At 64.4% G+C, this 112,619-nt stretch carries 107 protein-coding genes and 2 tRNA genes (2 of these 109 only partly in view); 40 read left to right on the forward strand and 69 right to left on the reverse strand.

Translation table 11 applies throughout. The features are described 5' to 3' along the window. Both ptsP and IEW49_RS10405 read right to left on the reverse strand, forming a co-directional pair. Positions 1-1,937 carry the 5' portion of a phosphoenolpyruvate--protein phosphotransferase gene (gene ptsP, locus IEW49_RS10400; protein ID WP_188642585.1) on the reverse strand. Its footprint begins 337 nt before the window's first position, so only the first 1,937 of its 2,274 coding nucleotides appear in the window; its start codon is at positions 1,935-1,937; the stop codon falls past the left edge of the window. Positions 1,938-1,996: 59 nt separating this feature from the next. Continuing rightward, a complete protein-coding gene (locus tag IEW49_RS10405) occupies positions 1,997-2,152 on the reverse strand; it encodes a YdcH family protein (RefSeq protein WP_188642586.1) in 156 nt (51 codons plus the stop codon). Positions 2,153-2,347: 195 nt separating this feature from the next. Between IEW49_RS10405 and IEW49_RS10410 the strand changes: the two genes are divergently transcribed. Both IEW49_RS10410 and IEW49_RS10415 read left to right on the forward strand, forming a co-directional pair. Further along, the gene (locus tag IEW49_RS10410) at positions 2,348-2,545 is read left to right on the forward strand and encodes a YdcH family protein (protein WP_188643186.1); all 198 of its coding nucleotides are present in this window, start codon (positions 2,348-2,350) and stop codon (positions 2,543-2,545) included. A 104-nt stretch (positions 2,546-2,649) separates the two neighbouring features. Then, positions 2,650-3,117 (forward strand): DUF1465 family protein, encoded by a 468-nt coding sequence (locus IEW49_RS10415; RefSeq protein WP_188642587.1) that lies wholly within the window; start codon positions 2,650-2,652, stop codon positions 3,115-3,117. Here IEW49_RS10415 and glpK read toward each other — a convergent pair. Next, positions 3,114-4,580, reverse strand: coding sequence for a glycerol kinase GlpK (glpK, locus tag IEW49_RS10420; protein ID WP_188642588.1), 1,467 nt, complete (start codon positions 4,578-4,580; stop codon positions 3,114-3,116). The two genes, IEW49_RS10415 and glpK, sit on opposite strands and share 4 nt — an antisense overlap. 106 nt (positions 4,581-4,686) lie before the next feature. On the opposite strand from glpK, the gene IEW49_RS10425 reads away from it, so the two are divergent. The 8 genes from IEW49_RS10425 (at position 4,687) to IEW49_RS10460 (ending at position 14,812) form a co-directional block, all read left to right on the forward strand. Continuing rightward, the gene (locus IEW49_RS10425) at positions 4,687-5,559 is read left to right on the forward strand and encodes an MBL fold metallo-hydrolase (protein WP_188642589.1); all 873 of its coding nucleotides are present in this window, start codon (positions 4,687-4,689) and stop codon (positions 5,557-5,559) included. Continuing rightward, entirely contained in the window at positions 5,544-6,236 is a 693-nt protein-coding gene (locus tag IEW49_RS10430; RefSeq protein WP_188642590.1) for a DUF4230 domain-containing protein, read from the forward strand. Before IEW49_RS10425 ends, IEW49_RS10430 begins: the two co-directional genes overlap by 16 nt. Before the next feature lie 69 nt (positions 6,237-6,305). After that, positions 6,306-7,082: a hypothetical protein gene (locus tag IEW49_RS10435; RefSeq protein ID WP_188642591.1), complete on the forward strand. Its 777-nt coding sequence runs from the start codon at positions 6,306-6,308 to the stop codon at positions 7,080-7,082. 145 nt (positions 7,083-7,227) lie between these two features. After that, positions 7,228-8,922, forward strand: coding sequence for a BCCT family transporter (locus IEW49_RS10440; RefSeq protein ID WP_188642592.1), 1,695 nt, complete (start codon positions 7,228-7,230; stop codon positions 8,920-8,922). 82 nt (positions 8,923-9,004) lie between these two features. Beyond that, on the forward strand, positions 9,005-9,994 hold the full coding sequence (gene nadA, locus IEW49_RS10445) for a quinolinate synthase NadA (RefSeq protein ID WP_188642593.1): 990 nt from the start codon (positions 9,005-9,007) through the stop codon (positions 9,992-9,994). A gap of 22 nt (positions 9,995-10,016) precedes the next feature. Then, positions 10,017-12,128, forward strand: a complete 2,112-nt coding sequence (locus IEW49_RS10450) for a prolyl oligopeptidase family serine peptidase (protein ID WP_188642594.1) — start codon at positions 10,017-10,019, stop codon at positions 12,126-12,128. Between the two features lie 60 nt (positions 12,129-12,188). Further along, positions 12,189-13,493: a DUF2254 family protein gene (locus IEW49_RS10455; RefSeq protein ID WP_188642595.1), complete on the forward strand. Its 1,305-nt coding sequence runs from the start codon at positions 12,189-12,191 to the stop codon at positions 13,491-13,493. Beyond that, positions 13,490-14,812 carry a DUF2254 domain-containing protein gene (locus IEW49_RS10460; RefSeq protein WP_188642596.1) on the forward strand — a complete coding sequence of 441 codons (1,323 nt, stop codon included), beginning with the start codon at positions 13,490-13,492 and terminating at the stop codon, positions 14,810-14,812. Before IEW49_RS10455 ends, IEW49_RS10460 begins: the two co-directional genes overlap by 4 nt. Here the strand turns inward: IEW49_RS10460 and IEW49_RS10465 are convergent. Beyond that, positions 14,809-15,723, reverse strand: a complete 915-nt coding sequence (locus IEW49_RS10465) for a DMT family transporter (protein ID WP_188642597.1) — start codon at positions 15,721-15,723, stop codon at positions 14,809-14,811. The two genes, IEW49_RS10460 and IEW49_RS10465, sit on opposite strands and share 4 nt — an antisense overlap. A 55-nt stretch (positions 15,724-15,778) precedes the next feature. On the opposite strand from IEW49_RS10465, the gene IEW49_RS10470 reads away from it, so the two are divergent. Further along, entirely contained in the window at positions 15,779-16,879 is a 1,101-nt protein-coding gene (locus IEW49_RS10470) for an alkene reductase (protein WP_188642598.1), read from the forward strand. Next, entirely contained in the window at positions 16,879-17,766 is an 888-nt protein-coding gene (locus IEW49_RS10475; RefSeq protein ID WP_188642599.1) for an HpcH/HpaI aldolase/citrate lyase family protein, read from the forward strand. Before IEW49_RS10470 ends, IEW49_RS10475 begins: the two co-directional genes overlap by 1 nt. A gap of 28 nt (positions 17,767-17,794) precedes the next feature. Here IEW49_RS10475 and IEW49_RS10480 read toward each other — a convergent pair whose 3' ends face one another. Both IEW49_RS10480 and lipB read right to left on the reverse strand, forming a co-directional pair. Further along, positions 17,795-18,196, reverse strand: coding sequence for a hypothetical protein (locus IEW49_RS10480; protein ID WP_188642600.1), 402 nt, complete (start codon positions 18,194-18,196; stop codon positions 17,795-17,797). Continuing rightward, positions 18,193-18,861, reverse strand: coding sequence for a lipoyl(octanoyl) transferase LipB (gene lipB, locus IEW49_RS10485; RefSeq protein WP_188642601.1), 669 nt, complete (start codon positions 18,859-18,861; stop codon positions 18,193-18,195). The genes IEW49_RS10480 and lipB overlap by 4 nt, the downstream gene beginning before the upstream one ends. Positions 18,862-18,920: 59 nt before the next feature. On the opposite strand from lipB, the gene IEW49_RS10490 reads away from it, so the two are divergent. Then, on the forward strand, positions 18,921-19,727 hold the full coding sequence (locus IEW49_RS10490) for a hypothetical protein (protein ID WP_188642602.1): 807 nt from the start codon (positions 18,921-18,923) through the stop codon (positions 19,725-19,727). Positions 19,728-19,731: 4 nt separating this feature from the next. On the opposite strand, the gene IEW49_RS10495 is transcribed toward IEW49_RS10490, so the two are convergent. After that, positions 19,732-20,358 carry a class I SAM-dependent methyltransferase gene (locus IEW49_RS10495; RefSeq protein WP_188642603.1) on the reverse strand — a complete coding sequence of 209 codons (627 nt, stop codon included), beginning with the start codon at positions 20,356-20,358 and terminating at the stop codon, positions 19,732-19,734. Between the two features lie 88 nt (positions 20,359-20,446). Between IEW49_RS10495 and IEW49_RS10500 the strand changes: the two genes are divergently transcribed. After that, on the forward strand, positions 20,447-21,835 hold the full coding sequence (locus IEW49_RS10500) for an MFS transporter (protein ID WP_188642604.1): 1,389 nt from the start codon (positions 20,447-20,449) through the stop codon (positions 21,833-21,835). A gap of 39 nt (positions 21,836-21,874) precedes the next feature. Here IEW49_RS10500 and IEW49_RS10505 read toward each other — a convergent pair whose 3' ends face one another. Further along, entirely contained in the window at positions 21,875-22,219 is a 345-nt protein-coding gene (locus tag IEW49_RS10505; protein WP_188642605.1) for an arsenate reductase family protein, read from the reverse strand. Positions 22,220-22,375: 156 nt separating this feature from the next. On the opposite strand from IEW49_RS10505, the gene IEW49_RS10510 reads away from it, so the two are divergent. Beyond that, positions 22,376-24,520 (forward strand): TonB-dependent receptor, encoded by a 2,145-nt coding sequence (locus IEW49_RS10510; RefSeq protein ID WP_229658166.1) that lies wholly within the window; start codon positions 22,376-22,378, stop codon positions 24,518-24,520. Positions 24,521-24,532: 12 nt separating this feature from the next. Here the strand turns inward: IEW49_RS10510 and IEW49_RS10515 are convergent, their stop codons facing one another. Beyond that, positions 24,533-25,060, reverse strand: a complete 528-nt coding sequence (locus tag IEW49_RS10515) for a (2Fe-2S)-binding protein (RefSeq protein WP_188642606.1) — start codon at positions 25,058-25,060, stop codon at positions 24,533-24,535. A 20-nt stretch (positions 25,061-25,080) separates the two neighbouring features. Continuing rightward, on the reverse strand, positions 25,081-25,839 hold the full coding sequence (locus tag IEW49_RS10520; protein ID WP_188642607.1) for a class II aldolase/adducin family protein: 759 nt from the start codon (positions 25,837-25,839) through the stop codon (positions 25,081-25,083). A 93-nt stretch (positions 25,840-25,932) separates the two neighbouring features. Here IEW49_RS10520 and IEW49_RS10525 point away from each other — a divergent pair, with 93 nt between their 5' ends. The 3 genes from IEW49_RS10525 (at position 25,933) to IEW49_RS10535 (ending at position 28,472) form a co-directional block, all read left to right on the forward strand. Further along, positions 25,933-26,823 (forward strand): LOG family protein, encoded by an 891-nt coding sequence (locus tag IEW49_RS10525; protein ID WP_188642608.1) that lies wholly within the window; start codon positions 25,933-25,935, stop codon positions 26,821-26,823. Positions 26,824-27,020: 197 nt separating this feature from the next. Beyond that, positions 27,021-27,884: an energy transducer TonB gene (locus tag IEW49_RS10530; RefSeq protein WP_188642609.1), complete on the forward strand. Its 864-nt coding sequence runs from the start codon at positions 27,021-27,023 to the stop codon at positions 27,882-27,884. Positions 27,885-28,007: 123 nt separating this feature from the next. Continuing rightward, positions 28,008-28,472, forward strand: coding sequence for a hypothetical protein (locus tag IEW49_RS10535; protein ID WP_188642610.1), 465 nt, complete (start codon positions 28,008-28,010; stop codon positions 28,470-28,472). A 50-nt stretch (positions 28,473-28,522) separates the two neighbouring features. Here IEW49_RS10535 and thiD read toward each other — a convergent pair whose 3' ends face one another. The 3 genes from thiD to glmM all read right to left on the reverse strand — a co-directional run bounded on the left by thiD (position 28,523) and on the right by glmM (position 30,982). After that, the gene (thiD, locus tag IEW49_RS10540) at positions 28,523-29,314 is read right to left on the reverse strand and encodes a bifunctional hydroxymethylpyrimidine kinase/phosphomethylpyrimidine kinase (protein ID WP_188642611.1); all 792 of its coding nucleotides are present in this window, start codon (positions 29,312-29,314) and stop codon (positions 28,523-28,525) included. 99 nt (positions 29,315-29,413) lie between these two features. Further along, a complete protein-coding gene (locus IEW49_RS10545) occupies positions 29,414-29,638 on the reverse strand; it encodes a DUF1272 domain-containing protein (RefSeq protein WP_188642612.1) in 225 nt (74 codons plus the stop codon). Continuing rightward, positions 29,639-30,982 (reverse strand): phosphoglucosamine mutase, encoded by a 1,344-nt coding sequence (gene glmM / locus IEW49_RS10550; protein ID WP_188642613.1) that lies wholly within the window; start codon positions 30,980-30,982, stop codon positions 29,639-29,641. A 194-nt stretch (positions 30,983-31,176) separates the two neighbouring features. Here glmM and IEW49_RS10555 point away from each other — a divergent pair, with 194 nt between their 5' ends. Beyond that, positions 31,177-31,788, forward strand: coding sequence for a superoxide dismutase (locus IEW49_RS10555; protein WP_188642614.1), 612 nt, complete (start codon positions 31,177-31,179; stop codon positions 31,786-31,788). A 54-nt stretch (positions 31,789-31,842) separates the two neighbouring features. Here IEW49_RS10555 and IEW49_RS10560 read toward each other — a convergent pair whose 3' ends face one another. The 4 genes from IEW49_RS10560 to IEW49_RS10575 all read right to left on the reverse strand — a co-directional run bounded on the left by IEW49_RS10560 (position 31,843) and on the right by IEW49_RS10575 (position 34,058). Further along, on the reverse strand, positions 31,843-33,036 hold the full coding sequence (locus IEW49_RS10560) for an AI-2E family transporter (protein ID WP_188642615.1): 1,194 nt from the start codon (positions 33,034-33,036) through the stop codon (positions 31,843-31,845). Positions 33,037-33,114: 78 nt separating this feature from the next. Continuing rightward, the gene (locus IEW49_RS10565; protein ID WP_188642616.1) at positions 33,115-33,252 is read right to left on the reverse strand and encodes a hypothetical protein; all 138 of its coding nucleotides are present in this window, start codon (positions 33,250-33,252) and stop codon (positions 33,115-33,117) included. 45 nt (positions 33,253-33,297) lie between these two features. Continuing rightward, positions 33,298-33,900, reverse strand: coding sequence for a sigma-70 family RNA polymerase sigma factor (locus tag IEW49_RS10570; RefSeq protein ID WP_188642617.1), 603 nt, complete (start codon positions 33,898-33,900; stop codon positions 33,298-33,300). Further along, positions 33,897-34,058, reverse strand: a complete 162-nt coding sequence (locus tag IEW49_RS10575; RefSeq protein WP_188642618.1) for a NepR family anti-sigma factor — start codon at positions 34,056-34,058, stop codon at positions 33,897-33,899. The genes IEW49_RS10570 and IEW49_RS10575 overlap by 4 nt, the downstream gene beginning before the upstream one ends. A gap of 210 nt (positions 34,059-34,268) precedes the next feature. Between IEW49_RS10575 and IEW49_RS10580 the strand changes: the two genes are divergently transcribed. Next, positions 34,269-35,969 (forward strand): CHASE domain-containing protein, encoded by a 1,701-nt coding sequence (locus IEW49_RS10580; protein ID WP_188642619.1) that lies wholly within the window; start codon positions 34,269-34,271, stop codon positions 35,967-35,969. A gap of 75 nt (positions 35,970-36,044) precedes the next feature. Here IEW49_RS10580 and IEW49_RS10585 read toward each other — a convergent pair whose 3' ends face one another. Further along, positions 36,045-36,830: a response regulator gene (locus IEW49_RS10585; protein ID WP_188642620.1), complete on the reverse strand. Its 786-nt coding sequence runs from the start codon at positions 36,828-36,830 to the stop codon at positions 36,045-36,047. Between the two features lie 188 nt (positions 36,831-37,018). Here IEW49_RS10585 and IEW49_RS10590 point away from each other — a divergent pair, with 188 nt between their 5' ends. Beyond that, entirely contained in the window at positions 37,019-37,792 is a 774-nt protein-coding gene (locus IEW49_RS10590; protein ID WP_188642621.1) for a Crp/Fnr family transcriptional regulator, read from the forward strand. Positions 37,793-38,034: 242 nt separating this feature from the next. Here the strand turns inward: IEW49_RS10590 and IEW49_RS10595 are convergent, their stop codons facing one another. Further along, complete coding sequence (locus IEW49_RS10595) at positions 38,035-38,478, reverse strand: response regulator (protein ID WP_188642622.1); 444 nt, start codon at positions 38,476-38,478, stop codon at positions 38,035-38,037. A gap of 90 nt (positions 38,479-38,568) precedes the next feature. Beyond that, entirely contained in the window at positions 38,569-39,723 is a 1,155-nt protein-coding gene (locus IEW49_RS10600; RefSeq protein WP_188642623.1) for a GNAT family N-acetyltransferase, read from the reverse strand. 154 nt (positions 39,724-39,877) lie between these two features. Here IEW49_RS10600 and IEW49_RS10605 point away from each other — a divergent pair, with 154 nt between their 5' ends. Beyond that, on the forward strand, positions 39,878-40,948 hold the full coding sequence (locus IEW49_RS10605) for a fatty acid desaturase family protein (RefSeq protein ID WP_188643188.1): 1,071 nt from the start codon (positions 39,878-39,880) through the stop codon (positions 40,946-40,948). Positions 40,949-41,007: 59 nt separating this feature from the next. Here IEW49_RS10605 and IEW49_RS10610 read toward each other — a convergent pair whose 3' ends face one another. The 7 genes from IEW49_RS10610 to IEW49_RS10640 form a co-directional block, all read right to left on the reverse strand. Then, complete coding sequence (locus IEW49_RS10610) at positions 41,008-41,292, reverse strand: hypothetical protein (protein ID WP_188642624.1); 285 nt, start codon at positions 41,290-41,292, stop codon at positions 41,008-41,010. Positions 41,293-41,382: 90 nt separating this feature from the next. Continuing rightward, positions 41,383-41,901, reverse strand: a complete 519-nt coding sequence (locus tag IEW49_RS10615) for a GNAT family N-acetyltransferase (protein WP_188642625.1) — start codon at positions 41,899-41,901, stop codon at positions 41,383-41,385. Continuing rightward, entirely contained in the window at positions 41,898-42,995 is a 1,098-nt protein-coding gene (gene lptG, locus IEW49_RS10620) for an LPS export ABC transporter permease LptG (RefSeq protein ID WP_188642626.1), read from the reverse strand. Before lptG ends, IEW49_RS10615 begins: the two co-directional genes overlap by 4 nt. After that, positions 42,985-44,241 carry an LptF/LptG family permease gene (locus tag IEW49_RS10625; RefSeq protein ID WP_188642627.1) on the reverse strand — a complete coding sequence of 419 codons (1,257 nt, stop codon included), beginning with the start codon at positions 44,239-44,241 and terminating at the stop codon, positions 42,985-42,987. The genes lptG and IEW49_RS10625 overlap by 11 nt, the downstream gene beginning before the upstream one ends. An 84-nt stretch (positions 44,242-44,325) precedes the next feature. Continuing rightward, positions 44,326-44,679, reverse strand: a complete 354-nt coding sequence (clpS, locus tag IEW49_RS10630; RefSeq protein ID WP_188642628.1) for an ATP-dependent Clp protease adapter ClpS — start codon at positions 44,677-44,679, stop codon at positions 44,326-44,328. 204 nt (positions 44,680-44,883) lie between these two features. After that, complete coding sequence (locus tag IEW49_RS10635; protein WP_188642629.1) at positions 44,884-45,564, reverse strand: phasin family protein; 681 nt, start codon at positions 45,562-45,564, stop codon at positions 44,884-44,886. Positions 45,565-45,696: 132 nt separating this feature from the next. Continuing rightward, a complete protein-coding gene (locus IEW49_RS10640) occupies positions 45,697-47,568 on the reverse strand; it encodes a PHA/PHB synthase family protein (RefSeq protein WP_188642630.1) in 1,872 nt (623 codons plus the stop codon). Between the two features lie 96 nt (positions 47,569-47,664). Between IEW49_RS10640 and IEW49_RS10645 the strand changes: the two genes are divergently transcribed. The 3 genes from IEW49_RS10645 to IEW49_RS10655 are packed head-to-tail and all read left to right on the forward strand — an operon-like array spanning position 47,665 to position 50,395. Continuing rightward, entirely contained in the window at positions 47,665-48,843 is a 1,179-nt protein-coding gene (locus tag IEW49_RS10645) for an LL-diaminopimelate aminotransferase (RefSeq protein ID WP_188642631.1), read from the forward strand. Positions 48,844-48,903: 60 nt separating this feature from the next. Then, positions 48,904-49,602, forward strand: coding sequence for a winged helix-turn-helix domain-containing protein (locus tag IEW49_RS10650; protein ID WP_188642632.1), 699 nt, complete (start codon positions 48,904-48,906; stop codon positions 49,600-49,602). Next, positions 49,583-50,395 (forward strand): crotonase/enoyl-CoA hydratase family protein, encoded by an 813-nt coding sequence (locus tag IEW49_RS10655; RefSeq protein ID WP_229658167.1) that lies wholly within the window; start codon positions 49,583-49,585, stop codon positions 50,393-50,395. The genes IEW49_RS10650 and IEW49_RS10655 overlap by 20 nt, the downstream gene beginning before the upstream one ends. A 6-nt stretch (positions 50,396-50,401) precedes the next feature. Here IEW49_RS10655 and IEW49_RS10660 read toward each other — a convergent pair whose 3' ends face one another. From IEW49_RS10660 to IEW49_RS10675, 4 genes are read right to left on the reverse strand one after another with little or no spacing between them, the layout of a single operon-like run. Continuing rightward, positions 50,402-50,773, reverse strand: coding sequence for a tRNA-binding protein (locus IEW49_RS10660; protein ID WP_188642634.1), 372 nt, complete (start codon positions 50,771-50,773; stop codon positions 50,402-50,404). Beyond that, positions 50,766-51,614 carry an S-formylglutathione hydrolase gene (gene fghA, locus IEW49_RS10665; protein ID WP_188642635.1) on the reverse strand — a complete coding sequence of 283 codons (849 nt, stop codon included), beginning with the start codon at positions 51,612-51,614 and terminating at the stop codon, positions 50,766-50,768. Before fghA ends, IEW49_RS10660 begins: the two co-directional genes overlap by 8 nt. Positions 51,615-51,618: 4 nt before the next feature. Further along, positions 51,619-51,999, reverse strand: a complete 381-nt coding sequence (locus tag IEW49_RS10670; protein ID WP_188642636.1) for a VOC family protein — start codon at positions 51,997-51,999, stop codon at positions 51,619-51,621. Between the two features lie 22 nt (positions 52,000-52,021). Next, positions 52,022-53,128 carry an S-(hydroxymethyl)glutathione dehydrogenase/class III alcohol dehydrogenase gene (locus IEW49_RS10675; protein WP_188642637.1) on the reverse strand — a complete coding sequence of 369 codons (1,107 nt, stop codon included), beginning with the start codon at positions 53,126-53,128 and terminating at the stop codon, positions 52,022-52,024. Positions 53,129-53,244: 116 nt separating this feature from the next. Here IEW49_RS10675 and IEW49_RS10680 point away from each other — a divergent pair. Next, positions 53,245-53,318: transfer RNA gene (locus IEW49_RS10680), tRNA-Cys, on the forward strand. A gap of 194 nt (positions 53,319-53,512) precedes the next feature. Further along, positions 53,513-57,118: a YobI family P-loop NTPase gene (locus IEW49_RS10685; RefSeq protein WP_188642638.1), complete on the forward strand. Its 3,606-nt coding sequence runs from the start codon at positions 53,513-53,515 to the stop codon at positions 57,116-57,118. A gap of 50 nt (positions 57,119-57,168) precedes the next feature. On the opposite strand, the gene IEW49_RS10690 is transcribed toward IEW49_RS10685, so the two are convergent. The 4 genes from IEW49_RS10690 to IEW49_RS10705 are packed head-to-tail and all read right to left on the reverse strand — an operon-like array spanning position 57,169 to position 60,015. After that, positions 57,169-58,002 (reverse strand): hypothetical protein, encoded by an 834-nt coding sequence (locus IEW49_RS10690; protein ID WP_188642639.1) that lies wholly within the window; start codon positions 58,000-58,002, stop codon positions 57,169-57,171. Further along, positions 58,002-58,736: a hypothetical protein gene (locus IEW49_RS10695; protein WP_188642640.1), complete on the reverse strand. Its 735-nt coding sequence runs from the start codon at positions 58,734-58,736 to the stop codon at positions 58,002-58,004. Before IEW49_RS10695 ends, IEW49_RS10690 begins: the two co-directional genes overlap by 1 nt. A gap of 36 nt (positions 58,737-58,772) precedes the next feature. After that, entirely contained in the window at positions 58,773-59,645 is an 873-nt protein-coding gene (locus tag IEW49_RS10700; protein WP_188642641.1) for a 3'-5' exonuclease, read from the reverse strand. Next, the gene (locus IEW49_RS10705; protein ID WP_188642642.1) at positions 59,638-60,015 is read right to left on the reverse strand and encodes a hypothetical protein; all 378 of its coding nucleotides are present in this window, start codon (positions 60,013-60,015) and stop codon (positions 59,638-59,640) included. Before IEW49_RS10705 ends, IEW49_RS10700 begins: the two co-directional genes overlap by 8 nt. Before the next feature lie 139 nt (positions 60,016-60,154). Between IEW49_RS10705 and IEW49_RS10710 the strand changes: the two genes are divergently transcribed. Then, complete coding sequence (locus tag IEW49_RS10710; protein WP_188642643.1) at positions 60,155-60,430, forward strand: ArsR/SmtB family transcription factor; 276 nt, start codon at positions 60,155-60,157, stop codon at positions 60,428-60,430. Positions 60,431-60,481: 51 nt separating this feature from the next. Here IEW49_RS10710 and IEW49_RS10715 read toward each other — a convergent pair whose 3' ends face one another. The 7 genes from IEW49_RS10715 to IEW49_RS10745 form a co-directional block, all read right to left on the reverse strand. Beyond that, positions 60,482-61,435, reverse strand: coding sequence for a cation diffusion facilitator family transporter (locus tag IEW49_RS10715; protein WP_188642644.1), 954 nt, complete (start codon positions 61,433-61,435; stop codon positions 60,482-60,484). Beyond that, on the reverse strand, positions 61,432-62,070 hold the full coding sequence (locus IEW49_RS10720; RefSeq protein ID WP_188642645.1) for a cation diffusion facilitator family transporter: 639 nt from the start codon (positions 62,068-62,070) through the stop codon (positions 61,432-61,434). Before IEW49_RS10720 ends, IEW49_RS10715 begins: the two co-directional genes overlap by 4 nt. Further along, positions 62,067-62,438 (reverse strand): SpoIIAA family protein, encoded by a 372-nt coding sequence (locus IEW49_RS10725; protein ID WP_229658168.1) that lies wholly within the window; start codon positions 62,436-62,438, stop codon positions 62,067-62,069. The genes IEW49_RS10720 and IEW49_RS10725 overlap by 4 nt, the downstream gene beginning before the upstream one ends. A 22-nt stretch (positions 62,439-62,460) precedes the next feature. After that, positions 62,461-65,724 carry an efflux RND transporter permease subunit gene (locus IEW49_RS10730; protein WP_188643190.1) on the reverse strand — a complete coding sequence of 1,088 codons (3,264 nt, stop codon included), beginning with the start codon at positions 65,722-65,724 and terminating at the stop codon, positions 62,461-62,463. A 58-nt stretch (positions 65,725-65,782) separates the two neighbouring features. Beyond that, complete coding sequence (locus IEW49_RS10735) at positions 65,783-66,946, reverse strand: efflux RND transporter periplasmic adaptor subunit (RefSeq protein WP_188642646.1); 1,164 nt, start codon at positions 66,944-66,946, stop codon at positions 65,783-65,785. An 11-nt stretch (positions 66,947-66,957) separates the two neighbouring features. Then, positions 66,958-68,211 (reverse strand): TolC family protein, encoded by a 1,254-nt coding sequence (locus IEW49_RS10740; RefSeq protein WP_188642647.1) that lies wholly within the window; start codon positions 68,209-68,211, stop codon positions 66,958-66,960. A 64-nt stretch (positions 68,212-68,275) separates the two neighbouring features. Further along, positions 68,276-68,614 carry a hypothetical protein gene (locus IEW49_RS10745; protein WP_188642648.1) on the reverse strand — a complete coding sequence of 113 codons (339 nt, stop codon included), beginning with the start codon at positions 68,612-68,614 and terminating at the stop codon, positions 68,276-68,278. A 236-nt stretch (positions 68,615-68,850) separates the two neighbouring features. Between IEW49_RS10745 and IEW49_RS10750 the strand changes: the two genes are divergently transcribed. Beyond that, on the forward strand, positions 68,851-72,567 hold the full coding sequence (locus tag IEW49_RS10750) for an anti-phage protein Upx-like protein (RefSeq protein ID WP_188642649.1): 3,717 nt from the start codon (positions 68,851-68,853) through the stop codon (positions 72,565-72,567). A gap of 39 nt (positions 72,568-72,606) precedes the next feature. On the opposite strand, the gene IEW49_RS10755 is transcribed toward IEW49_RS10750, so the two are convergent. The 4 genes from IEW49_RS10755 to IEW49_RS10770 form a co-directional block, all read right to left on the reverse strand. After that, positions 72,607-73,302: a nitroreductase family protein gene (locus IEW49_RS10755; RefSeq protein WP_188642650.1), complete on the reverse strand. Its 696-nt coding sequence runs from the start codon at positions 73,300-73,302 to the stop codon at positions 72,607-72,609. Next, the gene (locus IEW49_RS10760; protein ID WP_188642651.1) at positions 73,289-73,879 is read right to left on the reverse strand and encodes a 7-cyano-7-deazaguanine synthase; all 591 of its coding nucleotides are present in this window, start codon (positions 73,877-73,879) and stop codon (positions 73,289-73,291) included. The genes IEW49_RS10755 and IEW49_RS10760 overlap by 14 nt, the downstream gene beginning before the upstream one ends. Next, positions 73,876-75,066, reverse strand: a complete 1,191-nt coding sequence (locus IEW49_RS10765) for a PfkB family carbohydrate kinase (RefSeq protein WP_188642652.1) — start codon at positions 75,064-75,066, stop codon at positions 73,876-73,878. Before IEW49_RS10765 ends, IEW49_RS10760 begins: the two co-directional genes overlap by 4 nt. Before the next feature lie 457 nt (positions 75,067-75,523). Next, positions 75,524-76,339, reverse strand: a complete 816-nt coding sequence (locus tag IEW49_RS10770) for an 8-oxoguanine DNA glycosylase (protein WP_188642653.1) — start codon at positions 76,337-76,339, stop codon at positions 75,524-75,526. 13 nt (positions 76,340-76,352) lie between these two features. Here IEW49_RS10770 and IEW49_RS10775 point away from each other — a divergent pair, with 13 nt between their 5' ends. Beyond that, complete coding sequence (locus IEW49_RS10775; RefSeq protein WP_188642654.1) at positions 76,353-76,688, forward strand: helix-turn-helix domain-containing protein; 336 nt, start codon at positions 76,353-76,355, stop codon at positions 76,686-76,688. Positions 76,689-76,794: 106 nt separating this feature from the next. Here the strand turns inward: IEW49_RS10775 and IEW49_RS10780 are convergent, their stop codons facing one another. Continuing rightward, complete coding sequence (locus IEW49_RS10780) at positions 76,795-77,304, reverse strand: GIY-YIG nuclease family protein (RefSeq protein ID WP_188642655.1); 510 nt, start codon at positions 77,302-77,304, stop codon at positions 76,795-76,797. A 263-nt stretch (positions 77,305-77,567) separates the two neighbouring features. Here IEW49_RS10780 and IEW49_RS10785 point away from each other — a divergent pair, with 263 nt between their 5' ends. After that, entirely contained in the window at positions 77,568-78,047 is a 480-nt protein-coding gene (locus IEW49_RS10785; RefSeq protein ID WP_188642656.1) for a Panacea domain-containing protein, read from the forward strand. After that, positions 78,037-78,465, forward strand: coding sequence for a hypothetical protein (locus tag IEW49_RS10790; protein ID WP_188642657.1), 429 nt, complete (start codon positions 78,037-78,039; stop codon positions 78,463-78,465). Before IEW49_RS10785 ends, IEW49_RS10790 begins: the two co-directional genes overlap by 11 nt. 35 nt (positions 78,466-78,500) lie before the next feature. On the opposite strand, the gene IEW49_RS10795 is transcribed toward IEW49_RS10790, so the two are convergent. Genes IEW49_RS10795 through IEW49_RS13120 form a run of 3 tightly spaced genes read right to left on the reverse strand, consistent with a single transcriptional unit; the run spans position 78,501 to position 81,007 of the window. After that, positions 78,501-80,192, reverse strand: a complete 1,692-nt coding sequence (locus tag IEW49_RS10795; protein WP_188642658.1) for a VRR-NUC domain-containing protein — start codon at positions 80,190-80,192, stop codon at positions 78,501-78,503. Positions 80,193-80,210: 18 nt separating this feature from the next. Continuing rightward, positions 80,211-80,585 carry an excalibur calcium-binding domain-containing protein gene (locus tag IEW49_RS10800; RefSeq protein ID WP_308419701.1) on the reverse strand — a complete coding sequence of 125 codons (375 nt, stop codon included), beginning with the start codon at positions 80,583-80,585 and terminating at the stop codon, positions 80,211-80,213. Next, positions 80,576-81,007 carry a hypothetical protein gene (locus IEW49_RS13120; protein WP_229658169.1) on the reverse strand — a complete coding sequence of 144 codons (432 nt, stop codon included), beginning with the start codon at positions 81,005-81,007 and terminating at the stop codon, positions 80,576-80,578. The genes IEW49_RS10800 and IEW49_RS13120 overlap by 10 nt, the downstream gene beginning before the upstream one ends. Positions 81,008-81,159: 152 nt before the next feature. Between IEW49_RS13120 and IEW49_RS10805 the strand changes: the two genes are divergently transcribed. Beyond that, complete coding sequence (locus tag IEW49_RS10805; RefSeq protein WP_188642659.1) at positions 81,160-82,104, forward strand: hypothetical protein; 945 nt, start codon at positions 81,160-81,162, stop codon at positions 82,102-82,104. 35 nt (positions 82,105-82,139) lie between these two features. Here the strand turns inward: IEW49_RS10805 and IEW49_RS10810 are convergent, their stop codons facing one another. Then, positions 82,140-82,916 (reverse strand): hypothetical protein, encoded by a 777-nt coding sequence (locus tag IEW49_RS10810; RefSeq protein WP_188642660.1) that lies wholly within the window; start codon positions 82,914-82,916, stop codon positions 82,140-82,142. Between the two features lie 662 nt (positions 82,917-83,578). On the opposite strand from IEW49_RS10810, the gene IEW49_RS10815 reads away from it, so the two are divergent. Genes IEW49_RS10815 through IEW49_RS10835 form a run of 5 tightly spaced genes read left to right on the forward strand, consistent with a single transcriptional unit; the run spans position 83,579 to position 89,803 of the window. Beyond that, on the forward strand, positions 83,579-84,490 hold the full coding sequence (locus tag IEW49_RS10815; protein ID WP_188642661.1) for a hypothetical protein: 912 nt from the start codon (positions 83,579-83,581) through the stop codon (positions 84,488-84,490). Beyond that, a complete protein-coding gene (locus IEW49_RS10820) occupies positions 84,487-85,965 on the forward strand; it encodes a TnsB C-terminal domain-containing protein (protein WP_188642662.1) in 1,479 nt (492 codons plus the stop codon). The genes IEW49_RS10815 and IEW49_RS10820 overlap by 4 nt, the downstream gene beginning before the upstream one ends. Next, on the forward strand, positions 85,962-86,885 hold the full coding sequence (locus IEW49_RS10825) for a hypothetical protein (protein WP_188642663.1): 924 nt from the start codon (positions 85,962-85,964) through the stop codon (positions 86,883-86,885). Before IEW49_RS10820 ends, IEW49_RS10825 begins: the two co-directional genes overlap by 4 nt. Continuing rightward, positions 86,885-87,901 carry a TniB family NTP-binding protein gene (locus IEW49_RS10830; RefSeq protein WP_188642664.1) on the forward strand — a complete coding sequence of 339 codons (1,017 nt, stop codon included), beginning with the start codon at positions 86,885-86,887 and terminating at the stop codon, positions 87,899-87,901. The genes IEW49_RS10825 and IEW49_RS10830 overlap by 1 nt, the downstream gene beginning before the upstream one ends. Before the next feature lie 3 nt (positions 87,902-87,904). Continuing rightward, entirely contained in the window at positions 87,905-89,803 is a 1,899-nt protein-coding gene (locus IEW49_RS10835; protein WP_188642665.1) for a hypothetical protein, read from the forward strand. 192 nt (positions 89,804-89,995) lie between these two features. On the opposite strand, the gene hisIE is transcribed toward IEW49_RS10835, so the two are convergent. From hisIE to IEW49_RS10875, 8 genes are read right to left on the reverse strand one after another with little or no spacing between them, the layout of a single operon-like run. Then, the gene (gene hisIE / locus IEW49_RS10840) at positions 89,996-90,628 is read right to left on the reverse strand and encodes a bifunctional phosphoribosyl-AMP cyclohydrolase/phosphoribosyl-ATP diphosphatase HisIE (protein ID WP_188642666.1); all 633 of its coding nucleotides are present in this window, start codon (positions 90,626-90,628) and stop codon (positions 89,996-89,998) included. Continuing rightward, entirely contained in the window at positions 90,625-91,389 is a 765-nt protein-coding gene (hisF, locus tag IEW49_RS10845; RefSeq protein WP_188642667.1) for an imidazole glycerol phosphate synthase subunit HisF, read from the reverse strand. The genes hisIE and hisF overlap by 4 nt, the downstream gene beginning before the upstream one ends. Further along, entirely contained in the window at positions 91,376-92,101 is a 726-nt protein-coding gene (locus IEW49_RS10850; RefSeq protein ID WP_229658170.1) for a 1-(5-phosphoribosyl)-5-[(5-phosphoribosylamino)methylideneamino]imidazole-4-carboxamide isomerase, read from the reverse strand. Before IEW49_RS10850 ends, hisF begins: the two co-directional genes overlap by 14 nt. Beyond that, positions 92,089-92,676, reverse strand: coding sequence for an imidazole glycerol phosphate synthase subunit HisH (gene hisH, locus IEW49_RS10855; protein ID WP_188642668.1), 588 nt, complete (start codon positions 92,674-92,676; stop codon positions 92,089-92,091). Before hisH ends, IEW49_RS10850 begins: the two co-directional genes overlap by 13 nt. Beyond that, positions 92,673-94,328, reverse strand: coding sequence for a histidinol-phosphate transaminase (hisC, locus tag IEW49_RS10860; protein ID WP_188642669.1), 1,656 nt, complete (start codon positions 94,326-94,328; stop codon positions 92,673-92,675). Before hisC ends, hisH begins: the two co-directional genes overlap by 4 nt. After that, positions 94,325-95,611, reverse strand: coding sequence for a histidinol dehydrogenase (gene hisD, locus IEW49_RS10865; RefSeq protein ID WP_188642670.1), 1,287 nt, complete (start codon positions 95,609-95,611; stop codon positions 94,325-94,327). Before hisD ends, hisC begins: the two co-directional genes overlap by 4 nt. Then, positions 95,611-96,501, reverse strand: a complete 891-nt coding sequence (gene hisG, locus IEW49_RS10870) for an ATP phosphoribosyltransferase (protein ID WP_188642671.1) — start codon at positions 96,499-96,501, stop codon at positions 95,611-95,613. Before hisG ends, hisD begins: the two co-directional genes overlap by 1 nt. Continuing rightward, positions 96,491-96,838: a YerC/YecD family TrpR-related protein gene (locus IEW49_RS10875; RefSeq protein ID WP_188642672.1), complete on the reverse strand. Its 348-nt coding sequence runs from the start codon at positions 96,836-96,838 to the stop codon at positions 96,491-96,493. The genes hisG and IEW49_RS10875 overlap by 11 nt, the downstream gene beginning before the upstream one ends. A gap of 162 nt (positions 96,839-97,000) precedes the next feature. Between IEW49_RS10875 and IEW49_RS10880 the strand changes: the two genes are divergently transcribed. Next, a tRNA-Thr gene (locus IEW49_RS10880) sits at positions 97,001-97,076 on the forward strand. A 71-nt stretch (positions 97,077-97,147) separates the two neighbouring features. Here the strand turns inward: IEW49_RS10880 and IEW49_RS10885 are convergent. The 10 genes from IEW49_RS10885 to IEW49_RS10930 all read right to left on the reverse strand — a co-directional run bounded on the left by IEW49_RS10885 (position 97,148) and on the right by IEW49_RS10930 (position 110,975). Then, complete coding sequence (locus IEW49_RS10885; protein ID WP_188642673.1) at positions 97,148-98,140, reverse strand: GGDEF domain-containing protein; 993 nt, start codon at positions 98,138-98,140, stop codon at positions 97,148-97,150. A 187-nt stretch (positions 98,141-98,327) separates the two neighbouring features. Next, complete coding sequence (locus tag IEW49_RS10890; RefSeq protein ID WP_229658224.1) at positions 98,328-98,744, reverse strand: RidA family protein; 417 nt, start codon at positions 98,742-98,744, stop codon at positions 98,328-98,330. Further along, positions 98,734-100,356 carry a benzoate-CoA ligase family protein gene (locus IEW49_RS10895; RefSeq protein WP_188642674.1) on the reverse strand — a complete coding sequence of 541 codons (1,623 nt, stop codon included), beginning with the start codon at positions 100,354-100,356 and terminating at the stop codon, positions 98,734-98,736. Before IEW49_RS10895 ends, IEW49_RS10890 begins: the two co-directional genes overlap by 11 nt. Positions 100,357-100,358: 2 nt before the next feature. After that, complete coding sequence (locus tag IEW49_RS10900) at positions 100,359-101,168, reverse strand: enoyl-CoA hydratase family protein (protein ID WP_188642675.1); 810 nt, start codon at positions 101,166-101,168, stop codon at positions 100,359-100,361. Beyond that, positions 101,165-101,905, reverse strand: a complete 741-nt coding sequence (locus IEW49_RS10905; protein WP_229658171.1) for an SDR family NAD(P)-dependent oxidoreductase — start codon at positions 101,903-101,905, stop codon at positions 101,165-101,167. Before IEW49_RS10905 ends, IEW49_RS10900 begins: the two co-directional genes overlap by 4 nt. Further along, positions 101,902-104,217, reverse strand: coding sequence for a bifunctional salicylyl-CoA 5-hydroxylase/oxidoreductase (locus IEW49_RS10910; RefSeq protein WP_188642676.1), 2,316 nt, complete (start codon positions 104,215-104,217; stop codon positions 101,902-101,904). The genes IEW49_RS10905 and IEW49_RS10910 overlap by 4 nt, the downstream gene beginning before the upstream one ends. A 119-nt stretch (positions 104,218-104,336) precedes the next feature. Beyond that, positions 104,337-105,527, reverse strand: a complete 1,191-nt coding sequence (locus IEW49_RS10915; RefSeq protein WP_188642677.1) for a M14 family metallopeptidase — start codon at positions 105,525-105,527, stop codon at positions 104,337-104,339. A 14-nt stretch (positions 105,528-105,541) separates the two neighbouring features. Then, complete coding sequence (locus IEW49_RS10920; protein WP_188642678.1) at positions 105,542-108,628, reverse strand: TonB-dependent receptor plug domain-containing protein; 3,087 nt, start codon at positions 108,626-108,628, stop codon at positions 105,542-105,544. Between the two features lie 2 nt (positions 108,629-108,630). Further along, entirely contained in the window at positions 108,631-109,590 is a 960-nt protein-coding gene (locus IEW49_RS10925) for an alpha/beta hydrolase (protein ID WP_188642679.1), read from the reverse strand. Beyond that, the gene (locus tag IEW49_RS10930) at positions 109,587-110,975 is read right to left on the reverse strand and encodes a dicarboxylate/amino acid:cation symporter (RefSeq protein ID WP_188642680.1); all 1,389 of its coding nucleotides are present in this window, start codon (positions 110,973-110,975) and stop codon (positions 109,587-109,589) included. The genes IEW49_RS10925 and IEW49_RS10930 overlap by 4 nt, the downstream gene beginning before the upstream one ends. Positions 110,976-111,179: 204 nt before the next feature. Here IEW49_RS10930 and IEW49_RS10935 point away from each other — a divergent pair, with 204 nt between their 5' ends. Further along, positions 111,180-112,619: the 5' portion of a sensor histidine kinase gene (locus IEW49_RS10935; RefSeq protein WP_188642681.1), read on the forward strand. It continues 228 nt past the right edge of the window; the window shows 1,440 of its 1,668 coding nt (coding positions 1-1,440); it begins with the start codon at positions 111,180-111,182; its stop codon lies off the right edge, out of view.

Here is a 112,619-nt window from a genome sequence, read left to right on the forward strand (position 1 = left end):
CGGTCGGCCGCGAACAGGAACTGGGTCAGATCGTTGGTCCCGACCGAAATGAAGGACAGCCGCGGCAGCAGGTCGTCGAGGCATTCGGCGAGCGCCGGTACTTCGAGCATGCACCCGTAGCGAACTTCCTCGGGCACGCGCTTGCGCTGTTCGCGCAGCCATTTGAGCTGGCTTTCGAAGATCGCACGCGCAGCGTCGAATTCCCACGGCTCGGACACCATCGGGAACATCACGTTGAGCGTACGCCCCGCCGCGGCCTCCAGGAGCGCGCGCGACTGCGCCTTCATCAGGCCTTCGCGATCGAGCGCGATGCGCAGCGCGCGCCAGCCCATCGCGGGATTTTCCTCCGCCTCGATATCGTCCGCCTGGAGATAGGGCAGCGCCTTGTCGCCGCCGATATCGACCGTGCGGAACACCACCGGCTTGTTTCCGGCGGCATCGAGCACGTCGCGATAGAGGCGCGTCTGGCGCTCGCGCTGCGGCAGGGTCGAGGAAACGAGGAACTGGAACTCGGTCCGGAACAGGCCGATGCCGTCCGCGCCGGTCAGCGCGAGCGTCGGCATGTCGTCGCGCAGCCCGGCATTCATCATCACCATGATCCGCGTGCCGTCGCGGGTGAATGGCTCGACGTCGCGCAATTCGGCATAGGCCGCCTGGCGCTTCTTGTTCTGGGTGAAACGCGCCTCGAACGCATCGACCACGCTTTGCGCGGGCCGCACGAAGGCGGTTGCGCTGTCGGCATCGAGCAGGATCGGGTCGCCTTCGCGGACATGCCCGCGCAGATTGCGAATCCGCCCGAGCACCGGCACGCCCATCGCGCGCGCCACGATCACGACATGGGCGGTGAGCGATCCTTCCTCGAGCACCACGCCCTTCAGGCGGCGCTTGTCGTACTCGAGCAGTTCCGCCGGACCGAGATTGCGCGCAATCAGGATCGCATCCTCGCGCAGCCCCCGGCTCGCCGCGGTACCGAGCTGGCCCGAGACGATCCGCAACAACCGGTTCGCGAGATCCTCGAGATCGTGCATCCGGTCGGCGAGCAGCGGGTCGTCGATCTGGCGCATGCGCATGCGGGTGCGCTGCTGGACGCGTTCGATCGCGGCCTCGGCGGTCAGCCCGCTGTCGATCGCTTCGTTGATCCGCCGCGACCAGCCTTCGTCATAGGCGAACATCTTGTAGGTCGCGAGGACCTCCTCGTGCTCGCCGCCGACGCCGAACTCCGCCTGGTTCGCCATGTTGTCGATCTGCTCGCGCATCTTGTCAAAGGCGAGATAGACCCGCTGGCGTTCGGCCTCGGTATCCTCGGCCACCGTGTGCTCGATCGTGATCCGCGGCTGGTGGAACACCGCACTGCCTGCGGCGAGGCCGCGCACCAAGGTCTGCCCGTGGAGCTGGCACGGTTCGGTCAATTGCTCGTTCGCGCCCGATACGGCTTCATTGTCGACCAGTCCGGCATTGTCGATCAGTTCGGCGAGCACCATCGCGACGGTCTGCAGCGCCTCGATCTCGACATCGTCGTAGCGGCGCGGATCGGCATGCTGAACCGAGAGCACGCCCACCGCCCGTTCGCGCCGCACGATGGGCACGCCGGCAAAGGAGTGGAACTTGTCCTCGCCCGTTTCGGGGCGGTAGCTGAAGTCGGGATGCGACGCCGCCTCGGCGAGGTTGAGCGTCTCGATATTGATCGCGATCGTGCCGACCAGGCCCTCGCCCGTTCCGAGCCGGGTGACGTGGACGGCGGACTGGTCGAGGCCCCTGGTGGCGAACAGTTCGAGTTCGCCCTCGCGCAGGAGGTAGATCGAGCAAACCTCGCTATCGAGCTCCTCGCCGATCACCTCGACGACGGTGTTCAGTTTCGATTGCGCGCTGTCGCGCGAAGCCATCACCTCGTGAAGGCGGGTGAGGATCGTGCGGGCGGCGGCAGCGGCTTTGGGCATGCGCCGACCCTTAGCGCAGGGTGAGCCGCTAGGGAAAGCGGCTCACGCCAAATTGCGGATCAGTGCTCGGTCAGCTCGTCCTTGAGCGCGAGCTTCTGTCGCTTGAGATCGTGAATGCGCACTTCATCGGGCATGGGGCGGCCCTGTTCCTCGCGCAACTGGGCGTCGACCCGTGCGTGCTTGGCCTGCAATGCGGATGCGTGCGATGCTACCATGGATTTGCTCCTCGTATGGTTCGACGGTGCCAGCGGCACCGCCCGGTTGAAGCCGGACCCGAGGAAGCGACTCGCCGCCCTCGGGCGACCGACAGATTGTCATGCAAGCAGATTAAACATATCTTGCAAGCGGCATGACGAAATGCGCGGGCCGGACGGCGCGCGAGATGCGACAAAAGGAGCGTGCGGGCGGAGATGGACGAGGATGAATTGCGCCGCCGCCTCGAGCAATTGCGCATCGAGCATCGCGATCTCGATGCGGCGATCGACGCGTTGGCGCTGTCCGACACGCCCGACCAGCTGCGCATCATGCGGCTGAAAAAGCGTAAGCTTTCGCTGAAGGACCAGATGGCGGCGATCGCGGACGAGCTGCTTCCCGACATCATCGCCTGAGCGGTCGCGGTTCCGTCCCATCGGGGGACAGGCCTTCAACGACAGGCCCGTTAACCATTTGTATACCTTGCCAGCTTTGCCGATTTCCCGATACCAAACCGGCCATGCAGGACACCGCATCCGTCAGACCGCAACTTGTCGAGTCGCTCTATGTCGAGGCCCTCGCGCTGTCCGACGAGGTGCGCGCGGTGTTCGACCTTTCCGGGCTCGAGGCCTCCGACGAGAAGTCCTACGATCCGTTCCGCGTCGCGCTGTCATGCGAAGCGCTGCGCGCGACCACGCGGATGATGCACGCCGTCGCCTGGCTGCTCAACCAGCGCGCCTATATGCGCGGCGAACTTTCCGCGCTGCAAATGCATCGGCTGGGCAAGCTTACGCGTCTTAGCGGCCGCGATCCGGAGCGGATCGCGCAATTGCCGCTGCACCTGCGCGAAATGATCGAGGCGACCGAGACCTTCTACCGCCACCTGCAGCGTTTCGAGGAGCAGTGGAGCGAGAGCGACGCGATGGTCGCCGCACCCGTAACCGCGATGCAGGAGCGGCTGGCGGAGGTTTTCGCGGTCGCTTCCTAGACCGCGAGCAGCGCCTTTTCCCAGGCCGCGATCCGCGCGCTTCGGGCTTCATCATCCATCGCCGGGTCGAACCGGCTGCGCTGTCCCGCCATCGCCTCCGCCGCATCTTCGAGGCTGGCGTACCAGCCACAGCCATGCGCGGCGAGCATCGCGGCTCCCAGCGCGGTCGTTTCGAGCATGGCCGGCCGTTCGACCGGGAGGTCGAGCATGTCGGCAAGGTCCTGCGCGATCCAGTCATTGGCTGCCATCCCGCCATCGATCCGCAGGGTTTCCCATCGCGTCCCGTCGGCGGCGAAGGCGGTCGCCAGGTCGCGGGTCTGCAGCGCCATCGATTCGAGCGCGGCGCGCACGATCTGCGGCCGCCCGCTCGCGAAGCTCAGGCCGGAGACCACGCCTCGCGCCTCGGGCTTCCAGTGCGGCGCGCCCAGCCCCGACAGCGCCGGGACGACCACCACGCCGCCGCTGTCCGCCACCGACCTTGCCAGCACTTCCGTCTCGGCGGAGGATTCGATCAGGCCGAGCGTATCGCGGAGCCATTTGACGAGGCTGCCGGCAACGAACACCGACCCTTCGAGCGCGTAGTGCCGTTCGCCGTCCAGCTGGTAGAGCACGGTGCCGAGCAGGCGATGTCCCGAGCTTGGTGGCGTGGTGCCCTGGTTGGTCAGCACGAAGGCGCCGGTGCCGTAGGTCGCCTTGGTCTCGCCGGGTGACAGGCAGGCTTGGCCGATCGTCGCCGCCTGCTGGTCGCCAGCCAGCCCGCAGATCGGCAGTCCGGCGAAGGCGGGATCGCCATCGGCGACGGCCAGCGTACCCGCATTGTCGACGATCTCGGCCAATGCACCCGCAGGCACCCCAAACAATTCGCAAAGGTCCGCGTCCCACCCCTCGCCGTCGAGCGCCATCAGCAAGGTTCGGCTGGCATTGCTGGCATCGGTGATGTGGGCGCGCGAAAGCTTGAAGACGAGCCAGCTCTCGATCGTTCCGAAAACCAAGTTTCCGCTTTTCGCGGCCTCGCCAACCGCGGGCACGTGATCGAGCATCCAGCGCATCTTGGTGGCGGAAAAATAGGGATCGAGCAGCAATCCCGTCTTGGCCGTGACGCCCGCTTCCTCGCCGCGACCCTTGAGCTCGGCGCAGAAAGCGGCGGTCCGGCGGTCCTGCCACACGATCGCGCGCGCCAGCGGTTCGCCGCTGCCTCGATCCCACGCGACGACCGTCTCGCGCTGGTTGGAAATCCCGAGCGCCGCGACGTTCTGCCGGCCGCCCGCCGCCGCGATCGCCGCGCGCAGGCAGGCGAGCGTTTCGTCCCAGATTTCCGCCGCATCGTGTTCGACCCAACCGGGCTGCGGGTAATGCTGGGTGAATTCGCGCTGGGTGGTGTGGTGCAAGGCGCCCGCCCGGTCGAACAGCATCGCGCGGGTCGAGGTCGTGCCGGCATCGAGGACGAGGATGAACTGGCTCATGCGGGCGTTCTATCCGCTCGCCGCGAGCGAAGTCGAGAGCGGTCGTCCCACTTGTGTCGGCCGCTGCGCGTTGCATCGCCGCGGGACAAGCGCCACATGGGACTGCATGGTAGACATTCCGCCGAAACCCTGGCCCACGGGCACATCCGAACAGCTCGAACCGCTGGTCCGGCGCGTGCTCGCGCCCAATCCCTCACCCTATACCTATACCGGGACGCAGACCTACCTCGTCGGGGCAGGCAAGGATCTAGCCGTGATCGATCCGGGTCCGGACGAGGAGGCGCACCTCGCCGCGCTGGTCGATGCGATCGGTGAGCGAAATGTGGTTGCGATCATGTGCACCCATACCCACCGCGACCACTCGCCCGCCTCGATCCCGTTGAAGGCGCGCACCGGGGCGCCGATCATCGGCTGCGCGCCGCTGGCGCTCGACAGCGACGGCCCGCGCGCCGATGCGCCGTTCGATGCCAGCTATGTGCCCGACAGGGTGCTGGAAGACGGCGAAAGGGTCAGCGGAGACGGCTGGACCCTGACCGCCCTCGCCACGCCGGGCCACACCTCGAACCACCTGTGTTTCGCACTCGAGGAGAGCGACGCGCTGTTCACCGGCGACCATGTCATGGGCTGGTCGACCAGCGTCGTGGTGCCGCCCGATGGCGACATGCGCGATTACATGGAGAGCCTCGACACGCTCTATCGTCGCGAGGACAGGATCTATTACCCAGCCCACGGCCCCGCGGTCGAAAGGCCCCGGCAGTTGGTGCGCGGCATGATCGGACATCGCCGCCAGCGCGAGCGGCAGATCCTCAAACTGCTCGACCGCGAACCCCACGAAATCGCCGACATGGTTCCGCAAATGTACAAGGGGCTCGATCCGCGCCTCGTCGGCGCCGCGGGCAAATCGGTCGAGGCGCACCTGATCGATCTGGAACGCCGCGGCGAAGTCGCACGTTCGGACGATGTATGGCGAACGATGTAACCGAAAAACCGACGACCGAAGGGCTCGAGCCCCGCGTCGAACGAGACAAGCCGCTGGCCCGCGTGCAGGCATTGCCGTGGCTGCTGTTGATCCTTGCGCTGGCCGCGGTCGCCTGGCTGACCTGGCGCGCCTTCTTCTACGACGAGCGCGCCGATCCGGTCGGCAGCGCAATGCTCGCTTTCGAGAAACAGAATTCGCTGACGGTGTTTTCATCGCGGTTCGAGGTGGTCGCCGAAAGCGAGGATTCGCGCGGCGTTCTCAATCTCGACCTGCTCAATTCGCGCCAATTGGCGGTCATCCCCGCGCAGGTCGAATATCGCGTCGATCTCGGCTCGATGGATCGCGATCGCTTCGTCTGGAACGAGGACGCCGAGACGCTGACCGTGACCCTGCCGCCGCTGCGCGTCTCGCGCCCCAATCTCGACGAGGCGGCGGCGCGGACCTTCACCGAAGGTGCGTGGGTCACCCGCGACGCGAGCGAGGACCTCGCGCGCAACAATTCGCGCCAGGCCGAGCGCAAGGCCTCGACCTTCGCGCGCAATCCGGAAATCCTCGCTCTCGCCCGCAATGCGGCCAAGCAGGCGGTGCGCCAGAACCTCGCCATTCCGATGCAGGTCGCGGGCTATGGCGATGTCACCGTCGATGTGCGGTTCGACGGCGATTCGCCTTCCGATTGACCTTCCGCCGGGCGCGGCATAAATTCGTACGCCGAGGGTCGCTGGAATCTCTGGGGGGAGTTTCAGCCCATGGCAACAGCCGCCGCCGGCCAGCCCGCGAACACCGCGGGCTCGACGCGTTTCTTCGTCATCATGGCCTTCGTCATGTCCGCGATCATCGTCGCGGGGTTCTCGGTCAATCTCGCGATGGGGCGCTCGAGTTTCGCCGTGCCGTGGCAATATCATGTCCATGGCGTGATCTTCATGGGCTGGATCGCGCTCTTCCTCGCGCAGCACGTCACGATCGCGTCCGGCAATATGGCCTTGCATCGCCGGATCGGGCGCTTCGCGTGGTTCTGGGTGCCGACGATGGTCGCGGCGGGCATCACGATCATGCTCGTTGTCGCGCGCCGCACCGGCGGTCCGTTCTTCTTCCACGTCAGCGAATTCCTGATCAGCAATATCGCGATGCTGCTGGTCTTCGGCGGGCTCGCCTGGTGGGCGCTCAAGCGCCAGCGCTACACCGGCTGGCACCGCCGGCTGATGCTGTGTGCGATGGCCATCCTCACCGGCCCGGGGCTCGGCCGGCTGCTGCCGCTCCCGCTGATGATCCCCAACGCCTGGACGATCACCGTGGCGGCGACCTTCACCTTCCCGGTGATCGGGATGATCGCCGACAAGCGCCGCACCGGCCGGGTGCACCCGGCCTATTGGTGGGGCACGGGCATCTATGCCGGTGCCTTCCTCGCCTCGATGCTGCTGGCCTATTCGCCGCTCGGGCTCGCCATCACCGAGAGCGTGATCGCCGGTACGCCCGGAGCCGAACGCCCGCTCGAGGCGTTCCTGCCGCCCGGTTTCACGATGTAGCGCGCCGGGCGCCGAACCGGCCGGTAACGTTGCAAGTACCGGAGCGAGGCCTATGCTGCGCGCGCATTCCGCACGAAGTCCGCCGTAATCGATCGCTTTTCCGATCGGGATCTCGCGCGCCATTCCATCATGATCGCGAGGATCCATGAGCACCGAGACCACCGCCACCGACAGCACGATCGCGCCGCCGCTGATCGACCTTCCGATCCGTACCGCCTCGCGGGGGTTCTACGACGGTTTCAGTCGCGCGGTCACGATCCCGTCGAAGATCATCGTCTCCTTGCTGATCATGTGGGCGATCTTCTTTCCCGTCAGCGCCAGTGAAACGCTGAACGCCGCGAATTCGACCATCATCGCGACCTTCGCCGGCTGGTACGTGTACCTCGTCGCCTTCCTCATGCTGGTCTGCTTCGCACTCGCCCTCGTGCCGTCTGCGGGCCGCCTGCGGATCGGTGAGGCGGACGAAAAGCCCGAGTTCAACCGGTTCTCCTGGTTCGCCATGCTGTTCGGCGCGGGAATCGGGATCGGCATGCTGACCTATTCGACCGGCGAACCGCTGGCGCATTTCAGCAACAACCCCGACATCATCCGCGGTGCGATCGAGGCCCGCAGCAGCGAGGCGGTGCGCCCGGCCTATGTCTACACCTTCCTCCACTGGGGCTTCGCCGCCTGGGGCACCTACGCGCTCGTCGGGCTGGCGATCGGTTACGTATCCTATCGCCGCGGCCTGCCGCTGACGATCCGCTCGGCGCTCGCCCCCCTGTTCGGGCTGCGCCTGTCGGGGATCTGGGGCCATATCATCGATGTGGTCGCGGTGGTCGCGACGATCCTCGGCGTGGCGGTGACGATGGGCCTCGGGGTAGAGCAATTCATTGCCGGGCTTGCGCGACTGGGTCTCGGCGACTGGCTGCTCGATGGCGACGGCTCGTCTTCGGCGCTCGCCATCGTCCTCGCCCTGCTGGTGCTGGTCGGCGCCTCGACGCTCAGTGCGCTGTCGGGGGTCGGCCGCGGCATCAAATGGCTGTCGAACCTCAACATGGGCCTGTCCTTCGCCTTGCTCGCGCTGTTCCTCGTGGTCGGATCGGGGCTTTATGGCGCACAGCTTCTCGGCGTCGGCCTGTGGGATTATCTCGTCACGCTGGTCCCGAATTCGCTGACCCTGTTCGACGATACCGGAAGCGCGATCTCCGAAGCGCTGGTCCAGTGGCAGCTCGACTGGTCGGTTTTCTACTGGGCGTGGTGGATCGCCTTTGCCCCCTTCGTCGGCATGTTCATCGCGCGCATTTCACGCGGCCGCACGGTGCGCGAATACGTGCTCGGCGTGCTGCTCGTGCCCTCGCTGATGTGCTTCGTGTGGATGACGCTGGTGGGCGGGACCGCGATCGACCTCGAACTCAGCGGCGCCGCGAACGGGGCGATCGTCGATGCGCCGATGGCCGACCAGCTGTTCGCGACGCTCGCGATCCTACTCGACCCGGCGATCGCGGCGATCGTGTCGGGTCTCGTCGTCATCCTGCTGATGACCTATCTCGTGACGTCCACCGACAGCGCGATCCTGATCGTCAACACGATCAACGGCGCTGGCGAGAGCGAAGGCCAGCGACGCCGTCACATCCTGTTCTGGGGAGCGGCGCTCGCCTTCGTCGTCGGCAGCATGCTGATCCTCGGCGGGATCGACGCGATCCGCATCACCATGATCATCGGGGCGCTGCCGTTCTCGTTCGTGGTCGCGGCGATGGCGGTCTCGATCGTCAAGGCGGTGGCGTTCGACATCGTCCGCAAGCGGCACGGCGTCCCCACTACCGCGGAGGCCTGCGCCGAGGCAGCCGAGGCTTCCTGACGCCCCCCGGACGGAACCCTCTCGCATCGCGGCTCGTTCGATCTATAGAGGCGTCAGAACCGCGCCAGACGGGACCAGAATTATGACTGCTCAAGACACCAAGCTGCCGACCGGCGAAGACCTCGTCGCCGAGATCGATCGCCTCCGCAAGGAGCGCAACGCGATCATCCTCGGGCATTATTACCAGAGGCCCGAGATCCAGGATCTCGCCGATTTCGTCGGCGATTCGCTCCAGCTGTCGCAGATGGCAGCGGAGACCGATGCCGACGTGATCGCGTTCTGCGGGGTCAAGTTCATGGCCGACACCGCCAAGATCCTGAGCCCGGAAAAGATCGTCGTGCTGCCCGACATGGATGCCGGCTGCAGCCTCGAGGACAGCTGCCCGCCCGACAAGTTCAAGGCCTTCCGCGAGGCGCATCCCGATCACATCGCGCTGACCTACATCAACTGCTCGACCGAGGTGAAAGCGCTGTCGGACGTGATCGTCACCAGTTCGAGCGCCGAGACGATCCTCCAGCAGATCCCGAAGGACCAGCCGATCATCTTCGGCCCCGACCGGCATCTCGGCGGCTACCTCAACCGCAAATACGATCGCGACATGCTGCTGTGGCCGGGCGTGTGCATCGTGCACGAGGCGTTCAGCGAGCAGGAGCTCCTGAAGCTCAAGGCGCAGCACCCCGGCGCGCCGGTCGCCGCGCACCCCGAATGCCCGCCCCACGTGGTCGACCATGCCGACTATGTCGGTTCGACCAGCGGCATCCTCCAATTCGCCAAGACCTTCGAGGGCGACACGCTGATCGTCGCGACCGAACCGCATATCATCCACCAGATGGAAAAGGCGCTGCCCGAGAAGAACTTCGTCGGCGCGCCGGGTGCGGACGGCAACTGCAACTGCAACATCTGCCCCTACATGGCATTGAACACGCTCGAGAAGCTCTACACCTGCCTGCGCGACCTCGAACCCCGCATCGAGATCGAGGAAGGCCTGCGCCTCAAGGCCAAGCAGAGCCTCGACAAGATGCTCGAAATGGCCAGCGGCACGATCGGCAAGGGTGACCTCGGCCGCGCCTGACACAATCTCCGGAGAAGAATAGATGATCGCACGTTTCGCGCTCGCCACGGCGCTCGCCGCTGTCGCAACCCCGCTCGCCGCGCAGGATACCGATGCCGAGGATCCCTATATCTGGCTCGAGGAAATCCAGGGCGAGCGCGCGCTCGAACAGGTCGACGAATGGAATGCCGAGACCGAGGCGGTGCTCACGATCCAGCCCGAATACCCGGTCGCCAAGGCGTGGGCGAAGCAGATCCTCGACGATACCCGCCAGATCGCGATGCCTTCCGCGATCTACGGCGACCAGGTTACCAACCTGTGGCGCGATGCCGAAAATCCACGCGGCATCTGGCGGATCACGAGCCTCGAAAGCTACCGCGCCGGCAATCCCGAATGGCGCACCCTGATCGATGTCGACCAGCTCGGCCGCGACGAGGGCGAGAGCTACGTCTGGCACGGCGCGAACTGCCTCGCGCCCGATTACGAGCGCTGCCTCGTCTCGATCAGCCCCGGCGGCACCGATGCCGATATCGTCCGCGAATTCGACCTGAACACGGGCGAATTCGTCGAGGGCGGCTTCACCCTCCCGCAGGCGAAGTCGAATGTCGCCTGGTTCGATCGCGACACGCTCTTCGTCGGCACCGACGAAGGCGAAGGATCGCTGACCGACTCCGGTTACCCGCGCCTGGTGAAGCTGTGGCAACGCGGGACCGAATTCGCGCAGGCGCGCCAGATTGCCGAAGGCGAGCAGGCCGATGTCTCGACCAGCGGGTTTTCGGTCCTCGACGGCGATACGCGCTGGCGGTTCGTCAACCGCAGCCCCAGCTTCTGGACCAACCGGTTCGAACTGGTGCGCGAGGACGGCAGCACCGTCGCCGTGCCCCTGCCCGAGGATGCCGAATTCGAGGCAGTGCTGAACGGCCAGGTCATCGCCAAGCTCAACTCGCCGCTCGGCAATGAACGGCCCGGCGCGCTGCTCGCCTGGCCGCTGGCCGATATCATGCGCGGCTCCGCGCCCGCTCCCGTCGCGGTGTTCCGCCCGAGCGAAAGCCAGGCGATCGAGGAAGTCGCCTCGTCCGAGAGCAAGCTGTGGGTGAAGGTGCTCGACGACGTCTCGGGAAAGCTGATCGAGCTGACGCCCGGCGCGGGCGGCTGGACCCAACGCGAGATCGCCCTGCCCGCCAACAGCACGATCCAGATCGCCGAGACCAGCGGCAAGGGCGACACCGCCTTCGTCACGGTCGAAAGCATGCTGTCGCCGCCGACGCTCTATGCGGTGTCGAGCGAGGGTGAGCCGGTCGCGGTCGCAAGCGAGCCAGCCCAGTTCGACGCGTCGAAATTCGAGGTCGTGCAGAAGTTCGCCACCTCGAAAGACGGTACGCAGGTGCCCTATTACCTCGTCCGACCGAAAGGCGCCGAAGGCCCGCTGCCGACGCTGATCCACGCCTATGGCGGGTTTCGTGCCGCCCAGACGCCCAAATACCTCACCGCCGAGCCCTATCGCAGCGGTCCGCTGTCGCTGTTCTGGCTCGAAAGCGGCAACGCCTACGTCCTCGCCAATATTCGCGGGGGCGGCGAATACGGTCCGCGCTGGCACGAGGACGCGCTGCGCGAGAAGCGCCAGAACAGCTTCGACGATTTCCACGCCGTGGCCGACGACCTGGTCGCACAGAATCTGACCACGCCCGGACGCATCGCCGCCTCGGGCCGCTCCAACGGCGGCGTGCTGGTCGGCGCGGTCGCCAACCAGCGGCCCGACCTTTACGGCGCCTTCATCAGCGGCAGCCCGCTGATCGACATGCGGCGCTACAACAAGCTCCTCGCCGGCGCCTCGTGGATGGCCGAATACGGCAATCCCGACGTGCCCGAGGACTGGGCGTTCATGCGCGAATGGTCGCCCTACCAGAACATGCGCGACGTTCCGGGCTACCCGGCCGCGTTCTACTACCTGTCGACGCTCGACGACCGGGTCCATCCGGGCCATGCGCGCAAGGCCGCCGCCAAGCACGAGGCGTTCGGGCAGACCTTCTACTACCACGAATATCGCGAAGGCGGCCATTCGGTCGGCGCCGACCACGAGGAAGACGCCAAGCGCGCCGCGCTGCTGCTCGCCTTCCTCAACCGCGAGATCGGGAGCGAAGCCGACACCCAATAGGCACGGATCGCGTTCCGGCGCGTTATCTCCCTCGTAACGCAGTCGAAGGGGGATACGCGCTTGACCGGTGGCACGCCACTCAAGGGGCTGAGGGCCTGGATTCTCCACCGGCTGGTGGCGAATTACTGGTCGCTGCCCGCGGTCGCCGTGATCGCCGCGCCGATCGTCGCCGCGCTGGTCCTGTGGGCCGATCGCGCGGGGGCCGGCGCATGGGTGTTCGCGCGGGGGCTCAACCTGCTGGTCGCCGCCGACACCGCGCAGGACCTCGCGATCGCGATCGTCGGAATCGATGCCGCTTTTCTCACGCTCTACTGGTCGGTCACGCTGATCGTGCTGACGCTCGCCACCGGGCATCTCGGCGTGCGACTGGTCGATCGCTGGCTCGACAAGGGACTGGTCCGGCTGTCGATGGCGGGGCTGACCTTTTGCCTGGTTTTCTCGATCATCGTGCTCGCCCGGCTCGATCCCGAAGCACAACTCTCCGCCCTGCCGCATTTCGCCCTCGCGGCGATGTTCGTCCTCCAGCTGTTCAATCTCGGCATGCTCGGCGTCGCGATCCACGATCTGGGGCGGACCATGTTCGTCGACCGGTCGATCGCGCATGTCGGTGCCGCGGCAGCGGAGGTGACGTTGCGGCTGGATGCGCGCGAGGCGTTCGATGGCCCCTGGTCCTACGTGCTTTCCACCCCGCGCGAGGGATATGTCGAAGGGGTCGATCTCGCGCGCCTGCGCGAGCTCGTGCCCGATCACTGCCAAGCGATCCGCATCTGCGCGCCGCCGGGCAGCCACGTGCTGGACGGCGAGCCGATCGCCCTTTTCGCCTCGCGTCCCGACGATGTCGACGCCATCGGCAAGGCGATCGCGATCGGGGACTTCCGATCGGGCGTGCAGTCGACCGTGTTCGAAGTGCGCCTGCTGGTCGAAGTGGCAGCCCGCGCGCTGTCGCCCGGGATCAACGATTTCTACACCGCGCTCGCCTGTGCGGACCGGCTCGCCGCCGCGATGGCCGGGCAGGCCGTAAACTGGGTCGACGAGGGGCAGGCTTCCTGCTGGGCGGACGATCCGCGCTTCGAACTGCCGGGGCAGGATTTCCGCGGCCTGTTCGATGCGCCGCTCGACCAGTTCCGTCAGGCCGCGGCGGATTACCCTTCGGTCTCGATCCGGATGATCGAGAATTACGGGCGGCTGTATGCCTTGCTGGCGGCGGGGGATGCTTCGCCGAACCTGCTCGCCTTTCTCAGGCAAAGGGCGCAGGAATTGAGCGCCCACGCCGCCGACAATGCCGAACATCGAAAGGATCGAACCGCCATCGAACAGGCCTATCTCCGCTTCGACGACGCGTCGCCGCTCAAGGTCGCCGCATGACCCAGCTGCGCGCTCTGTGGCAGAATATCAATGCCAGCTACTGGTTCCTCCCGGCACTGTTCGCGGGCGCGGCGGTGTTGCTGGCCGTGGTCACGATCTCTCTCGACCGGAGCGGCTGGTCCGACCGGCTGACCGACCTGTCTTACATCATCCCCGCGCGGCCCGAGGGGGCCTCCAACATGCTCACCGTGATCGCGGGCAGCATGATCGGCGTCGCCTCGACCGTGTTCTCGATCACCATCGCCGCGGTGGCCTATGCCAGCGGCAATTACGGCCCGCGCCTGCTGACCAATTTCATGGAGGATCGCGGCAACCAGTTCAGCCTCGCGACTTTCATCGGCACCTTCGTCTATGCGATCACCGTCCTCCGCAGTGTGCGGGCGGAGGACGAGGCGGCCGCCAATTTCGAGGACGCCGTCTCCACCGCGCTGCCGGGCTTCGTGCCGCAACTGTCGCTGTTGGTCGCCTACGGGCTGATGGCCCTGTCGGTGGCGGTGCTGGTGTTCTTCCTCAATCACATCCCCGCCTCGATCCGGATCAATTCGGTACTCAAGGATATCGGCGCGCGGCTGATCGAGAAGGTCCGCCACCGCTTCCCCGACGACGATGCCGGGATCGAACCCGAGAACCGGCCCGACGGCATTCCGATTCGTGCGACCGGCAACGGCTACATCCAGATCGTCGACTACGAGAAGCTCCACCGGGTGGCAGACCGCAACGAATGCTGCCTCGTGATGGCGGTGCGCACGGGCGATTTCGTTCATCGCGACATGGTGCTGGCCTACTGGGTGAAGGATGACGACGAGGCTGCCGATTGTCCCGACGACGAGGTCCGCGAGGCCTTCGCGCTCGGCAGCCGCCGGACCCCCGGGCAGGACCTCCAATTCCTGATCGACGAGCTGGTCGAGATCGGGTTGCGCGCACTGTCGCCCGGCATCAACGATCCCTTCACCGCGATCACGGCGCTGCACTGGCTCGGCGCGGCAACGGCGGAACTGGGCGGCCGCGACCTCCGCCTGAAGCTCGGCAACGGTGACGATATCGACGACCATGTGGTCACGCTGGACGACGACTTTCGGCACTACCTCCAGCGCGGCTTCGGCTCGATCCGCTCGGGCGTGGCGACCAACCGGATTGCCGCGCTCGCGATGTTCGATGCGCTGCTCAATGCGCGCTCCTCGCTCGTCAGCGAGAGCCGCGACGCGCTGCTCCGTCAGGAGGGCGACCTGCTCATCCGCCAGTCGCGCGAACATTTGGTCGGGCCCGAGCTCGAGGCGGTCGAGGCGCGCTTCGCCACGTTCGAAAAGGCGTTCGGCTAGCTGATTTTCGCCAGTCGCGCCGGGTCGCCCGCCCTGCTCGATCGCGCCAGCACGAGCGCCCCGCCGACCAGCGCCATGCCGAGCGCGTCGAGCGGCAACACCGCCTCGCGAAAGGCGAACCAGCCGATCACCGCAGCGATCGCCGGTTGGGTCAGCAGCGTCATGCCGACGATCAGCGGCGCGAAATAGCGCAGTGCGTAGACGAGGCAGCCTTGGCCGACAATCTGGCTCGACAAGGCGAGGCCGATATTGGGCCACCAGATCTGCGGCAGGACCGGCTCGCCAAGCGCAAGCGCGATTGCCAGCAGGACAGGTATGCCAGCGGCGCTGGCGATTGCGAGCAGGGTCCAATTGCCTGCCTGCATCCGCGCACGCTGGAGGCCGAGGATGTAAAAGGTGTAGAGGAGTCCGGCGAGGATGCAGAACAGGTCTCCGACCAGAAAGCGCGGATCAATCTCGAGGCTGCGTCCCAGAAGGATTGCGGCTCCGCCCAGCGCCGCCGCCACCGCGATCGCTTCCTTCGTGGTCGGCAGGCGCCGCAACAGGAACAGGCCCCACGCCATCAGCAACACGCTGCCCGAATTGCCGAACAGCGTCGCGTTGCCGAGCCGGGTGCGTTCGATCCCGACATGCCAGCTGGCAAGATCGAGCGCGAAAAACACGCCTGCACCCAGCGCCAGCCAGAGAACCCGGCGCGGCAGCGGCGGGGCGCCCTTTCGCTCGTGCCACGCGAAGGCCAACAGCAAGGGCAATGCGATGAGAAGGCGCCAGAATCCGGCTGCCACCGGACCGCTATCGGCGACCCGGACGAACCACGGCCCGATCGCGAGCGCGGCATTGCCCGCAAGCAGCGCGGCGAAGGCCAGCGCGGGCACCTTGCCCTCGGTCTCCTCATGCGTTGCAATGCCCATTGCCCTGCCCTAGCCGAGCGGCACGTCCTGCCTAGAGAAAATCGTGGAGACCTGCGTGACCGAAGCCCTGTTCCAGCCGATCAAGCTCGGCGCGATCGATGCGCCCAACCGGATCCTCATGGCCCCGCTGACGCGCGGCCGTTCGACCCAGCCGGGCTCGGTCCCGAACGAGATGATGGCAACCTATTATCGCCAACGCGCCGGCGCTGGGCTGATCCTGTCCGAGGCAACCGGGATCACCCGCGAAGGGCTCGGTTGGCCGGCCGCGCCCGGCGTGTGGAGCGAGGAACAGGTCGAAGGCTGGAAGGGCGTCACGAGCGCGGTACACGAGGCCGGCGGCCGGATCGCCTGCCAGCTGTGGCATATGGGCCGTCTCGTCCACCCGGACTTCCTCGACGGCGAACCGCCGGTCTCGGCCTCCGCGACCTGCGCGCCGGGGCACGCGCACACCCCGACCGGGCGACAGGACTACCAGCCCGCCCGCGCGCTCGGCACCGACGAGGTCGCGCGGGTCGTCGCCGACTATGCCAGGGCCGCGGCCAATGCGATGGAAGCCGGATTCGACGGGGTGCAGCTGCACGGCGCGAATGGCTACCTCGTCGACCAGTTCCTGCGCCGCTCGACCAACCTCCGGGACGACAGGTATGGCGGCTCGACCGCGAACCGCACCCGCTTCCTGCGCGAGGTGCTGACCGCGCTGATCGCCGAGATCGGCGCCGACCGCGTCGGACTGCGGCTCTCGCCCAATGGCGAGACGCAAGGTTGCGACGATATCAGCCCGGCCGACACGTTCGGTGCGGCGGCAGGCGTCGCCGAAGAGCTCGGCATCGCCTATCTCGAACTCCGCCAGCCCGGGGTCGACGGCACCTTCGGGCAGACCGGCGTGCCCAAGCAGGGCACGATGATCCGCGATATCTTCACCGGGCCGCTGATCTTCAACAGCGACTATGCCGGCGAGGATGCGACGCGCGACGTCCGGCTCGGCCGCTGCGACGCGATCAGTTTCGGACGCCCGTATATCTCGAATCCCGACCTCGATCAGCGGCTCGCCCAGCAGGCGCCGCTCGCGCCGAACAAGGACGTGCCCGCAAGCTGGTACCTGCCGGGGCCCGCCGGCTATATCGACTATCCGACGATGGCAGAGGAGGCCGCGTGATGTCGCAACACCGTTCGTGGATGTTCGTCCCCGCCGACAGCGAGAAGAAGCTGGGCAAGGCGATGGATTTGGGGGCCGACGTGATCATCGTCGACCTGGAGGATTCGGTCGCTCCGCAGAACAAGCACCAAGGCCGCGAAATGGCGCGCGAGTGGCTCGAACGGACCAAAGCGCAAGCGCTCGATCCCGAAGCGCCGCAGCGCTGGATCCGCGTCAACGCGCTCGACACCGATGACTGGGCGGCGGATTTGCGCGCGGTGATGCCGGGCGCGCCGGCCGGGATCATGCTGCCCAAGGCACTCGGGCCCGACAGCGTCAGCCAGCTCGCCGGCGAGCTCTACCAGCTCGAACAGGCGGGCAGCGCGCAAAAGGGCACGACCCGGATCCTCCCGCTGGTGAGCGAGGTGCCGCAGGCGGCGCTGACGATCGGGACCTATGCCGGGGCCGCGCTGCCGCGACTGGGCGGGCTGACCTGGGGCGCCGAAGACCTCTCGGCCGCGATCGGGGCTTCGCGCAAGCGCGACGCGAACAAGAACTGGACCGACGCCTTCCGCATGATCCGCGCGCAGGTGCTGCTCGCGGCGCATGCCTCGGGCGTGCCCGCGATCGACACGCTGTGGGACGATTTTTCCGACATGGAAGGGCTCGAGACCGCCGCGCGCAATGCCCGCGCCGACGGGTTCGCCGGCATGCTCGCGATCCACCCCAACCAGGTCGAGGTCATAAACCGCGCCTTCACGCCGAGCGAGGAAGAGGTCGAGGAGGCGCGCCGGATCGTCGCCGCCTTCGCCAGCCAGCCGGGGGTCGGGACGCTGTCGCTCGACGGCAAGATGCTCGACCAGCCGCACTTGCAGCTGGCCCGGCGGGTCCTGGGAATGGACAGCTAACCCTCAGCGGGCAGCCGCCCCAGCGGACTTATTCGTCGCTCGGGGTCTTCGACGGCAGGACCGAAACCGGCGGCGGCGGGGCATCGGACGATGCGGCCTTGGCCGGTGCCGAGGGGCGTGCCGGTGCCGGTGCGGGGGAGGGAGACGTCGCGGTGCCCCCCGGCCGGGGCGTTTCCGTAGCGGGCGCGCCGCCATCGGATTCGGCGGCGTCGGCTGCTTCCCCGTCTTCCGTTCCTTCTTCGGTCGGCACGCTCGTGCCCTGCGGATCGGCGGGCGCTTCGGAACGCAGCTGGTCGAGCGGGATCATCGCATCGCTGGCCGATCCGGGCAGCACTTCGCCGGTCGCATCGCCTTCGGCCACCTCGCCGGCGCTTTCGCCGCCGCAGGCCGCCACGCCCAGCAGCGCCACCATCACAACGGCTAGTCTCACGAATCCTCCTTGGGGCAGGCCCGCCCGAGCGCGGCGAGGAAATCGTCGGCATGGCGCAGCAGCGCCGCATCCCATTCCTCGCTCGAAACCATCATGCCAAGCCGCGCGAGGCTCGTCACGCCATATTCGTCGATCCCGCACGGCACGATTCCGGCGAAATGCGACAGGTCGGGATCGAGATTGACCGAGAAGCCGTGCATCGTGACCCAACGCCGCACGCGCACGCCGATCGCACCGATCTTGGCCTCGCGCCCGTCGATATCCTGCGTCCAGATGCCGATGCGGCCTTCGGCGCGCCAGCTCTCGACCCCGAATTCGGCGAGCGTGGCGATCACCCAGCCCTCGAGCGCGTGGACGAAGCCGCGCACGTCGCGCGCGCGTTTCGTCAGGTCGAGCAGGACATAGCCGATCCGCTGTCCCGGTCCGTGATAGGTATAACGCCCGCCGCGCCCCGCGGTCACGACGTCGAAACGCGGATCGAGCAGTTCGGTCTCGTCGGCCGACGTCCCCGCCGTGTAGACCGGCGGGTGCTCGAGCAGCCAGACGAGTTCGCGCGCACCCTCTTCGCGAATTGCGGCGTTGCGCGCAGTCATCTCCGCCAGCGCCGCTCGATAGGGCACGGGCGCCGCCTCGCGCAGCCACTCGATTTCGGCATTAACGTCCATCGGCGATTGCGTGGCGTGCCCTCGACCGCTTATCAAGGGGGAAACGGAAGGGACCCCACATGAAACTCGATCTCGATCAGGCCTGGCAGAGCGGGCTTCGCTTCACGCGCAACAATGCCGGCCTGCTGACGGTTATCGCCGGCCTATTGTTCTTCCTGCCGGCGGCGGTGTTCGGCTTGATGTTCGTTCCCCCCGAAGTCCCCGAAAACGCGACATGGGACGAAATGGTCACGATCCTCGGCGCGTTCTACGGCGAGACTTGGTGGATCATGCTCATCACGCTGGTGCTGTCGACGCTGGGATCGCTCGCGATCTACCGGCTCGCCGCGAGCCGCGACGACCGCACGGTCAGCGGGGCCCTGCAGGATGCCGTCAAGGGATTGCTGCCGATGATCGGGGCATCGCTGCTGGTGGGCATCCCGGTCGGCCTGCTGTTCGCGATCCCGCTGGCAATTGGTGGTGTGGGCGTATTCCTGATCCTGTTCGTCATCCCGGTGGCGATCTGGATCTCGATGCGGACAATCCTGTCGGGGCCGGTGCTGATGGCGGAACGGACGAACAATCCCGTCACGATCCTCAAGCGATCCTTCGCCATCACCCAGGGCAACAGCCTGCGGATTTTCTTTTTCCTGCTGCTGCTCGTCATCGCCGCCGCGATCGTGATGGCGATCATCGGCGCCGTGCTCGGGTTGGTATTCATCGCGGTGGCCGGGTCCGAGACGGGCGAGCAGCTGGCGCTGATCGTGTCCGCCGTGCTCGAAAGCGCTTTCACCGTGGTGGTGATCGCCTGCATCGCGATGATCTATCGCCAGCTGTCGGGCGGGCAGGCCGGCACGACCAGCGTCCCGCCGACGGTCGAGGACTAGGGCGTCAGCCCTTCCAGCCCCAGAACAGGCGGCAGGGGAGCACGTTGAGCGGTTCGAAGCCGCTGTCGATCCGCGCGAAATGCGGGGCCATGAAATCGCGCGCGGCGGCGGAGAACTGGTAGACCAGGAAGGCACCGCTTTCGCGGATCACGCGGCCGGTTGCGGCGGCGATCCGCTCGCCCACGCCGTCGGGCAGGGTCGAGAACGGCAGGCCCGAGAGCACGTAATCGGCATGGTCGAAACCGTGCGCCTTGACGATTTCTTCGACGTCCTCGGCCGAGCCGAGCACCGCGTGGAAGCGGCTGTCGGTTATCGTGCGCTTCAAATAGTCGATGTAGAGCGGGTTGGTGTCGATCACGATCAGCGTGCCGTCGCGCTTCAGCCGGTCGAGCACCGGCTGGCAGAACGTGCCCACACCCGGTCCGTACTCGACGAACAGGTCGCACTCGTCCCACTTCACCGGGTCGAGCATCTTGTTCACGGTGAACCGCGAGGAGGGAATGATCGAACCGACCATGACCGGCTCGCGCACGAAGCCCTTGAAGAACACGCCCCATGCCCCGAGGCTGCGTTCGATCCTGCGGCGCAACCCGCTACCCGGCGCCTCGCGCGCAATATCTCGACCCGACATTCGATCTCCCTCGAAAACTTCGGCGGTTTGGTGGCAGCTTGCCTCCGGCGTTGCAAGCATGCGGGGGAAGGCCTAGCCGCTTTTTTGCATGGCAGATAGCAACCCATCTTCTCCCCGTTCGGAGCTGCCGGACGAACTGCCAACTGCCGAGGCGCGGCGAGCCTCGCTACCCAAGGACCGGATGGCGGTGCTGTTCATGGTCATGCTGGTGACCGCGGCGGGCAACACCGCGATGCAATCGGTGATGCCGTCGATCGGCACCGCATTGGGGGTTGCCGACGTCTGGATCAGCCTCGCATACAGCTGGTCGGCGCTGCTGTGGGTGGCCACCGCTCCCTACTGGGCCGCGCGCTCGGACCGGCGCGGCCGCAAGGCGATGATGGCGCTGGGCATGATCGGCTTCATCGCCAGTTTCGCGCTGTGCGGCGCGGTACTGTGGTTCGGGCTCAAGGGCCTGCTCGGCGCGACCGCGACGCTGCTGCTCTTTGCTGCCTTCCGCTCGTTCTACGGCGGGCTGGGATCGGCCGCGCCGCCGGCGGTGCAGGCCTATGTCGCCAGCCGCACGCCGCGATCCGACCGCACCCGCGTGCTCGCGCTGATCGCCTCCTCGTTCGGACTAGGTACGGTGATCGGCCCCGCGATCGCGCCGCTTCTGATCTTCCCCGTGGTCGGGCTGACCGGTCCGTTCATCGCCTCGGCGCTGATCGGCGTGGCGATGCTTGTCGCGCTGCGCCTCATCCTCCCCAATGACGATCCGACCTACGCCGCACGCGGCCGGGTGGTCGCCGCTCCCTTCAGTGCCGCCTCCAACGCGCAGCTGCGCGAAGAGGAGGACGAGCGTGAAGACCGGCCCGTCGGTGCCGAGCCCGATCCCGCTCCGCCCAAACTCTCATGGCGCGACCGACGGCTTCGCCCTTGGATCGTCGCCGGGCTGGTCGGCGGACACGCGCAGGCAGCCGTGCTCGGTATCATTGGCTTCCTCATACTCGACCGGCTCGGGCTGCGTGCCACGCCCGAATTGGGCGCGGCTCCCACCGGGCTCGTGCTGATGGCGGGCGCCTTCGCCACGCTGGTGGCGCAATGGGGCCTGATCCCCACGCTAGACCTCGGGCCGCGCGCCTCGACGTTGTGGGGCGTGGGGCTCGCGCTGGTCGGAGTGCTGGTGGTCGCGGTGGCGGACGACCTCCACACGATCGCGCTGGGGTTCTCGCTCGCCTCGCTCGGCTTCGGCCTGTTCCGCCCGGGCTTCACCTCGGGCTCCTCGCTCGCGGTATCGCGCGCCGAGCAGGGCCAGGTCGCGGGAATCGTCGCCTCGACCAACGGAGCCGCCTACATCTTCGCGCCCGCTCTGGGTGTGTTCCTCTACAACCAGCACGTCTGGCTCGGCTTCGGTGCGATCGTCGCGCTGTGCCTGGCCGTGCTGCTGCTCGGCTGGCGCTCGATGGAGCGCGACGAGGAATTGGTTGCGCGGGGCTGATTTGTAGGAATCATTGCCGGGTGCGTTAGCCGGCGAAGATCACAACAAGTCGAACACCTTTTCCTGCGGGCGGCACAGCGCGACGCCCTTCTCGGTTTCGACCAGAGGGCGTTCGATCAGGATCGGATCGGCCGCCATCGCTTCGAGCACGGTATCCGCATCGGCATCGGGAAGTCCGCGTTCCTCGGCGTCGGTTCCGCGCAGGCGCAGGCCCTCGTTGGGGGTCATTCCGGCATCGGCGAACAACTGCGCGAGCTTGTCCCGGCTCGGCGCATCCTTGAGATATTCGACCACCGTAAGCTCGACGTCGTCGCGGTCCTCGAGGATCGCCTTCGTCTTGCGCGAGGTGCCGCATTTCGGGTTGTGCCAGATCGTCGCCTTCATCGATTTTCTCCCAGGCCGGATTTGCCCTCGCCCCTAGCGCGACAAGTTTTTCACGCCAACAGCGAGACTTTGGTTGCAACTGATAATCGCTCGCAATAGAGGCTTGCGAGCGATTCGCAATTACTCATCGACCCAAGTTCAGAAAGTCCCCCGCAAGTGCAACTTCGCAATTCCCGCTCCGCCGCCTCGCTGCTCGCCCTTTCGATCGCCACCCTCGCCTCGCCCGCGATGGCCGACGAGGCGGCTGAAGCCGCCGCGCCGGTCGTCGCCGATTCGAACGACGTCGACCCCGAATACGCGCCCGGCAACATCACCATCGTCGGCAAGCGCGAGACCTATTCGGAAGAAGACGGATCGACCGCGACCAAGACGCCGACCCCGCTGATCGACGTGCCGCAGACGATCAGCGTGCTGACCGAGGACCAGCTCGACGACATGAACGCGACCCGGCTCGACCAGGCGCTGCGCTTCGTCCCGGGCATCAGCCTCGAAACCGGCGAAGGCCATCGCGACGAGGTGTTCATCCGCGGCCAGGAAACCACCGCCGACTTCTATCTCGACGGCCTCCGCGACGACGCGCAGTATTACCGCCCGCTCTACAACGTCGAACGCGTCGAGGTTCTCAAGGGGCCCAACGCGCTGATCTTCGGCCGCGGCGGCGGCGGCGGGGTGATCAACCGCGTCAGCAAGGTCGCCAATCGCGGCGACGCCTTCACCGAGTTCGAAGGCTCGGTCGATACCTTCGGCGCCTTCCACGGCGCGGTCGACGCGAACCTGCCCTTCGGCGAGGATAGCGGCGCGCGCATCAACGCGATCTACGAGGAATTCGACAGCCACCGCCAGTTTTACGGCGGGCGCTTCTTCGGCATCTCGCCGACCGCCACCTTCGGTCTCGGTCCGGACACCCAGCTGACCCTCACCTACAGCTATGACGACGACGAGCGCGTGACCGATCGCGGGGTCCCCTCGCTGAACGGATTGCCGATCGCGGGCTATGACGAGACGCTGTTCGGCGATCGCGATTTCAACCGCGCCTCGGCGCAGGCCCACATCGCCCGCGCGCGCCTCAACCACGAATTCTCCGATGCGCTTTCGGCCAACGCGTCGCTGCAATTCGCCGATTTCGACAAGGTCTACGCCAATGTCGTGCCGTCGTCGGCGACCGCGACCACCGTCACGCTGGGCGGCTACCAGGACCAGACCACCCGCCAGAACTGGATCGCGCAGGGCAACCTCGTCTACCAGATGCAGGGCGACGGTTTCGGCCTGACCCTGCTCGGCGGTGTCGAGGCGAGCTGGCAGGACACGCGCAACGGCCGCAACGGCATCAGCTTCGCCACCGCGACGGGCCCGGCCTCGAGCGTCACCGTGCCGCTGGCCGAAACCCTCACTCTCCCGGCGGTCTCGACCACGCCGCTGATCCGCGATCGCGCCTCGGACCTTTCGACCCAGTCGGCCTATGCGCAGGCGCAGTTCGATATCGGTACGATGGTGGACCTCATCGCGGGCGTCCGGTTCGATCGCTTCGATCTCGAAACCACCGACCTGCTCGGCACCGGCGGCACGCTCGCGCGTGAAGACGAACTGCTCAGCCCGCGCGTCGGCATCGTCTTCCACCCGGCCGAAAGCGTTTCGCTCTACGCCAGCTACGCCGAGAGCTTCCTGCCGCAATCGGGCGACCAGTTCTACGCGCTGTCGCCGACCACCGCGACGCTCGAGCCGGAGAAATTCGATAACTTCGAAGTGGGTGCGAAATGGGCCCCGGCCGCCGACCTGCTGCTGACCGCCTCGGTGTTCCAGCTCGACCGTTCGAACACGCAGGCCGCCGACCCGGCCAATCCGGGCCTGACCGTGCTGACCGGCGCGAGCCGCGTGCGCGGGGCAGAGCTGGCCATCGCGGGCGAGATCGCCGAGCGGCTGCACGTCAATCTCGGCTACACCTATCTCGACGGCGAGATCACCTCGGACAGCGATTTCGCGGCAGCCGGCACCCGCCTGCAGCAGCTGCCCGAGCATCACTTCGCCGCCTGGGCGCGCTACGACATCACCGACAAGTTCGGGATCGGCGGCGGCCTGATCGCTCAGTCGGACCAGTTCGCGAGCTTCAGCAACGCCGTGACGCTGCCCGGCTACACGCGGGTCGATCTCGCCGCGTTCTACAACCCGACCGAGCGGCTGTCCTTCCAGCTCAATGTCGAGAACGTGTTCGACGAGACCTATTACGCCTCGGCACATGGCGACAACAACATCCAGCCCGCGCGCCCGGCCAACGCCTCGCTGACCGCACGCCTGCGCTTCTGAGGCATTGACCGCCTAAGTGGGATCGGACCCCGGCGCCGTTTCGAAACCCGGCGCCGGGGTTTCTTCTGCCTGCTCGCGGCGCGGAAGCCGTTGCCCGCTGGCGCGCAGGATCGCGCGCTTGATCCGCGGATAGGCCCCGCAGCGACAGATGTTCGGGATCGCCGCGGCGATGTCGTCCTCGCTCGGGCGCGCGGTCCGGTCGAGCAGGCCGACGATCGCCATCACCATGCCCGGGGTGCAGAAGCCGCACTGGATCGCGCCTTCGTCCACCAGCGCCTGCTGCACCGGGTGCAGTCCGCCGCGCGACAGGCCCTCGATCGTCTGGACGAAGCGCCCCTCGGCCTCGCCCAGCGTGACCAGGCACGAGCGCAAGGCGGTGCCATCGACCAGCACCATGCAGGCGCCGCAATCGCCGTTGCCGCAGCCATACTTGGCGCCGGTCAGGTTGACGGCATCGCGCAACGCCCACAGCAGCGGGGTCTGCGGATCCATCTCGATCGCCAGCGGGCGGTCGTTGATCGTGAGCGGAATGGCCACCATGGCTGCCGAGGCGCGGCGCCCTATTCCTTGTAGCTCGGGTCGATCCGATCCATCTTGCGCATCCACGCGCCGAAATCGAACAGCCCCGCGCCGCTATCGCCCTGCATCACCTTGAGGTCGCGCTGGTGGACGTCGAGCACTTCCTGGCTGACATGGAGCGGCTGCCCCATCGACAGGGTCGCGACCTGGATCTCGCAGGCGCGCTGCAAGGCCCACATGGTCTGGAACATCTGCGGGATCGTCTTGCCGATCACCACGGGGCCGTGGTTGCGCAGCATCAGGATCCGCTTGTCGCCGAGGTTCTCGAGCAGGCGATCGCCCTCCTCGGGGCGGATCGTGACGCCTTCGAAATCGTGATAGCCGATCTGGCCGATGAAGCCGCAGGCGTAGAAATTGGTCGGCTGGAGGCCTTCTTCCATGCTGCACACCGCCATCGTCGCGGTGGTGTGGACGTGGCAGATCGCGTGTGCATCCTCGATATGGCGATGGAAATGCGCGTGCTGGGTGAATCCCGCACGATTGACCGGATAATTGCCCGACAGCGTGTTGCCGTCGACGTCGATCTTGACGAGGTTCGACGCGGTCACCTCGTCGTAGAGCAGGCCGAACGGGTTGATCAGGAACGCCCCGTCCTCGCCCGGGACCTTCACCGAAATGTGGTTGTAGATCGATTCCGACCAGCCGAGATGCTCGAAGATGCGATAGCAGGCGGCAAGCTGGACCCGCGCCTCCCATTCCTCGGGGCTGCAATTGTCCTGCGGACTCGCTGCGGTGGCCATGATCAGTTCTCCTCTGCGCAAAGGCATAAGGGCTTGCGGTGACGCGCTCAAGCACGCTTGCGGCCCGGGCGTGCGCTGCCTAGGGCAAGTGGCATGACAGACGACAAGAAGAACAAGTCCGATATCGCGGACGACAGCAAGTTCTACCACGCCTCGCAGGAGGCCGAATTCGCAGACAAGGCGCCGCACGGCACGCCGCAGACGCGCCACCCGGCCTATCGCCTCGCCTTCCGCGACACCGATTTCCTGCTGCGCGAGGAATTGCGCCCGGTGCGCTTCCAGCTCGAGCTGCTGAAGCCGGAAATGCTGCTCGACGAAGCCGGCGTGGGCTCCACGCTGGTGATGTACGGCTCGGCCCGCATCCCCCCGCCCGAGGCGGCGCAGGAAGCGCTCGACGGCGCCAAGGACCTGCCCGAGGACGAGCGCCGCGTGGTCGAGAACCTCGTCAAGAAGAGCAAGTATTACGCCGAGGCCTACCAGCTCGCGAAGATGGTCAGCGAAAAGGCGATCATCGAGGACGGCAAGCGCCAGTTCGTGATCACCAGCGGCGGCGGGCCCTCGATCATGGAGGCGGCGAACAAGGGCGCGAGCGATGCCGGCGCGGAAAGCATCGGGCTCAACATCATCCTGCCGCACGAACAGGCGCCCAACCCCTATGTGACGCCGTATCTCTCATTGAACTTCCACTATTTCGCGCTGCGCAAGATGCACTTTCTGCTGCGCGCCAAGGCGGTGGCGGTGTTCCCCGGCGGCTTCGGCACGTTCGACGAATTCTTCGAACTGCTCACGCTGGTGCAGACCGGCAAGATGAAGCCGATGCCGATCATCCTGTTCGGCAAGGAGTTCTGGAACCGCGTGGTCGACCTCGACGCGCTGGCCGACGAGGGCACGATCTCGAAGAAGGACCTCGACCTGATCACCTGGTGCGAGACGGCGGACGAGGCCTGGACCGCGATTGCGGAGTTTTACGGGATCGAAGGGTAGAAGGCGGGTCGGCTTGCCCCCAGATTAGAACTAGGACCTGATACGACGTCTGTCGAACAGTCTCCCAAAGAGCAGACGGTTGACCGATCTGTAGCCAGATTTTGTGTAAGATCATGGTATGGGGCGCCTTCAAGATATCCTTTCCAATTCCAAAGGATCAGATAATATCCGTCTCTCGAATCATGAGGGAATTCGGGATGTTGCGTTATTCCGGCCTGTTGCTCATTGCACTGGCGCTTTTCTCAGGCTCCCCCGTCAAGGCGCAGCAGGTCTTGCCGATCAATTCCGTGGGGCAATGCTCGACAAGTGGCTTAATCGGAAATTTGAATGTCGAGGCGGTGCGGGGCGCCAACGGCTCCACCCGGTTTACGATCCGGTCTTTCGACACAGGGCAGAAAAGCCACGCATACGCCAAACACGAAAATCTGAGCTTTGCGGCCGCTAGAGGGTCGACGCCACCGATTTCCGGGAAGGTCAGGATGATGCCTTTCGGCGGTGGCAATCTACTCGTTGATGTCGAAGCGAACCTTACCGATAGCCAGCTCGGCACGCTCCTCGTCTCGGCCGGGCGGTATACCGCACGGTGGACCGAAACGCGGGTCGAGGGCAGCAGCGTCAACAATAGTCGCAGCGTAACTTATCAGCGCACTGCACAAATCGATCTTTCGCCGGTTTTCGCTACCCTGAAAGCGTTGCGCGCGTGTCAGGCGAAAGCGCCGCCTGCCACGCAGGCGAAGTCAGGCACGGTCGCGAAACGTCCGGAAGAAAATAGAAAGGCGCAGTTGCGCAGTTCGATATACAACCTGTTTCTTTACGAGGGGGGGCGACTTCTTCGGGCAGGAATTACGCAGGTCCCACCCATGACCATTGCTGTGGACGTGAATGTCGACGGACGCCCGAAGGAATGCCGCGTCGTGAAATCCGGGGGCAGTGCGACGGTGGATGAAGGGGTCTGCAGAATCTTCTCTCGCGCCAGCTATTCGCCCGCCACTGATCGGGCCGCCAAGCCGATCGCGTCCACGTTGACAATCGAGGTTCCGAGTATTCGCCTTGCGGAATAGCGCATCGCGCCAGTCAACTCGAAGCAATACGCGTCACTGAGCGAAAGTCCGCTTTCCACCCAATAGCGGCCATTTACTCGAAACGACTTTCCTACACGTTCGCGCCCGACATAGCTTCGGCTTATGCCTCGATCGCCCGCCCATCGCGCCCGGCGCAAGCCGCCGTTCTTTCGGCCCGTGCCGCTGCGTCAGCGGCGCGACGGGTGGAGCGAAGTGCGGCAATGCGCCTTCCTGGCCGAGCTCTACCTCACCGGATCGGTGACCGCCGCCGCGCGTCGCGTCGGGATGTCGCGGATGAGTGCCTATCGCTTGCGACGGCGCGCGGGGGCGGAGAGCTTTGCCTGCGCATGGGATCATATCTTCGCACTGCCCGGCATGGGGAAGATGGCGCGGCCCAAGACCGATTGGCGGAAGGTTACGAATCCAACGCTGATGGAGCGGGTCGAAACGGGCCTTGTCCAGCCCGTGCTCTATGCCGGAAAGCTCACCGCGATCCGCCGCAGGCCCGACAATTCCGCGCTTTTACGGGTCTTGCGACGGCACGATGCGCTGTGCGAGGCGGTCGCGCGCGGGAGCGCAAACCGGTGAGCGGGGAGTTTTGCACCCCCCCCCGGTCGGTGGTCCACCGGCACTCCCTTTCAGCGCACGCCCTGGTGACCGAGCGGGCCATTGCCCTTGCCGAAACCCGGCGCGGCGAGGATCGCCTTGCGGGTGAACTGGCGGCCGAGGCGCACCGCGTGTTCGAGCGACTGGCCGTGGCCGAGCAGCGTCGCGATCGCACTCGACAGCGTGCAGCCCGTCCCGTGCGTGTGGCGCGTGTCGATCCGCTCGTCGTCGAAGCTCGCGGCCTTGTCGGCGGTCACAAGGATGTCCTGCAGCCGCTCGCCCTCGCCGTGCCCGCCCTTGGCGAGCACCGCGCAGCCATGCCGGTCGCGCAGCACCTGCGCCGCCTCGGCCACCGCGACCGAATTGCCGGGCGACATGCCGGTCAGCGCGGCCAGCTCGGGCAGGTTGGGCGTCGTGACCGTGGCGAGCTCCATCAGCCGGGCAAAGGCTGCGATCGTGCCCTCGTCGGCCAGCGCCGCGCCGCTGGTCGCGACCATCACCGGATCGAACACGATCGGCACGGCGAGCTTGTCCATCTCCTCGGCCACGGCGCTGGCGATCGCCGCCCCGCCGAGCATGCCGATCTTGACCGCATCGACCCCGATATCCTCGATACAGGCCGCGATCTGCGCGCGCACGAAGTCGGGCGAGGACGGCGCGACGTCGCGCACCCCTTGCGTGTTCTGCGCGGTCAGCGCGGTCACCGCGGTCATCGCATAGCCGCCGAGCATGGTGACGGTCTTGATATCGGCCTGGATGCCGGCGCCGCCCGAAGAGTCCGAGCCGGCGACGATCAGGATGCGGGGAGGAGGTTTGCTGGCCATCCTAGATTGTCATCCCCGCGCAGGCGGGGACCCTGGGTGGCCTTGCGCCACGCCGCCCTCGATTCCCGCCTGCGCGGGAAAGACGAGATCGGTGCGAAGTCATGTCTTGTGACGCCGCTCGGTGCTGGCCGGGTACTTCGCCAGCAAGTCCGGCGCGCGGGTGGGGCGGTCGAGCAGTTCGCCGCCGCAATTGGGGCATTGCTCGTCGAGCGCCTCGGCGCATTGCGCGCAGAAGGTGCATTCGAAGCTGCAGATGAACGCCCCTCCCAGATGCGCCGGCAGGTCGGCCCCGCAGCGCTCGCAATCCGGTCTCAGCTCCAGCATTCAGCCCGCCGCCTTCTCGACCGCGCCGCAGATCGTATCGACCACGTCCTCGACCGTGTCGGCATCGTCGCCTTCGGCCATCACGCGGATCACCGGCTCGGTGCCCGAGGGACGGATCACGACCCGGCCCTTGTCGCCGAAGCGGCCTTCGCCCTCGGCGATCGCGCGCTTCACGCTGTCGGCTTCGAGCGGCGCGCTGCCCGAGGGGTACCGGACGTTCTTGAGCACCTGCGGCACGGGATCGAACAGGTGCAGCAGCTCGCTCGCCGGCTTGCCCGACTTCACCAGCGCCGCGAGCACCTGCAGCGCCGCGACCGTGCCGTCGCCGGTGGTGGCATGATCGAGCAGGATCATGTGGCCCGACTGCTCGCCGCCGACATTGTAGCCCTTGGCCTTCATCGTCTCGAGCACGTGGCGATCGCCGACCTTGGTCCGCACGAGGTCGAGCCCCTTGCCTTGGAGGAAGCGTTCGAGCCCGAGATTGGACATCACCGTCGCCACCACGCCGCCGCCGCGCAGGCGCCCGTCGGCGGCCCACTGGCTGCCGATCAGCGCCATGATCTGGTCGCCATCGACCTTCTCGCCCTTCTCGTCGACCACGATCAGCCGGTCGGCATCGCCGTCGAGCGCGATCCCGATATCGGCGTTCGCCGCCACCGTGGCGGACTGGATCGCCTCGAGATGGGTCGAGCCGACATTGTGGTTGATGTTCTTGCCGTTGGGATTGGTGCCCAGCGTCACGACCTGCGCGCCGAGTTCCCAGAACGCCGAGGGCGCGACCTGGTACGCCGCCCCGTTCGCGCAATCGACAGCGATCTTGAGCCCGTCGAGCCGGATATCGTTCGACAGCGATTGCTTGACCGCGTGGATGTAGCGCCCCCGCGCATCGTCGATCCGCCGCGCACGACCGACATCGGGCGCATCGGCCAGCTGGCAACCGCTGGCGAGCAGGGCCTCGATCGCCGCCTCGTCCTCGTCCGAGAGCTTGAACCCGTCGGGGCCGAACAGCTTGATACCGTTGTCTTCGTAGGGGTTGTGGCTGGCCGAAATCATCACGCCCAGGTCGGCGCGCATCTCGCGCGTCAGCATCGCGATCGCCGGGGTCGGCAGCGGCCCCGTCATCACCACGTCCATCCCGACGCTGGTGAAGCCGGCGACCATCGCGCTTTCCATCATGTAGCCCGACAGCCGCGTGTCCTTGCCGATCACGACCCGGTGCCGGTGATCGCCGCGCAGGAAGTGGCACCCCGCCGCCTGCCCCACGCGCATCGCCATGTCGGCGGTCATCTTGTCCGCATTGATCCGGCCGCGAATCCCGTCGGTGCCGAAATATTGTCGTGCCATCGTGCCTGCTTGCCTGTCGTTCGTTCGATCTGCGCCGCTACATGCTCGGTTTCGCGGGCAAAGTCACGGGGTGCGAAAAATCGCGCTTGCAACCGTGAGCCACTTCATGCGTTGGTAGCGTGAAGGCGGGCGCGAATGCGCGCGCCCGACCCGGAATCCCGCGACCCACACAAGACTAAAGAGACGGAGATCTCATGGCTTTCGACCTTATCCCCCTGCCCTTTGCCGACGACGCGCTCGACCCCGCGATTTCGGCGGAGACCTTTTCCTATCACCACGGCAAGCACCACAAGGCCTATGTCGACAAGACCAACGCCGCGATCGAAGGCACGGCCCATGACGGCAAGAGCCTGATCGAGGTCATCTCGGCCGCGCGCGGCAGCGACCAGGGCCTGTTCAACAACTCGGCCCAGACCTGGAACCACGGCTTCTACTGGCACTCGCTCACCCCTTCGACCGACGGCCCGAGCGGCGACCTGAAGGCGAAGATCGACGACGCCTTCGGTTCGCTCGAGGAGCTCAAGAAGACGCTCAAGGAAAAGGGCGCCGGCCACTTCGCCAGCGGCTGGGTCTGGCTGGTCGACAATGGCGGCAAGCTCGAAGTCGTCGACAGCCACGATGCTGACACGATCGCCGATGGCGACAAGAACCCGCTGCTCGTGATCGACCTGTGGGAACACGCCTATTACCTCGACCACCAGAACGCGCGCCCGAGCTATCTCGACGCGGTGGTCGACAACCACCTCAACTGGGATTTCGCTGCCGACAACCTCGCGCGCGGCAGCACCTGGGCCTACCCCGGCTGATCCGGCGCAACGCTTGATGAACGGCGCGTCGCCCATCCGGGCGGCGCGCCGTTCCTATGCGGGGGGCCTGTCCGGCCGCGGTTCGGGCGCGGGCTCGGCCGGGGCGTTGGGGAACAACGTCTCGCCGAATGCGAAGCCCAGCAGGTTGGGCTTTCCGATATGCTGGAACAGCGCCTTCAGCGTGATCACGATCGGCACCGACAGCAGCGCCCCGACCACGCCCCAGATCCACGCGAAATAGCTGATCGCGATCAGGATGATCACCGGATTGATCGTGAAGCGCACGCCGAGCACCGATGGCGTGACCGCATTGGCCTCGACCGTGTGCAGCCCGACATAGGCAAAGGCTGGGATCAGCGCGATCAGGATGTTGCCGTCGGTCGAAAGGCCGTAGAGCGTCAGGAAGACGGTCATCGCCAGCGGGCCGAGATAGGGCAGGAAATTGAGCAGCGCTGCCAACCCGCCCCACATCAGCGGCGCGGTCATCCCCAGCGCCCAGGCCCCCAGCGCGACGATCACGCCGACCGCAAAATTGATCGTCGCGACGGTGGCGAAGTATTGCGCCACCCGGTCCTGCACCTCGCGCAGCACGCGCGCGGCCTTGAGGCTCGCGCCGTAATCGCTGCGACCGAGCAGCAATTGACGCCGCCAGCGCCCGCGCGCCTCGATCATGAAGAACGCCATCAGGAAAGTGACCAGCGTTTCGACCACCACCGATGGCGTGGCAAGCGCAAGTTGCTGGATCAGCGAGGGGCTCGCCACGACCACCTGCCGATCGTCCGAACTGCCGAGCACGCGTTCGAGCTGGGCGGCCGCGTCGGCCATCCAGGCGAAGGTGCCGCGCAGCTGCATGATCCGTTCCCCTACCCGGGCAAGGAAGGCCGGAAGCGTGTCGATCAGGTCGAGCGCCGGCTGGAGGATCGTCAGCAATGCCGCCACCAGCAGCGCAAGAAAGATCATCACCGCGAGCAGCGAGGACAGGATGTTCGGCACCCCCCAACCGCTCAGCCGGTCGGCCAGCGGCGAAAGAATGATCGTGAGGATGATCGCGGTGGTAACCGGGAGAAAGACCACCGAGCCGATCGACAGCACGAACGGAAGTGCGAGGAACAGCCCGATGCCGAGCATCAGGACCAGCGCCGAGATCAGCCGCAATTCCTGTTCGGCGAGCAGGCGCCGCGTCGGCGGCGTGCCGGTCGCAGGCGCGGCCTTGTCTTCCGCAATCGGGTCCGCCGGTTCGTCGGCCATTATGCGCCAGGGCTCCTCGGTTCGCGCGGGGATCGCGCGCGCCCATCAATGCGCGGCGCGGACAGGCGTTACAAGCGCTTAATTGGGCTTGCGCCGCCGCGTCCGCCTGCTCTTGGCCGTATCGAGAACGGCGCCGGCCTGTTCGAGCAATTGCGGGATAGTCGTCTCGGCCGGCTGGGGCGCGCGGGGGCTCGTTTCATCCTCTTTCGTCATCATGCCTCTCACCGATGCTGGTGAGCAGAAAATGACCGACACCGAAACTCAGTTCCCGCCGGTGACCCCGTCTCCCGCCGCGACATCGTCGAGCTCTTCGAGGATCGCGCGGTGCGCACCGGCATCGTCGAGCGAACGCTTTGGGATGTCGCCATCGGCCAACATCGAATTGAGTGCCGCGCGCGCACGACCGACCCGGCTCTTGATCGTGCCGATCGCGCAGCCGCAGATTTCGGCCGCCTCCTCGTAGGAAAAGCCACCCGCGCCGACCAGCAACAGCGCCTCGCGCCGCTCGGGCGGGAGCGTCAACAGCGCGCGATGCATGTCGGACAGGTGGAGCGGATCCTCCTGGCCCGCCGGGGCGGTCAGGATACGCTCGGCGACATTGTCGTCATATTCGCCGCGGAAGCGGTTGCGCCGCATATCGGTGAGATAGGCGTTCCTGAGGATCACGAAGGTCCAGGCCCGCATCGACGTGCCCGGTTCGAACCGCTCCTGCGCTGCCCACGCCTTCATCAGCGCTTCCTGCACGAGATCGTCGGCCATGTCGGGGCGCCCGCAAAGGCCGCGCGCGAATGCGCGCAGGTGCGGAATGACGGCTTCCAGCTCGCGCTTGAACGCGGCCGCGTCTTCGGCTGAGCGCTTGCTCATTTCTTGGGTGCGTCCAGCTTGTCGAGGAGGTCCTTGAAACTCGGCGGCAGCGGTTCGTCCACCACGTCGTCGTAAAGATCGCGCAAGCCACGGGCCCAGTCGGGCTGTTTCTTGCGCGGGGTGCCGGACTTGTCCGGTGTCTTGTCCTTGGGGGCCATAATGTGGCTGTTATCCGTCCTTGATCCATTTTCGCGGGCGAAAACCGTCCACCCGCCGTGGCATCGCCGAAGCGCCTGCCTTACGTGTCACCTTCGGTGCGCGCTGTCGGAACGAAATGCAAGGTTCGCGGTTCCCGCAAGTGACTGTATGCCCGAAAAGGCCGGGCTGGGCGTGCGATGTGAGGGCGAAAGGCCGAATAATCAAAATCGATGGCTGAGTCCTACCCCAAGAACCAACGTAGCCGGCGCGCAGCGCGCTGGTACGTGCGCTATCCACGCGCGGCGCCGATCGGGATGTTCATCATCATCCTCGCGATCACGCTGATGGCGGTCTACGCGATCGAACGGAGCGAGGACGAGCGGGTCGCGGCGCAGACGACGCAGATTGCCGAGACGCTCGGCTCGCGGCTTGAATCGCAATCCTTGACGGCGGTCGCCTATCTGCGCGCGGGGGCGGCATTCGTCGCCAGCGAGGACGATCTCGATGCGCCCGCCTTCGAAACCTTCTTCACCGAAATGCGCGAAGATGCCCGCTATCGCGGGGTCGTCGGCATCGGCTGGGCCCCGCGGGTGGCAATTACCGAGATCGAGCAATTCGAGGAGCAGATGCGCGAAGCGGGGCGCTCCAACTTCATGCTCGATCGCGATGCCGATGCCACGCGCGACTTCATCGTGCCGGTCCGCTTCGTCAATCCGGCAACGCTCGGCAATCGGGCGCTGGTCGGCTACGACCTTTCCTCCGACCCGGCGATCGCCGCAGCGCTCGACCATGCCGAGCGCACCGGGCGCTCGACCGCCAGCGGCCCGATCAATCTCGGCAACACGCCCGAGGGCGACCAACGCACCGGCTTCATGCTGGTGATGCCGGTATTCGACGACGAGTTCGGTTTTCGGGCGCTGCGCGGTTTCGTGTTTAGCCCGTTCGAGGCGCGTGGTTTCCTCGAGGACGCGATCGCCGCCGAATCGCTGCAAAACCTGTCGGTCGAGGTCTACGACGCCGAGGGCGAAGAGCGCATCGAACTCGCAAGGGGTGGAACCACGATTGAAGGCGGCGGGGTGCAACTCGCGAGCGAGACGATCAACGTTTCAGGCCGCGATTGGGACATCGCCATCGCCCAGCCCGCGGCGGGTCGCCTGTCCAATCTTGCCCTCGCGACGCTGCTGTTCGGCTTGCTCGCCTCGATCATGATCGTCGCGATCACCCGCCTGCTCACCGCGCAGGCTACCGAAGACCGCGAGGCGCTGGTCTGGTTGCAGGAGCAGAACGCGATCCGCGACACTCTCACGCGAGAACTCAACCACCGGGTCAAGAACACGCTCGCCAACGTACTCTCGATCATTTCGCTTACGCGTCGCCGGGCCGATGATCTCGACGATTTCGCCGACAGCCTGGGCGGGCGCATCCGCGCGCTGTCGGCGACCCACGACCTGCTTACCCAATCCGATTGGGGTACGACTCCGGTGGGGTCGGTGATCGAAGCCGAAATCGCGCCCTATCGCCAGGGTCACGACATGCAGGTCCGGCTCGACGGACCCGAGGTGGAACTGGCCCCGAACGATGCATTGTCGCTCGGGCTCGCGATCCACGAGCTGGCGACCAACGCCTCCAAATACGGTTCGCTGAGCGTGCACGACGGAGAACTGGACGTGACTTGGGAACTGGTCGCGCAGGACCTCGTGCGGGTGAAATGGCGCGAGTCGGGCGGGCCCGAAGTGGCCCCCGACGACAAGCGTGGCAGCGGCTTCGGGACCGAGCTGATCAGCAAGATCGTCGCGCACGAATTGCGCAATCCGGTCGACCTGCAATTCGAAGCCCGCGGGGTTCGGTGCACGCTTACCGTCCCGGTTCGCACCCCGGCCGAATTCGGGCTGCGCGCGCCGCGCATGCCCAAGCCCCCCGAAGAAGCATAAACCTGTTGCGCAAAGAAAACGGCCGGCGCGCGATCCGCGCACCGACCGTTTCGGCTTACTTTTCCTGCTTCGACGTCAGTCGTCGTTGGCGTTGAAGAACAGCGCTTGGCTGATCGCCGCGCGAACGGTCGATTCCTTGAACGGCTTGGTCACGAGATAGGTCGGCTCGGGACGGTCGCCGGTGAGCAGTCGCTCGGGATAGGCGGTGATGAAGATCACCGGCACGTCGCCCAGCGCGAGGATATCGTCGACCGCATCGAGGCCCGAGCTGCCATCGGCCAGCTGGATGTCGGCGAGCACGAGGCCGGGCCGCTTTTCTGCGACCACTTCCTGCGCCTGGGTGCGCGTGGCGGCGGTGCCGCAGATCTCATGGCCGAGATTCTTGACCAGGTCTTCGAGCTGCATCGAGATCAGCGGCTCGTCCTCGATGATCAGCACGCTGGTTGCGCTCTCCCGGTCGATTTCCTCGATCGCTTCCTGAACGAGGCGACGCACGTCCGCTTCGTCCATTTCCATGATCTCGGCCGCTTCCTCGTCGGAGAAATCCTCCAGCGTGGTGAGCAGCAGGGCCTGGCGGCTGACCGGGGTGGCGGCGGATAGGCTCGAATGCGCGGCATTGGCCGGCTCGCCCGCGCCACCTTCCTCTCCGGCATCGATATAGGCGCTCGCCCAGACCTTGTTGAAGGCGCGGTAGAGCGGGACGCGACCGCCGCTGAGCGAATCGCGCAGATGATCGTCTGAAAGTGCGGCCTCAAGCGTGGCGCGCACGAAGGCGTCGCCGGTCGCCTGCGACCCCGTCAGGGCACGGGCATAACGACGCAGGTACGGCAGGTGTGCGGCAATTTCTTCGCCAATCGACATATTCGGTAATTCCCTTCCCGGGCTTTTCTGGTCCGCCGTCTGAACGCACCTTGGCCTTCGGCGTTCCCGCCGGGTAGCGAATAGCGCTGCGCAGGGAAAGGTCTTTGCCGCCATCCGGACCGGGTCTCTGAATTTGCTTGACCTTTTGCGGCCTATTGTCTGTGACGAATCCTCGAAGGAGGGGGCAATTGGCGAATTCGCATTCGATCCGTTCGGACCGAAATCACTGGGTCGCGTGTAGAGAGTGTCCGCTCGATCAGTGCGAAGGCCTGCGCCCGCACGATGCCGAAAGCGTCCGTTATCTCCAGGAATTCAAGGAAGGCGAGTTATCGCTGACGCGCAGCGGCGCGCTGCTCAACCAGGGCGCGCCCAGCCCGCATATCTACACCCTGCTCGACGGTATCATGATCCGGCAGGTCAAGCTGGAAGACGGCAGCCGCCAGATCGTGAATTTCATGTTCCCCGGAGACCTCGTCGGGCTCCAGGCGGCGATCGACCAGGACATGGAACACTCGGTGGAGGCGCTTACCGACTGTCGGCTGTGCGTCTTCCCGCGCGAACGCTTCACCGACCTCGTCACGCGCTTTCCGCGCTTTTCCTACGACGTGATCTGGCTCGCGGCGAAAGAGGAATCGGCGCTCGAAAGCCATCTCGTCGCGCTCGGCAAACGCAACGCGCACGAACGCGTGGCCTATCTGGCACTGTACCTGGTGCAGCGCGGGATCATGACCGGTCTGGCCGAGGCCAATGGCAGGGCCCGGCTCGAGATCCCCATCACCCAGCGTCAGATCGCCGACATGTTGGGCCTGTCGCTGGTTCACACCAACCGCACGATGCAGGCGCTGCGCCAGTCCAACCTGCTGCACTGGGACGGCGATGGCATCACGATCGAGGACATGGAGGCGGCGTGCGATTACGCGAAGTTTGACGGTCTCGACGACAAGCCGCGCCCGTTCCTCTAACCGCCTCATATCCAAGGCCGATCGAAATTTCTGGCAAAAAATTCGCGGCGGCGGGAACCCCTTTTCTGCTCGCTCATTAAATCACTGTCACCGCCGAGACCCCCCCTCCCGTCCAAGCGGCTGGTGATACGATCCCGAAAGGCCTCCATTCGTTCGAATGGAGGCCTTTTTTTCGGCTGAATCCAGTCAAATCGGGGAGGCGAACGGGTCGCATGCGCCAGCCTGAGCGGCAGTGGCGCCATTCAGCGGCGGCGGGCGATCACTTCGCGCAGTCTTGCGAGCACACCGCCGCCCGTCTTGCGCTGGCGCTCGATCGCGTCGACAAGCTCCTGCGCATCGTAGGGCTTTTCAAGCACGATGCCGAGTTCCGCGACTTCGGCGGGGATCGCTTCGGGCGCACCGGTGGCGAAGATGAAGACAGGCGGGCGCGGACCGAGCTCGGAGACCAGTTCGGCCACCGTCCATCCATCGCTTCGATCGGCGAGATGGACGTCGAGCACGATCGCATCGAAACTGTTTTCCTCGAGCGCCTCGAGCGCATCCTGCGTGGTAGGTGAAATCGTCACCTGTCGCGCACCGCGGTCGGTCAGCGTCGCCTCGAGATTGAGCGCCAGCACCGGATCGTCCTCGACGACGAGGACGGCGCCGAGATCGACTTTCTTCCTGGTGCTGTCCTGCTTGCCCATGTGGCGACCCAAATCCCGGTTCCGGAGCGGTCCTTGCCGCCTGGTTCTGCAAACGCCCCCTACCCAGCCTCGTTCCCGCAAACCCGGGTCCTAGAGGGATTTTTCGTAGATCACGTATTCGCGGTTGACGAAACTGTCGATCGCCTCTGCGATCGCGATCATGCCCTTGTTGTCCTCGAGGATCCAGCCGATCTCGCCGCGGGTCGCGCCATAATTGGCGATCGAGTTGCGGCGAATATATTCGATCATCATGAAGGCGAGCTGGCTCGCCATGCGCGAGCTCTGCAGGCGCTTGAGCACGCCCATCAACGGCACGCGCATCGCCGTGACGCGCGGGCGGCGCAGCCAGCGCAGCATCTTGAGCCAACCGAACGGCCACAACGACCCCTTGAGCGGCGCAATCGCCTCGTTGGCGTCGGGCAGAGTCATCATGAAAGCCACCGGTTCGCCTTCGAGTTCTGCGATCATGATCAGGTCCTCGAACACCAGCGGCTTCAGCTTCTTGCCGGCATAGGCGATCTCGGCCTCGGTGAACGGCACGAAGCCCCAATTGTCCGACCACGCATCGTTGAGGATGCCCATGATGATCGCCGCGTCGCGCTCGAAGTGCCGCTTGTCGACCTTGCGGATCCGGATCTTCTCGTTGCGCTCGCCCGAGGCGATGATGCGCTGGAGCAGCGGCGGAAAATCCTGCGTGATGTCGAGCTCGTAGGTCAGCAGCGATTTGGCTCTGCGGTATTCGAGTCCTTCGATCCAGGCCTGGTAGCGGGCATCGTCGTGCCCCATCATCACCGTCGGTGCGTGATCGTGCCCCTTGACCAGCAGGCCCGGCTCTTCCCACACCGACATCGACAGCGGAGCGAGCACGCGGGTCATGCCCTGTTCGCGCAGCCATCGCTCGGCGCGGCGGATCAAGGCGACTCCCACCGCTTCGTCCACCGCTTCGAACAGGCCCCAATTGCCGGTACCAGGCCCCATGCCCTGTTCGGGCGGCTGTGCGAGTGCGAGTTCATCGATATGAGCCGAGATGCGCCCGACCACCTCTCCGCCGCGGCGGGCGAGGAAGAATTGGACCCGCGCATGGTCGAAGAACGGGTTCTTCCCCGGCGTCAGCAGTTCGCGCATTTCGCTGCGCAACGGCGCGACCCAGTTCGGATCCGATGCGTTCAGGCGATAAGCGCAATCGATAAAGGCGGCGAGGTCGCGCTTGCCGGATACGGGTTGGATGCTTATTTCACCGGCCATCGAGCCCTCTCGTTCAGCATGGGTTAGCCCTGTGTTTGCGATGGCTTGCTTGTCAAGCGAGGGAGCAGCAAGCTACGCCGCGCAAGACGGATTTCGAGACATGGCAACGACACAGAGCACCAACCTCGCCCAGGATGGCCTAGCGAAGCGCAGCATGCGCGACATCGCGCGTGCGCGCCTGCCCGATGGAAAGCCCGATGGCCGGATCGCCGACGACAAGGCCATGCTGCGTGCTGCGCGCGAACTGACCAAGGACCTCGGCGAGGCCAATCCACGCATCTACTGGCCCGACATGCTCGCTTGCGTGATCATCGGCTACGGCGCGATGGTCGGGGCGATCCTGGTCGAGAATGTCTGGGCCGCGCTCGGCCTCGCCGCGATCTCGGTGCTGGCGATCTATCGCGCGCTGATGTTCATCCACGAATTGAGCCATATCCATCGCAATGCCCTGCCCGGTTTCCGCACCGCGTGGAACTGGCTGGTCGGAGTGCCGATGCTGACCCCTTCCTTCATGTATGAGGGCGTCCACACGCTGCACCACAACCGCACGCGCTACGGCACCAAGGAAGATCCCGAATACCTTCCCCTGGCGCGGATGAAGTGGTGGTCGCTACCGCTGTTCGTGCTGATCGCGCTGCTTGCGCCGCCGGCCTTGCTGCTCCGCTTCGCCGTGCTCAACCCCCTGAGCCTGGTGGTGCCGAAGCTGCGCGAGATCGTGTGGCAGCGCTTCTCGGCGCTTTCGATCAATCCGGACTTCCGCCGTCGCCCCCCCGAAGGCGATTTGAAGCCGCGCGTGCTGAAGCAGGAAGTGGGCGGTACGCTGTGGTCGTGGGCCCTGCTCGCCAGCATCGCCCTGCTCGGCTGGAAACCGTTCCTCGTCGCTCTGGCTATCTTCTCGACCGTAGCGGTGTTCAACCAGGTCCGTACGCTGGTGGCGCATCTGTGGGAGAACGAGGGCGAACCGATGACGGTGACCGCGCAATATCTCGATTCTGTCAACGTCCCGCCGCCCTCGCCGATGGCTGCGATCTGGGCGCCGGTCGGCTTGCGCTACCACGCGCTGCACCATTTGATGCCGTCGATGCCCTATCATTCGCTGGGCGAGGCGCATCGTCGGCTAAAGGCCAATCTTGAAGCGGATTCGACTTATCACGGCGCCAACCATCCTGGGCTGCGCCCGCTGGTGATCCGCCTGTCGCGCGCGACCATGAGCCGCCGCGCCTAGAATCCATAGAAAACGCCGCCCGGTAGGACCGGACGGCGCTCTCCTGCATAATCGGATTATTATTCGACTTCGATCTCGGCGGAGGGGTTGCCATCCGCATCGACCGAAACGCTGGTGTCGCCATCGCGGACATCGGCGCGCACGCCGTTTTCGTCCACCCCGACACTCACGCCGTCGCCATCGACTTCGGGCTGGGTCTGCACGGTGTCGACGGCGCCGGAATCGATCGGCGCGGTTTCGGCCTCGCCCACGGTGGTTTCGGTTTCGGTCGCTTCGTCGGCATCGGCGCAGGCGGCAAGCGACAGTAGCGAAGCCGCGGTGGCGGCAGCGATAATTTTCTTCATCGACGGTCTCCTGTTTGGTCGTCGGTGGGAAAACACTCGTCCGGCAACTTCCGTTCCGGAATATGTCAAAAAAAAGGCAAGGCCCGACGATCAATCTAGGAATCGCACCATCGCGATCCGTTCGTGCGACTTGCCGAAGCTTTCGTTTTCCTCCTCCAGCAGCTGCGCCTGGCGCGGCCATGCGGCCAGATCCTCGATCCGTTCGAAGCCGAGCCGGGCATAGAAGGGGGCGTTCCACGGGACCTGTGCGAAGGTGGTGAGCGTCAGGCACTGGCAGCCGGCATTCGCGGCATCGATCGCGCAGGCTCGCACCAGTCCGGACCCGATGCCGTGCCGCTGGAAATCGCTGGCAACAGACATTTCCCACAGATGCAGTGCGCGACCGAAACGTTCGGCGGCAACGAAGCCGGCGATCTGGTCATCCACCAGCGCGGTCAGGCAGTGTCCCTTGGCGATCAGCAGCCGGTGACGCTCCTCGGGTATCGACCAGCCATCGACCAGCGTTTCGAGCCCCTCGATCTCGCCGAATGCCTGCGCCGCGCTGTGCTCGACCGCGGGAAAGTGGCTCGCATCCCCGGGGCGAGCGAGACGCAGCGACCAGTCGTTCATTCCTCGGTCCGGATGAGGAGCGTCTCGCCGATCAGGAAGAACAGCAGGAACGGGGCCCAGGCCGCAACGAAGGGCGGGTAGGCCCCGAAATTGCCCATCGCCAGCGCGGCGTTGTCGACCACGAAATAGGCGAAGCCGAGCATCATGCCGATGATCGCGCGCACGAATAGCTGGCCCGACCGCGCGAGCCCGAAGGCCGCGATCGCCCCCAGCAGCGGCATGAGGAAGGCCGAGAGCGGCCCGGACAGCTTGTGCCACCACTTGCTTTCGAGTTCGGCGGTGCGCCGTCCGGCATCGGACAGCTCTCCGATCGCGCCGCCGAGATCGGTGAGCGACAGCGCGTCGGGATCGATCCGTCCGAGCTCGGCCTGGCGCGGCGACACACCCTTGGCGATCCGCACCGGGTCGATCGGGATTTCCTGTGCTGCGGCGACATCGAAGCGCACCGGATCGTCGAGCAGCCAGCCCGGATTGGCATAGGTCGCGGCGGGGGCGCTGATCTTCTCGGTCACGCGGCCCTCGGCATCGCGGCGATACCATTGCACGCCGCGCATGCGGATGTCGTCGCCCGTACCGGCCAGCACGCGCGCCGAGAGGATGTTGTCCCCGTCGCGCAGGTAGACATTGGTGCGGACATCGGAATCGGGTGCCACCGGGCCGTAATCCTCGGCCTGCCAGGCCGACAATGCGGCCGAGGAGCGCGTCACGATCCGCTCGTTGAAGGCGAAGCTGATCACCGACACCGCCAGCGCCGCCAGCAGCAACGGGGCGAGAATCTGGTGCGCGGACAGCCCCGCCGCCTTCATCGCCACGACTTCGGAATTCTGGTTGAACGTTGCCAGCGTGATGATCGTCGCCAGCAGCACCGAATAGGGCAGGAAGCGCGCGACCAACTGCGGCATGCGATAGCCGATGTAGCGCAGAAGCTCGCCCTGGCCGTTGCCTTCGTAGGCCAGCACTTTCGAGCTTTGCGACAGCAGGTCGAGTGCCTGGAGCACCAGCACCAGCATCACCAGCACCGCCGCGATGCGGACCACGAAGGTCCGGGCGAGATAAAGCGTCAACGTCTTCGACGGGAAGAAATCAAACTGCATGGCCAGTCTCCTCCTGCTCGGCGGCGATCGCATCGTGCCGCGTCATCGCCTCGGACCTGCGGCGGCGACGGAACTTCGACTTGATCCACTTTACCAGCTTGGCGAACACGGCCTCGAGCCCGTCGATCGCCTGTGCGCCGGGCACGAAGGCGGTGCGATAGTACATCCAGCAGATCAGCGCGGCGAAGATCACGCAGGGCAGCCACAGCGCAACCAGCGGATCGACCCGCCCGAGCGCGGCGATTCCCCAGCCCCACTCGTTGACCTTGTGGTAGGCGACCACCATGACCACCGCGACGAACACGCCGAGCGCGCTGGTCGATCGCTTCGGCGGGATCGCGAGCGAGAGCGCGAGCAGTGGCAGGAAGATCATCATTACCACCTCGACCAGGCGATAGCTGAAATTGGCCTGGATCTCGGTCCGCGTCTGCTTGTCGGTGGTAGGGCTCCAACCGATTTCGAGCAATTGCGGCAGCACGTATTCCAGCTCGTCGCCACCACGCTCCCGGAAACGTTCGAGCGCGGGGAGATCGATCGGCAAGTCGTGGAGCGAGAAATTGAGCACGCGCGGACTGGCATCCTCGACCTCCTGGATGATCTGCCCGTCACGCAGGCGCAGCACGATCGTGTTCCGGTTTTCCTCGAGCCGCAGAAACCGCCCTTCCGCTGCGGAAATCGAGAGATCGCCTTCCTCGCTGTTCACCCGCGCGAACACCCCCAGCAGACGACGACCTTCCTCCTCGCTGCGTTCGATCCGCAGCGCCGTCTTGTCTTCGATCGTGACGAATTCGCCGACCTTGATCGATGCGCCGAGTGCGCCCGACGTGAGCTCGAATTCGAGCTCTTCGTAATAATAGCGCGACAGCGGCTGGAGCCAGCCAACCACGGCGAGGTTCACCGCCATCATGGTCAGCGCGATCGCATAGGGCATGCGCAGCAGTCGGCCATATGACAGGCCGACTGCCCGGATCGTGTCGAGTTCGGAACTTACCGCGAGCTTGCGGAATGCCAGCAGGATGCCGAGCAATACGCCGAGCGGGATCGCGAGCCCGGCATATTCGGGCATCAGATTGGCCAGCATCTTGAACACGATGTCGACCGGGCCGCCCTCGCTGGCGACGAAATCGAACAGCCGCAGCATCTTGTCGAGCGTCAGAAGCGAGGCCGCGAGCACGAACACGCCGATCATCGGCACGATCACGAGCCGGAAGATATAGCGGTCGAGGGCGGGAATGAAGGTGAACACGCTTCCGGGCGGCTGGAGGATGATGTCGCCTCCCTAATCCGTCAGGCTGCGTTCGTCACCTGCCAGTTATGCTAGTGCGCGCAATCAAGCCTTTTCGAGCGTGCACTGGAGCGGGTGCTGGTTCTGGCGAGCGGCATCCATCACCTGGTTCACCTTGGTCTCGGCAATCTCGTAAGGGTAGATCCCGCATACGCCCACGCCCTTCTGGTGGACCTGCAGCATGACTCGCGTCGCCTCTTCCATGTCCATGCCGAAGAAGCGCTTCAGGACCATCACGACGAATTCCATCGGGGTGTAATCGTCGTTCAACAGCAGCACCTTGAACTGGCTCGGCCGCTTGGGCTTGGCGCGCGTCTTGGTCGCGATACCGGTTTCGTCGTCGGTATCGGGCCCCTGCGGGGGCTTGCTCGCGGCCAGGATGGTGCTGGGATCGATCATTACCGGTGGCGAATATCTTATCGAAGCGAAGAAAGACAAGGGGCTGCCCTCAAGGCGCGGCCCTAACGGACTGCTATCGCGGCGAAGTGTTGCCGAAACGCAAACAGGCCGGATGGCGTGCGCCACCCGGCCTGCGGTTCATGCAGCGTCCGGCGGGGAGAGGAGTCGCCGGAAGGGCCGCACTAACTCGGGGGAGCAGGTCGCTCAGGCGACCTTGCGTGCCTTTTCGACCGCGATCGAAACACGATCCTGGATCGGCGCGAACGCTTCGGTGGCCAGCTTGGTCCACGCTTCGACGTTCTTCGAGGTCTGGGCGACCATCGCGTCGAAATTGCGCGAAGCGATCTTGCTGTTGAGCTGGACCAGTTCGCTCGGGCTACGCACGGCGGCGTAGTCCTTGGCGTCGGCGGTCATGGTCGAGACGGCTTCACGGCCGTTTTCGACCGCGCCCTTGGCCATGCCCTGCACGCCTTCGGCGAGGATCTTCCCGCTGGCGACGACGGCTTCGACGTTGCCCTTCGAGAATTCGACGGCTTCGCCGGCATATTCACGGGTCCTGTCGTAGGCACCCTGCGCGCGGGTCGAGAGGTCGGCGAACATGGCCTTGGCCTGGTCCGTCGCGGTGTTCTTGGTGGTCTTGGTCTGCTTCGTAGCCATTTTCGGCTCCTTGGTCTTCGTTGATTTGGGGAAGGTCTTCTTCGCTGCGGGCGTCTTCGCCTTTTTCGGCGCAGCCTTTTTCGCAGCGGGCTTCTGCTTCGGCTTCGAGGCCGCTTCGACCGCGGCATCGATTTTCTTCATATCCGGCTTGGCCGGAACGTCGGTCGCGACGGCCTCGGTCACCTTTTCGGCAACCGGCGCATCGGCTTTGGAATTCTGGTCGGCCATAGTGCCTCGCTTGACTTGGATCTGCCCGACGCCCGGACGGATTCCGAACGTCTTTGTTGCACTGCACAATAATGGGTGCGCGCGATCAAGTCAAGATTTTTGTGCAGTGCACAATCGCAGGTGCGAAACGGTCTAGCGCGTCTTCACGTAGCTGCCGGGCGCATCCTCGATCACTTCGTCGCCCTTGCCGCCCGGCTTGCGCTTGCCGGCCGGATCGACCTCGGCATCGTCGATGCCGCGCAGCCAATCGACCCAGTGGGGCCACCAGCTTCCCGGATGCTCCTTCGCGCCCGCGATATAGGCGTCGAGAGTGTCGGCCTCGCTGTCGCCGAGCCAGTACTGGTACTTGCCTGCATCAGGATGGTTGACCACGCCCGCGATATGGCCCGATCCGGCGAGCAAGAAGGCCTTGTCGCCCTTCAGGTGCCGGGTGAAGCGCCACACGCTTTCGGCCGGGGCGATGTGATCCTCGCGACCCGCCTGAAGGTAGACCGGAGTCTCGATCCGGGTCAGGTCGATCGGCGTGCCGTCGGCGCTCAGCGCGTCGGGCACCACCAGCTTGTTGTCGCGATAGAGGTCGCGCAAATAGTCGTTGTGCCATTTCGACGGCAGGTTGGTGACGTCGCCGTTCCAGTGGAGCAGGTCGAAGGCCGGATAGTCCTCGCCCAGCAGGTAGTTGTTGACGACGTAGTTCCAGATCAAATCCTTGCCGCGGAGCATGTTGAAGGTCGCGGCGAGGTAGCGCCCGTCGAGATAGCCCTGCGGACTGAGCTTGGCGATCGTCTCCAACTGCTGGTCGTCGATGAAGTTCTTCAATTCGCCCGATTTCTCGAAATCGACCTGCGCGGTGAAGAAAGTCGCGCTCTTCACTTTCTCGGCCTCGCCCCGCCGCGCGAGGATCGCCAGCGTCGCGGCGAGCGTGGTCCCGGCGACGCAATAGCCGATCGTGTGGACCGCGGGCACGTCGAGCCGCGCGCGCACATGGTCGATCGCGTCCATTTGCGCGCGGATGTAATCGTCCCACACCACATCGGCCATGCTCTCGTCGGCCGATTTCCAGCTCGCGACGAACACTGTGATGCCCTGGTCGACCGCCCATTTGATGAAGCTTTTCTTCGCGGTCAGGTCGAGGATGTAGAAGCGGTTGATCCACGGCGGGAAGATCACCAGCGGCACCTCGAGCACCTTGCCGGTCGAAGGCGAATACTGGATCAGCTGGTAGAGATCGGTCTGGTGGACGACCTTGCCCGGCGTGGTCGCGATGTTCTCGCCCAGCGTAAAGGCATCGGGATCGGTGTGGGTCAGCTGCCCCTTCTTGAGATCCGCGATCAGGTTCTCGAGGCCCTTCACGAGGTTCTCGCCGCCGGTTGCCATGGTCTTCTCGAGCACCACCGGGTTGGTCATCAGGAAATGATCGGGGCTCATGGCCTCGGTCATCGCGCGGGTCGCGAATCGCAGGCTCTCCCGCTGGGCCGGATCGAGCCCCTCGATATTGTCGGCGGTGGAGACCCAGTACTCGCTCAGCATGAGGTACAATTGATGCAATAACGCGTAGGCTGGGTGCGCTCGCCACGCCGGGTCGGCGAAGCGGCGATCCTTGCGGGGCAGTTCGGGGGGCTCCTCACCCTGCTTGCCGGCGAAGCCCTTCATCACGCTGTCCCACAATTGCAGGCCCTCGCCCCATGCCTTCTGCTGGGCATCCATGTCGACCTTGGGCATCGAACCCGCCCAACCCTGCATCAGCGCGGCGAACTGGGCGGGAGTGAAACCACGGGCCTGTTCCTGCGCCTCGCTCGCCTGGTGCTGGAGAAAATCGGCCCACATCGCGTTGACCCGGTGACCGAGCGCCAGCCAGTGTTCCATGCCGTGCACCTTGGGGGGTTCGGCCCCCGCGCCGGGGAGGAACTGGCCGAACATCTCGCGCGCGGCCTCGGCCTGGAACTGCATCAGCTTGGCGAACTGCCCCATGCCGATGGGATCGTCGCTGTTTTCGTCCTGGGCCATGGGTTCTCCGTTCGCGTTCGACTGCGTTCCTATAGAAATAGTGCGTCGCGACAAAGTCAGTTCCGGTCGGGACCGTGATCGATTATCGGCAATGCGATGGACGACGATTTCTACCGCATCCGGCGCCTGCCGCCCTATGTCATCGCCGAGGTCAACGCGATGCGCCATGCCGCGCGCGCCTCGGGCGAAGACGTGATCGATCTCGGCATGGGCAATCCCGATCGTCCGCCGCCGGACTTCGTGATCGACAAACTCTGCGAGGTCGCGCGCAAGCCCTCGGCGCACGGCTATTCGCAATCGCGCGGCATTCCGGGCCTCCGCAAGGCGCAGGCGGGTTATTACAAGCGCCGCTTCGGAGTCGACCTCGATCCCGAAAGCGAGATCGTCGTGACGCTCGGATCGAAGGAAGGGCTCGGCAGCCTCGCCACCGCGATCACTGCGCCGGGCGATGTCGTGCTCGCGCCCGATCCGTCCTACCCGATCCACACTTTCGGCTTCATGATCGCTGGCGCCAGCATCCGCGCGGTACCGACCACGCCGGGCGAGGATTACTGGCGCGCACTCGATCAGGCGATGGCCTATACCGTGCCGCGACCCAAGGTGCTGGTGGTCAACTATCCTTCCAACCCGACCGCCGAGGTGGTCGATGCGGCGTTCTACCAGCGGCTGGTCGACTGGGCGCGCGAGAACGAGGTCTGGGTGCTGTCCGACCTCGCCTATTCCGAACTCTATTACGACGGCAACCCGACCCCCTCGATCATGCAGGCCAAGGGGGCAAAGGACGTCGCGGTCGAGTTCACCTCGCTGTCGAAAACCTATTCGATGGCCGGCTGGCGGATGGGCTTCGCGGTCGGCAACCGCGAGCTGATCGCCGCGCTTACGCGGGTGAAGTCCTACCTCGATTACGGCGCCTTCACGCCGATCCAGGCCGCGAGCGCGGCGGCGCTCAACCATGGCGACGAATATGCCGAACAGACCCGCGCGATCTACCACAAGCGCCGCGACGTGCTGGTCGAAAGCTTCGCCCGCGCCGGCTGGGACATCCCCCCGCCACCCGCCTCTATGTTCGCCTGGGCGCCGCTCCCCGAAGCCTATCGCGAGATGGGCAGCCTCGAATTCTCGAAGCTGCTGCTGAAAGAAGCCAGGGTCGCGGTCGCACCGGGGGTCGGCTATGGCGAACGGGGCGAAGGCTTCGTGCGGATCGCGATGGTCGAGAACGAGCAGCGTATTCGGCAGGCAGCCCGCAATCTCAAGGACTTCCTCGCCCGCCGTTAGGTCCAAAGCCGAACGGGTTCGACTTACCTTTGCACGAATATTGAGGCATTCCCCTGCTGCATGGGGAGGACATCGAAGGGGGCGTTCGGCTGGCAGTCGCCGCGGCACCTGCCGCGCGGCTACGACCTGGAACGGCGAGGGTGGCACCGGATCGGGTGTGAGGAGGCGGAGCGCGCAGGAGAGCCGGTCTTGTGGCTCGTCGACCGCGAACACGGGTTCCTGCCCCAGCCGATCAAACACACGCTCGTCACCGATATCGCCGATCCGCGCCTGCGCGCCCGGCTGCTGGCGCTGGGCGTCGGCGACGTGCTCGCGCCCGGCACCGCAATCGACGAACTGGCGATCCGCGCGCGACGCGTGCTCGATCGCGCCGGAGAGGTTTCGCGCTGTCGATCCGTTGGCGCGCTCACGCTCGACCTGCTGCGCCGCGACGGTTTCGTACGGCATCGCCGGCTCGGCCTGCACCCGCGCGAATTCGAAATGGCATGGCACCTGGCCGAACTCGGGCCGCGCGGGGCCAGCCGGAACCGCCTCTTGCGCGAAGTCTGGGACATCCGGCACGAACCCGAAACCAACAGCGTTGCGGTCCACGCCTTCCGTCTCCGCGCCAAGCTGCGCGTCCATGGGCTCGCCGGGATGCTCGCGACCGATCGCGCCGGACGATATCGGCTGATCCCACTGGACGAGCCCGACATCCTTCGCGACAAGGCTGGCAATCCAGATGCCGAGGAGCGCGAGCGTGACCGAACTGTCCTATGAGAACAATGAGCGCGTTGCGATCGAGGTCGAGGATCACGTCGCGCAGGTCCGGCTGGTGCGGGGCGACAAGATGAACGCGCTCGACCCGGAGATGTTCGACAGCATCATCCGCGCGCAGCTCGCCCTGTCCAAGGCGCGGGGTATCCGCGCGGTTGTCCTGTCGGGCGAAGGTCGCGCGTTCTGCGCCGGACTCGACCTCGCAAGCATGGCCACGGTCGGCCAGAACGATCCGACGCCGCTGACCGAGCGCACCTACGGCAATGCCAACAGGTTCCAGGAGGTCTCGGTCGGCTGGCGCAAGCTGCCGATGCCGGTAGTGGCGGCGCTACACGGCGTGTGTTTCGGCGGCGGCATGCAGATCGCCAGCGGCGCAGACATCCGGGTCGCGCATCCCGCAACTCGGATGGCCATCATGGAGCTCAAATGGGGCATCATCCCCGACATGGGCGGTTTCCAGCTGTGGCGCGGCACGGTGCGCGACGACGTGCTACGGCGGCTGGTCTACACCTATGAGGAGTTCACCGGAGTGCAGGCGCAGGACTGGGGACTCGTCACCGAGCTTGCGGACGAGCCGCTCGAACGCGCGACCGAGCTCGCCCGCACCATCGTCGATCGCAATCCCAGCGCCATTCGCGAAGCCAATGGGCTGTTCGGCACCTATCTCGACCTCAAGCCCGACGAAATCCTGATGGAGGAATCGATCCGCCAGCAGCGGCTGATCGGGACCAAGAACCAGATGGAAGCCGTCGCCAGCCAGATGGCGAAGCGGAAAGGCGAATTCGAGGATCCGTAGGCGCCGCTAAAAGAGCCGCGCACCCAGCGGAACGTCTCGATCCGGCGAAAACAGCACCACGCGCCCCTGTTCGTCCGGGAACCCCAAGGTCAGGACTTCGGACATCATCGTTGCGATCTGGCGGGGCGGGAAATTGACCACCGCGGCGACGAGTTTCCCGGCCAGTTCGTCACGATCGTATAGTGCCGTGATCTGGGCGGACGATCGCTTGCGACCGATCCCGGCACCGAAATCGATGGTGAGCTTGTAGGCTGGATTGCGAGCCTCGGCGAATTCCTCGACCTCGACGATCCGGCCGACCCGAATGTCGACCTTCAGGAAATCGTCGAACGCGATGCGCTCGGCCACGGGCGTGGCGGGATAGTGTTCGCTATGCATCGCTGGCCAGCCGCTCCGCATGCCACGCGACATGCTCGGCCATGAAGGTCGAGATGAAGAAGTAGGAGTGGTCGTAGCCCTCCTGCATTCGCACCTCGGCATCGATTTCGGCATCCTGGCAGGCCGCGCGCAGCAGCTCCGGCTTGAGCTGTTCGTCGAGGAACTGGTCCGCCGTGCCCTGGTCGACCAGCAGTTTGGGCACGCGCGCGCCGTCCTCGATAAGCGCGACGGCATCGTATTCGCGCCACGCCGCGCGGTCGTCGCCGAGATAGCGGCCCAGCGCCTTTTCGCCCCACGGCACCTGTGAAGGCGCGCAGATCGGGGCAAAGGCGCTGACCGAACGGAAGCGCTCGGAATTGCGCAGACCGATGGTCAGCGCGCCGTGGCCGCCCATCGAGTGCCCGGTGATGCCCTGGCGATCCATGTCGACCGGGAAATTCGCCGCGACCAGCCCGGGCAGCTCGCGCTCGGTATAGCTGCGCATCCGATAGTGCTTCGCCCATGGCTGCTGCGTCGCATCGACATAGAAGCCCGCGCCCTTGCCGAAATCGTATTCGTCCTTGGCGTCGGGCACATCGTCGCCGCGCGGTGAAGTGTCGGGCGCGACGAGGATCACGCCATGCTCGGCGCAAGCGGCACGGTACTCGCCCTTCTCCATGACGTTCGCATGGGTGCAGGTGAGGCCCGAGAGAAACCACAGCACCGGCAGTCTTGCGCCCTTGTCATGCGGCGGGACGTAGACCGCGAAGCTCATCTCGGTGCCGGTCTCGGCTGAGGCGTGCTTGTATACGCCTTGCGTCCCGCCGAACGCCTTGTTCTCGGATACGGTTTCGAGCGTCACGCGATCACCCCGGACGGTGCATCGCGCAGACCTTGTTGCCGGCCGGATCGCGCAGATAGGCGAGGTAGAGCTTCATGCCTGCGCCTTCGCGCATGCCGGGCGGGTCTTCGATCGGGGTGCCGCCATTGGCCGCACCCGCTTCGTGCCAGGCATCGGCCATTTCCGGGCTGTCCGCCGCGAAGCCGATGGTCGAGCCGTTGCCGCAGCTTGCGGGCTTACCATCGATCGGCTTGGTCAGCAGGAAGACGCCCCCATTGTGCATGTAGATCACCCGCCCCTTGGGATCGACCGAGCCCTCGCGCCCGCCGAGCGCCTTGAAACAGGCATCGTAGAATTTCTTCGAGGCGTCGATATCGTCGGCGCCGAGCATCACGTGGCTGAACATTCTCTTCTCTCCCTTGGGGTGGTCAGTAGACGACGACGCTGCGGATGCTCTCGCCCGCATGCATCAGGTCGAAGCCCTTGTTGATGTCCTCGAGATCGAGGACGTGGGTGATCATCGGATCGATCTGGATCTTGCCGTCCATGTACCAGTCGACGATCTTGGGCACGTCGGTGCGCCCCTTCGCCCCGCCGAATGCGGTGCCGCGCCAGTTGCGCCCGGTCACCAGCTGGAACGGGCGCGTCTCGATCGTCTTGCCCGCCTCGGCCACGCCGATGATGATCGAGGTGCCCCAGCCCTTGTGGCAGCATTCCAATGCCTGGCGCATCACGTCGGTATTGCCGGTACAGTCGAACGAATAATCCGCACCGCCGTCGAGCAGCTCGACGAGATAGGCGACGACGTCGTCGATCTCCTTCGGGTTGACGAAATCGGTCATCCCGAAATGCTCGCCGAAGCTGCGCTTGGAATCGTTGATGTCGACCCCGACGATCCGGTCCGCCCCGGCCATCTTCGCGCCCTGGATCACGTTCAGGCCGATCCCGCCGAGCCCGAACACGACGACGTTGTCGCCCGGCTTTACCTGCGCCGTGTTGACCACCGCGCCGACGCCCGTGGTCACGCCGCAGCCGACATAGCAGGTGGTGTGGAACGGCGCGTCCTCGCGGATCTTCGCGACCGCGATCTCGGGCAGGACGGTGAAGTTCGAGAAGGTCGAGCAGCCCATGTAGTGGTAGATCGGCTTGCCCTGGTAGGAGAACCGTGTCGTCCCGTCGGGCATCAGCCCCTTGCCCTGCGTCTCCCGGATCGCGCTGCACAGGTTCGTCTTGCCCGAAAGGCACATTTTGCACTGGCGGCATTCGGGGGTGTAGAGCGGGATGGCGTGATCGCCTTCCTTGACCGAGGTCACGCCCGGGCCGACCTCGCGCACCACGCCGCAGCCCTCGTGGCCGAGCACGCTTGGGAAGAGTCCTTCGCTGTCCAATCCGTCGAGCGTGTAGGCATCGGTATGGCAGATGCCGGTCGCCATGATCTCGATCAGGACCTCGCCCGCCTTGGGCCCTTCGAGGTCGAGCTCGACGATCTCGAGCGGTTGCTTGGCTTCGAAGGCGACGGCGGCTCTGGTTTTCACGGGGTTCTCCTTTGGGCGTCGTCATGCCTATGTGCGGTGGGCGTGACAAGTTCCGTGCATTGGGCGATTGCAACCCGGGCGGACCTCGTTTAGTGCGCGCCGTTCACCACCCATGAGGCCCGATGGCGGAGTGGTTACGCAGAGGACTGCAAATCCTTGCACGCCGGTTCGATTCCGGCTCGGGCCTCCATCAATCTATCAGATTGCACCAAGAGCCCCTCATTTTTGCAGAGTGAGGGACCTTTCGTCTTGCCTATTTCGCGCGCAGAGACTGCTCAAATTTTGATGTAACCCCTGAATACCTGAAGGTTCCGCAACGGATCGCGGGGACAAGAACCGACGCGACCATTTGCGCAAGGCCTCGTCGTGCTACATCGTCGCACGATGAAAATTATACTCAAGAAGACGCTCGAATGGTCGGCCGACAAGCTGTCGGGTATCGCCGCGGCTATCGAGAGAGAGGACGAAGCCGTCGAAGCTCCGTCGAAGTTCGTTGATCTTGCGCCGACGGACCAAGCGGACAAATCCGGCGTCTACTCGGAGGCGCTCGAATACGCGCTCAGCAGACCCAAAGTCTCAAACATTGCGCTCACCGGCCCCTACGGATCGGGCAAGAGCAGCATCATACAGACTTTCCTGAAGAACTATAACCGCAAGGCGCTTCATATATCGTTGGCGGCCTTCCTGCCCGAAGCCGGTTCCCAAATCGAGAAGGTAAGCCGGCAGGAAATCGAGCGAAGCATCCTCCAACAGATGCTCTATGGGGAGGACGCCGACAAGCTACCCCTCTCACGGTTCAAGCGGATCAGGTCACCAGGCCTCTCGGCCACCTTCGTCTCGACCTTCATGACCATCGGCCTGATCGCGCTCTGGCACGTCCTCTCGCAGACCTCGACAGTCGTTGACGGCAGCTTCTTCGTTCCATTGGCGCTTGAAAACTGGCGCAACCTAGCAAGCTTCGCATTCGCGACAGCGTTCCTTTGGGCGAGCATCCATCACCTCTACGTCGCCAGCTTCGGCCTATCGTTGAAGAGCATCTCGCTCCAGGACGTGGAGCTCCGGCCAGCCTCCGACGACCTCGAATCGATCCTGAACCGCCACCTCGACGAGATCATCTACTTCTTCCAGTCAACGGACCACGATCTCGTGATCATTGAGGATCTGGACCGGTTCGACAACGCCGAGATCTTCGTGACCCTGAGGGAGATCAACAGCTTGGTGAACGAGAACGCGGGCGTGAAGCGCAGAGTCCGTTTCCTCTACGCGCTGCGTGACGACATGTTCGCGAACACGGATCGAACGAAGTTCTTCGAATTCATCATCCCGGTCATCCCGATCATCAACACTTCGAACTCCATCGACATGGTGCTGCAGCAGGGAGAGAGGTTGGATCTCGACGAGAGGCTCGATCGCCAGTTCCTGCGCGAGGTGTCGCGCCACCTCGACGACCTGAGGCTTATCCAGAACGTCTTCAACGAATACGCGATCTACTCGGCCAACATCGAGAGCGACGAGGACAATCTCCTGGACGCCAACAAGCTGCTGGCCATCCTGATCTACAAGAACGTGTATCCTAGGGACTTCGAACGGCTGCATCGCAGCGAAGGGAATCTCGCCCACCTGTTGGGCGGCAAGCCGAAACTCGTTGCGGAGGGAGAGGCGGCAAAGCGCGATGAGATTACGCAACTCGAATCCCTGCTCGAATTCGGCGAGCGGCAGGTCGCTGCGGACTTGAGGCAGTTGCGGCAGATCTACGCGATGGAGCTCATCGAGATACTGCCGGCAAATACGCTGAGCGTTGGCCTGAACCATAGCGTGATGGTTTCGCTATCCGCTCTAACCGGACACGACGGCTTCGACGAGTTGGTTGTCGCGTCCAACATAATCGCACGAGTCTACAACCAGAACCAAAGATGCGACATCTCCGAACTTCAGCACCGTGTCGATCCGGACAATACCTACGAGGAGCGGAAGTCGGCCATCAAAGCGAAGGCGCACGATACTCGGAACGACACCATGCGCCGCATCCGAACTCTGCGCGCCGAGATCGCTTCATTAAGGACGAGCAGGTTCGAGAATCTTCTGCGTTCGAACGCCGATAGGCTGGATGAGCTCTTCTCTCCGTTCGGGGAGAACGGTGCGCTGGCACGCTACCTGATCCTCGAAGGTCACTTGGATGATACCTACTACCAATACACTTCGCTGTTCCATTCCGGTCGCCTGTCTCCAGACGACAACAGGTTCCTCATCCAGATCCGCGCCTTCACCACGCCCGAGCCGGACTTTCCGATCGACAACCCGACGGAGGTCGCCGCAGCCATGAGGGACGACGACTTTCGGCAAAGCTACGTGCTGAACGTCGCTCTAGTAGATTGCCTCTTGGCCGATCCCGACCGATACGCCGATCAGATCACGAAACTCCTGGAGTTCCTGTCGTCCAACTTCGAAAAGGCCGAAAACTTCCTCGATGTCTACTATGCCAGCGGAACCGGGGTCCCGTCGTTGCTCGACGCCCTTTCAGCAAGGTGGAACGGCTTCGTCCCGGCGGTCATCTCCAGTGAGCGGAACATCTCCCACGTCACCCGCGTGCTGAACTCGCTGTCCAAAAGGCGATTAGGAGAACTTGCCACGCGGTTCGACGAATTCCCTCGGTTCGTGACGGAGAACCTCCCGAAGATTCTCGCGGAGGTGCCGGAACTCGATCCCATACGCCTCGAAAGCCTCGGCATGGCAGTCGAGGACCTCTCGTCCATCGAGTCGCATCAGGTCGTCCTGCGTCACATGTTCGAAAGAGGATTCTTCGAATTGTCCTTCGAGAACCTGGCCTACGCCTACGAAAAACTGCTGGGCGAGAAGGACGTCGAGGGGTTGCGATCCAGCAACTACACTACGCTGAGGGCGGTTAGTAACACGACTCTGTCGGAGAGAGTTGAGCGCGACTTCGCCGTCTACCTCGGCAAGGTCCTGTTGGACCTCAAAGGCAACACCGAGGAGAGCCCAGACGCCCTGTTGGCGATTATCAAAAGGGACGATGTTGACGAGGAGGCCGTTGAACGTTTCCTGACGCGCCAAACCACCTTCATCCCCAAGCTCGAAAACGTCCCGGCGCGATGGGTCCCGAAGCTGTTCAACATTGGACGCATCCAACCGACCTGGTCCAACTGTCTCGCCTTCATGGATGCGGAAGGCTACGAAAAGGAGCAACTCGCCGATTACCTCGATCGCGACGAGGTGCGGGCCACAATTCTGCAAGATCCCATACCGGAAGATGACGGCGCCGCCGGTCTGCGAAGCTTCCTCCTGAATGCAGATTCGCTAAAAGAGGAAGCCTATCGGGACTACGTCGCAGCGCTTCCGCGGCCTTTCAAGGCTTTTCCGGAGGGGATCGGGCATGAAAAGTCGCAGATACTAATCGAAGAGCAGAAAATTGTATTCGCGAAGGACACGTTCGAGGCGCTCGCGGGAGATCGCGACCTTCAGATCTCCTTCCTGGCCAGCAATATCGAGACGTTCTTGGCAGGCAAGACCGGCATCTCGATCGATGATGATTACCGGGAGGAGCTCGTCAAGGCGGAGATCGACGACGCGCAACGTCACACGCTGATCAAATCGATGGACTTGGCGTCGTTGCCGAACACGCCGGGAAGAGCGGCGGTGATCGCCCCCATCCTCGAGCGGGTGGACCGGCCACTCCCCGAGCTTTCAGCGGATCAGGCCAGGCTCCTCATCGAGAACGCAGGGCCGGTCCGATCACAGGTTTCGCTACTCAATAAGGCCGCCAAATCGTTGCCGGACGACACTGTGCGGGAGATACTGTCCGCTCTTCCAGAACCGTATTCTCGGATCAGGAAGGGCTATCACACACCATACCTCAATCCGACCGTGGAGAACCTCGAACTGGTCGCTTGGCTCGACGACAGAGACATCATCTCGTCGTGGAGTAGAGGCATTCTAACGGGGGACATACGCGTCAACCTCAAGCGCCCATGAACGCCCAACGACTAGTGTCGAATGAGCCCACCCGAACAGGCGGGGAAAAGTCATCTCGTATGGCTCTGGAACCGATCACAGAACGCCAGCTTCATGAAATGTTCGGTCAAGGCGCGAGCGCCATCACGGCTGACCATCTCGCTCCATTCATCCCAGCGATCGATGCGCTCGAGCAGCCAGAGGTAGAAGCGGTCGCGCGCGAGACGGTCGCCATCGGGCCAAGCCATCGTCCACAGGGTGCTGCGGACTGGAATCTCGCGTGTGATCCGCAATCCGATCAGCTTCACCACCGGATCATTGCCAATCGTATCGGTAGAGAAGCGATGCGCCATTCGGGCAGCGACGCGCTCCCGCCTTTCCACCTGCTCGGCGGCCGCCACGCGCTCGGAATGACTCGCGGCCGTCCGGTTCGCGATAATCCAGTCGAGACCGACATCTTCCGCAGCATCTTCTCGCGTGCGCGTAGCCATCAGCATCAGCAGCACAGAGCGCCCTTCAGGCGTCGGCCTTCCGTCCGTGTCGTTCACGAGCCCGGCTGCGAGCAGGTAGGCTCTGAAGAACTGATCAAGGTGACGATCGCCAAGAAAGATATCATGGACCCGCTCCTCCGGTGCCACGAAGCGACCATCGGCAATGGCGAGATAGCTCGCCATGAATTCCATGATGCCGTTCATCCACCCGGTATGGATGGAGGGCAGCCCAAGACGATCGATCCAGAATGCTTCGCGCACCGATCCCCATTCACGGCCGTTCTCATCGACCAGGGGTGGTTCTCCCGGCACCGATCCGCTCGAAACCATCCAGTATCCCCAGGGTAGATCGGGATGCCGATCATCGCCGTAGCGTTCCTTACCGGCACCGAAAGGGTGAAACGAGCTGACCATCACTCACCCTTATGCTCGGCGGGCGCCGGAAGGCGGAGTGGCTCGTGTGTCGACGTATCTCCGGCCTGACCGTCCTCGATCAGCGATTTCAGCTTCCGCGCCAGTTCGATGCAGTTCGCGTAGACGAAGGACTGATCGCGATAGACGTCACCCTTGCGAGCTTCGCCGTATCGACCGCCCGGAACGAGGTCGCCCGGATGGTCGGTGTCGAAACCCAGCCACCACAGATCCTCATGGAACTCGTCCTCGGTGGTCTGCACCGTGCGGTAGTCCTGCACCGTCCTGACCCAAGTCGTGTGGCAAACCGTGTAGCGTTCCTGACGCGGCTTGCCGTGGGCGCGCCGTTCGAACCGGTTGACCTCGCACGCCTTGCCGTAGGTCACCCCGCCGTGCACCGTGTTGGAGACGGCGACCGGCACGGCGTCCGCTTCGAAGCCGAAGAGCGGATGCTCGGGGGGCACCCCCACATATCCCGAGATCGTCCCGTTCTTCTGGCGAAGCATGATGCAGCCGATGCCGGTCTCGTTGTCGATCCAGGAGACCTTGTCCGCCTCGTTGTTCCAGGGACCGTCGCCCGACGGTCGGCGATCGGGATTGTGATACACCTGCAGGGCCGTGATGCTGGTGTCCGCCACCTGGTAGGTAACCGGTGCGGCGTTCAACAGGCCGTCCGGCAGCGTCGCTTTCGTGACCTGCTTGCCGGCAGTCTTCCGCTGGGTCAGCTTCCTTGCCATGTTCGGTCCTCCTGAGCTGGTTTTTCTGGGCATCGATCAATCCGGACTATCGAGGCGATAGCGGCTGTATGCGTCTCGGCGCGTCAGCCTGGGACCGAGCGCTCGTGCCCCCTTTCCGCTCACGTAGACCTCGCTGGCCAACCACGCCTGTTCCTCGAGAAGGCGGAACTCCATGACCTCACGCCACCAGACCTGCGCCTTCGGATCCCAGCGATAGCCGCGCATCCGCAGAGCATCCTTGGTCGAGAAGGGCGAGCCGACCGCTTCGATAACGAAACTATCGCATGAAGAGCTGCCATCGAGCTCGTAGAGCAGAGGACGACCATCGGTCCGCTCATGGCGCAGGAGCTGGATGAGCGCATCCACATCCCCCTGCGCTCGGTGCGCATCATAGAACCATCCTGCCTGCGCGCAGAGCCAACCGAGCGAACGGCCTTCGAAACCGGCAGCTGCCCAGTCGATCTCCACGCAGGAGCAGGCCCACTGCTTGATCGGCAGGTCGGTGAGGCGCTTCTCCACAATGGGACGGTCGAACGCGGCGTTGTGGGCGATGACGACATCGGCAGACGATATGATATCGGTCGCGACCCGGTCGTCTATCCGCCGACCGATCAGGTCCTGATCCGTGATGCCGGTGATCCTGGTGATGTCTTCGGGCAGCGGGACGCCGGGATCCTCGCGCCAGCACCACGCCCGACCGATCTCGGTAATGTGCCCGCCGGGATCATACCTGAAGCGTCGCACCGCCAGTTCGATGACCCTGTCGCTTTCAGGGTCGAGCCCGGTGGTCTCCACATCCAGAACGGCCGCGACACGTTGGGGATCGTCCGGATCCCCGAAGCCTGTTTCACCTACATGAAGATCGACACGGCGGAGCTGCCGGATGTCGGACTGCGCCGGTTCAGCCACGTCCGGTCTCCAAGGATGCCGAATGATCGAAGAGCAATCGATCGATGACTGCCGGATCGGCGTCGAGGCCGAGACCCAAGCCGTGAAGAAGGATCGCCTTCGAACAGGCGCTGCGCTCCATGCAAGCTTCGATCGGCGCACGGCCTTCGAAGAGCTCGAGCGGCGCGACCATCCAGCCGACGGGATCCTCCGCCAAGCCGTCCCGCTGCATTCTCGCCCCGGTCTCTGCAGCCACGCATGCGATCCGAACGAGCGCGACGCGGTGAACAGCCACCATGCCTCCACTCCTGTCCTCGAGAGGATCGAGCGCCCAGTCCACCGGGGCCTGCTCGAAATAAGGGTCGATTTCGAATTCTGCGGTATCGCTCATCGCACCGCTCCCCACGTTCCGCGCCGGACCTACCAGCGCCTCGTGACACGGCACATAGCATGAACAGAAAATACTTCAATAGGTAATGAAGTATTGAATTAACTTGTCGGTAGGGATCGCTGACGCTATCAGCAGGAGAATGGAAAAGATGGATGCCGTCGCGAAACTCAGTGCCTTGGCCCAGCCAACCCGGCTGGAGATATTCCTAGCCATAGCGCGAGCGGCGAATGGCATCACGTCCAGCGAGGTTGCCGAGCAGACCCACACCATGCCCAACAACACCTCGGTGCACCTATCGGTATTGCGAAACGCGGGGCTGGTCTCTTCGACGAAGGAAGGGCGCTCAGTCACATACAGAGCCGAGCGAGGAGCCGTGCAGAGACTGGCGACCTTCCTGTCCGAAGCCGCCAAGTAATACCGCATCGAACAGATAGGTTCCGGCCGCCCGTGCTTTTCACGTGCGAGTTCAATCCTCGGATACGCGTCCGGAATGCCCGGCTTGGGCTATCAGTCCCTCGTTGCAGTCCGTTGCGAGGCAAGCTTCCAGCGTCGTGTGTTCGATACCGAACCGAGAGGAGACGCGCAGCCGCACCGTTCGCTTGACGTCTTCGAACCGTTCGAGAGACGAATGGGACGGCAGGATATGCACTTCGAGGGCGCGGCGGTGCTCTCCCAGGTTCCAGACATGCAGATGGTGGATGCTCTCGACCCCATCGATCGCCTCGAGCTCGTCCATGATCTCATGCAGTTCGACGTCATCGGGCACCGCACCCATAAGCAGGCGAACCGTGCGCGGCATCAACGAAAGCCCCTGCCAAATCACATAGGCGGCGATGATGACGGTGATGACCAGATCGGCCAAGTAGAGATCGTATAGCAGGATCAGGATCCCGGCGACGATCACCCCGACGGAGGCCATGGCATCCGACACATTGTGCAGGAACGCCGCCTTCATGTTGATGCTGTCCTTGGCGCCGCGGTGGGTAATGAAAGCGGTCACCAGATCGATCACCAATGCCACGCCCGCAACGGCGATCACCGTCCATCCTTCGATGGGTTGCGGATCGGCGAAGCGGTTGATCGCTTCCACGAGCAGATAGAAGCCGATGATGAGCAGCGTCGTCAGGTTGATGAGCGCAGCGACGACCTCGCCCTGCGCATAACCGAACGTCATCCGTCTGTCGGCGGGACGCCTGCCGATCCTACGGGCGAACCACGCGAGGCCGAGCGAGGCGGCGTCACTGAAGTTGTGAAGGGCGTCGGCAATGAGAGCGAGCGAACCCGAGACTATCCCGCCAACGATCTGGGCGAGCGTGAGCAGGACGTTGATCGCGACCGCGAAGATCAGCTGGCGATCGCTCAGGTTCTCCTCGCCGTGGTTGTGGCCACCATGCCCACCATGTGTGTGATGATTGCTCATGTCCGGAACTGATCCCCCTTCCGATGCTCGCTCCCTTCCTCGTCATGAATGTCCATGTGGGCATCGCGCAGGATCTGGATGCCGCCATAAAGGGCAATGCATGCCACAGCGACGCCTACCACCAGGTCGGGCCAATTCGCGCCGGTGAGCATCACGACGATCCCCGCGATGATGATCCCGCCATTGGCGATAAAATCATTGAAGCTGAAGGTCGTCGCTGCGCGCATGCTGACGTCCTTGTCCTCCGTCCGCTGGAGCATCCGCAGGCAGATCAGATTCACCACGGCTGCGACTGCCGCCATCGCCAGCATCATGAATCCACCTGGCTCCGAGCCTTCCACGAACCGACGCACGGCATCGGCAACGACACCTGCCGCGAATACCAAGAGCATGACCCCGGAGAACCGCGCCGCACCACGCTGCCAAATGCGCGAGCGGGCCAGCGCGAGCAGGCTGAGCGCATAGACTATCGCGTCGGACGAGTTGTCTAACCCGTTCGCCAAGAGCGCGTTCGAGTCCGCGAAGTAGCCGACGACGAAGAACCCGATCGCGATCGCGACATTCAGCCAGAGCACGATCCACAGCGTCCGGCGCTTCCCGGCCGAACCGAGATCGATATCATGGTCGCCACTCATGCCGTGTCTGCCCCGGATCGGGCCCAGTTCTCGGCAACCTGGCGCTGGAAGGGCTCGAAGAACTTCATTTCGGCGCGGATGAGAGGATCGGAGAACCTGGTGCCCCATTCCTCCCATTTCGCATCGCCGACGATGGCAATCCTGCCAAAGCTGTCCTGATGATGCGCGTCGAACTTGAGGTCGCGCCATAGTCCAGGCAGATCCCAGCCTGCAAAATCGGGCGCGAGTTCGATTACCATCGGCAGCTTGCCGGGCTTTCGCCCGACAAGCTGTTCGAACCGAGGCACGAAGTCATCGTAGTCCGAGCTTTCGAGTTGGCCACTCGCGCGTATCCGCAGCAGCCCGTTCTCTTCGTCTATCTTCAACATCGTATTCTCCTTTCCCGGACCATCATGCGATGTCCGTCAGTTCGCGCTGCTCGTCGCTGGTCACGTTTCGACGCAGGCGATCCCACCACTTCTCGCGCCAGCTGCGCTCATCGTCCGATCGATTGAGCACGAGCCGCGCGATCGCTGGCAGGACTAAGAGCGTGAGCGCAGTCGCGGTGATCAATCCGCCGATCACGACAGTGGCCAGCGGACGCTGGACTTCCGCGCCAGTGCCAGTCGCAAGGGCCATCGGCACGAAGCCGAGCGAGGCCACCAAGGCTGTCATCAGCACCGGTCGCAACCTCGCCAATGCGCCATCGGTGATCGCCTCATCGAGAGGCAGTCCCTTGTCGAGCCGCTGGCGTATCGCGGTCATCATCACGAGCCCGTTCAATACCGCGACACCCGATAGGGCGATGAAGCCCACGGCGGCGGACACCGAAAACGGCATCCCCCGGAAGGCAAGCGCGAAAACCCCGCCTGCCAGTGCCATCGGGATCGCGCTGAACACCGCCAGCGCTGGCACCCATCCGCCGAGCGCCATGAACAGGAGCAGCAACACCAGCGCGAAGCAGACCGGAACGACGAGGGCGAGCCTCGCCTGCGCGGCCTGGAGGTTCTGGTATTGCCCGCCCCATTCGATGAAGGAGGCAGCCGGCAGTTCGACGCTTTCGGAGACGCCTGCCCGGGCCTCCTCGACAAACGACCCGAGATCGCGTTCGCGCACGTTCGCCGACACGATCACCAATCGGCGACCCTGCTCCCGGCGAACCTCGGCGAGACCATCTACCACTTGGAAATCCGCCAGCGTGCGAAGCGGGACCGTGACCCCGCTTTCGAGGACTATGGGCAGAGCGCCGAGCTGATCGAAATCGTCCCGGGTCGCATCCTCGAGCCGCACGACGACATCGAAACGGCGGTCACCCTCGAATACCAGTCCCGCCGGGCGACCACCCAGCGCGATGGCCACGGATTGCGCGACCTCCTCCACGGTCAGACCGTAGCGGGCGATCGTCGGGCGATCGAAGGCGATGTCGAGCGTGGGAAAGCCAGTGACCTGCTGGACCTTGACGTCTGCAGCACCCTCGACACCGCGCAGCACCTCGGCCACTTCTCCGGCTGACCGGGTCAGCGCGGTCAGGTCGTCTCCGTAGAGCTTGACCGCCACGTCGCCGCGAACACCCGCAATCAGCTCGTTGAAGCGCAGTTCGATGGGTTGGCTGAACTCGTAGAGGTTGCCCACCAGACCGCTCAGCGACTCCTCCATCTGCGCGACGAGTTCGTCCTTCGACAGATCGGGATCGGGCCATTCCTCGAGCGGCTTCAAGATTACGTAGGCGTCGGACGCGTTGGGCGGCATCGGATCGCTCGCGACCTCGGCCGTGCCGGTGCGCGAGAAGACCAGCTCGACTTGCGGGAAGGTCTCGAGCCTGTCCTCCACCTGTCTCTGCATGGCGAGCGAGCGCTCGAGCGAGGTTGACGGTATCCGCAGCGACTGAACCGCGATGTCGCGTTCATCCAGCTGCGGTGTGAACTCGCTGCCGAGGAAGGTGAACACGAAAGCCGCTACGGCGAAGAGCCCGGCGCCCGCACCGATCACCGGCCAGGGACGTGCGATGGCGCGGCGCACCGCCGGGCCATAGCGTTCCTTCGCCATCCGAACGGGCTTGACCTCCTTCTCGGTCAGCTTGCGATTGAGGAGCACCGCGATCATCGCCGGCACGAAGGTCAGGGACAGCACGAAGGCGGAGGCGAGTGCCAGCATGACCGTGATGGCCATGGGCGAGAACGTCTTGCCCTCGACCCCCGTGAAGGTGAGAAGCGGCGCGTAGACCAAGAGGATGATCGCCTGACCGTAGACGGTCGGCTTGATCATCTCCTGTGCAGCCAGCCGTGTCTCCGTCAGTCGTTCGCCGAGGCTGAGCAATCTACCTTCGCGGTGCTGCCTTGCGGCGAGCCGCGCGACGCTGTTCTCAACGATTATGACTGCGCCATCGACGATTAGTCCGAAGTCCAGTGCCCCGAGGCTCATCAGGTTGCCCGAGACACCAAGCCTATTCATTCCCACCGCTGCCATCAGCATGGATATCGGAATGACCAATGCGGCGATGATCGCTGCCCGGATATTGCCGAGCATCAGGAACAAGACTGCGATCACCAGAAGCGCGCCCTCGACGAGGTTCTTCTCGACCGTGGCGATGGTCGCATCGACGAGCGACGAGCGGTTGTAGACGATCTCGGCGACCACTCCGGCAGGGAGCGAGGCGCGGACTTCTTCCAGTCGCTCGGCCGAGGCGGCAGCTACGGTGCGGCTGTTCTCGCCGCTGCGCATCAGGACCGTGCCAACGACCGCTTCCTCGCCATTGAGCGAGGCAGCACCGGTTCGCAGATCGCCGCCGATGCGCACCGAGGCGACATCCCCGATCCGGATCGGAACGCCCTCGCGGGTCGCGACCACCGCCTGTTCGATGTCCTGCGTGCCCCCAAGCCGCGCATCGACGCGGACGAGCAGAGCCTCTCCGGCACGATCGACAAAGTTGGCGCCTTCAGCGAGGTTCGCCGCTTCCAAGGCCTCGATCAGGGAGTCGAACGACAGGCCGTAGCCGGTGAGGCGAGCAGGATCGGGCTGGACCAGGAACTGCTTCTCATAGCCGCCGATCGAATCCACCCCGGCAACGCCGTCAATGGAGCGCATGAGCGGAGCGACGACCCAGTCCTGCACCGTGCGAAGATAGGCTGCCTTGGCGACCTCGGTGTCGAGGCGATCACCGCGTTCGGTGATGAAGCTCCCGTCCGACTGCCAGCCTATTCGACCACCCTTGGGCGCACCGCGACCTCCCGGATACTCGTATTCGATCGTATACATGAGCACCTCGCCCAGGCCGGTCGAGATCGGTCCCATCGTGGGCTCCGCTCCTTCCGGCAGCGACGCACCGATCGGGGCTAGCCGTTCGTTCACCTGCTGACGGGCGAAGTAGATGTCGGTGCCTTCTTCGAATATCGCGGTGACCTGGCTGAAGCCGTTACGCGAGATCGAGCGGGTCATCTCCAGGCCCTCGATCCCGGCAAGCCCGGTCTCGATGGGGAAGGTCACCTGCGTCTCCACCTGTGAGGGAGAGAGGGCAGGCGCGCTCGTGTTGATCTGCACCTGTGTGTTGGTGATGTCCGGCACCGCATCGATCGGAAGGCGCAAAAGGTTCATGGCGCCGTAGATGGCTGCGAAAACGGTGAGGACGATAACCGCCCAGCGGAACCGCACGGCGATGTCGAGGATGGCCCCGATCAAACCGTGTCGATGGCTGGCCGTATCGGTGTGGGTATCCACGGCGGGCGCGTTCTGAGTCTCAGTGACCATGGGTCGCGCCCTCCTTCCCGAGTTCGGCCTTGAGCAGGAAGGCGTTGGCGACAGCGATCCGCCATCCCTCCTGAAGACCGGAAAGGATCGTCACTTGACCAGCGGATCGTGTCCCGAGCTCCACGTCGCGAGCCTGGAAGCCGGTCTTCGTCCGGACGAAAACCACGTCGCGTCCTTCGACCACCTGGATAGCGTCTTCCGGCACCGCGATGCGGTCGCGGTCGATCTCGCCCGAAGGCCTGATGCGCGCCTGAAGAAAGGCGCCGGGCTGAAGCCCCGGCACGCCGCGCGACAATGACAGGACCGCGGTCGCACTGCGGCTCTCCGGATCGAGCGAAGGCGTCACCGAACGAACCCGGGCGCCGATTTCCCGACCGTCGCCGACCACCAGCACGGCCTCGTCTCCAGGTTGGATACGAGAGGCTTCGGCCGAAGGCAGCGCCACCTCGATCTGGAGACCATTGGGATCGACCACGCGGTAGAGTTCCTCGCCGGCCTCAACGAAGGCACCCAGCACGATCGGTGCCGCGGTGATCCTGCCAGCCAGGGGAGATGAGACTGACAGCGAACGCCCGTCGCCGCTGACGCCAGCGGCCGCTACCGCGGCCTGCGCCCGCTGAAGTTCCGAACGTGCCACGCTGAGATTGGCCCGTGCGGCTTCCAGATCCTGGCGGGCCGTGACATTCTCCTCGAACAGACGCCGTTCGCGTTCATAGGCGGCAGACAGCTCGGTCACCCGGGCCCGTGCCGCGCTGAGTTGCGAGGCGAGCGCGGCGGCATCCGCACTCTCGATGCGGGCGACGGTCTCGCCGCGCGCCACATAATCGCCCAGCGTCTTGCCGACGGAGCGGACGACCCCCGAGGCCCGGGCATCGATACGAGCTGAGGCTGTGGGGCTCGCCGCGACAGTCGCCGGGAAGACGAGCTCGACAGCGGCTCCAGACCGGACGGAGGCCAGCTCTATCCCGGCCTCGCTAAACTGCTCTTCGCTAAGCGTGATCACCCCTTCAGGTGTCTCGGTCGCAGCTTCTTCCTGCGGATGGTCATCCTCACCTGCATGGTCGTCGACCTCGGAGGTTGGCCAGAATATCAGCGCCATAGCGCCAACCGCGATGACGATACCGACGAGGATCGCCAGCTTTCTGCGTGTCATTGATATATCCTTCATTGTGCGGCCAGCCCGATCAGTTCGGCTGCGGCCAGGCCCCTCTGCTCGCGGGCGGCGATGAGCGCCTCGCGGATCGTGTCACGTGCCTCTGCGGCCGCGAGAACTTCGATCAGGGGAAAACGTCCGTTGCGATATCCGATGCGAACGAGGCGCAGCGCCTCCTCCGCCTGCGGGAGCGATGTCTGCGAAAGGGTCTCGACGCGCGCTTCGGCACCAAGATACCTTGCCCGGGCCGTGGCGACCGCCTGCTCGTAGTCTGCGAGAGCCACGGCTTCGCGGGCATTCGCCGCACGCAACCGAGCCTCGGCAGCGGCGATGCTACCCTGGTTCCGGTCGCGAAAAGGAAGGGGGATCGATACGCCGACGAGGAAGGCATTGTCGCCGCTTTCCCCGAAGCGCCGCACGCCCGCGGAGACCGTCGGATCGGGAATACGCAAACTTCGCTGCCGCTCGATCTCCGCCGCAGCAGCAGTGCTCTCGGCTCGCGCGACCCTGTAGGTGAGGCTTTCCTGCGCTTCGGACATAAGCGAAGCGGGCGGAACGATATCCGGAAATTGCGCCGGAACGAGCGGCGCTTCACCGCCGGCCCATAGAGTTGCGAGCGCTGTTCGAGCCGACAGGCTCTCCGCCTCTGCCTCAACCAGGCTAGCGCGCGCTTCGGCAAGGGCCGCATCCGCCCTCAATGCGCGCAGAGGCGGCTCACGGCCGACCTCCACAAGGACACCGGCAATGCGAGCCAGTTCCTCGTTACGCGCCACGACATCTTCGGCAAGTTCGACCCGCGCAGCCGCTGCAGCAGCTGCGAGATATCGCTCGCGCACCAGCTGTCCCAGCTCGACCGTGGTAAGGTCGGCCCTGAGAGATGCCAGTTCGGCCTGCGCTTCGGCCGCACCGATCCGCGCGGATCGCTTGCCGCCGAGTTCGAGACGCTGGCCGACGGAGAGCGTATATTCGGTAGACTGGAGACCCGAGAAAGCGCCGCTGCCGGCGACGTTCTCGACGTCGAACGAGACTTCGGGGTTCGGGCTCAAGCGAGCCTGATCGACAAGCGCGACCGCCGCGTCGGTTTCCGCGCGGGGTCCCACGAGGCGGGGGTTGGTGATGGCGGTATCGGCCTCATCGGCGACCCCGCTGAGTTCAAGGGCGTCGTCGAGCGTAACGACACGCGGGTCCTGCGCGCTGGCAGGTCCCGTGGACAGGGCGAGTATCAGCCCCCAGACGGGGGCTGCTCGCCACGATATGGCGAACATGGATGGGTATTCCTCTGGTGACGTTCAGTTAGCGTCGGAAAACAGGTCCGACGCGCGGCGAACGTCAGCCGCGAGGAGGGGGCGTCGCCAGTTCGGTCAGATTGGACGCGAACGAGGGCTGGTCGCCAGCGCGCAGGGCACTCATGACCGAGCTCAAGGCAAAGGCGTCTGGCGACCGCCCGACGGCCTGCGAAGCATGATGGCAATGGCCATGCGCACATGCGCCGTGCTTCTCCGGGCCACGGTCATCATCGCTGGGCTCGTCGTGCTGCTCGAGTTGGGATGCTACCGGAGGCTCTCCCGCGCATTCGGCCGCTTCCGCCACCGGAGCCCACAGGACACCGAATGCAGTGCACAGCGTGACGAGCTGCAGCAAAAGGGAACGGGCGAAGAGCCGGGTCATCGGTCATCCGTTAGCAGCAGGAGCATCGCTGCGAAAGAATAATCTTAAAAGACGAAATGTGATTTCATTACAGCGCGGTGGTCTAATCGTGCTGAGCAGCTCGAAATAGCTCAACCAATCCCAACTCATATTCTCGAGGCACTCATCTTGTCAGGACACGCGGAACATACCGTAGCCTTATTACCGAACGAGCAAGCCCAATTGCCTATCGCGACAAGCCCAGCCATCTACGTGGCATGGAACTGGAAGCAATGGCGACGGCGGGAGCGGTCCTCGACATCGAATCTCTGACGGCGACGCATGAGCGGCTGTGCCGACGGCTGCGCAAGCTCGATCGAAACGCAACCTGCGGCATGGTCGCAGGGCTCATGCTCGATCCCGGTCTTCAAGGCGGTATACTTCGACTGGAGGTGCTCGCCCACTTGGCGGCTGCGCATTGCGAAGGACACGAAGAACCCTCGGCTGCGCGGATGCGCGATTTCCTCAATGATGACCTCGCGCGCGGGGCCGTATGGCGTCTGGAGGATCCCTCCGAAGACGTCTTCGTCTCCAACATCACCACAGGGGCCGGCGACTTCCGCATCCTCGAAGGAACCTGGGAAGCGAACGCAGCCTATACCCAGAGCTGTCTCTCTGCGCTCAACAGCGCGATCGCAGATGGTCACGAATGGGCCCAGCACGGAATGCGTCAGGCAAACGCGTTGTTGGCAATTGGCGAGGCGGTAGCGGAGCGAGCAGGACTGCGACGCTACCAAGCTGGTGAGGGCAAGCCGCGCGACCGGTTTCGGTTCGATACCGCGAAGGCACTACGTGCATGCGCAGCAGTCACCTTCACCGAGGCGGAACTGCACGCGATCGAAGTGGAACCGTTCGACCTTCTCCCTTTCGACTTCTCGCGCGCCGATCCGCAGCTCTTGCGGAATGAAACCATCAACTGGACGAGCCTCGAGCGGCGGCCCGTCTCGCGGACGGAAGATGGCATCGTGGTGCTGCTTCCCACGGCAATTGGCGCGGCGGTCCGCCGCCGCGCACTGGAACTCGCGAGGGATAACCAAGCAAGGGATGCTTACGAAGGCCATCTAACCGAACATCAGTTCTTGGGGGCGGTAGGGGACGCGGTGCGCGCACTCGACCTGAGCCCTGCCGCTTCACCCTGGTCGGATGTCGATAGTCATTGCGTGGTCCAGTTATGCAGGTTCGATGCGGGAGCCTATTGTCAGGTCATATTCATCCCGGACCGCCCGGATGACGTAATCGCGGAAGGCTTCCGTTCGGTCCAAGACGTTTCAGCGCCTGTCCGAAGGCTGATCACGGAAGCTGCGGCAGAGTGCAGCGCGCGCGATGACTACTTGCGCGGCATGACCTTGCTGGTCTTCGGTGGACAGGGCCGCGGTGTGGTTGCCGATCACGGAAGGCCTCCAGACGGCTGGCAGATCGTGGGACTGGGTTACGACGACCTCTCGCTCCTAGCATCCGCCGGTGAGATCGATGCATTGCGCATTTTCAGGATTCTCGAGCAGGAGGATCAACTCGCACGGCGAGGCATCCAGCTGTTCAACCCGAATGGGTTCATGAACCTCTACGGCATGGTCGAAGAGCAGGATTTCACGCTTTTGCCCGAACAGGTCGATCACTCGGCGCCATCCATGATCCAGATGGGAACCGATCATCTCAACAAGCTGCGCATCCGGATTCGGCAGGCGCTCGACAAGCATAGCGTCGCGCGTCCTTCGAGAGGCTATCGGGCGGAGGTGCAGCGCCCTTCCGCGTTGCCCTTGTTCGAGGCGGCCAGCACCGAAAGCGCGTTCGTGAGCGTTGACGATCTGCGTCATGGCCACCCTGCAGTCGCAATAGAGGGCAGCAGGACAACGTGGTGGCTGACGGTAGAGGCCAGTGACCCAATCACTGCCGGATCGCTCCCCTTTCGAGTATGGGACATGGCACAGAACTGGCTCATCCCGCTTGCGCCAGAACTCGAAATCCATTTGGGTGAAGAATTGCCGGGACATGTCGAGGTAGTCCTGACATTCGGACGGATTGATGAGCAGGAACTGCTGGCAGAGGAAGGAAAAATCGAGCCGCCCAATGTCTCCCTTGGCGGCGGGACGATCCGGATCTCCTGTGCTGAACCCTATCTTCGTTCTTTCGGCCAACCGGGTAATCAGGGCGACCGATGGATGGTGCGGGCGATCGCCTCGGGTGCCGCCGGCCTTGCAAATCAGGACCCGGTTGCGTGCGCTGATGCGATGGAACGCGAGATAGTCAAGGATGACGCAGCGCGCCATCTTCACCTGTTCAACGCTGCGACGACCACGCAGATGGTGATCGCGAGTGCCGTCCATCATCCGCTTCGGAAGGTGCAACCGGAGGTCCGGGCGTGGGCCGAAGTCGGATTGGCCAGCGTCGGGGCCGACGACGAAACGAATGTAGTTCGCGGCCTCGAAGCAACCAAGTTCCTCGCTGGTTTGGTGGACGATCTATGGGCCAGTATCCGAACGAGGCTTAAAGACCTGGACAGGGCCAACGTCATCGAGATGGCGCTTCGCAATCATCATGCTGTGGACAAGGACAGGAACCGATGGCGAACGACGGCTGCGGCGGTTCTCTCGCTCCATCCCCCCGAAGAGGGTGTCCGGGTCGCCATCAACCTTGAAAGCGAGCGAGCCGAAGCGGGACTGTGCTCACGGGTTCTGGCTGAAATGGCGTTGTGCACCTCGCCTACGGAGCATGGGCGCGAGTGCTCCGTCTACGACTTTGATCAGATGATGGCGGAAATCTCCTTGATGAATGCGATCGCCTCCCGAAGTGACGAGATCCACCATGGCTTCGCTTCCGAACTCGCGGTGATGCCGAATGGCACCCTCCGCTTCGAAAACGATTTCGCCGAACAAGTTCATACCCCTTACCTGCGAGCGTCCTCCCAAGAGCAATTCGAGGCCGCTGCTGGCGATTACGCTGATATCTATCGACGTGCCGAACCATTGGAGCGGGAAGAGTATGAGGAAAAGAGGGATGCGGCATTCGATGCAGCGTTCCTGGCCGAATACGGCGTCGATCCCTTGGGCATGACCGACATCGTGTCGTTCGTAGGTCTGATCGCACTCGAACGAGGCGGAGATATCGTGCGGATGTGTCGTTCCGAACTGATCCAGCTAGCCAAGGACAGGCTCGAAATCGATCGAGATGGAATTGAGGCTCTTCTCGATGCATGGTCGCTGCGACCTCGGTCCAAGTGGGACGAGAAGAAGCCCGAGGGCGCAACCGCGAGGGACTGGTGGCCGTGGCGCCATGCGCGGCGCCTCAGCCTTCTGGCGCGGCCGATCATAAATCTCGACGGTAGAGACGATCCCGAACTTGTGCTGTCTCCAATCCTCCTGGACCATGCCCTGACCTACGCTCTGCGTGCGCATTCGGGCGGACTGCCTGTCGACTTCTATCGCAGTGATGAGATGCGGAGCTGGATAGGCTCGGTCATTGACGAGAGGGGGCACGCGTTCAACCAAAAGGTCAGAGACGACCTTGAAGCAATGGGACTGGTGGCAATCGCCGAGGTCGATATGGCGCGACTGGGAGGCACGAAGCGAAACGGCGACGTCGATGTGCTGGCTTGGCGACCCGCTGACGGCCGCGTCTTCGCCATAGAATGCAAACGCCTCCGCGCCGACCGGACGGTCGGCGAAATCGCCGAACGCCTCTCGGAATATTCACCGAGGCCGGCGGAGGATGCAAAAAGAGGGCCGACGGTCAAGCACACGGACCGCATTGCGGTGTTGAGGGATCATCTCGAAGACCTAGCGAAAGTCACCGGCCTGGAGACCGGGGATATCTCTCTGGTATCCGCGCTCGTCACATCGTCATTGGTCCCGATGCAATTCAATGCCGCCTTGGGGCAGGCCTTCGACATTATCACATCGGTCGCGGATCTCTCGCCCTTCGTCGCTTCTCAACACTGACGGTGAAACCGGCTCGCCATTGGGCGGATAGCCCGCTTCCTAATGCCCTTCGCCAATCTTGTCGGTTGTCCCGGCAGAGCCGATGTGGATTGCACCGCCCGCCAGGTATTCGGTGGGGAAACCAGCCGCCGCGACGATGTCTCTTCCGTTTCGCCCAACCGGCGACGCTTCGAGACCCAGCGCGGTTGCGATCATCGTGATGATACCGAGAAGTGCACCAGCGTCCCGCCAGAACAACGATTCCCAATGTCGGTAACACGCTTCGTAGCGCCGACGATCACCAATGAATTGAAGGGTGATCCCGTGCTTTGAGCTCAAAATCTCGTTTATCTCGTTCCGATTGAGCGAGACGGCGCCTTCGAAAGAGGAGGAGCTCCGAAGTTCGTGTGCTTCAGGATCGTATAATCCGCACCAAGGCGAGCCGTCGACGGGCAGACAGGCGATGCCGAGTGAGTGGAGCCCCCCTGCGGACGGGGCCGCGCGGCTCTCCCACTCGCCGAACCTCGAATTATGATTCCGTTCTCGAAGCAGCATGGCATGCCACAGAACGGAGGACAGTTCGCGCTCGCTGACAGAACCTCCCAGCGCGGAGCGGCGCCGAGCTAATATCTCGAAGAAACCGTCAGAACCGGTCAGAATCCGTCGGGTCAGGGGGATGACGCGCTCGAACGCCGGCCAAGATCTCGTCGGAGCTGCTACGCCCGCGATCGGTCGAGGCTCGTCAAAGATCCCCATACACGTTCGCGATCACTTCCGCGTTCTTGTAGCAACCTCTGCAGTCGCCGCAGGCCAGTTCGCCCGTGTGACAGGAATGCGCCCATGCCAGGACGGAGCGCGGAACCTTCGACTTCAAGATCAGCTCTTCGGTGGACATTCCGATCGCGGGCGCTGTCACGTTCAGTCCTCCTTCTTGCCCGGACATCAACCGGTTTAGGTCTTCGAAGAACCGGGGAAGGCCATCGGCATGCGAACCGTCGCCTCGAACTGCTCCGAATATCAGCTCCGTTACGCCCAATTGAACGGCTTTCATGCCGGCCAAAGTTGCCAGCAGCTGATTTCGGAATGGCCACCATTCGGGAACCGGCGCCAGTTGGTGCGGCGCTCCGCCCGCCATGTCGCCCGAGCCAAGCTCGGGACATCTCGCGTCGATGACCGTATGCCCGATGCCGAGTTCCTCGCATACCTGACGCGAGGTTCGCGTTTCGGCGATCGCTGCAAGCTGTCCGTAATCGACGGTGATGGCTTGCTCGGGCCTCAGCCACCAAGCAAGCGCAATCGAATCCATGCCGCCCGAGAGAAGCAGTCCCTTCATGCCAGCGCCCAGATCGAATGGTAGATGGCGGTCACGAGATCCGATACGATCAGGCACCCGCTGCCCTCTGGCATCTTGGCATCCTCGTCGCGCATGTTCTGGGCTAGGCAGATGACGGGCTTGCCTTTCGCCACCGCATATCCGACCTCGAATATCGTCCCTGGATCTGAACCGCTGAGGACTGCCAACACCACATCGGCTTGGTCCAGTCCCTCGAGGTCTCGCAGCGCGACCTCCTGCGCCGTTCCCAAGCCAACATCGTGCAACGGCGAGAATACGCTAACGCCCATGTCGAGCAGACGCTGCCTGACCTCTTCGACGAGCCAGAGGTCAGCCAGAGTGAAGAACGGTGCTGCGATGTAAACCCGTCCGCTCGTAGGTGTGACCGGCGAGAGGTCCAGCGCCGCGAGTTCCTTCTTCGCGGGGATCGGCAATGAGCGGGTCGATGCATATACGGATACCGACCTCGAAGCGAGATCGGCAGCTTCCGCGGGTTCCAGGCCATCGCATGCCCAGAACTTTGTGAAAGCAGCCGAGAAGACATCCCCGGTGCCCAGCTTCCATACCGTGTCGCTGCGGTAGGCAGGAACCCGGGTTCGCGAAGTTCGCGTCGCGACTATCGCTCCATGACCGCCAAGCTTGAGAACCACGATGCTGGCATCCTGCTTCTCGATCAATGCTTCGACCATGCGTTCGGGCTCGGTCTCGTTCGTCAGCCGCCTAGCCTCGAAAGCGTTGAGGATGAGGGCGAGCTCGTCTGCCGTGGATCCATTCTCGTGGAACGGCCGGGGATCGAAGGCCGATTGCGGGTCGTAAACTGCCCGGCGGGCTGCCACCCTCGCATCCCCTTCGAGCATGCCGAACCGTAGAACGACGTCGCCGCTGACTTCGATCGGTGGGTAAACGCTAATGGAATCGGGCCGAGGTGCGATCCTGGGCTCATCGAGAGAATGGATATATCGAAAACTCACCGCATCCCGGACCTCGGGGCCTTCGATCGGGAAACCATAGATGGCCGACAGGTTTTCCAGCCCATCTGCCAACGCCGATGACCGATAGGTGACGAGCTTCAGATCATCGCACCAGCCCGAAAGCGCGGCTGCCGCGCGGCCACCCGACCCGTAAACATCGTTCCAGAACGGTTCGAGGCATTCCTCGGCGTAAACACCGCCGACGACAGCGGTCATTTCGGTTCTATCCTCAGGGCAATGAGGGCGCCCGTCTTCTGGACGACCGTCGCCTTGTAGATGTGTCCGGTGCCAATGCACTGGATGATCTTCAGGTGACCGGGGTGTGTGAGCGAGCCTGCAGCTTGTCCGCCCGCGGTGCTGACCACCAAGCGATTACCGGAGGGAGTATTCTGAAGATCCACCTCAAGCACATCGCCGACCTTCAAGCCCGAAACGACGGCTGGGACCGGACTGGAGAGAGGCGCGGTCTGGACGAAGATGCAGTCGTCAGCATCGGAGCCCCCACCCGCTCCGGATCCGCTACCAGGTGAGCCACCGCTGCCGATCGAATTGCGATTGTGATCCGTTCCCGAATCCGGCCCTCTTCCAGACATTATACTTCTCCCTTGAAAGGAAGAATGATGTCCGGTGTGCACGCGCGTCAACCGCGAACATGTTCATTTCAGCGGAATACTCAGTTGACCGAAGCAAAGAGAGGAAGATCGGCTGTCGGTTCCAGCCTGCGATCGATGACTGGCTGCCTGGCCAGTTCACGCATGACGTTCCACATGACCGAATCGAGCAGCGAGGGGCGCGCTCCGATCACCTCTGCAAAGGCGAGGAATGCTTCCTCCATGGCTAGATAGTGGCGCTCCACCCTCCAGCCGGGCTCGAAGAGGCCCATATGTTCGCAGGCGCGAACGATATGGATATCGAGGATGGCGACCAGGTCGCTGTCCCGCCAGTTGCGCACGACCCACGACGCCGTCTTAGGGCCAATTCCCTTGAGGGTCATGATCCCGTCGCGCAGAGCACGATCGGGAAGACCCTGGTCGATCTCCGGCAGAGCCTGAAACGAAGATGCCAGGAAGTGCGCCTTCTGCCGCGCGAACCTGTAACGCACCTTCCGCCCCCTGACCTCGAGCGGCCTGCTCAGCAGATCCAGCACAAAGCCCTCATCCGCCAGGGCCTCGTAACGTCCATCGCATTCGGATCTAATGCGCTCGTAAGCGGCGATACCGACTTCGGCGGGGATGCCGTAGCCCCCCAGAAGGCAAGCGACCAATTCGTCCTCCAAGGACTTACCGAGCTTGTAATGCCTTGGCGCCTCCAGCCCCCACATCCAGGATTGCGCCGCCCAGTAGGCCGGCGTCTTGGGATGGTCATGCATTCCCCATCGCAAGTCCGAAATGCCGACCCCGGTGGACGCGGGAGGCAAGCGCAATTCGAGGAATGCCTCTTCTTTCAACGCGTAGACGATCTGGTCGGTTGAGAGGGATAGAGAATGCATATATGCATATTATATGCATTCCGATTCGGCAGCAAGAAGTCTTCTGGAAAAGATGGAGCGCGCGCGCCTGGCACGTCGATTCACCCAGCATGCGGTCGCGAAGCAGCTCGGGATAACGCAGCCGCATTACAGCAAGGTCGTGCGAGGAACCGCAGCCCTCACGAATGGCATGCATGACGCTATGGATGCATGGCTGAACCAGAATCCACCGCCTTCGGTGCAGCGCACCGATGAACTCATGCGTCTCACGCGTCGGATCGAGCGCGACGTAGCCAAACTTAATCGATTATTGGCGCAGGAGGGGCGTCGCCCGCAACGCCGCGCGCTGGCGTCGGAAGAACGACCCTAATCGGCATGTGACGGCCAAACGCCTAGAACAGATGAGAAGTTCGCAGGGCCGCCGAACTCAGTCAACTGCTCACGTCGCCGATGTCCCGCCTTCGGCGTTTCACACATCAGGGAAGGTTTCCGCCTCCCTCGAAATCGGTCAATGCGTCACAATTCACGCAGTGATACATCCAGGATGCGTCCTGGAAATGCATCCCGCAAAAGCAACCGCAGAACGGGCAGCATTCGTCGATCTCCAAGTCTGCCCAGTCCCAGACACCGACATACTCCGGAACCGCATCGCGGTCGTAGCCCACAATCTCGAACGCGTCCGCGTTCTTGGCAACGAAACCGAAACGACCCGCGTGTGCGAGATCGGCAAGAATATCGGCCGGTTGCAGGTAGAACCATTCCCGCGCCGCGACCTCGCTACCTCTATTCACATTGGCCCAAGCATACTTGGCATGCAGACGAGCCTCCGTCACAGCGTCGGATCCGTCGTCAATCCAACCGACCAATTTGAGCGGCCGCGAGTTTCCGGTCTGCAAGGCGCGACCGCGACCCTGCGGGTTGCGTGATCGCCCGATCTTCATTCGCCAATCAGCGTCGTTCTCTTCCAGAATGAAATAAACCGCCATTCGCGCCATCTAGCACACAGCCAGGCGTCTGCGAGCCGTGACCGCAAGACGCGGCTAGCAGTTCGCTTCCCTCGAAGGCGACACCGGGCTCGCCTTGGGAAATCGTAGCGCCTTCTACGCGCTCGGCGTGCTGGGCGGTCAGCCTTCAGGCGCTTTCGTCATCTTTCGATTGGGCGACGCCTGGATCTAGCCATCGATAAACCGAGGACCGTTTTTACGGAAATTTCGGGATTGAAGTTCATCTTGGAAAGGAAAACAAAGAGATGGAAGATATGGCCCGTAAGATCGATGCCCACGATGTCGCAGACTGGTTTATCAATCGAATCGACCGAAGGATGGGTGAAGTCATCACCACCGACGTTGTCCACCGGCTCCTTTACTTCGCGCAGGCGTGGTATCTGGCGAACACCGGACACGAAATGTTCGAAGAGGAATTCGAAGCCTGGGGCACAGGTCCCATAATTCCCGCGATCTACGAGCGCTTCGAGCACATGGATGTCGCGAGCCTACCGGACATCGAGAACAGCCGCACGATCAAGGGTAGCAAACTCGAGATGCTCGAATGCATCCAGAGGGATTATGGCTGCTACATGCCGTTCAAGCTGGACGAACTCGCCAAGGAGCCCGGCGGCCCCTGGCACACCGCTCGAAAGGGCCTCGCACCTCTGGCACCCAGCGACAGGGTCATCCCCAAGACCGCCATGAAGAGCTTCTACAGGGAGAAGATCAAGGATGCCGCATAACTCCGAGAAGGGCCGTATGCGCACCGACCGGCAAGATCCCCGCCCGTCCTTGGGGTCATTAGAAGATCATGAAGGGGTAACGGTGAGTTTCGCCCATTACAGGGCAGAGACGGAATGCCTTTCGAGCTGGAACAAGGCTGATCTCAAGAGCTTCGTCGGTGTCGTCGAGAAACTGCGAACGATGGATGTCACGACACTTCGAAATTCCAGCCTTTGCTCTCCGCATCGAGGCGAAGTGCGACCGGCGAAGCGTTTTACGAGACCCGACACGATCGGGAAGGACTACCGAATGCATGAGATCCGAGTAGATCGAAGCAACGCAGCGCGAATGCATGGCGTGATCGAGGAATCGGTATTCTACCTTGTCTGGCTCGACCGTAAACATGAGGTGTTTCCCTGGAGGAAGAACAAGAAGTGAGTGTTTATTTCTCTCACGTTCACGCATCTCCAAGGTCATGTGGCCTGTATGATTTCTGCTAGCGTCACGTGATGCGCCAACGGATTGAGCAAATCGCGGACTAGTCGCGCCTGGCTTGCGTGTATGGAGTCAGAGGGGCCTTTGACCTCGACGAACCGAACCTCGTCGCCGCGCCAGAGCGTGAGATCCGGCCAGCCCGCCCTCAGGTCGTAGGGCGCAGAAGAAAAACGATCCGCAATGGCGGCGAGGCGTTCGTTGCCGAGCGCCTTGAAGAGGCCTTCCACGCCATCCCACCAGACGCCTGGATAGAATGCAGGGGTTTCCCCTGAACTCTTGGATATCAGAGCCCAGTTCCTTCGCAGCTGCCCGATGTCCGCTCGCCTGACGTTCGCCAGCAGATCGCCGATGGCATATCGATCCTCATCGAACGCGACGTTCTGCGCATACAGCGCCTCGATGTAGGTATCGGCGTTACGCTCCGCCAGCTTAGCGAAGGACGCGGCCTTGATAACCGTGAGGATCAAGCCTCCTTCGGTTGCGGCCCCACTCCACCCTCCATCGAGGTAGTGCTCTAGCGCGGCATTCTCGATCGACGTCCATTCGCGGAAGGCGGCACTCCTCCATAGCTTGTTTTCGCCCTTTTCAAGTTCGATGACCTCATACTTCATGCCGAACCGGTCAGCCTGCTTCTCCAGACGTCCCTTGCGCGGTGCCTTCGTCTTCGACGCCCCCCCAACTGCGCGCCGCAACTTTTCCGCACGCCTGAAAACGCCGACCTGAGGGTCAAGCAACAGCGCGCTGTCATACGCTTCCAACGCTTCGGCATCGCGACCCAGTTTCTCGAGTAGTTCGCCCTTTGCTCTAAAGGCTCTTGCACGAAGCCAATCAGCGTCGGTGCTGCATGCTACGGCGAGACCCTGCAGAAACGCCGCGATGTCTTCGGACGCAGCATCTGACCCGGCCTGCTCGATGGCGGACTTGATCACGTTGAGGTCACCGCGTCCAATCCGAGCGCGCTGCCACTCAGTGGCATTCACCAATCGACCGGTGAAGTCATAACCCGCGCGATCTCCGTCCTCCGTGACGACGTGAACCAGGTCAGCATCGGTATCGAATTCATAGCCGGCTATGGATACGGATTCCGGATCCCATCGGGCGAGTTCCCGTCCCGCATGCACATCAAACAGGATCAGCTTGCAGCTATCACTGCTCCCCGGAGAATTGAGCGTCCGGCAGATCGCGATCCTTCCGTTAGGAGAGAGTGCGTGATTGTCGATGTTGGCCGTTAGGGCGTGGTGTAGAAGCTGCCGTCCCTCGCTGGAGAAGCCAGCGAGCACTCCGTCGAGCCCATCCCCGAACAACCAGTCGCTTATCAATACCGTGCCGTCGTCGGCGACCTTCCCGTCCTGGGGACGCTGAAGGTTGCCTTGTGCAATCAGGCGATCGCCCTCGAGCAGGATCCATCGCCCCTCTCCGTCATACCGGTGGCCGCCTCTACTGCCATCCGGACTGCGATCCGACCAGCCAACGACATAGCGGCCATTCGGCGAGCGGGAAAACTGCCCGAAAAAGCCAAGATCTCGTATGGTGAGAAACCGATCGGAGAAGAAGTCGAGTGCGCAACGCGTAGGGTTCTTGGGTTGCGAGGGAGGGTGCCGCGGGGTTGCCGCTGTCGGAGTAGATGCGAGTTCGGCGAGCCTGCGCCAAAGTCCTTTCACGTCGACCATCCCGCTCGCGGGCGAAAACTACTCACAGCCGACACCATCGCCATCGCGATCGAGGTGCCTCGCATATCCCGGGTCGCCTCTCCTGACCGGTGCTGCCCCCGCAGCACGCGCCGCGGCGCAATTCGCATAGTTTACAGCCCCGCTTGCTGGCGGACGCTCCCGTGCTTGTGGGGCCTGAGCGCGGTGGCAATGTCGACCACCGTTCTTGCGATCATTGTGACATCCGTCGTCCGCGAGACCTCCGGGATGGGCCGAAGCGGCGGCCGCCCACGCAAGCGAAGCAACTGCGATCACCAGCGATCCGAACATAAGCGTTGCGACCAGCCCAAACTCCAGCCGGATCAACCAACCGCGCTTTTCGCTCTTCCGATCGCTCCATTCCCTTAGCGACATTCGTGCCTCCCCCAATACCGGTCCCACCGAGCGGCCCAAGCTCCGCGAACCATAGCGCAAGATAAATCACCGGACTTCGGCGAGGTGCACCACGCCCCTGTCCGGTTACCTCCTGCAGAACCGGTCGAAACACATCGCATCGCAGGACCCGCTACGAGGACATGACCGTGGCGCCCGGTGCCGGTGGGGCGGCCGATCAAGTCGACCAATGCGTCGCGCGCCACCATCGCGTCGGCTGCGGGGCAGGGGTGACCATCGGAACAGGAGCCGTCGAGCTCGCGCGCTGCAATGCCGGCGAGCCGGATACGAGGACCTTCCTCGCACCATACAGGCCCATCGCCGTCCCACACGGCTTCGGGGGTGCAGGTGAAAGCCTCGCCGGCCGGCACGACTGCGGCTGCGAGAAGAAGAAGTGCCGACATTCGAACTTCTTACCGGACCTTCCGATCCATTCAATGGCCGTCGCACCGAGGTGCGGTGAACGCGCGCGGTCGCAGACGCCCGACAACCCTCTTGGGGTGGAGGGGAGTGGAATGAGCCAAAGTTTGCAGTTGTAATAGTTAGGAGTGGAAAAATGCCTGAACCGGATTTTGCCGGTATCGAGCCGACGCGCGTGCCCGAGGCCAAGCGCAGGTTAGCCGCCATAGACAAGTATCTGAGCTTGCCGTCTCCGACCGGCGAGGATGCCATTCGCCTCGCTCGCTCGATCGGGATAACGCGTTACCAGTTTCAGCGGCTGGTCAAGGCATGGTGCGAACACCGGAATGCAAAGATGCTCGTAGTGACCAAGCGGGGAAGAGCGACGCGCAACTACGGCATCGACCCACGTGCCAAGGCGATTGCGACCGAAGTCATCGAGGCAAGCGGCGCTGATGCGCAACTGACGAAAGTGGCGCCGATCGTCGAACAGCGCTGCGTCGAAGTCGGAGCCAAGCCACCGTCCCGCCCAACGATCTACAACTGGATACGCCAGCGCCAAGCCCAGGCTGCGAATGCGGAGGGCGCTCCCCGCATCGTGGTTGGCCGAATGTGGCCGCGGTTGGTGGTGAAGGCGAAACCCGATACCTTTCCACTCGTCCTTGTGGCTGTAGCGTTGCCGGAAAAGTGCATCCTCGCCCATCGTGTGTCCTTCGACCCGGCAGGGCCAGCCTCTGTCAGGGCCCTGGTCGATGATCTGCTTCGTAAGCGTTCGACGAAGGCGATGGCCCGGCCACTGCTTTTAAGTCCGCATGACCTAAACGAGGCACGCCCATCACTGGGCGTATATGGCCTCGATGACTTGAAGAGCCACCCGCGGTCGCTCCAGCGGATCATGTCGCAGACCTTCGGAGGCGCGCTGTCGGATATTCGCGTCGTGTTTCAGATCCAGAAGGCGTTGAAGACCTCCGCGGCCAACCTCTCCCGGCAGGACGAGGCGATCAGTGAAGATTTCGCAATGGCGACAATCGACCAGGCCGTCAGCGATCACAACCGTCGTTGTGGATACAACCAGGTTTCCTTCGACATTGCCGTAGGCTGAGTCCGAAGCCAAGGTCGCCCGATGTCAGAGGCGATTCATTGTGGCTCGGCAACCATATGAAGGAGTTCGAGCACTTCCGCAGGGATCTCGCTCAAGGCGTCGGAAGCTAGAGGCTGCTTCTCTCGCATGACCTCATCATTATACTCCGCTGCCCTGATGGCGAAATGGCCCTCAAGCTCCGAACGCGACCAAGGGGTCATGTCCCCGTTCGGAGGCAGGGCATCTCCGCGCAACGTCCTTGCCGGTGTCAGGGTGAGGAGACCAAGCTTGCCGCCCACCAGCTTCTTAAAATATCGACCGAAGCGAGCGTCGCTGTCTGCGTGCTGGACATTGCCGGATATGGCTGCGTCAAGGCGCTCGACAAGCTTGGCAGTCGCTTCCTTGTCGAGCCCGGACTTGATTTCCACCTCGGTCAGTCGCCTTGCCCAGGTCGGTGGAGACAGATCGTCAAGTTTCGCCAGGGCATCGCGAGCCGCTCGCTGATAGCCTGGGAGCGCTACGGCGCTCTCCGCGACATGCCAGCCGAGTATCATCCGCGTGCCCACGTCGAGAACGACGAACAAGATCCAAGGCCGACCATCCCCCTGCGGGGCGCTGATAGCCGAACAATCGAAGCGCAGAGCGTGACCTGCCTCGCCCGTAGCCTTGACGCGCCGAATCTCTGTCTCGACGATACGGCGCAAGACCATTGGGCTCGGCGCGGAGGTTGGATCAACTCCAGCTGCTTCGACCATGTGGCGGGTCAACTGGGCGACAGACGCATCGGCGTGGGCGCGAACGACCTTACCAACAACGGCTTGAAGGGCGTTCACGACCTCCCCTTTGGACGGTCGAGCCCGAGCTGACGCGCCTGACCCTCGGCGCACCGCGAGAGAACCAAGCGATGGGTGGTCGCGCCAGGCAGCCGCAAGCCTGTAAAAGCGACTGATGCTCACGTTCGCAGTTCGGCATGCCTCTTCAATGTCGAGTTCCCCGTCGCGCCACCCTTCTATCGCATCGATCCGACGTCGCGCCAGATCGCGCCGGGAAGGTGATAGTAGCTTCCACTCCTCTTCATCAGTGGCCGGGAGCGAGCTGGGCAGCGACACCGATGCGCCGCCTTTCATGTCTCGCTTGCCACCATATGCCAGTGGTGGGCGAGCGAAGATGCTGACGTCGTTTTCTCATCCATACCTGCCGAGTTAACACAAAAATTCTACATGCCAATGCGAATCTCCTTGCTTTTCTGAAACGCACTTTCTAAATGCCAACGCACTAAGGGAGATGTGCGTATGAGCATTGAGATCGAACCACCGGCGAACAAGAGTAAGCCGAAGGGTGAATGCCCGTTCGCTGATAGCGAGCATTCAGAGCGCGATCATGATCGCGGATCTGCCGAGCGGAAAAATGCGGAAGATGGGCACACGAACTACGTTCGGGCGGATCTCACCGCTACGCGAGTTGGTTCAGCCCGCTCCATCCCGCCGATGCCGCGATGGAACCGACACCCGAGCATCTCGGCGATGCGTTCGCGGCGCACCTCCCCTTGGCGGTGGACCCCGGTCAGCGGGAGGTCCGTGTCGTGACCATCAGCCATCCGCAAAGATCTCAGGCCATCCCCGATCTTCGGGATGAAGCCCAGCCAGCGGACGGACGCCGGCTTGTTCGGACCGGCACTGGCGAGACCGATAATCCTCCGCTCGGCCACATCGTGGTGTTCCGCCACGGCGGGACGGAGAGACCAGTGGTGACGCGCGGAGGTCTCCATCTGCGTTTCCGCATGCCGTCGGTGAAGACCGGAATGACGGAAGTCGGCGAGGGAAGGGGAGAGGAACTGCTCGCCATGCAGTGCGAAGTCGATGGCAACATCGTCCAGTTCAAATGCCATCCCTACAAATTCGACATCGCATTCGGCGGGCCGCGTTTCACCTATCGTCCCGATCTCGCGATCCTCTACCGCGATGGTCGGATCGAGATAGTCGAGGTCAAACGCACTCCGGACGATCTCAGCACCGACGACAAGGTCAGCTTGGCGAGAGTTCGGGAATTCGTCCGCAGGTGTGGCTGGGAGTTCTCCATCCGCTACCTCGAGGATATTCGCGGTTCGAGATGGCGTGAACACAACGTCGCCAACATCTTCGGACGTCGCGCAATGGCACTGACCAACCATGAGAGTTCACGCGCGCAGGCAGTCCGAGCGAAGATGCAGCAGATGGGATGGGGCGACCTGATCAGCCTCGTCGCTCAACATGATCGCAAGCACGGCAATGCGGTCGTCGAGCGTCTCATCGCTGGCGGACTGTTCACCGTCGACTTCGATAAGCCATTCCACGACCGCACCATTCTAAGTCCCACGCCGATCGTCGCGTCGCGACCGCTGCCGGGATTCGAAGGGATAGCAGCATGACAAGACCTCTCGCCTACCCTCAAGAGAAAGGGGATCCCGTCGAGATCCTCGGCCGCGATTACTACTTCGAACGCGTCGATCCCGACCACGCGGTCACATATCGCGCGCCCTACGGCGCCTCCTATCCCGACTTCATGGTCGATGACGATAACGGACATCCCCGCAAGCCCACCACGGCTGATATGAATGCCATCTTCGCACAGGACGGCATCATCTTCCGCTCGAAGCCCTCCAGCAACGAAAGCCGGCGGCTTGCGCGAAACATGGAACTGGACGCCGAGCAGTGCCGGACGATGGACGCGAAATCGCCGCTGCGGGTCGCGATCAGCCTCTTCTGCGACGACAACTGCGGCTCCCTGTCCGACGACGCCATGTTTCCGGTCATCCGCCGCGCGGTCTCCCAGCCGGGTATTGCTGCGCTAAATCCCACGGGATGGGAGCCGCACCCAACCACAGTTCGCGAATGGCTGCGGGAACGCGGGGAACCGGGAAGGCGCAAGCCGCGCGATGGCGTGTCGATGGCCGGTCGCTACCTGCGTTCGATCGTCAGCAGACACCCGGTCGAGTTGATCCTCTATCACATGATGTCCGCCTGTCTCGCGAATGACCGGGATCAGATCCAGAGCTTCTACGACTGCTACGTGGCCGACCTGTGGAAGGTCAGCAACGGCAAGCCGCTGGACCGTCCGATGCTCGTCGAAGGTGAGGACGGAACCTGGAGCGTCGGCGACAAGGCCGCCGAATATCCCAGGCCGTCGACACCCTATAAGGCCGTTCACTACACCACCTTCTGGCGCCGGGTCCGCGATATGCGCACCCCGAAGCTTTTCGGCCTCGCGACTACCGAGAGGGGAAAGCGCGCGCGCTACGGTGGTGGTGGCTTCAGCGAGCGACCGTCGTTCGGTTCGCTATGCGAGGCGGATGAAACGCCCGTTCCCTACGTCTTCCTCGTCGATGACGACACCGGCATCGGCATGGGTTCGGCAACGATGACCCTCATGGCCGAATGCAGCACGACGGCATTGGTCGGATGGGATCTTTGTGCCGAGGCGGCTTCGAGTGCCTCCCTGCTGCGCACCGTCAGGCACGCCAACTCGATCAAGGAGGTTCCCGCTGATCTGCTCGAGAAATTCCCGGACCTGCCTTTCGTCAGACTACGTCCCGACCGCATCAAGGTCGACAATTCCGCAGGCGCGCACTCCCGTCATTTCGAGGACGCGTGCGCGGAAGCCTACATTCAGGTCAACTTCACCGGGAAGGAGCATCCCACGCATAAGGGTCTCATCGAGAGGACCATCGGGACGATCCTCCAGATGCTCTTCAAGAAGCTTCCGAGCCACAATTACGACATCGCCCTGATGCGAAAGTTCGGATTCGATCCGGACAAGCAGATCCTCTGCACGATCTCGCAGGCGCGGGAACTGCTCGACCGGGCCTGCTTCACCTACAACATCACGAGGCACAAGGGCCTGTGAACCGGCAACCCCTCCTGATGTGGCGCAAGGCCACCGCTACCCGCGCGCCCAATGTCATCGCGGATCTCGACGAGTTCGATCGCAACATGGGCTGCGTGAAGTTCGACGCTGCCGTCTACGCGACCGGGGTCGTTTTCATGCACAACCGGTATTCGTGCCATGAAATGGGTGAGATCGTCGGGCTCTTCGAGCGCGGCGCCATTCCCGAAGGAGACGTCACACCGAAGCAGCCCCGCAGGAACCAAAATCCGCACCGCAAGGTCACCGCACGTGGCAAGCTGAAATTCGATCCGGATGACCTCGGGGTAGTCCATCTCTGGATCCCATTCGGCGAACACAAGCGGTGGGTGACGCTCAAGTGCGACAATCCGGACATGGCTGGCGTTCCCGTCTGGTTGCACGAGAAGTGCATGGAGCTGGCGAACATCGAGGCCGACGAATTCTGCTCTAAGGAGGAGCAGGCGGTTTTCCGCGCCAAGCTGTTCGACATGATCTCGAATGTGAACGAGAAAGCGTCGGCGAAAAACCGCAAGCTCCTCGGCCGAGCCTTGGCGGATAAATCGACGGCGGCGTCATTGCGGCGCTACGTCGAACTCACGCCCGAGGAAGGCGAGGACACCCCCGCTGTTGAGACCCGGACCGATACCGACCCCCAGGACATCCATCCGTTCGAGCCGGACGCGTGCGTCATCGACAATGCCCTTGCGGGAAGTCGGCGCAAGGACGCGGGAGACATGACCCCGCGGCCCAGGAAAATGGCGAAACAGACGCCCAAGACGTGGGCAGAGATGCAGCGCGCGAAGAAGAGGGGTGTCCCGGTCCGCGCGCGCAATGAAAACGGCAGAGCGAACTCGAGAACGCGGCGAGAGGCGCCGCCGCGTCGATCCTCGGGAAGAGGCCTTACATGGAAGGAGAAGTGATGAGCAAGAAAAGCGAAAAGGCCGAAATAAAGGATGTCACTGAAGCTGATCAGTTGACCATCTCTCCGGCGATCAAGGATGCCTTCCGGTCGCTGCGCGACCAGAAGGTGGCCATGCGCTCGACTGCTGCGACCCGGGCGATCGCGGCATTCAACACGATCCGGCTTCCCTATCCCCGCCAGCTCGAAGCCATGCTGACTTTTCAAGAGGCTCAGGATCTTGGACGTGCAATGAAAGGACGCAGGCAGACAGCGATCTGTGTCTTCGACCCGCCACACACGGGAAAGACCACCGCGGCTGAAACCTTCGTGGACGTGGCTAACGAAGGGGCCGAGGAAGGAATTCGGCCGGTCATCTTCATGAGTTTCGGCAGTGGTGGCGGGCCGAGCGACATGTATCGCGCGATCCTGAAAATCCTCGGCGAAGGCTTCCCGGCGACAAAGGACCTCGAAATCCTCCGTGATCGCGCCTGCGAGGCGATGCGGCATGCCCGCACAGATCTCCTCATGATCGATGAAGCGCACGAGGGAGGCAAGGGATCGGCCTACGGCCCGCGCCTCACGGCGGAGCTCAAGACGCTGCTTAATGGCGGACACGTGGGGATCGTCCTGCTCGGGACCGAAAAGGCAGAAGAGATGATCAGCAAGGACCAAGAGTTCCTCATGCGGACCATGGCACCGTGTCGTCTCGGAGCACTCGACTGGGCAGTCGACGAAGACAGGGACCTGTGGATCGGATTCCTGTCAAAGCTCGATGAAGAGATGATCCGGATCGGCATCATTGCCGAACCGACCGGCCTCGCCGATGAGGAACTGGCGCTGGCTCTCTGGCAGGCATGCGACGGGATCATCGGCCAGCTCATGAGCGTGGTGAGACAGGCGCTGCGCATCTCGATCCACGACGACCGCGATTTCATCTCTGTCGACGATCTCGTAGTCGCAGTCGATGACTGGTCGATCTCGCTCGGGCTGTGCGATACCAATCCGCTAGAGCGCCTCCTCCTCGAAGCAGCCTGACGCATGCTCGCTCTGGCCGATATCTCGCAGGAACTGCTGCGTGGGGAACGTTCGACAGACGATGCTCCTCGTCGGCTGCTCTATCGGGACCGGGTTTCCTTCTCCTTCAGAGATGGGGAATCCCTGCGAGGCGGCATGGCCCGAGCCTGTGAACTCGCCGGCGCGCCGAACAGCTGGACGGTCCTGCGGGAAGTCGGGCTCAAGCACCGAAATCGGGTGCTAGTTTCCGAGGATCCCGACATCGATATCGGCGCACTCGCGGAGGCGCTTGGCGTCACGCGCGAAGAGGTGGCCGCCAGACAATATCCCGAAAAGGAGAACGGAGCCCGGGAATACTTCGGAATGATCGTTCCCGCAGGCAGCATCGAAAGCCGTGCAAGGAGATATTCGCCCACGTTCCTTCGTGACCGAGGATATCATCTCGCTGCTTGGGAGCTGAAGTTCCTCCCCTTCTGTCCGGTGACCTGGGACATCCTGCTGCAACACTGCGATGCGTGCCGATCGCAGCCTCCGCAGGCGCAGGGGTGGGTCAGGACGCTCACGCCCGTCGATCGTTGCGACGAGTGCGGGAGAAGGCTGGCCGAAAGATCGACGTCGAACGTATCCGAGGGACTGCGGCCAGCACTCGAGATTATCTCGTGTCTAGTGCGCTGCACGGAGAAGGAACGCGCGTCAGTTTTCGACTTACTCCCGAGTGATCTCGGGAGGGCTGATCCGCAGGCACTGCTTGACGTGATCCTGGGGCTAGCGAAGCACATGAAAGCCCCTTCCACCGAAGAGGATGGTGACCCGCAGGTGATCCGCCTCCATCGAGCTTGCAAGGCCGTCCAAAGCTGGCCGACTGGTCTGGATGACATCGAGTTCAGTGCATCACCCACAGGCCAGACCCTTCCGCCGCTAATGCAGAGCTACGCAGCCTTGGGAGCAGAGCCGGCTATCGATGCGGCCGAGGCGGAATACGCGAGCATCAAGGCCATGAACCACCTAACTTGTGGCGACGAACTTGATCGGATCGTCGGGCTCAGAGAGGCATCTGCGATTTCAGGGTTGGAAGACGACACGCTTCGCGCCGCGTGGGAAGCGCAACTGATCACCCGGAGGTATCGCGCTCATGGGAATAGATTGCTTCCCGCTTTCGAGGTGCGAGAATTGCTGGCATTCGCTGAAGCGTGGAAAACCCGAGTGAGCGCATCATCGGTTGCCTCGCGTTTCGGGCTTCCGACATATGCCATCGAGCAATGCGTAATACGGGGGCACCTCATCCCCACCGCGCTCAGCCTGCCGGGATCGGGCTACTTCTTCTCTAAACAGGCCGCCGATCGCTTCTGCGATGAGACATCTCTGAAGCAGCCCGCACCTCACGTTGCGACGGTCGCTCTATATGATCTGATGCGACTGGTCTCGGGTAGACTGAAGCCCTGGGGTGAAGTCCTGAGTGCGGTAGCGCTTGGCCGAATTTCGGCAGAGCTCGAGCCGGGAGATGATAATCAGTTAGCCAAGCGGCTTCAGATCGACGAAAGTTCCGCGAAATATCTAATCGGAAAAGAGGCTGCCAAGGGGGTGCCCTCCTTGTGCGGCTTGTCATCAACCATCTGCCAATCCGATGCTTATGAAGTGCTGAATTGCTCGGCAACGAGTTCGGGCATGCTGGACGGAATCGCCAGCACGGGCATCAATCCAAAGCTGTTCCCCCTTGAGCTTGTCGCCAAGCGTGCCGGAGAGGTCGCGGCAACCTCGGAAATCGCGAAGCGTCTCGACTTGGATCCGACGCGGACATCGCGCCTCTTGAGTGCCGCGCGGGTCCGAGAGATCGTTCCGGGTGGTTGGGACCGTGCTCATGCTTTCGAACTGATCAATCGCGCAACGCTGATACGCGACGCACAACTCTCGTTGGGTTTCTGATCCACCCCTTGGCCACGTGCCTCTGCGGCCAGCCGCCGAATTCCCATTGCCTCCCCGATAGATGGCGCACTTCATATGCGGAGGGTGAGCGTGTATCTGCAGAAATAGGTTGATCTGAGGGAAAACTACTGCAATCGGCCCCAACGCGATTGTGAAAACATCCTTTGATTCCAGTTGGAATTTGAGGGGTTCTCAGTGCAATCTGATACAATCGGCAGCGTGACGTTTCCGCAGTCGTTCCCCGACATCGTCCCATGACAGTCCGCGCGCCTGCAGCAGCACGGAGAGGTGATAGGCGAGGTCCGCCAGTTCGTCGGTCAGGCCCTCGTCGTCGCGGGTGACCGCGGCGAGCGCGACCTCGACGCCCTCCTCGCCGATCTTCTGGGCGATCTTCTCTCGGCCTTCGGACAGGAGTTGCGCGGTGTAGCTCTCTTCCGGTGGATCGTCGGCCCGCATTGCAACCACCCGCGACAATTGGGCGAGGAAAGCGAGGCCTGTTGCGCCCTCGCTGCCGAAACAGGAGATCGTGCCGAGGTGGCAGGTCGGCCCATTGGGGATGGCCCGCACCAGTAGCGCATCGCTATCGCAATCTGGCATGACGGACACGAGATCGAGCGTGTTGCCGCTGGTCTCGCCCTTGGTCCACAAGCGCTGCTTCGAGCGGCTGAAGAAGGTGACCTTGCGGGTCTCCTTCGTCGCCTCGAGCGCGGCGCGGTCCATATAGCCTAGCATCAGCACCTGTCCGGTCGCATCGTCCTGCACCACCGCGGGAAGCATGCCGTCCATCTTGTTCCAAGCGAGCTCGTCGAGCTGGTCTTCGGTCATGGTCGCACCTCGATTCCGTTTGCCAGCAGGTCTTGCTTCAGGTCGGGGATCGCGATCAACCGGTCGTGGAAGACCGTTGCCGCCAGCGCGCCGCTCGCGCCATGTTCGAACGCCTCGCGGAAATGTCGGGGCGCGCCGGCGCCGCCGCTGGCGATCACCGGGACTGTGACCGCAGCGACGACTTCCTGCAGGTGTTCGCAATCGTAGCCGTCGCGCACACCGTCTTTCCTCATGCAATTGAGCACCACTTCGCCCGCCCCGCGCCGGGTCGCTTCGCGCAGCCAGTCGAGCGTGAGCCTGCCCGCCTCGTCCGAGCGCTCGGGATCGCCGGTATTGCGCCAGACGCGATAGCCGCCTTCCTCGCGCATCGAATCGACCCCGATGACCACGCATTGCGCACCGAAGGCGGCGGCCAATTCGTCGATCAGCTCGGGCCGCGCGAGCGCGGGCGAATTGACCGAGACTTTGTCCGCGCCCGCCTCGAGCACCGCTTCGGCGGTGGCGAGGTCGCGGATCCCGCCCGCGACCGCGAAGGGAATGTCGATGACCCTGCTCACGCGTTCGATCCACGCGGTGTCGACGCTGCGCCCCTCGGGGCTGGCGGTGATGTCGTAAAACACCAGCTCGTCCGCGCCTTCCGCCGAATAGCGGGTCGCGTTCTCGACGATGTCGCCGACGTCGCGGTGGTCGCGAAACTGGACGCCCTTGACCACCCGGCCGTCCTTCACGTCGAGGCAGGGGATGATCCTACGCGCAGGCATCGAGCGCCTCCGCGAGGCCGAAGCGGGCTTCCCACAGCGCCTTGCCGATGACCGCGCCGTGCGTCTTGAGCGCGCGCAGATCGTCGAGCGTGGCCACCCCGCCCGAGGCCTGGATCTTCCATCCCGGCAGGCGCGCCCTCGCTTCTTCGAGAAGGTCGAAATTGGGACCCTGGAGCATGCCGTCGCGGCCGACATCGGTCAGCAGCAGGTGGCACCCGGCAGGAAAGCGCGCGGCGGCATCATAAAGCGTGACGCCGCTCGTTTCGGTCCAGCCGGCGGTAACCACGATCGGCTCGCCCTCGATCAGCTTGATGTCGAGCGCGAGCGCCAGTTCCTCGGGCCCGAACAGGTCGAGCATGCGGTTGACGGTGCGCGGTTCGCGGATCGCGAGGCTGCCGATCACGACCCGCGCGGCACCTGCATCGAGCATGCGGCGGACGTCGTCGATCGTGCGGAACCCGCCCGCCACCTGCAGGTTGAGCGGCGCGTCCTTCGCCAGCTTGCGGATCAGCTGGTGCTGGCGCGGTTCCTTCGCGCGTGCACCGTCGAGATCGACCACATGCGCCCAGGTCGCGCCCGCCGCCGCGAAACCGGCAAGCGTTTCCGCGGGGTCGGCGGCGTAATCCGTGCGGGCCGAGAAATCGCCCTTTTCGAGGCGCACCGGGGCACCGTCCATCAGGTCCATGGCGGGGTAGAGGATCAAGGCTGCCACTCCAGGAAGGCTTGCAGGTATCGCGCCCCGGCCGCGCCGGAACGTTCGGGATGGAATTGCGCGGCCCACCAATTGCCCTGGCGGAGTGCCGCCGGGATCGGCTCGCCGTAATCCGCGCGCGCGACGGTCGCCTCGCCATCGGGACAGGCGAAACTGTGCGCGAAATAGACGTAGTCGCCCGCCGCTAGACCCGCCGCGGGATCGGGAAGGGAAAGCGCGCTCCAGCCCATATGCGGGATTGGACGGGTCGCCGCAGGCTGGAGCGCGCGCACTCGGCCGGGGATGAGGCCGAGGCATTCGATGTCGTTTTCGTCGGTCCTTTCGAACAGCAATTGCATGCCGAGACAGATGCCGAGCGCGGGGCATTCGAGCGCGCGGATCGTGTCGGCCAGGTCGCGCTCGCGCAGGCGTGCCATCGCGTGCCCCGCCGCTCCCACGCCTGGCAGGACGACGCGATCCGCCGCGCGCAATGCGTCCGCATCGGCGGTCACTTCAGCGTCCACGCCCAGCCGCGCGAAAGCGTGGCGGATCGAGGCGATATTGCCGTAATCGAGATCGACGATGGCAAGCGTCACAGCAGGCCTTTCGTGCTAGGCAACACATCGCCTTCGGCGCGGATCGCCTGTCGCAGCGCGCGTCCGAACGCCTTGAACGCGCCCTCGGTCTTGTGGTGGTCGTTCTCGCCCGCGACGGCGATGTGGATCGCGGCCTTCATCGAATCCGCGAGGCTGCGGAAGACGTGGGCCGTCATCTCGGTCGGATAATCGCCGATATGGCTGGCGGCGAACTCGCCTTCCCACACTGCGTAGGGGCGGCCCGAGAGGTCGATCAGCACCTTGGCCTCGGCCTCGTCCATCGGCAGCGCGAAGCCGTAGCGACCGATCCCCCGCTTGTCGCCGAGCGCCTCGCGCAGCGCTTCGCCCAACGCGATCGCGCAGTCTTCCACCGTGTGGTGGGCATCGACCTCGAGATCGCCCTCGCAAGTGAGGTCGAGCGCGAAGCCGCCATGCGCGGCGACCTGGTCGAGCATGTGATCGAAGAACGGGTTGCCGGTGGCGACGCGCCGCGGTCCCTCGGCATCGAGGTCGAGCGCGAGTGCGACCCTGGTCTCCTTGGTTTCGCGCACGATTTCGGCACGCCGCGAAGGAGTCCTCGCGCCCGAATCCCTCACTCCGAATGCGGCAAGTGCCGCGTCGTTTTCCTCGCGCGTACCGACGGTCAGCCGTACGCCACCGGGCGCGGCCTGCGGGCGGAACCGGACCCGGATCGCGCGCGCGCGCATTTCGCGCGCCAGGGCCGCCGGATCCTCGACTTCGAGGAACAGGAAATTGCCGCCGCCGACGCGCACCGAAACGATGCCGTCTGCGCCTTCGAGCGCCTTGGCCAGCCGGGCGCGCTCTTCGTGCAGTTCGGCGATCCGGCGCTCGTGCAGCGAGCGGCGCGAAGGCGCGAGCGCGGCCATCGCCGCCTCGATCGAGGGCACCGGCAAAGGATAGAACGGCGAAGCGCGCGAGGTCATCGCGACCGTATCGGGATGTCCCACCAGCGCGCCGACCCGTGCCCCGGCGAGCCCGAAAGCCTTGGAAAGCGTCCGCAGCACGACGAGGTTCCCGCGTCCTGCCGCCTCGCCTGCGAGGCTCTCGACTCCGGCGAATTCGACATAAGCCTCGTCCGCCACCACGATCGTGTCGGGCAGGCGCTTGGCCAGCGCGAGGATATCTGCAGGTGGCACGACGTTGCCAGTCGGGTTGGCGGGCGAGCAGACGAAAGCGAGCTTGACCTTGCCGTCGGCAAGGATCGCCTCGGCCAGCACATCGGCGCGCAGATCGAAGCCATCGTCGAGCGGCACGTCGAGCACCCGCGCGCCCTGCACTGCGGCGAAGCGCTCATAGGCGGTGAAGGTCGGCGAGCTGATCGCGATCGCGTCCTCTCCCGGATTGCAGAAAGTCCGGACCAGGAGTTCGATCGCATCGTCCGCGCCGCGCGTGACCCAGAGGTTGTCGTGTTCGACACCATATAGCGCCGCCATTCGCGCGCGCAGTGCCTGTGGCTGCGATTCGGGATAGCGATTGATCGGCACATCGGTCCCCATCGGCGCGAAGGGGCTTTCATTGCTGTCGAGCAGGATCGCATCGGGATCGGGCCCGGTCTCGGCAATGTCGAACGGGGCGAGCGCGCGGATTTCGGGCCGTGCCAGTTTCTCGGCGAGGGATTGTCGCGCACTCATGCCGCTTCTCCGCGCAGATCGGCCGCACGGGCGTGGGCTTCGAGCCCTTCGAGGCGGGCAAGCGTGGCCGCCGGGGCGGCAAGCGCATCGGCCCGGTCACTGGTCAGTTGCTGCACGCTGATCGCCTTGAGGAAGGTGTAGACCGAGATCCCGCCCCAGGCGCGCGCCGCGCCATCGGTCGGCAGGACGTGGCTCGACCCGGCGAGGTAATCGCCAAAGGTCTCGGCTGCGTCGTAGCCCATGAACACCGCCCCGGCATTGGCGATCCGGTCGAGCAGCGCCTCGGGGTCGGCAACCGCGAGCGACAGGTGCTCGGGTGCATATTCATTGGCGATCGCGACCGCTTCGTCGAGGCTGTCCACCAACGCGAGGCGCGAATTGGCGATCGCAGCGCGCGCCTGCTTCCCGCGCGGAAGATCGGCGAGCTGGATTTCGAGCTCTGCTTCCACCGCGGAGGCCAGGTTCGCGCAGGGCGTCGCCAGCAGCACCTGTGCATTGGCGTCGTGCTCTGCCTGGCTGAGCAGATCCGCCGCCACCACGCGCGCCTCCGCGCCGGCATCGGCGATCACCATGAGCTCGCTCGGCCCGGCGGGAAGGTCGATCGCGACTCCGCGCGCCGCGACCTGCGCCTTGGCTTCGGCCACCCAGGCGTTGCCCGGGCCGCAGATCTTGTCGCAGGCGGCGATCTTGCCCGCGCCGAACGCGAGCGCGGCGATCGCCTGTGCGCCGCCGATCGTCCACACCGCCTCAATGCCGGACAATTCGGCCGCCAGCGCGAGCGCCGGATCGAGCCCGCCATCCTTGCGCGGGGGCGTGACAACGGTCAGGTCCTTGACGCCTGCTGCGCGCGCCGGAAGCGCCTGCATCAGCAGGCTGGAAAACAGTGGGGTCTCGCCGCCCGGAACATACAGTCCGACGCGGGGGATAGCGCGCCAAACTTTGCGCACGGTCAGCCCCGGCATGGTCTCGACCGCAAGATCACTTGGGCGCGAGGCTTCGTGAAACACGCGGATATTCTCCGCTGCCAGTTCGATCGCCGCGACCGCTTCGGCACCCAAGCTCCGCCGTGCTTGCGCTGCGGCAGGAGCGACCGCAATCAGTCGAGGCGCAGAGGCATCGATCCGCGTGGCGAGATCGCAAACCGCCTCCCAGCCGCGATCGCACACCGCGTCGAGCATTTCCGTGACGCGCCAACGCATGGTTGCATCGGCGCGCAGGTCGGGCCGTGCCAGCGCCTTGCGCCGCTCCCCTGCCGCGGCCTCGTTCCAGACGATCCGCTGCATCACAGCAGCATCTTCTCGATCGGCATGACGAGGATTGCTGAGCCGCCCGCTTCCTTGAGTTCCTGCAACGTCTCCCAGAAGACCGATTCCTGGCACACCGCGTGGACCGCGAATTCGCCCGGCTTGCCGTGCAGCGGCGTTACCGTCGGGCTGCCCGCGCCGGGCAGGATACGCTGGATGTCGCCCAGCGCCTCGCCGGGCGCGTTGAGCAGGATGTATTTCGACCCGGTGCTCGCGAGGACGCCGTCGATCCGGGTCAGCAAGTTGTCGGACACGGTCTCGACCTCGGCGGGAAAATCGCGGCTCGCGCGGATCAGCACCGCTTCGCTATCGAGCACGTCGGCCACCGGGCGGAGGTTGTTCTCCTCGAGCGTCTGGCCGGTCGAAACGAGATCGCAGATGTAGTTCGCGATCCCGAGCTTGGGCGCGAGTTCGACCGCCCCGGTCATCTCGACCACCCGGGCATCGACGCCCTGCCGTTCGAGCCAGGCCCGCGTGATGCGCGGATAAGAAGTTGCGATGCGCTCGCCGGCCAGCGCCGCGGGCCCGGGAAAGTCGCGCCCCACCGGGGCGGCGAGCTTGAGCGAGCAGCGGCCGAAGCCGAGCTTGCACACGGTCTCGATTTTGACCCGCTCGCGACCGAGTGCGAACTCCTCGAGCACGTTCTCGCCGACGATCCCGAATTCGCACACGCCGTCATTGACGAATGTCGGGATATCGTCGTCGCGCACGAACATCAGGTCGATCGGGAAGTTCTCGACCCGCGCAGTCAGGCGGTTCTTGCCATTCTGCACGCGCAACCCCGCCTTCTTCAGCAGGTTGCGGCTGTCGTCGGACAGGCGCCCCGATTTCTGGATCGCGATGTGGAGCCGGTCGCGGTCAGCGAACATTGCGCGCCTCCCTCGCCGCGAGCGCATCGATCGCGATCCGGTAGCCCTTGTGGGGTTCGGTCTTGAGGAAGCGCGCCACCCGCGTGACCGTGGTCGGCGAGACCCCGGTGCGTTCGGAGATGTCGCGATAGGATAGCTCGGTCGCGTCGAGCAGCCGGGCAACATGCCAGCGTTCGGCCAGCGAGTGCAGTTCGGCCGGAGTGCAGAGGTCGGTCAGCAATGCGAGCATGCCCTCGCGCGTCTCGGGCGAGAGCAGCGCCTCGGCGAGGCCGGTGCGCAACTCCCCCTCGTCCCGCGTGGGTCCGAACGTCGAGGTCTGGTCGGTCGAATCGCTCATTACAATGTTACAGCACGTTGTTACAGTTGCTTCACATCTAGTGGGGAGCAAGCGCAGGTCAACCGCTTTTTGGAGAGCCCCAGCTTTACGCTTGCCGCGTGGCGCACACGACGCTATTGGCGCGCCCTCGCCCGCAATGCCCGATCGGCAGGCGCGGGCCGCGCCGCTTTAGCTCAGTTGGTAGAGCACATCATTCGTAATGATGGGGTCACTGGTTCGAGTCCAGTAAGCGGCACCACTGCTTCCCGCACGAAATCCCGATGAGCCTCGGCCGCGCTACGGTCCGGACCCTGCCGGGCGCGGCGTCCTCTAGGCGGCGGCGGTGACTTGCTCGGACTCCTGCGCGACCAGCACCTGGTTGCGACCGGCTTTCTTGGCATCATACAGCGCACGGTCGGCCTGCTTGAGCGTCTCGTCGGTGCTGGAAATGTTGGCTGCGACGCCGGCAGAGAAAGTGATCGCGCCCATCGGTTCGTCGGTCTCGCGCAGCTTCAGTTTGCGACCGGCAAGCTCGTCTTTCGCCTCGCGCACCTTGTCGGCGAGCTTGGCGGCGTCGGGCGTCTCGGCGATCACGAGGAATTCCTCGCCGCCCCAGCGCACCACCGACCATGGCGCGAGCGATTCGGTCAACGCGTTGGCGACCAGTTTCAACGCACGGTCGCCGACCGGGTGGCCGTAAGTATCGTTGATCGCCTTGAAATGGTCGATGTCGATGATGGCGAGGCTGAATCGCACCTTGTCGACTTCTAGGTGCTTCAGCTTCGCGCGCGTGGCGCGACGGTTCGGGATGCCCGTGAGTTCGTCGACCAGGGCCTTGTTGCGCGCCTCGTCGAGATCGCGCTGGAGGCGCTCGATCCGGGTCGATGAATCGGCCAGTTCGCGCTCGGCTTCGGCCGCACGATCGAGAATGCGACGGATCGCCGCCTTCAAATCATCTCCCTGCGCGCCGTCACGGATCGTCTGGCTTTCCTCGGCGATATCGATGCCCAGATCGTCGGCCTGCTGCTGCGTCTCGCGGGCCAGTTCGCCCGCGGCGCTGAGGTAGACGTCGACCGCCTCTTCGCGGGCCGCGAGCCGTTCCGCCGGATCGTCCGACGCCTCGACATGCTTGCCCATGATCTCGATGATCGTGTCCTGCCGCAAGCGCAGGCCGTTCTCGATATTGAAGTCGGTCTCCTCGACGATCACCTTGCTCATGCGGGTGAGGTAGAGGTAGCCGAATCGATAGTTCAGCGGCGTCGGGTCGAGCAGATTGCCCGCCAGAAAATCGAGGACTTCTCGCCCGATACTGCCCTGTTTCATGTGCCCGCCAGTTCGCTTGCCAATTCGGCCCGCGTAAGGCCCTCGCTGCGATACCCGGTTATGCCGATCCCGAGTTAATTTTTACCCAAGTTCCAGTCAGAGACGCAAATACCCGCGGCAAGAAAGGCGGGGGACATGGTGATTCTGATCGATTGGCTGCCCCAGCGATGGCCCGGGCCAAGCTCCGCTAGTCCGGCAAAACCGCGACCGCCTGGATTTCGACCTTTGCGCGGCGTTCAACGAGGCGGTTCACCTCGACCACCGCCATCGCGGGGAAGTGCTTGCCGATGACGCCGCGATAGGCGCGCCCGATCTCCTTCAGGCGCGCGGTGTAGTCCTCGAGATCGGTCATGAACCAGGTCATCGAAACGAGGTGCCCGGGTTTGCCCCCGGCCGCTTCGACGATCGTCACGATGTTCTCGAGGGTCTGCCGGAACTGGTCGACCAGATCGTCGCTCTCGAATTGCTGTTGCGCATTCCAGCCGATCTGGCCGCCGAGATAGAGCGTGCGCCCGGAGGCCGCGATACCGTTGGCATAGCCGAGCGCCGGAGCCCAGCCTTCGGGATGGATCGTCTCGTGCATCATCTCGTCCCTATCTATCATCACGCAGGCGGAAGCGCTGGATCTTGCCGGTGGTGGTCTTGGGCAAGCCATCCACGAACACCACCGAGCGCGGGTACTTGTAGGGGGCGATCCGGGCCTTCACGTGCTCCTGCAAGCGCTCAACGGTCGCTTCGTCTCGTGCCACGCCTGCGGCGACGACCACGTGGGCCTCGACCACTTGCCCGCGCTCCGCATCGCTCGCGCCGATCACCGCGCATTCGGCGACGTCCGGATGCGACAGCAGCGCCGCTTCGACCTCGGGCCCCGCGATATTGTAGCCCGACGAGATGATCATGTCGTCCGATCGTGCGGCGAAGTGGAAGCGCCCGTCCTCGCCTTGGCGAAAGCTGTCGCCGGTCAGGTTCCAGCCCTCGCGGACGTATTCCGCCTGGCGCGCATCGGCGAGGTAGCGGCAACCGGTCGGTCCACGCACGGCCAGGCGACCGATTTCTCCCTGCGCCACGTCCTGCATCTCGTCGTCGACGATGCGCGCTTCATAGCCGGTGACCGGTCGCCCGGTGCAGGCGGGGGCGCGGTCGTCGGGGCGGTTGGTGATGAAGATGTGCAGCAATTCTGTCGACCCGATCCCGTCGAGGATCGGTGTGCCGGTCTTGCGCTCCCATTCCTCCCATACCGGTGCGGGCAGCGTCTCGCCCGCCGACACGGCGAGGCGGAGCGAGGAGAGGTCGGCGCCTTCGTCCATCGCGGCGAGCATCGCGCGATAGGCGGTCGGTGCGGTGAAGCTGATCGTCGCGCGGTGGGTCTCGATCAGTTCGACCATGTTGGCCGGACTCGCCTGTTCGAGCAACGCCGCGGCCGCACCGAACCGCAGCGGAAAGATCGCCAGCCCGCCGAGCCCGAAGGTGAAGGCCAGCGGAGGCGAGCCGACGAAAATATCGCCGGGTGTCACGCCGAGCACTTCCTTCGCATAACCATCGGCGATGATCAGCAGGTCGCGATGGAAATGCATCGTCGCCTTGGGTTCGCCGGTGGTGCCCGAGGTGAAACCGAGCAGCGCGACGTCGTCCTGAGAGGTGTCCGCCGCCTCGAACCGCACGGGCTTGGACAGCGCAACGCGGTCGAGCTCGGCATCGTGATTGGCGGTCCCGTCGAAGCCGACGACCTTTTCGAGGAAGCGCGAATCCTTGGCGCAGGCGACCATTTCGTCGAGGCTGCGCGTATCGCACAGAGCAAGGCCGATCTCGGCCTTGTCGACGATCTTGCACAATTCGCCCGCGCGCAGCATCGGCATGGTATTGACCGCCACCGCGCCGGCCTTGGTCGCGGCGAGCCAGCAGGCGACCAAGGCCGGGTTGTTGGGCCCGCGGATCAGCACGCGATTGCCCGGCACCACGCCGTAATCCTCGACCAGCGCGCGTGCGATCCGGTTCGACCAGTCGGCCAGTTCCTTGTAGGTGCGCGACCGGCCATTGCCGATCAGCGCGATGCGGTCGCCATGCCCCTCGTCGACCAGCCGGTCGCACAGTTCGACCCCCGCATTGAGCCGCTCGGCATAATCGAACCCGTCGAGCAGCAGCTCCGGCCATTGTTCGAATGGCGGGAGATTGTCGCGCGCGAAGCTGTCGCTGTGGCCGGACGGAAGTAGCTCCATGGTCAGTCCCCTTCGAAGACCGGTTTCTCCTTGGCCGCGAAGGCCTCGAAGGCGCGGCGAAAATCCTTGGTCGCCATGCAGATCGCCTGGGCCTGCGCCTCCATCTCGATCGCGGTATCGATCCCGACATTCCATTCATGCGCGAGCTGCGTCTTGGTGATACCGTGCGCGAAGGTCGGCCCCGCAGCGAGCGAGCGGGCAAGCTTGCGCGCTTCGTCGAGCAGGTCGCCCGCATCGACCAGCCGGTTGTGAAAGCCCCAGCGCTCGCCTTCCTCGGCGCTCATCACGCGGCCGGTATAGAGCAGCTCGGATGCCCTGCCCTGCCCGATGATCCGCGGCAGGATCGCGCAGGCACCCATGTCGCAACCTGCAAGCCCAACGCGGGTGAACAGGAAGGCGGTCTTGGTCTCGGGCGTAGCCAGCCGCATGTCGCTCGCCATCGCCATGATTGCGCCCGCGCCGACGCAGACCCCGTCGAGCGCGGCGACGATCGGCTGCGGGCAGCCGCGCATCGCCTTGACGAGGTCGCCGGTCATGCGGGTGAATTCGAGCAATTGCGGCATCGGTTTCTCGGTCAGCGGACCGATGATCTCGTGGACATCGCCGCCCGAGGAGAAGTTCCCGCCCGCGCCCGCGACCACCACGACCTTCACCGCTTCGGCGTAGGACAGCGCGCGAAAGGTATCGCGCAACTCGGCATAGCTTTCGAAGGTCAGAGGGTTCTTGCGCTCGGGCCGGTTGAGCGTGATCGTGGCGACGCCGTCTGCGTAGTCCCACTGGAAATGCTCGGGCTGGTAGGTTTCGGGGTTCATGCGATCTCCACTGCTTCGCCATTCCGGTCCGACCGGACCAGTTCCACCACGGCGGCGGCGACTTCTTCGGGGGTGATGACGCGGCCCGACGGGTTGAGCCGGGCCAGTTCGGCGCGCGCCTCGTCGGCGCTGCGTCCGGTCTTTTCACGGATCGTCGCGACCGAGCGGGCGAACATGTCGGTATCGACGAAGCCGGGGCAGACGGCGTTGGCGGTGACGCCCCTGCCCTCCATCTCGAGCGCGATCGAGCGCATCAGCCCCACCGCCGCGTGCTTGGCCGCGCTGTAGGGCGAGGCGTAGGCGACGCCGTGAAGCCCCGCGACCGAGGCAACGGTGACGATCCGTCCGCTGCCCGCCTCCACCATCGCCTCGATCACTTCCCTGGTGCAATGGAACACGGCATCGCAATTGACCGACATCGTGCTGCGCCAGGTCTCGAATTCGAGCTTGGCGAACGGGGCGGTCGTGGCGCCCCCGGCATTGTTGACGAGGATGTCGATCGCACCATGCCGCTCGCGCGCAGCCGCGAATGCGGTGGCGACCTGCGCGGGATCGGTGACGTCGCAGGTGGTGACGTAGGCCTGCGCGCCGATGCTGTCAGCGACCTCGCGCAGCGGCGCCTCGCGCCGCCCGAGCAGCGTGATCTTCGCGCCTTGGTCGGCCAGCGCCTGCGCAATTGCCGCGCCGATCCCGGTGCCGCCCCCCGTTACCAGTGCATGGGCACCGTCGATCATCATGCCTTGAATTCCTCCGCTGCAAGCCGTTCCTTCTCCGCCAGCCGGTAGAGCTGGTCGCGCCCGGCGAGATAGGGGTCGGGCCAGGCCACCGACCGGTCGTCGAGCTCGGCCGCCGCGTGCAGCGTCCAGTAGGGATCGCTCAAATGCGGGCGGGCGAGGCAGACGAGATCCGCACGCCCCGCCAGCAGGATCGAGTTCACGTGGTCGGGCTCGTAGATATTGCCGACCGCCATCGTCGCCATGCCGGTCTCGTTGCGGATGCGGTCCGAAAACGGCGTCTGGAACATCCGGCCATACACCGGATCGGCGCGGGTCGAGGTCTGGCCCGCGGACACGTCGCAGATATCGACGCCCGCCTCCTGCAGCATCGCCGCGATGGCGACCGCCTCTTCCGGCGTCACCCCTTCCTCGCCGACCCAGTCATTGGCCGAGATGCGCACCGAGATCGGCTTGCTCTCGGGCCACACGGCGCGCACCGCTGCGAACACCTCGAGCGGGAAGCGCATGCGGTTTTCGAGGCTCCCGCCATATTCGTCGTCGCGGCAGTTGGTCAGCGGGGTAATGAAGCTCGACAGCAAATAGCCATGCGCCATGTGCAGCTCGATCATGTCGAATCCCGCGCGCTCTGCCATCTGCACAGCGGCGACGAACTGATCGCGCACCATGTCCATGTCGGCGCGGTCCATGGGTTTGGGCACCTGATTGCGATCCGACCAGGGCACCGCCGAAGCGGAAAGCAGCGGCCAGTTTCCCTCGGCCAGCGGCGCGTCCATTTCCTCCCAGCCGAGCTGGGTCGAACCCTTGGGCCCCGAATGGCCGAGCTGGGCGCAGATCTTCGCCCCGGTCTCGGCATGGACGAAATCCGTGAGCCGCTTCCACGCCGCCTCGTGTTCGGGCGCGTAGAGCCCCGGGCAACCTGGGGTGATCCGCCCCTCGGGGCTGACGCAGGTCATCTCGGTATAGACGAGCCCCGCCCCGCCCTTGGCGCGCTCGGCATAATGCGCGAAGTGCCAGTCGGTCGGGCAGCCATTGACCGCCTTGTACTGCGCCATCGGCGAGACGACGACGCGATTGGCGAGATGCATGCCGCGCAGCTGGAACGGCGCGAACATCGGCGCGCGCGTGGCATTGCTGCCCGCTTGGCGATGGAACCAGCCTTCGGCCTCGCCGAGCCAGCGCGCATCGCGCAGCCGCAAATTTTCGTGGCTGATGCGCTGCGAACGGGTCAGCAGCGAATAGGCGAACTGCATCGGCTCGAGCTTGAGGTAACGCTCGACCTCCTCGAACCACTCGCACGAATTGCGCGCCGCCGATTGCAGCTTGAGCACCTCGACCCGCCGTTCCTCCTCATAGGTTGCGAAGGCGCATTCGAGGTCGGGCTCGTCCTGCAGCAGATCGGCGAGCGCGATCGCGCTTTCCATCGCCAGCTTGGTCCCCGAGCCGATCGAGAAATGCGCGGTCGCCGCGGCATCGCCGAGCAGGACGAGGTTTTCATGGTGCCAGCGCTCGCACAGCACGCGCGGGAAGCTGAGCCAGCCTCCGCCGCGCAGATGTTTCGCATTCGAGATCAGCGCATGCCCGCCGAGATGATCGGTGAAGATCGCCTCGCAGGTCGCGACCGACTGTTCGCGATCCATCGCGCCGAAGCCGAACGCGTCCCACGTCGCCTCGCTACACTCGACGATGAAGGTCGCGGTGTCGTCGTCGAACTGGTAAGCGTGCGCCCACACCCAGCCGTGCTCGGTTTCTTCGAAAATGAAGGTGAATGCGTCGTCGAACTTCTGGTGCGTCCCGAGCCAGACGAACTTGTTGGCGCGCATTTCGATCTCGGGGCGGAAGACCTCGGCAAAGCGTTCGCGAACCCGCGAATTCACCCCGTCGGCGGCGATGACGAGATCATATTCGCGCATCATGGAGGCGACGTCCTCGACCTCGCTCTCGAAATCCATTTCCACGCCGAGTTCCAAGGCGCGCTGTTGCAGGATCGTCAGCAGCCGCTGGCGCCCGATCCCGCAGAAACCGTGCCCGGTCGACACGATCCGGCTGTCGCCGCGCACCACCGCGATATCGTCCCAATAGGCGAAGTGGTCGCGAATTGCGGCGGCACTGACGGAGTCGTTGGCCGCTAGGTTTTCAAGGGTTTCCTCGGACAACACCACGCCCCAGCCGAAGGTATCGTCGGGACGGTTGCGTTCGAACACGGTGATCGCGCAATCGGGATCGCGCAGCTTGAGGCTGATCGCGGCATACAGCCCCGCCGGCCCGCCGCCGCAAATCGCGACGCTTCTCGATCTCTTCCCACCTCTCTCCACGCCGCCATGAGTGCGCGCAGGCGCAATCGAATTCAAGGTCAATCGGGGCTGTCACCGACATTAGGCGGGAACAATCGCAATCGCGCCGGGGGCGTCGGCAAGCGGGTCCGGGGCTTCGCCTATTCGCCCGGCACGGTCAGGTCCGCCTCGACCAACCGCTCGATCATCGCCTCGGCGGCCGCACGGGCGACCTTGGCGATCAGGTCGCGATCGGTTTCGTCGCCGATCTCGAAGGTGACGGCAGGGATGCTGTAGGTTTCGTAGAACCAGTTCTTCGCCACGCCGCTGCCGCTGGTGTGTCCGGGGCTCCGCCGGACCTCGAATTCGGGCACCCGCGCGCCGATCGCATCGAGCCAGCGTTCGGTGAATTGTGCAGGAACGGTCGGGAGTTCGGGCGGGATCGTGTAGAAGACGTCGCGCTGGGTCGAATGGAAATCGACCAGCGCGATCGGGCGATGGTTTGTGGGGAGCGAGTCGAGCCAGCTCTTCACGCTGCGGGTCTCGGGCTGCGCGAAGCGGCCCCAGTCGCGATTGAGGTCGGTGGCGCCGAGATTGGCCCGCCAGTGTCCCCGCGCGACCCCATCGGGATTGAGGGACGGGACCGCGAGGAAGCGAATGCCCCGACCTTCGAGCGATCCCGCCTCGACCAGTTCGACCAGGCGGACCAGGAAGGCTTCCATCGCCAGCGCGCCGGTCACTTCGGGCGGATGCGCGCGGCCGAGCAGGACGACGACGTTCGGCGCCGATGCATCGCCGATCTCGAGCGCATCGATCGGGCGACCCTCGTGGCTGCGGCCAAGGACTACCCTTCTGGTCTGGTTCGACCGATCGAGCCGCTCGATCAGGGCGGCGTAACGGACACCGGCATAGATTTCCTGCCCGGCGACGACGCCCGCTCCGGGCGGCAAGGTGAAGCGCGCGGACCGGTCATCCTCCGCCACTTCGGTCTCGAGCAATTGCCATTCGCCGCCGACCTCGCGCTTCGGCCGATAGCGGTGCTCGGAATCGAGATAGCGCAGGGTGATCGCGACGTCCGGTCCGGGCGCAGCCTCGTAGCGGAAGGCGTACCAAGCGCTCGGGTTGATCGGCGGGGCGTGTTCGGGCGAGACGAGGATCGAAAAGGCCCGTTCGTCCTCGATCGTGCAACGCGATTGCGATGCACCCTCGAAATCGAAAGCAATGGTGACGCTCGCACTGCGGCAGGCGAGCGCATTGGTCCGGGCGTCGGCTGGTTGCACAACCGGCGGGGGCGTGGCGACGCACGCCCCCGCCAGCATGCTGGCCAAAATGATGGCGGGCAACCGCTGCATGGTTGCCCGCATTATCAGAACTTCTTCCGCAGCTCGATATGGAACACCCGTCCCCGCGCGCTGTGGAGCTCGCTGAAGAAGCCATAGGTTTCGTCTGCCAGCGGCGGATATTCATCGAACAAATTGTTGATCGCGAAGCGCAAGCGCGTGTCGTCGAGCGGCGTGTCGGTATCCTCGATCGTGTAGGCGATCGAGAAGTTCATGGTGAACCACTCGTCGACCGGGAAGAAGTTCGCGTTCGGGTCTTCCGACGCGATCAAATTGTCGCGCACGACGCTGGTGTCGTAGACCATCCCGACATACTGGCCGTAGAGACCGATTTCGACCGGGCCCTGCTCCCAGTTGATTGAACCGCTGGCACGCCATTTCGGACGGCCTTCGACCTCGAGCAGTTCGCCCAGCCCGCCGACCGTCACGTCGAGCGGCAGTGTGCCCGCCGCCACCGCGTCGAGGATTTCCTGCCCGTCGGGGCCTGCATCCTGAACGAAGCTGATCAGCCGCGCGGCATTCAACCGCACCCGGAACCTGCCGAGGCCGAAATCGGGAACGTTGTAGAACAGCCCGAAATCCATCCCCTTCGAGGTCCGACTGTCGAGGTTGAGATAGGGATCGTTGACGAAGTCGATGCTGCCTGCCGCGTCGAGACCGGTCCCGGCGAACAGCGCGATCTGGTCGGCAGTCGGCGCGAGGCGGACCACGTTCGGGTTGGTGCTGCCGTTGAGGCGGCGGAGCAGGTCGAGCGCGATCGCGTTGTCGTCCCCGAACGTGCCGACCAGCCCGGTCTGCCGTACACGCCAGTAGTCCGCCGTCAGCGTCAGGCCGGGAATGAACCCGGGCTCGAGCACCACGCCCAGATTGATGCTGGTGCTGTCCTCGGGAACGAGCTCGTCGGTCCCCGACCGGAATGAGATCACACCCGCGCCCGCGCACGAACCGAGGCTCGGGATCACGCCCTTGATCACCTGCGCCTGGCACTGCACGAAATCGTCGCGCGTGTTGGAACGGGTGGTGCCCTCGTCATTGACCTGGACGAGGTTCGGCGCGCGGAACCCTTGCGACCAGGCGCCGCGCAGCGTCACGCCCGGCACGGTGGTCCAGGAGGCGGCAACGCGCGGAACGATCGCGGTTTCGTCGATATCGTCGAAATGCTCGAGCCGGCCCGCGAGCTGGAGGTTGAGTTCCTCGACCAGCGGCACGTCCATCCCCTCGCTGACCAGCGGCACGAAGATCTCGGCGAAGGCCGAGTAGACATTGCGCTCGCCATTGGTGTCGGGCGACGGGCTGGTGCCCGCGACGTCGCTGCCGTTGAATTCGCCGGTCACGCTGTCGGTGAAGGTGATCGTCCCGTCGAGCCGCGGATCGCGATCGTCGTAAAAGGTCTCGCGGCGCCACTCGACCCCGGCCGCCACGCCGATATCGCCGCCCGGCAGCGCAATCAGGTCGTCGCGGCTGAGCTTGAAATCGCCCAGCGCGAGGCTGGTGCCGCCCTTGCGGAACACGTCGATGCGAAACGGATCGATCGAGCTCAACGGGTTGGGCGTGCAATCGCCCTTGCCCGGGTCACCGGTGACGCAGCCGCCGTTGAACGGGTTGTAGGCATCGGGCGTGGTCTTGTTGATCTGCTGCTGCATCAGCGTGAGCGAGACGCGGTTGCGCGCGAGGTCGAGCGTGTCGGCTTCGGAATAGAGGAAGCCGGTATCGAAATCCCACGCGCCGAGATTGCCGCGCAGGCCGGCGACGAGGCGATACGAATCCTTGTCTACCGAGACGTCGCGATTGCCGACATCGACGAAGCGATAGCGCTCCATGATCACATCCGCGCCGCCAGCGGCGATGGTCGTACCCGGCAGGCGCTGCGGATTGGGCTGGCCGTTGCGCGTGGTCGGGCCGAACGGGTTGTAATAGGCATCGCGCGAGATCCCGACCGGGACCGCGCTGAGGATCGCCGAAGCCTCGATATTGCGGCGGTTTTCCGAACGGTAGTAACTGCCCTCGAAATAGGCCTCGAGATTGTCGCTGAGCTCGTAATTGATCAGCGCGAGCGCGTTATAGCGGTTCTTCTCGCTGATCAGGTGGTTGCCGGTGTTGGTGTTGTAGCGGACGTCGGTGGTGGGCGTCGTTCCGGCGCGACCGCACAGCCCGGGGCCGAACTGGAGGCGGCAGCTCGGGAAAGTATCCGGCTGGAGGTAGAAGTCGTCATCGCCGAGCGGCGTGCGGTTGGACGGTGCCTGGATGTCGAACTGACCGAACGGCCCGAAGGTGTTGCGATTGTTGAACGAGGCATCCCCTTCGAAATCGGTGCCGGCGACCAGCGGGCGACGATCCTCTTCCTCGGCATAGCGGCGTTCGGACGCGAGCATGCCGTTTTCGTGGAAATAGCCGCCATAGAGCGTGACGTTTCCGCGCCCGCCGCCGAAGTCGAAGCCGTAGCCGCCGCTGATCTGGTAGCTGTAGAGGCTGGTGCCGTCCGAGACGCGATAGTCGCCTTCGAGGAACCCGCCGCTGAGATTGCCCCGCAGCACGGTGTTGATCACACCGGCCACGGCGTCGGCGCCGTAGATCGCCGAGGCGCCGTCGCGTAGCACTTCGAGCCGGCGCACGCTGCCCGGCGCGATCTCGTTGGTGTCGGCGCTGACCACCGGCACCAGAAGTTCGGTCTGGAACCCCGGGTGGAGCGTCATGCGGCGCCCATTGATCAGCAGCAGCGTGTTGCCGGTGCCGAGATCGCGCAAATTGACCGAGCCGACATCGCCGCGCGCACTGTTCTGCGTGGTGGCGTTCTGTTCGTTGAAGGCCACGGTCCCCTGCTGCGGGATCGAGCGGAACAATTCGTCGCCGGAGGCTGCACCGGTGTTCTCGATCGCCTGCTCGTCGAGCACGGTGACCGGGAGCACGTCGTTGATCTGCGCACCCTGGATCTGGGTCCCGGTGATCACCACCCGGTTGTCCGCGGTGACGGCGGATTCGTCGCTCTCGCTCGCTTCCTGCGGGGGTTGCTGCTGCGGTGTCTCAGTGGCGTCCTGTGCCATGGCGGTGGTGGTCGCCGCGAGGATGCTGGTGGTGGCCAGCAGGACGAAACGTCCCATTCCCTGTTTACGCATTTCTATTCTCCCTTCCCTGTTCGCTGGCCGCTGCGCCTGTCGATCCAGGCTTCGAAAATCGCGGGCCATTGATTGATGATCTGGTCCGAGGAGCCGAGGCCCCAGCCGTGGCCGCCCTCCTCGAAGATGTGCAGTTCCGCGCGCGCACCCTTGGCCACCAGCGCCTGGAACAGCGCGATGCCGTGTCCGGGCGGGGTGATCGGATCGTCGGCGGCGGAAAAGATGATGGTCGGCGGCGCCTGGCCGTGCGCGTGGGTGTCTAGCGACCACGCCTCCTCGGCCGCGCGCGACGGGTCGGTGCCGATGATCTCACGGCGGGTGCGGGTGGTGTCGTAGGGCTTGCGCAGCGACACGACCGGGAACAGCAGCACCGCGAAATCGGGCCGCGCACTCGCCGCTTCGTATCGGTCGTTCCCGGCATAGAGTTCGTGTTCAGGCCTGAGCGCAGTGTAGCCCGCGAGGTGGCCACCGGCGGAAAATCCCATGATCCCGATGGCGTCGGGGCGGATCCCGAATTCGGACGCGCGGGTCCGGACGATCTTCATCGCGCGCTGCGCGTCGGCGAAGAGTGCGCTCGCCTCCCACCCGTCATTGGGCAGGCGGAAAAGCAGCTCGAACACGGTGTAGCCGCGGTGGCGCAGCCATTCGGCGGCCGGCGTGCTTTCCTTCCACAACTGGATACGGAAATAGCCGCCGCCGCCGCATACGATCACCGCCCGGCCGTTGGGCAGGTTGGGGCGGTAGACCCGCATGCGCGGCTGGGAGATGTTCGACACCGCCCCGTAACCGGCACCCTCGCCTCCGATCCTCTCGGGGCCGCTCGGGCCGCCCTTCCCCGGCGGACGTCCGGGCCACAGCGCGATCTCTTCTACGTCGTGCGTCGGAGCTGCCATCGCAACGCGTGTGTGCGCCATCGTGGCGAGCGCCAGCCCGCCACCGAGCACCTGGCGCCGATCGATCACGCCGCCTCTCCCGCATCGCCGGCAAGCATCTCGCTATGCGGCCCGGTTCGTTCGTGGCGTTCGATATCCTCTTCGGGCAAGGGCAGCGGATTGCCCCCGAGCGCTGCCGCGAGCCGCTCCTGATCGAGCGCGCCCTCCCACTTGGCGACGACGATCGTGGCGACCGAATTGCCGACGAAATTGGTCAGCGCCCGGCATTCGCTCATGAAGCGATCAATCCCGAGGATCAGCGCCATCCCGGCCACCGGAACCGAGGGCACCACCGAAAGAGTCGCGGCAAGGATCACGAAGCCGGCCCCGGTCACGCCCGCCGCGCCCTTCGAACTGATCATCGCGACCAGCACCAGCGTGATTTGTTCGCCCAGCGATAGGTCGATGCCGACCGCCTGGGCGATGAACAGCGCGGCCAGCGTCATGTAGATGTTGGTCCCGTCGAGATTGAACGAATACCCGGTCGGCACGACCAGCCCGACGACCGACTTGCGGCAGCCGGCGATCTCCATCTTCTCCATCAGGCTCGGCAGCGCGGCTTCGGACGACGAGGTGCCGAGCACCAGCAGCAATTCCTCGCGCAGATACTTGATCAGCGAAAAGATCGAGAAGCCCGCCATCCAGGCGACCGTGCCGAGCACCACGAGCACGAACAGCAGCGAGGTGAGGTAGAACGTCCCGACCAGCGCGGCGAGGTTCGCGAGCGAGCCGAGCCCGAATTCGCCGATGGTGAAGGCGATCGCGCCGAATGCCCCGATCGGGGCGAGCTTCATCAGCATGTGGACGAGCTTGAAGATGACCTCGCTGAACGAGGCCAACACGTCGAACACGAGATCGCTTTGCGGCCGTGTGGCGGCGATCGCGATCCCTGCGAGGATCGCCACCAGCAGGACCTGCAGGATCGACCCGCTGGTGACCGCACTGAAGAAGGTCGTCGGGATGATGCCGAGCAGGAACGCGGCGATGGTCTGTTCCTCGGCGGTACTGGCGTAGTTCGCAACCGCGCCGGCATCGAGCGAGGCGGGATCGATGTCGAGCCCCGCGCCCGGCTGGACGACATTCGCGACCACCAGCCCGACGATCAGCGCGAGGGTCGAAAAGAACAGGAAGTAGACGAACGCCTTGCCGGCCACGCTGCCGACCGCGCCCATGTCCTTCATCCCGGCGATGCCGGTCGCCACGGTGACGAAGATCACCGGCGCGATGATCATCTTGACGAGGTTGATGAAGCCGTCGCCGAGCGGCTTGAGCGATGCGCCCAGTTCGGGCGAAACCGCGCCGAGGATCGCCCCGAGCACGATCGCGACCACGACCTGGAAATAGAGCTTGCGATAGAGCGGTTGGCGCGCAGCGGGCGCGGCCGCACTCGAATCGCGGGCGGACGCAATCGACATTTTCCTCTCCCCACGCCGCACTCCCGGGCGGCCTTGAAGGGAAATTACGACGCCAGCGGAGAGTCGACGAATTCCTGAGCGATATTTTTTTCTGTCGTTTTTTCCGAAGCTTACCTGACATGGCCGCGCGATTTTTCCGGCAAACCGCAAAATTTGATTGCCGCTTTTGCGGATTCCCGCACAACGCCTTTCGGGAGAGGCTCCATGGCAAACCGAACGCGCCTGCACGGCTGGGCCATCGCGGCGGCGGCCCTGCTCCTGTGCGGGTTGCTCGCGATGCTCGCCGTCGACCGCGTCATGCGCAGTACGGCGATCGATGGTGCCGAACGTCGCACGACCGGCAATGCCGAGATCCTCGTCGCCGGGCTCGAGAGCGAGCTGGAGAAATACAGCCTCGTGCCACCGGTACTGGCGCAGGATCCCGACGTGATCGCGCTGATGCGTGGCGAGCGCTTCCGTGCCGCCTCGCTCGATCGTCGCCTCGAATCGCTTGCCCGCCAGACCGAGGCCGCGGTGATCTACCTGATGGACGAACGGGGCGAGACGCTGTCCTCGAGCAACCACGCCCGCCCCGACAGCTTCGTCGGCTCCAATTACGCCTTTCGTGAATATTTCCGGCGGGCGATCTTGCTCGGCGAAGCCACCCAGTTCGCGCTCGGCACGGTCAGCCGTCGTCCCGGCCTCTATATCGCCAAGCGGATCGGCAACTACACCGACCCGCTCGGCGTCGTCGTGCTCAAGGTCGAGTTCGATGGCCTCGAGGAGAGCTGGCGGGAATCGGGCAAGCGGGTCTACGTTACCGATGGCGACGGCATCGTCCTGATCGGCTCCGATCCAGACTGGCGTTTTCATGCACTCGCCCCGGTCGCGACCGAAACCCGCGATCGCGCGGAGGACCTGCGGACGGTGGGGGTTGCCAGTTTCCCGCTGCTCGACATCGCGGATCGGTTCGAACGGGTGGTATCGGTCCCTCTGCACGAGGGACGGATCGCGATCGCGCCGAGCGGGTGGGTCATGCACCTGCTGGTCGATTCATCCGGCGAAGTCGCGAACGCGGTCGAGCGGGGACGGCTGGCGGTGGCACTGGCGATCGCCTTGCTCGCGATGCTCGGCGGATTGGTGCTCTACCTGATGCGTCGTCGGCACCATGCGCGCGAACTCGATGTCGCACGTCGCACCGGCTTGCTGCGCGAACAGCTGTCGCAGGCCAACCGGCTCGCCATGCTCGGCCAGATGGGCGCCGGGATCAGCCACGAGATCCGCCAGCCGGTCGCGGCGATGCGGGTCTATGCGGAAAACGGTACCAAGCTGCTCGAACGGGGCGACGCCGAGAGCGCGAAGTCGAATTTCGAGCTGATTTCGGGCCTCGCCGACCGGATCGGCGCGATCACCGGGGAACTGCTCCGCTTCAGCCGCCGCGGGACACGCCAGCTGAAGCCGATGCCGATCGGCGAGGTGATCGACGGCGCGCTGATGTTGCTCAACGACCGGATCGCCAGCCAGGACATCGCGATTGCATTGCCCGGCGGGGAAGAACGCGAAGTCGAGGTCCTTGGCGAGCACGTCCGCCTTGAACAGGTGCTGGTGAACCTTCTCCAGAATGCGCTCGACGCGATCGGGAGCGGCGGACGGATCACGATCGAC

Origin of the sequence: Pseudoblastomonas marina, assembly GCF_014641655.1 — a bacterium.
Taxonomy (GTDB): Bacteria; Pseudomonadota; Alphaproteobacteria; order Sphingomonadales; family Sphingomonadaceae; genus Alteriqipengyuania_A; species Alteriqipengyuania_A marina.

Bases quoted from the DNA above. Each gene is read 5' to 3' on its own strand.
- IEW49_RS10405 (WP_188642586.1), bottom strand. From the start codon at position 2,152: ATGGTAGCATCGCACGCATCCGCATTGCAGGCCAAGCACGCACGGGTC.
- IEW49_RS10410 (WP_188643186.1), top strand. From the start codon at position 2,348: ATGGACGAGGATGAATTGCGCCGCCGCCTCGAGCAATTGCGCATCGAG.
- IEW49_RS10415 (WP_188642587.1), top strand. From the start codon at position 2,650: ATGCAGGACACCGCATCCGTCAGACCGCAACTTGTCGAGTCGCTCTAT.
- glpK (WP_188642588.1), bottom strand. From the start codon at position 4,580: ATGAGCCAGTTCATCCTCGTCCTCGATGCCGGCACGACCTCGACCCGC.
- IEW49_RS10425 (WP_188642589.1), top strand. From the start codon at position 4,687: ATGGTAGACATTCCGCCGAAACCCTGGCCCACGGGCACATCCGAACAG.
- IEW49_RS10430 (WP_188642590.1), top strand. From the start codon at position 5,544: ATGGCGAACGATGTAACCGAAAAACCGACGACCGAAGGGCTCGAGCCC.
- IEW49_RS10435 (WP_188642591.1), top strand. From the start codon at position 6,306: ATGGCAACAGCCGCCGCCGGCCAGCCCGCGAACACCGCGGGCTCGACG.
- IEW49_RS10440 (WP_188642592.1), top strand. From the start codon at position 7,228: ATGAGCACCGAGACCACCGCCACCGACAGCACGATCGCGCCGCCGCTG.
- nadA (WP_188642593.1), top strand. From the start codon at position 9,005: ATGACTGCTCAAGACACCAAGCTGCCGACCGGCGAAGACCTCGTCGCC.
- IEW49_RS10450 (WP_188642594.1), top strand. From the start codon at position 10,017: ATGATCGCACGTTTCGCGCTCGCCACGGCGCTCGCCGCTGTCGCAACC.
- IEW49_RS10460 (WP_188642596.1), top strand. From the start codon at position 13,490: ATGACCCAGCTGCGCGCTCTGTGGCAGAATATCAATGCCAGCTACTGG.
- IEW49_RS10465 (WP_188642597.1), bottom strand. From the start codon at position 15,723: ATGGGCATTGCAACGCATGAGGAGACCGAGGGCAAGGTGCCCGCGCTG.
- IEW49_RS10475 (WP_188642599.1), top strand. From the start codon at position 16,879: ATGTCGCAACACCGTTCGTGGATGTTCGTCCCCGCCGACAGCGAGAAG.
- lipB (WP_188642601.1), bottom strand. From the start codon at position 18,861: ATGGACGTTAATGCCGAAATCGAGTGGCTGCGCGAGGCGGCGCCCGTG.
- IEW49_RS10490 (WP_188642602.1), top strand. From the start codon at position 18,921: ATGAAACTCGATCTCGATCAGGCCTGGCAGAGCGGGCTTCGCTTCACG.
- IEW49_RS10495 (WP_188642603.1), bottom strand. From the start codon at position 20,358: ATGTCGGGTCGAGATATTGCGCGCGAGGCGCCGGGTAGCGGGTTGCGC.
- IEW49_RS10500 (WP_188642604.1), top strand. From the start codon at position 20,447: ATGGCAGATAGCAACCCATCTTCTCCCCGTTCGGAGCTGCCGGACGAA.
- IEW49_RS10505 (WP_188642605.1), bottom strand. From the start codon at position 22,219: ATGAAGGCGACGATCTGGCACAACCCGAAATGCGGCACCTCGCGCAAG.
- IEW49_RS10515 (WP_188642606.1), bottom strand. From the start codon at position 25,060: ATGGTGGCCATTCCGCTCACGATCAACGACCGCCCGCTGGCGATCGAG.
- IEW49_RS10520 (WP_188642607.1), bottom strand. From the start codon at position 25,839: ATGGCCACCGCAGCGAGTCCGCAGGACAATTGCAGCCCCGAGGAATGG.
- IEW49_RS10525 (WP_188642608.1), top strand. From the start codon at position 25,933: ATGACAGACGACAAGAAGAACAAGTCCGATATCGCGGACGACAGCAAG.
- IEW49_RS10530 (WP_188642609.1), top strand. From the start codon at position 27,021: ATGTTGCGTTATTCCGGCCTGTTGCTCATTGCACTGGCGCTTTTCTCA.
- IEW49_RS10535 (WP_188642610.1), top strand. From the start codon at position 28,008: ATGCCTCGATCGCCCGCCCATCGCGCCCGGCGCAAGCCGCCGTTCTTT.
- thiD (WP_188642611.1), bottom strand. From the start codon at position 29,314: ATGGCCAGCAAACCTCCTCCCCGCATCCTGATCGTCGCCGGCTCGGAC.
- IEW49_RS10545 (WP_188642612.1), bottom strand. From the start codon at position 29,638: ATGCTGGAGCTGAGACCGGATTGCGAGCGCTGCGGGGCCGACCTGCCG.
- glmM (WP_188642613.1), bottom strand. From the start codon at position 30,982: ATGGCACGACAATATTTCGGCACCGACGGGATTCGCGGCCGGATCAAT.
- IEW49_RS10555 (WP_188642614.1), top strand. From the start codon at position 31,177: ATGGCTTTCGACCTTATCCCCCTGCCCTTTGCCGACGACGCGCTCGAC.
- IEW49_RS10560 (WP_188642615.1), bottom strand. From the start codon at position 33,036: ATGGCCGACGAACCGGCGGACCCGATTGCGGAAGACAAGGCCGCGCCT.
- IEW49_RS10565 (WP_188642616.1), bottom strand. From the start codon at position 33,252: ATGATGACGAAAGAGGATGAAACGAGCCCCCGCGCGCCCCAGCCGGCC.
- IEW49_RS10570 (WP_188642617.1), bottom strand. From the start codon at position 33,900: ATGAGCAAGCGCTCAGCCGAAGACGCGGCCGCGTTCAAGCGCGAGCTG.
- IEW49_RS10575 (WP_188642618.1), bottom strand. From the start codon at position 34,058: ATGGCCCCCAAGGACAAGACACCGGACAAGTCCGGCACCCCGCGCAAG.
- IEW49_RS10580 (WP_188642619.1), top strand. From the start codon at position 34,269: ATGGCTGAGTCCTACCCCAAGAACCAACGTAGCCGGCGCGCAGCGCGC.
- IEW49_RS10585 (WP_188642620.1), bottom strand. From the start codon at position 36,830: ATGTCGATTGGCGAAGAAATTGCCGCACACCTGCCGTACCTGCGTCGT.
- IEW49_RS10595 (WP_188642622.1), bottom strand. From the start codon at position 38,478: ATGGGCAAGCAGGACAGCACCAGGAAGAAAGTCGATCTCGGCGCCGTC.
- IEW49_RS10600 (WP_188642623.1), bottom strand. From the start codon at position 39,723: ATGGCCGGTGAAATAAGCATCCAACCCGTATCCGGCAAGCGCGACCTC.
- IEW49_RS10605 (WP_188643188.1), top strand. From the start codon at position 39,878: ATGCGCGACATCGCGCGTGCGCGCCTGCCCGATGGAAAGCCCGATGGC.
- IEW49_RS10610 (WP_188642624.1), bottom strand. From the start codon at position 41,292: ATGAAGAAAATTATCGCTGCCGCCACCGCGGCTTCGCTACTGTCGCTT.
- IEW49_RS10615 (WP_188642625.1), bottom strand. From the start codon at position 41,901: ATGAACGACTGGTCGCTGCGTCTCGCTCGCCCCGGGGATGCGAGCCAC.
- lptG (WP_188642626.1), bottom strand. From the start codon at position 42,995: ATGCAGTTTGATTTCTTCCCGTCGAAGACGTTGACGCTTTATCTCGCC.
- clpS (WP_188642628.1), bottom strand. From the start codon at position 44,679: ATGATCGATCCCAGCACCATCCTGGCCGCGAGCAAGCCCCCGCAGGGG.
- IEW49_RS10635 (WP_188642629.1), bottom strand. From the start codon at position 45,564: ATGGCCGACCAGAATTCCAAAGCCGATGCGCCGGTTGCCGAAAAGGTG.
- IEW49_RS10640 (WP_188642630.1), bottom strand. From the start codon at position 47,568: ATGGCCCAGGACGAAAACAGCGACGATCCCATCGGCATGGGGCAGTTC.
- IEW49_RS10645 (WP_188642631.1), top strand. From the start codon at position 47,665: ATGGACGACGATTTCTACCGCATCCGGCGCCTGCCGCCCTATGTCATC.
- IEW49_RS10650 (WP_188642632.1), top strand. From the start codon at position 48,904: ATGGGGAGGACATCGAAGGGGGCGTTCGGCTGGCAGTCGCCGCGGCAC.
- IEW49_RS10660 (WP_188642634.1), bottom strand. From the start codon at position 50,773: ATGCATAGCGAACACTATCCCGCCACGCCCGTGGCCGAGCGCATCGCG.
- IEW49_RS10670 (WP_188642636.1), bottom strand. From the start codon at position 51,999: ATGTTCAGCCACGTGATGCTCGGCGCCGACGATATCGACGCCTCGAAG.
- IEW49_RS10685 (WP_188642638.1), top strand. From the start codon at position 53,513: ATGAAAATTATACTCAAGAAGACGCTCGAATGGTCGGCCGACAAGCTG.
- IEW49_RS10690 (WP_188642639.1), bottom strand. From the start codon at position 58,002: ATGGTCAGCTCGTTTCACCCTTTCGGTGCCGGTAAGGAACGCTACGGC.
- IEW49_RS10695 (WP_188642640.1), bottom strand. From the start codon at position 58,736: ATGGCAAGGAAGCTGACCCAGCGGAAGACTGCCGGCAAGCAGGTCACG.
- IEW49_RS10705 (WP_188642642.1), bottom strand. From the start codon at position 60,015: ATGAGCGATACCGCAGAATTCGAAATCGACCCTTATTTCGAGCAGGCC.
- IEW49_RS10710 (WP_188642643.1), top strand. From the start codon at position 60,155: ATGGAAAAGATGGATGCCGTCGCGAAACTCAGTGCCTTGGCCCAGCCA.
- IEW49_RS10715 (WP_188642644.1), bottom strand. From the start codon at position 61,435: ATGAGCAATCATCACACACATGGTGGGCATGGTGGCCACAACCACGGC.
- IEW49_RS10720 (WP_188642645.1), bottom strand. From the start codon at position 62,070: ATGAGTGGCGACCATGATATCGATCTCGGTTCGGCCGGGAAGCGCCGG.
- IEW49_RS10725 (WP_229658168.1), bottom strand. From the start codon at position 62,438: ATGTTGAAGATAGACGAAGAGAACGGGCTGCTGCGGATACGCGCGAGT.
- IEW49_RS10735 (WP_188642646.1), bottom strand. From the start codon at position 66,946: ATGACACGCAGAAAGCTGGCGATCCTCGTCGGTATCGTCATCGCGGTT.
- IEW49_RS10740 (WP_188642647.1), bottom strand. From the start codon at position 68,211: ATGTTCGCCATATCGTGGCGAGCAGCCCCCGTCTGGGGGCTGATACTC.
- IEW49_RS10745 (WP_188642648.1), bottom strand. From the start codon at position 68,614: ATGACCCGGCTCTTCGCCCGTTCCCTTTTGCTGCAGCTCGTCACGCTG.
- IEW49_RS10750 (WP_188642649.1), top strand. From the start codon at position 68,851: ATGGAACTGGAAGCAATGGCGACGGCGGGAGCGGTCCTCGACATCGAA.
- IEW49_RS10755 (WP_188642650.1), bottom strand. From the start codon at position 73,302: ATGGGGATCTTTGACGAGCCTCGACCGATCGCGGGCGTAGCAGCTCCG.
- IEW49_RS10760 (WP_188642651.1), bottom strand. From the start codon at position 73,879: ATGAAGGGACTGCTTCTCTCGGGCGGCATGGATTCGATTGCGCTTGCT.
- IEW49_RS10765 (WP_188642652.1), bottom strand. From the start codon at position 75,066: ATGACCGCTGTCGTCGGCGGTGTTTACGCCGAGGAATGCCTCGAACCG.
- IEW49_RS10770 (WP_188642653.1), bottom strand. From the start codon at position 76,339: ATGCATTCTCTATCCCTCTCAACCGACCAGATCGTCTACGCGTTGAAA.
- IEW49_RS10775 (WP_188642654.1), top strand. From the start codon at position 76,353: ATGCATTCCGATTCGGCAGCAAGAAGTCTTCTGGAAAAGATGGAGCGC.
- IEW49_RS10780 (WP_188642655.1), bottom strand. From the start codon at position 77,304: ATGGCGGTTTATTTCATTCTGGAAGAGAACGACGCTGATTGGCGAATG.
- IEW49_RS10785 (WP_188642656.1), top strand. From the start codon at position 77,568: ATGGAAGATATGGCCCGTAAGATCGATGCCCACGATGTCGCAGACTGG.
- IEW49_RS10790 (WP_188642657.1), top strand. From the start codon at position 78,037: ATGCCGCATAACTCCGAGAAGGGCCGTATGCGCACCGACCGGCAAGAT.
- IEW49_RS10795 (WP_188642658.1), bottom strand. From the start codon at position 80,192: ATGGTCGACGTGAAAGGACTTTGGCGCAGGCTCGCCGAACTCGCATCT.
- IEW49_RS10800 (WP_308419701.1), bottom strand. From the start codon at position 80,585: ATGTCGCTAAGGGAATGGAGCGATCGGAAGAGCGAAAAGCGCGGTTGG.
- IEW49_RS13120 (WP_229658169.1), bottom strand. From the start codon at position 81,007: ATGTCGGCACTTCTTCTTCTCGCAGCCGCAGTCGTGCCGGCCGGCGAG.
- IEW49_RS10805 (WP_188642659.1), top strand. From the start codon at position 81,160: ATGCCTGAACCGGATTTTGCCGGTATCGAGCCGACGCGCGTGCCCGAG.
- IEW49_RS10815 (WP_188642661.1), top strand. From the start codon at position 83,579: ATGGAACCGACACCCGAGCATCTCGGCGATGCGTTCGCGGCGCACCTC.
- IEW49_RS10820 (WP_188642662.1), top strand. From the start codon at position 84,487: ATGACAAGACCTCTCGCCTACCCTCAAGAGAAAGGGGATCCCGTCGAG.
- IEW49_RS10830 (WP_188642664.1), top strand. From the start codon at position 86,885: ATGAGCAAGAAAAGCGAAAAGGCCGAAATAAAGGATGTCACTGAAGCT.
- IEW49_RS10835 (WP_188642665.1), top strand. From the start codon at position 87,905: ATGCTCGCTCTGGCCGATATCTCGCAGGAACTGCTGCGTGGGGAACGT.
- hisIE (WP_188642666.1), bottom strand. From the start codon at position 90,628: ATGACCGAAGACCAGCTCGACGAGCTCGCTTGGAACAAGATGGACGGC.
- hisF (WP_188642667.1), bottom strand. From the start codon at position 91,389: ATGCCTGCGCGTAGGATCATCCCCTGCCTCGACGTGAAGGACGGCCGG.
- hisC (WP_188642669.1), bottom strand. From the start codon at position 94,328: ATGAGTGCGCGACAATCCCTCGCCGAGAAACTGGCACGGCCCGAAATC.
- hisD (WP_188642670.1), bottom strand. From the start codon at position 95,611: ATGCAGCGGATCGTCTGGAACGAGGCCGCGGCAGGGGAGCGGCGCAAG.
- hisG (WP_188642671.1), bottom strand. From the start codon at position 96,501: ATGTTCGCTGACCGCGACCGGCTCCACATCGCGATCCAGAAATCGGGG.
- IEW49_RS10875 (WP_188642672.1), bottom strand. From the start codon at position 96,838: ATGAGCGATTCGACCGACCAGACCTCGACGTTCGGACCCACGCGGGAC.
- IEW49_RS10885 (WP_188642673.1), bottom strand. From the start codon at position 98,140: ATGAAACAGGGCAGTATCGGGCGAGAAGTCCTCGATTTTCTGGCGGGC.
- IEW49_RS10890 (WP_229658224.1), bottom strand. From the start codon at position 98,744: ATGATAGATAGGGACGAGATGATGCACGAGACGATCCATCCCGAAGGC.
- IEW49_RS10895 (WP_188642674.1), bottom strand. From the start codon at position 100,356: ATGGAGCTACTTCCGTCCGGCCACAGCGACAGCTTCGCGCGCGACAAT.
- IEW49_RS10900 (WP_188642675.1), bottom strand. From the start codon at position 101,168: ATGAACCCCGAAACCTACCAGCCCGAGCATTTCCAGTGGGACTACGCA.
- IEW49_RS10905 (WP_229658171.1), bottom strand. From the start codon at position 101,905: ATGATGATCGACGGTGCCCATGCACTGGTAACGGGGGGCGGCACCGGG.
- IEW49_RS10915 (WP_188642677.1), bottom strand. From the start codon at position 105,527: ATGCAGCGGTTGCCCGCCATCATTTTGGCCAGCATGCTGGCGGGGGCG.
- IEW49_RS10920 (WP_188642678.1), bottom strand. From the start codon at position 108,628: ATGCGTAAACAGGGAATGGGACGTTTCGTCCTGCTGGCCACCACCAGC.
- IEW49_RS10930 (WP_188642680.1), bottom strand. From the start codon at position 110,975: ATGTCGATTGCGTCCGCCCGCGATTCGAGTGCGGCCGCGCCCGCTGCG.